Consider the following 115,343-nt stretch of genomic DNA (forward strand, 5'->3'; position numbering starts at 1 on the left):
AAAACAAATGATGCTATGCCTGTCAAAGTAACAATGCCAACTATGTTGAGTACTCGCGGCTCAAATCAGGTACTCGCTACACCATCTGTTCTGAGTCATTCAACACCATCACAAATAACTCAACCTAGCTCTGCCACCGCGACTATCGAGCAAACAACAAGGAGCTCATCCACATCGGGATCTAGCCTTGTAAAAGCATCGGTTGATATCCCGCCTCAAGACCCTAAGGTTAATAATGCGTTGGTAATGCAAAACCCCAAGAGGTTGGCTCCAACACCTCCGCTTACCAATGTAGCCACTAATATTGGTGCTCAAAATGAAGAAGCTGCGGTGGAAATTGCTGCGGTGAGTCCAAAAAATATTTTAGGGCTCAATACGCAAAAAAATGAACGGCATGGGAATGATACCAAAACTGACAGCACTATGAAGGTTGCTGATGTTTTGCAAAAAGCATTCAATAAAGCGGGAGCACTTCCTGTTGAACTATCTCGTTCTAATAACAGCTCAAATTTAGCCTCAGAGTTGTTAAAGCACTTACCGCATATAGGATTACCACCACTGAGCCAGCTAAATGATTTAGATGAGCTTAAAGCCAATATTCTCGGACTAGCAAGTCTTAACCTTGCCGCACCTCAGTCAAATCAAGCCTCAATGTTTATGAATGCGAGTGCGATTACCTCATTATTTCAACTGCTACTAGGCTTTAAAGCTAATAATAGTTCGAATTCAATGAGTAAGAAGCTCGCAGATTATCTTGAGCAACTGCAAGCCAAAGTTGGCTTTTCCACTAAACAACTTGGCCAACTGAGCAAAGCCGGCGGCCTTGATAGCATGGGACAACTAGCCTCTAACTTGCATTTATACCAACAGGCAAGCAATGAGAGCGCGGGCAATTTAGTGTGGTTCTTTGCCCTGCCCTATGGCATTAACCAACGTCATGAGCAACTGGAAGGGAAATTTGAGCAAGAAGCGGATCCTGATGATCCAGAGAAAAAAGCCGGATGGCGTTTACAGCTCAAATTTAATCTATCACAAGGTCCGCTACTGATTGCAGCGCAACAGCACAATCAACAATTGGATATCCAGTTTAAAGGCAATAGCCAAATGCTACTTAATAAGGTCAATAACTTTTTAACGCCCTTAAGCCAAAAACTGTCACAGCTAGGGTTTACGCCTGGTGAGCTCTCAACGCAAATAGCGCAAGTGCCAGCAACCTTATTACCTGGTGATCATTTCCTCGTAAAGACAAAAGCTTAGCTAGAAAAAACACCTAAGCGGACATTGAATACATCATCTAATTTTAGGAAGAACCAAATGAGCGAAGAGAGTGAACCGAAGCAAGCTGTCGCGCTGAGCTACGATGGTCGTAACGCGCCTAAAATTGTGGCGACTGGTGAAGGGCTTATCGCAGAAGAGATTATTGCGCTAGCCAAGGCTAACGGTGTGTATATCCATCAAGATCCCCATCTAAGCCATTTTTTACAGTTGTTAGAGCTAGGAGAGGAAATTCCTAAGGAGCTTTATCTGCTTATCGCCGAACTGATCGCATTTGTGTATATGCTCGACGGTAAGTTTCCCGAGCAATGGAATAATATGCATCAAAAAATTGTTGAGAAGGCATAAAATAAAAAGCTAATTTTGGCAAATTAGCTTTGAGAGTTAAACAAACTATCACTATCACTATCAATTCTATGCGATCATTTGCGATGAAGTCGGATCAATAGCTCAGCTTCCGCTTTGGGTAGTTCGCATTCTTTAATCAACTCATCAACACCAGCGCCAAGCGCCACCATTTTCATGGCTCGAGTATAAAGTTTTGCCTGTGGATCCTGCTGAGTCGTCTCTTCTATCCGTTCTGACTGTTGAAGTAGGCGTTTTTCTAACTCAATCACACGCCGACCGACTCCGATAGTGCCACTGCGCAACTCTTGTAACTCACGCTTAAATGACTCTCGCTGACGATCACCTTCTTTGACTAAAACGGTTAACGCTTCGACCTTGCTTCTTAGTTTGCTCAATTGTTTTTGTAAAAAGAGTACTAATCCTAAGCATGCGATGACATAGACTAACGCTGCGATCAAAAATTCATCGCCCATTAAAAATCCTTATACTCATTCATAGCCATAAATTAGCAGGCATTCCAACTGAGTTATCTATTCCAAAGTGCTGTACTTAAATGACTCAATATAATTAGCCATTGTTCAAGCTGTGATAAAAATACTTTGTCTATCCATAAATCGTAAAGACTTAGAATCATCGATTTATTCGCAAATACACAAAATAGCTGAATGAATTAATATCATTCAGCCTTATCTCGCTAATCGATTAAATCTGAGTCAATTCGGCCCATTCTTCATCGGATAATAACTTGTCGAGATCGACTAAGATGAGTAATTCATTGTCGCGATTACTCACACCTTGAATGAATTTAGCACTCTCTTCCGTTCCGACATTTGGTGCATTGTCGATTTCTGAGCGGCGTAAATAAACCACTTCGGCAACACTATCAACTAAGATGCCAATGACTTGCTTTTCAGCTTCGATGATAACGATTCGAGTTGAGTCATCAACTTCGGCAGACTGCAATCCAAAACGTGAGCGGGTATCAATAACTGTGACAACGTTACCACGTAAATTAATGATGCCTAATACGTAATAAGGCGCACCGGGCACGGGAGCGATTTCAGTGTAACGCAATACTTCCTGCACTTGCATTACGTTGATGCCGTAAGTTTCATGGTCTAACTTAAAGGTAACCCATTGTAATACTGCATCATCTTTACTTGCAGCGACTGCTGCTACATTTCTTGTATCTTTCATGTTTACCTCAACCAATTGAGTCCTGACAACCTAAACCCGCATTAAGCATTTCAACTAAGGCTTGTACGTGCAAAATGCCACACATCTGCTCTTTCACTACACCCGCTAACCAAGGGCGCTTGCCTGCTTGACTACGCCAGTTGACTTGCGATTTATTAATTTTTACCGCATTGACCAAGGACTCACAAGTTAATCCCCAGTTACTACCTTCTAATAATACAAGATATTGATAATTTACCGATTGCGCCAGTTTATCTGAGTATTTTTCTGGCATAACCCACGCACAAGTGTCAACAATGTTCAATTGCTCCTCCCTATGCGTCTGTACACCGAGAAACCATGCGGGTCGGCCAAAGATGTGGTTTATCCGCTCAATTTTAACTATTCCGCCTAAACTGACCAAAGGCACCGCCAATGTCAGCCCTGCTACTTTAAAGAATAGTACCTGAAACTCATCATCGAGCACTTCTTGCAAATCTTTTGTCACGCTAGGAGGCGTAATGCCGACTTGTGTTTCGGGTACAACCACTGGCTCAACGACTTTTTCAGCAATTATTTCATCAACAACCGCTTCATCAATAACAGGCTTGGCTTGCGGTACTTCCACAACAACGGGTTGAACATCAACTGCAGGCGTAACTTCAACAAGAGGTGGCGTCGGTGCTAATGTTTGAGTCTTAAGTACAGGCGCCAACAATTTTTCTAGCGCTTGCTTGTCCATCTGAGAAGCAATCTTACTTACTGGTGCAACAAACTCATGTTGTCTTGGCGTGGCTTTTGGTTGTAGCTGTACCGTTGACGTTATCGCCCTCTCATGAGCTTGTGATGCAGCCGTACGACCATTTTCAGCCAAGATGGCGGCATCAAGTAATGCAGCCTCCGTTTGATTAACGGCAACATTTTGATTTGAGTCTGCTGTTACAATGCTTTGAGAGGAAACAACCTGACTTGGAGTGTCATCTTCCTGCAGCAATAATGCGAAAAAATCAAAAACAGTTTCATCAACCGATTTTGACATGGCCAAACTCCCCAACTAATAAGAAATCTAATAATCTTTCATAGGCTTTCACGCCACGACAACCACTCGCATAATGCGATGCTGGTAAATGTGCCAAACTGGCATCTCTAAACTTAGTGTCGACAGGAATAACGTCCTTCCACAGGGTCTCACTGTATTCTGCGCCAAGCACTTGCAAAGCGGCGGGTGATGCCTTGGTACGTTTATCGTACATAGTGGGCACGACGGTGTAGCTGTAACGCGTCTTCTTCGAGCGCCCCATCAACTCCATAGTTTTAATCATCCGCTCTAGCCCTTTAATGGCAAGAAACTCAGTCTGCACGGGAATAATAATATGCTGACTTGCCGCAAGGGCATTGACCATTAAAACGCCAAGTACGGGGGGGCAATCAACGATAGCCACATCATAATCATCAGCAACTAGCGCTAATAAATTACGCAGTACTAATCCCATCCCCTCTTGATGACCTAAGGCTCTGTCCAAAGTTGCAAGTGCCATAGTGGCCGGCAATAAATCGAGACCATCGACTAAGGTTGGTACTACATGGGATAAAACGAGTTCTTTGGAAAGGCTTTTATGGGCCAGAAACACATCAAATAAAGAGCCTGGAACCTCTTCAGAATCAATGCCTAAGTAATAACCTAGCGAAGCGTGTGGATCGGTGTCTATCATAAGCACACGCTTGCCGCGCTTAGCCAATGTTCCCGCTAAACTCGCTACCGTTGTGGTTTTACCTACGCCACCTTTTTGATTCGCTATGGTCCAAACTTTCAAGAAGTGACCCCCATATAAATTGATTAAATGCTAATGAATGAGAATATTGAGCACACACATTCCAAAAGTTACTGCTCTTTTCTCGTCGTTACTCGAATACCACCATTCGGTAAACTAATCACTTTAACACCATCGGCATTTTCAGAAATCACTACAGGTAGCATCTGTGCTTTATTCGGTTCAATTGGCGAAGTAGCAGCTTTAACTTCTGCTTCTGGCGTCTGCAGCAGTGTCGGTACTAAAGGTTGCTGATTAGCGTTATCCTTCGCCGTATCCATCGCTGCACTTTGCTTACCCAGCAAAGGCGGAATGCCAATCTGCGTAGGTTCAGGACCTATAGCAACCGCCTTTTGCTCACCAGGAGCTGCCAATTGCAGCATAGCTTTAGTCTGATCAGGATGAGACGCTAACCAGGTTGCAATAGCCTCAGCTTGTTCATCAGGGACCATTAACAGCACCTGAGTCGATTCCAAACGTTTTATATCTTCACGCAACAAACTATTTTTGTGCCGATAATCGAGACTCAAGGCGCCAAGACACAAAATGGCAATAGCCATCAGCAAAATGATGAGCACACTATTCGTGCTCATCGGATTTTGACTCTTAGACACGAACAGACTCTTTTAAAATGCATTCAGCCATGTTGTCTAAGGCAATAGACTGAGTTGCAATACCCGCGCTGGCAACAGCCTGTGGCATACCATAAACCACACAACTGGCTTCATCCTGTGCCCAAATGGTCGCACCGACCGCTTTCAACATGCGGGCACCTTCTCTGCCATCTGCGCCCATACCGGTTAACACAACAGCAAGTACGTCACCGCTAAAGGCTTTGGAGGCAGAAGCAAAGGTGATATCAACACAAGGCTTATAGTTCATGTCCGCACTACCAGCGATGACCTTTAATCGACCACTACCTCCAGTACGTTCAACCATCATTTGCATACCGCCAGGCGCTAAATACGCACAACCTGGTTTAAGAAGATCGCCATTAGCGGCCTCTTTTACATCAATCTTACATAAGCCATTCAAACGACTTGCAAATGCTGGCGTAAAAGCTGCGGGCATATGCTGGATTAATAAAATCGGATGCGGATAGTTTGCCGGGAATTGGGTAAGAATTTTTTGCAAGGCAACTGGACCACCAGTAGATGTGCCGATCAGCAGTAATTTATACTGCTTACCACTTGCACGAATCGACGCTGCAGTTGAGGTCCTCACAGGAGCAGTGGCTGGAGTATGCGACGCTGTACTCGTTGTCCCTAAAACGCTACTTGTTGGGCGCACGCTAGGTGTTGAAGTGACGACAGGACGTGCAATAGGACGAAACATTCTGCGGCGTCCCAATGCCTTAACTCTCTGCTGCAACAATAAAATAGCATCATCTTTATTGGTAGCAATGTCTTCAAAACGTTTAGGTAGAAAATCTAACGCACCAGCATCTAAAGCGTCTAACGTTGCTTTAGCGCCATCATGGGTTAAAGAAGAAAACATCAAGATCGGAGTCGGACATTTAGCCATGATTTCACGGACGGCAGTAATACCATCCATCACGGGCATCTCAATATCCATAGTGATAACTTGAGGATTAAGCTCAGCAGCCATCTTCACCGCTTCGGCCCCATTTGAGGCCGTCGCGATAACTTCCAGTTCAGGATCTTGATTGACTATTTCACTAACACGTCGTCTGAAAAAACTTGAGTCATCAACGACTAATACTTTAATGGCCATTCCATTCCTTAGCTTGGAAACTAATTCTTACTTTTCGCATAATGCTTTAACAATCCAGGGACATCTAAGATCAGTGCGATACCACCATCCGATGTAATCGTCGCGCCAGCCATCCCAGGAGTGCCATGTAACATAGCGCCAAGGGGTTTAATCACCACCTCTTCTTGGCCTATTAGGGCATCGACCACAAAACCAATTTGCATCATACCTAATTGTACAATCACCACATGACCATGCTTTTTATCGCCATGTTTAAAAGTGGTTTTGTTTCTATGCAGCCAGTGCTCCAAATAGAACAAAGGCACAGCCTTGTTGCGCACTATGACGGTGAGTTGTCCGTCGACGATATTGGTCTTAGTGAGATCGAGATGGAATATCTCATTCACACTAGACAAAGGTAATGCAAACACTTGTTTAGCGACATCAACCATTAAGGTTGGCATAATCGCCAGCGTTAACGGTACTTTAATCTCAAGTATCGTGCCCTTACCTTTCATAGAATCAATATGCACTGTGCCGTTAAGCTGAGTGATACGCGTTTTTACCACGTCCATCCCAACGCCACGACCAGAAATATCTGAAATCTCGACCTTAGTCGAAAAACCGGGCGCAAAAATCAAATTATACGCTTCGCTGTCAGTCATTCGCGAAGCTGAATCTTCATCAAGCACACCACGTGTTATCGCGATCTTTTTCAGTTTTTCAGGGTCCATACCTGCGCCATCGTCTTCGATTTTCAGCAGTATATGGTCACCTTCCTGACTTGCAGATAAGGTAATCGTACCCGTTCTCGGCTTGCCATTGGCTTCACGCTCGTTTGGCATTTCAATACCGTGATCCACCGAGTTACGCACTAAGTGGACGAGTGGATCGGCAAGCGCTTCAACTAAGTTTTTATCTAGGTCGGTTTCTTCACCGACCATGATCAAATCAATTTCTTTATTGAGCGTACGCGCAAGATCACGTACTACCCGAGGGAAACGACCAAACACTTTCTTGATCGGTTGCATACGGGTTTTCATCACCGCGCCTTGCAAATCGGCAGTCACGAGATCTAAGTTCGCAAGGGCCTTAGACATTTCCTCATCATCACGACTGATACCTAAGCTCACTAATCGATTACGCACTAACACTAACTCGCCCACCATATTCATGATTTGGTCGAGTCGTGCAGTATCAACACGTACTGTAGTTTCACCTTGAGGCACATTTGCTGAACTTGCTTTAGCTGGCGCTTTATCTACAACTGCAATGTCCACTTTCGGTTTTGCGGCAACAACGGGGGCTGGAGCAGGCGCAGCAGCTTTTACTGGTGTGGGAGTCGCAGCGGCTTTAGGTGCAACAGTCGAAGCAGGCGTTACTGGTGCAGTAGGCGCTTTTACTTCTACTTTTGCAGGTGCCGCACCTTTACCATGGAGTTCATCGAGTAATCTTTCAAACTCGTCATCAGTAATTTCATCGGCATCGACTATCGGTTGAGGCGTGGGAGCCGAAGCGACCTTTGGTTTAGCCGGCACTTCTGCCTCAGCTTTAAACTTGCCTGAACCATGTAGTTCATCAAGCAATGCCTCAAACTCATCATCAGTGATGTCATCACCCGATGCTGAAGACGCTTTAACTGGCGCAGCTGGCTTAGCGACCACAGGTTCAGGGACCACGGCGGTAGCCGCAGGACCTTTTCCTGAGCCATGAAGCGCATCTAACAAAGCTTCAAATTCAGCGTCGTTGATATCATCAATACTTGAAGATGAGCTATGACTTATCTCTATAGGGATGTCTTGTGGGACGGGAGTTTCAACAATGGTTTCAACGACAGGCTCAGGTTCGACAATTTCGACCACCTCTGCAGACGCAACTTCAGATGGCAATGGCGCACCTGAACTCAGCATTTTAAGCCTAGCCAACAAACCCGAATCGGCAGGATCTTGCTGCTCGCCCTGCTGCGTTTGAGCAAACATGGTATTAATTGCATCAACAGCCTGCAAAATAATGTCCATCAGCTCTGCATTGACGCTACGTTTGCCAGTCCGTAATAAATCGAAGGTATTTTCAGCCTCATGACACACATCGACCATGGGAGTTAAGCTAAGAAAGCCTGCGCCACCTTTAACGGTGTGGAACCCTCTAAAAATGGCGTTTAGCAAGTTAGTGTCATCAGGATTATTTTCAAGCGCAACGAGTTGCTCTTGCAGAAGCTCTAAAATTTCACCGGCTTCGATTAAAAAGTCCTGGAGTATCTCTTCATCTACATCAAAGGCCATCAAATTGACTCCCAGTTAGAAACCCAGACTCGATAGAAGATCATCCACTTCGTCTTGACCCGTTACTACATCTTGACGAAGCTCGGCATTCATTATCGGCCCTTCCGCTTCAATATTATTTTTCTGAGCAATCTGACTTTCAATCATAGGCTGCTCACCAAATACCGTCAGCATAGAAACCAGATTACTTTCTACTTCCATAACCAGATCAATAACACGACGTATCATTTGTCCTGTTAAGTCTTGAAAATCTTGCGCCATCAATATTTGATTTAACAATTCACGCAGTCGAGTCGAGTCATTTGAACTACGGGACATAAGATCTTGGACATCGTGGCAAAGAACCTTAAACTCGCTGAGTTCTATTTCTCGGCGCATTAATTTGTCCCAAGATGGCATGACTTTTTGAATATTTACCGTTACGGCATTGGCCAAAGGTAAACATTCTTCTACCGCATCCATGGTTTTATTTGCCGCTTGTTCAGTCATGTCAATAACGTAATTTAAACGTTGTTTGGCATCGGGAATTTCTGTATTGGCTAATTCAGCTAGACGATTATCAACTTGAAAATCCATTAAAGCGCTATGAAGTTGCCGAGTTAATTTCCCTACCTCTTCAAATAATTCTCGTTGCAGTGGAGCAGCAAGCTCCCGAAATAAATCATCTGCCTGACGTTGCTCACCGACACTTAATAATTCAACCAAGTGCTGAGCTTGTTCGAGCGTGATGAGCCCTGATGTTTGTGACTTCATAGCTCATCCTTGCTCAAGCGAGTCGTTCGAATATTTTATCTAGCTTCTCTTTCAGCGTTGCAGCGGTAAAAGGCTTAACCACATATCCATTCACTCCCGCTTGAGCGGCAGCGATAATCTGTTCACGTTTTGCTTCAGCTGTCACCATTAATACGGGTAAATGCTTTAGCGAATCATCTGCGCGAATTGCTTTTAACAGATCGATGCCTTGCATACCGGGCATATTCCAATCTGTAACAACAAAATCAAAATCCCCCTTTTGCAACATCGGCAGGGCTGTTGAGCCATCGTCTGCTTCTTGGGTATTGTTAAACCCCAAGTCTCGCAACAAGTTCTTGATGATACGCCTCATTGTCGAAAAATCGTCAACAATGAGAATCTTCATATTCTTGTCCAAGGTTTCCTCCGGTGAGCTGACATTCTGTGCTCGATTAATAATTATACTTATGTCCAGTGCTTGAGTTTAGCTTTCAATCGCAACATTGCCTGACTTAATATCTGGCTAACACGCGATTCACTGACCTCAAGAATGGCGCCAATCTCTTTTAAATTCAATGCTTCATCGTAGTACAGGGATAACACTAATGCATCTCTTTCAGGCAATAATTTAATTGCCTCAACCAGCGCAGAATGAAATTGGTTCTCAGCTAATGCTTCAAATGAGTCATCATCGGACCGATCACTCACTGTAAGTATATCCTGAGATACGCCTAAGTCTTCTATCCCTATGATTTTTCCGACAGAAACATCGTTAAGAATATGATGGTACTCATCGAGCGTCATATCAAGTTTTTCTGCAATTTCTGTGTCGCGTGCATCACGGCCCAGTTCTTGCTCTAACTCATCAATAGCATGTGCAACCTTGCGGTTATTACGATGAACGGAACGAGGCACCCAATCACCACGGCGAATTTCATCTAACATCGCCCCTCGTATACGTATGCCGGCGAAGGTTTCAAATTTCGCACCCTTGCCACCATCAAACTTGGATGATGCTTCTAATAAACCCATCATCCCAGCTTGGAGTAAATCATCTAGCTGCACTGAGGCAGGTAGTCTGGCGAGTAAATGATGCGCAATTCTTTTAACCAACGGAGCATACTGTTCAACGATCGACGATTTATTGTCTAAACAAGTATACGCAGCGGCTTTATTCACTCGTTTTTTCCTCTTGAAAATCTGGTCGTTGAACTAAACGCTCAACGAAAAACTCCAAATGCCCACCAGGTTGCTGCGGTACAGGCCAGCTTAGAATTTTATTTGCCAACCCTTGATACGCAATCGCTGCTGGTGATTTAGGATACGCTTCAACCACCAATTTTTGTTTACGAACTGATTTACGTAAGTTTTCGTCAAATGGGATTGTTGCAACCAATTCAAGGGCGACATCCAAAAATCTGTCGGTCACTTTACTGAGTTTAGCAAATAATTCCATACCTTCGCGTAAACTACGCACCATATTGGCAACTATTTTAAAACGGAACACGCCATGCTCACGGCTGAGGATTTTTATCAGGGCATAGGCATCGGTAATTGATGTGGGTTCATCACAAACAACGACCAGCACATCCTGCGATGCACGTGAGAAACTGAGCACCATATCTGAAATCCCAGCAGCAGTATCTACGACTAGAATATCAAACTGAGTCCGCATCTCACTAAATGCGCGAATTAACCCGGCATGTTGCGCTGGGCTTAATTCCACCATCCCTTGTGTTCCTGAAGTGGCTGGCACTATGCCAATCCCTTTAGGGCCACGAACGATAATATCGTCAAGCTCTGCATCACCAGAGAGAACATGGGAGAGGTTACGCTCGGCACGAATACCCAGCATGACATCGACGTTTGCTAAGCCAAGGTCAGCATCAAGTACCAAGACACGCTTGCCTTTTTCGGCTAATGCCACAGCTGTATTAATGGAAACGCTGGTTTTACCAACGCCACCTTTACCACCTGTGACCGCGATTACTTTCACTTTTTCGTTATAGGGTTGATTCATCATACGTAAACCACTTGCTTGATCCAGGGTCATAAATCTACTCAAATGCACAGGCCATATTATCTGACCACGCTGTGTCTTGTAATGATTGTTGTTCTGTACTATCTAACGCTGCGAGTGCCTGCTGGGCTAAATCTAAGGTATCCGCAACTTTCATATCTTCAGGAACTCTTTGTCCATCAGTAACATAACTTAATGGTAATCCGTTTTGGATCAACACACTTAATGCCCCTGCTAACGACACAGATTCATCGAGTTTTGTGAGAACGACACCAGATAGGGGAATGCGTTTAAAATGATTGACTGCATCTTGCAGCACACGGCGCTGTCCTGTCGCAGACAGTACCAGATAACTGCGGATAGGTATCCTGCTATTTGCAGTTAAATTATCAAGTTGCTGGTAAAGACGCATATCTCGCTGTCCCATGCCAGCCGTATCTATCAATACTAGCTTGCGATTTCTAAACTGATAGAGAATTTGCTCTAATTCATTCAGATCATGAGCTTGCTTTACTGGGCAGCCCATTATTTTCCCATAAGTTGCTAATTGCTCATAGGCTCCGATGCGATAATGATCTGTCGTTATCAAAGCCACATGCTCAGCACCATGATGGGCAGCAAAACGGGCTGCTAGTTTCGCTAACGACGTGGTTTTACCCACACCCGTTGGCCCCACCAATGCAACCACCCCGCCCTGTTTAACAATATCATCACCTTGATTATCAAGCATATTAGCTAAACTTTGAGGTAAGGCTCTGACTAATTCTGCAGGCGTATAATGTTGGCTCAGCGCCGCTAATTTATTGGCAACCGCAGGGGAAAATTCAGCCTCAAGTAACTTGGCTTCGAGCATAGCACCGACGGGGTCGATACGTTTTTTATGTTCTGTCATCAAAGAGGACACTTGATGTGTTAACAAATTACGCAATGAAGCTAGCTCATCACGCATTGCCTCAATATCGGCATTTTGTTTCTGTGATGTTTGTGGCTTCTTATCAAAAGCGGCAGGCGCTTCGCGACGCTCTACTTTGGCAGTAGCCGGCGCTTGTAAGCCCTTAGCCCATGCAGGTAAATCTGCATCAACTTGCTGATGCGACATCTGTTGATTCAAACGACTTTGCTGCTTCTCTAACAAGGCTTGTAATGAGTCAGCAGGTGCCGCAGGCTTTGCACGGGTTTCTACTCGTATAGGCTGCTTAGCGCCTAGGGATACGAGGTCGTCACTCACGTCCATAAAGGTTGGCGCTGGCGCAGTAGCTGCGGTTTTTGCTTTAGGCTCATCATAGTCAACGGCAGCGACAATTTCGATGCCACCATTCACTTTCTTATTTGACATAATGACGGCATCTGAGCCGAGTGTTTCTTTCACTTGGGCCAGTGCGGCGCGCATGTCTTTGGCAAAAAATCGTTTAATCTTCACTTATGCGTCCTCTACTGGCCGACTGCAGATACGATACGTATTTGCTTCTCATCAGGTATTTCTTGATACGAAATGACTCTGAGATTAGGAATAGTATGTTTAACAAAGCGTGACAGCGTCGCGCGTAACATACCTGACGTCAACAATATGGCGGGTTGTCCGACCATTTCTTGCTTCTGAGCCGCATCTGCAAGGGACTGCTGCATGCGTTCTGCAAGACCGGGTTCAATATTTGGACCATCACCACCGGTTGCTTGCATTGATTGATGCAACATCTGTTCCAACTCTGGCGCCAATGTAATGACGGGGATTTCTAACTCTGGACCAGAGATCTCTTGGACTATCATACGTTTCAATGCAATACGCACCGCAGCGGTCAAAACTTCAGTGTCATTACTCTTAGTGCCGTATTCTAACAAAGTTTGCACTATTGTACGCAAGTCTCTGACTGAAACCCCTTCATTTAACAGGTTCTGCATCACTTTTACGACATGTCCGAGTGGCATGACATCAGGAATAAAGCCATCCACCAGTTTAGGCGAGTGTTTCGCAAGCATATCCATCAGTTGTTGCACTTCTTCGTAACCTAACAACTTAGCAGCATTATTGGTCAGCAATTGGCTAATATGGGTTGCCACAACCGTGGCGGCATCAACAACCGTATACCCTAATGTTTGCGCGTGTTCACGTAATTCAGGGGCAATCCATACCGCCTCCAGACCAAAAGCTGGGTCACGCGTTTCAATACCATCGAGCTTGCCATAGACTTGACCAGGGTTGATCGCCAATTCGCAGTCGTGACGAATATCCGCCTCACCAACAACTACGCCCATTAATGAAATGCGATAGGCATTGGGCGACAAATCTAAATTATCGCGAATATGCACTGCTGGCACTAAGAAGCCCAGTTCTTGGGATAACTTTTTACGTACGCCTTTGATACGGCTTAATAACTCGCCACCTTGACCTTTATCGACCAGCGGAATTAAACGATATCCCACCTCAAGCCCAATAGTATCAACATGATGCACATCATCCCAGCCCAACTCTTTAGGCTCCTTATCTTGCCTCTCTACAGGGCCAGACTTAACTTGCTCTAGGGCTTTAATGCGTTTTGATTCATTACGCTTATAGACAAAATAGGCGGCACCTGCCGTCATAAAAGCAAAACTTAAGAACGCCATATGCGGCATGCCAGGAACGATTCCCATGACAAATAGGACTCCAGCAGCGATACCCAATGACTTATGACTGTCAAACATCTGACTCATCATCATTTGGCCCATATCACCGGATTCATTTTGACGGGTCACCATCAATGCTGCTGCGATTGACAATAATAACCCAGGGATCTGCGCCACCAGACCATCACCGATAGTCAGCAAGGTATAAATTTCAACCGCTTCAGAAAAACTTAAGCCATGCTGAACAATACCTATGATGAAACCACCTAAGATGTTGATCACTAGAATCATGATACCCGCAACGGCATCACCTTTTACAAATTTTGAAGCACCGTCCATCGCACCATAGAAATCCGCTTCACGTGTCACTTCTGCTCGACGTAATCTTGCTTGTTCTTGATTCAAAGTCCCGGCATTTAGGTCGGCATCAATTGCCATTTGCTTACCAGGCATAGCATCTAAGGTAAAGCGGGCACTCACTTCAGCAATACGACCAGCACCTTTCGTCACCACCGCAAAATTGATAATAATCAAAATGATAAAGACAACCAAGCCAACGGCATAGTTACCGCCAATCACCACTGAACCGAAGGCTTCAATCACCTTACCTGCCGCATCGCCACCATTATGGCCCTCGAGTAATACCACACGAGTTGATGCAACATTCAGTGCAAGGCGAAGTAATGTCGCCACAAGTAATACCGTTGGAAAGGCGGCAAAATCTAACGGCCTATCGGTATAAATTGCGACTAACAATACGATGAGCGCTAAGGCTATGTTGAATGAGAAAAGTATGTCTAATAAGAATGGAGGAATAGGTAAAACAATCATGGCCAATGCAGCAAGCACAACCATAGGCGTACCAATGCCTTTGAGTGAGCTCAGCCGCATTTGTTTTACTTGACCAAGAGTCGCTTTAACATCCATTCGCTATAACCTAAATTTTGACGTGTAAGAAGCGAAAAGCAAAAAACACGCCAACAAAATCAACCTGACTAATTAAGGAGAATTATACCTATGACTCATTGATATAAAGAAGAAATAATATTGGAACATTCATATAAAGTGACATCATCTTGTGTATCACTCACAAGTGTCAGATGCTGCAAACTTAATATTTCAATTCATCAGGAATGGGCTGATTAAGCGGAACTGGAATAGGTTTACGACCGCGTCCTTTCTGATATTGGCGTAACTGGAATACATAGGCCAAAATCTGTGCCACAGCAGTAAACAATCCTTCGGGGATTTGTTGATCCAACTTAGTCGTATGGTATATTGCTCTCGCAAGCGGTGGTGCAGATACAATGGCTACATCATGGGCGCGGGCAATCTCACGAATTTTAAATGCGACGTCATCAACGCCTTTAGCTATGACAAAGGGTGCAGCGGAGCGCTTTACATCGTATTTAATCGCTACTGCAAAATGCTCAGGGTTAACAACGATGACATCGGCATTGGGTACTTCAGCCATCATTCTGCGCTGAGCCAACTCATGCTGCATCTGCCTTACTCGCGATTTCACTTCAGGCTTCCCTTCAGTGTCTTTATATTCATCCTTTACTTCTTGTTTGGTCATCTTAAGTTGCTTGTTGTGATTCCAAATTTGGAACGGCACGTCGATGACGACAATCAATAAAATAGAGGAACACAACAGGATAAACATCCACACAAGTAAATCTAATGCGTGGTAAATATTACCAGGAAGATGATCACTAGATAGCAACATAATATCATTGAAGTAAAAGCTCAGTAATAAATACGCAGAAAATGCCACCACAGAAAACTTGGCAATCCCCTTCGTCAGCTCAACTAACGCCTGCACACCGAACATGCGCTTCAAACCTGCGACTGGGCTCATTTTACTGGCCTTAGGCATCATGGCTTGGGTAGAGAAATTCATCCCGCCAAGGGATATATTGCCAATGAAAGCGACAACCACAATTAACAGCATAATTTTTGCCATGGGCCAGGCGATTTCGCTCGCGACAACGCCCCATACATTAAACATTTCTTCAGTATCAAAAATTTGCGCCCTGTCCATGGTGAAAACAGTCTCAAATACCCGAGTTAAACTTGTGGCTAGACTTGGACCTAACATATAAAAGCCACATGCAGCGGAAATTAATACCGCTGCTGTACCGAGTTCTTTCGAACGCGCAATTTGTCCTTTTTCCCGCGCCTGTTCGAGACGTCTCCCAGTGGGTTCCTCACTGCGTTCACCGCTTGACTCTTCAGCCATGGGCTGCTCCTAATACCGTCATATCAAACCATCGGCGTTACATTGAAGCGCTAACATATCGCAAAGCAGCACTTGAGCCGCAGTCCACACTTCATCAAAATGGGCCATAACAGGTGTTAAGGTTAACCAGAGAATAAACAATCCGCCAATCATAGTGATCGGAAAACCAATAGAGAAAATGTTTAATTGCGGCGCGGCGCGGGTCATCACACCGAAGGACAAGTTCACTAATAACAAGGCAATAATCGCGGATATCGACATAGTTAATGCCGCACCAAACATATACGAGCCCCAATCAGCTAAAGCACGGTAGCTAGTGAGGGTTAATCCTTGATTAGAAATGGGTAGGGTCTCAAAACTCGCCACCAACATACGGATCATCAATAGATGTCCATCGACGGCTAAGAAGATTAATGTCGCCAATAATAGAAAAAAGTTACCAATAACGGGTGTTTGCTGACCCGAACCAGGATCAACCATAGAAGCAAACCCGAGACTGGTTTGCATACCAATAATCTGGCCAGTTAATACAAAAACTTGCATCACCATTTGAGTCACAAACCCCATGGCAACACCAATAATGATTTGCTGCGCAGTAATAAATACCGCACTAAGTGAAAATAGATCGGCATTTTGAACAGGAGGAAGGACTGGTGCTATCGCAAAGGTAATCGCCATGGCTAATAGTAAGCGCACACGAGTTGGAGTGGTTGCGGCCCCAAATACCACCATCACCATTAACATACTCGCGACCCGAAATAGCGGCCACATATAAGCGGCAATGGTCTGCATTAACGTATCGAGCAGCAGCTCCATTGGATTAGCCTATTACTTGCGGGATGCGATTAACCATCTCGACAAAAAAGTCCATTAGGGTTTCAACTAACCAATGTCCCATGAACATCAAACCGAAAAGTGTCACTAACAATCGCGGTAGAAAACTTAAAGTTTGCTCGTTAATCGAAGTCGCGGCTTGAAACACGGCGACAATCAAACCAATACCCAGCCCAGGTAATACAATTGCAGACACCATCATGACAATAACAGCGAGAGCCTCACGAAAAATATCAATTAGCGCCTCTGGACTCATTTGCTTATTCTCCCTTGGCTACCCGAAACTATTCGCTAATGTCCCTAGGACTAAGCTCCAACCATCGACGAGCACAAACAGCATGATCTTAAATGGTAGCGACACTATCATAGGGGATAACATCATCATACCCATGGCCATTAAGATACTGGCCACCACTAGATCTAACACTAAAAACGGCACGAACAACATAAAGCCTATTTGAAAAGCTGTTTTCAGCTCGCTGGTAATAAAAGCGGGGATAAGCACGCTCATCGGGGCTTCTTCGGGCGACTTAATGTTTTTGTAGCCTGAAATCTCAATGAAGGTTTTTAAGTCTGTGGTCCTAACTTGACCTAACATAAAGCTTCTTATTGGTTCTTTACCTTTTTCGAACGCTTGCTGCAGGGTTAACTGCTCCTCAATGTAAGGCTTAACCCCTTCGTCATAAATCCGGTCAAATACCGGTGCCATAATAAAAAAGGTCATGAATAAACTCATGCCAATTAATACTTGATTGGAAGGTGTTTGTTGTAAGCCAATAGCTTGACGTAATATAGACAGAACAATGATGATCCGCGTGAAAGAGGTCAACATGATGAGCATCGCAGGTAAAAAACTCAGCGATGTCATCAGCAGTAAAATCTGCATTGTGACTGAGTATTCTGTGGAGCCGTCTGGTCCTGTTGTTACAGTCACTGCAGGCAAAACACCATCAGCGGCCCATGCCGACGGCATGCATAACAGAATAACTAAGCCAACTAACGCGAGGATACGTGTTGTCATTGTTTTAATTTCGCCTGACGTAGCCGACTCGCAAAGGAATCAGACTCTATATGAATAGGTTCAACTAACTTATCAATCAAACTCACCTGCTGCGAGCTAACGCCAAGTAAATATTGCTGCTCCCCCACCTGCACTAAGACTAAACGCTCTTTCTGACCGAGCGAAGTCACGGCTATGGTTTTTAAAACACCGTTGGTCGTAGGAACTAAATTGAACCGTCTTAATAAATAAGCTAACGCAAAAATTAAGAGTAAAACCAGAATTAAGCCACCTAACATACTCGCTAGGGTTGCGACTTGAGAAGGTTCAGCCATTTTTGCGGCCGAAGATGTCACAGCTGTTACGCCTTGAGTACTATCGCCTACAAGACTCTCAGTTTTTGCTTGAGATACTGCAGCTAAACTGAGTATTACCGATATGGTCATTCTGGTTCCAACTTTCGTTGATGAGACAATTATTTAAGCTTTTTAATTCGCTCGGTTTGACTGATCACATCGGTTAAACGAATACCGAATTTATCGTTTACAACCACAACCTCACCATGCGCAATCAGCGTACCGTTAACCATCACATCTAAAGGTTCACCCGCAACTCTGTCGAGCTCAACCACAGAACCTTGGTTTAACTGCAACAAGTTACGAATACTGATATAGCTACGGCCCACTTCCATAGAGATAGTGACGGGGATATCTAAAATAGTGTCTAATTTCGCCGCTTCTGCTTTAGAGATAGGTCTCGAATCATCAACTAATTCATCGAGCTCAATCGCGTTAGCTTCTTCTAAAGCTTGTTCTGCCATTGCTGCAGCCCAATCATCCGTATCGTCTGTGCTCATCTTACTTCACCTTATAATTCTGATATATCGCGAGATTTACCCTTGCGCGTCACTAATTGTAGCTCGGATTTAACGGTTTCTGGCCGAGGGATCTTTTCATATATTTTAAGTGCTAGGTTATCTCTAGAACGGCCCATTTTACAACGATATGTCGGTAAATCCTCGATTTTCATCATAATATATTCCGGTAACTCAATCGGAATAATATCGCCCGCTTTAAAATTCATCACATCTTTGAGCGTTAATTCATGTTCCACAATGTTGGCATCGAACCCGACCTTCACATCCATGATTTCATCATGCAATGCCTGCGACCAACGCATGTCAGTATCTTGCTTATCACTTTGAACACCCGCATCGAGCAACTCGCGAATCGGCTCAATCATGGAATACGGCATAGTGATATGGAAATCACCGCCACCACCATCAACTTCAATATGGAATGAGTTAATCACGACAACTTCAGTAGGACTGACAATGTTGGCCATTGCAGGATTGACTTCTGAGTCCAAATAATCGAACTCCACATCCATCACCGGTGCCCACGCATCTTTATAATCTTCAAAAATTATTTTAAGCAATAGCTGTACGATACGTCTCTCAGTAGGCGTAAATTCCCTCCCTTCGATCTTGGCATGGAAACGGCCATCTCCCCCAAAGAAGTTATCCACTAGGATGAACACCAATCTGGCTTCCATTGTGATCAATGCTGTACCTTTGAGCGGACTAAAACGTACCATATTCAAACTAGTAGGAACGAATAGCGTATGTACATACTCTCCAAACTTGAGCATCTGTACACCGTTGATCGACACTTCAGCAGCGCGACGCATCATATTAAACATACTGATCCGCAAATGACGTGCAAAACGCTCATTCACAATTTCCAGCGTCGGCATACGCCCACGAACGATGCGATCTTGGGAAGAGAAATCGTAGGAACGCGCATCATGACCAGCGGAATCAATTTCGTCATCATCATCGACGTCATCAACCCCGTGCAAGAGTGCATCAATCTCGTCTTGGCTTAATAAATCACTCACTATATTGCCTTCGCCTCTTTAGATTACTTACCCACTATCAGTAAAGGGTTATTGCATCACAAAACCAGTAAACAGCACTTTCTCGACAACTTTACGGCCAGTGACCGACTGCAGGGTATTTTGCACACTTAAGAGTGCTAACTGGCGTAATTCATCTTTACCCGCTTGCGTACTGAGTTTTTGCACATCTGCGCCACTGAAAGTCGTTAAAAGCGCATCTTCAATCAGCGGAATGTGTTTTTGTGTCAGCACATCATCATCTGTGCCACGTACCATTAACTGTACTTTAATCTCAACTAAACGAGCGCGATCAGGGCCAGGCAGGTTAAACAAAAAAGGACGTGGCATAGGCACATAAGATGCTGTAGTGAGCGCACCACTTTCAGTAGGGGTTATTGTTTGGACAGCTCCATCAGTCGGCGTAGCGGCGTCCTCAGAACTACCAAGGAAAAACCACAGGGCACCTGCAATAAGCAGAGCTACTAAAACCCCCACTCCAATAAAAATAAAGAGCTTTTTTTTACTTTTGGGAGCTTCGGTGTTCTCAAGTTCTAACGATTCTTCCTTAGCCATTCACTATTCTCTTTAATTTAAGCAGAAACACTTACGTTTAATTAATATGGAAACGTAACTATGTTAGTCATTGCTATAGGTTACCTACTTAAGCGTAATAATCTATACCTGAATTTACACTAGTGGCTTGATTTAAACCTAAATGTAGCTCTTCTGCCGAGATTTCATCCACATCAGCCCCACTTGAACCGCCACCGTCGCCAAAACTTCCCTCTCGACGTTCACCTTGGCCACCTTGAGACACATGGCTATCCGCTAATTGCATCCCTTGCTCTTGCAGTAACTCGCGTAATCTTGGCATAGCTTGTTCAACTAAATCACGCGTCTGTGTCTGAGTGACATGGAACTGTACTTGGGTCTGATCGCCATGCACTTGAATTTTTACCAGCATATGTCCAAGCTCAGGGGGATCAAGCCTAATTTCAGCGTGTTGAATACCTTGACTCACCATAGTGATCAACTGTTGCTTCATCACAGGTGAAAACCGTTGGATCATCTCTTGCATTTGGTTTTGTTGTTCGACACCTTGGCGTAATGACAACTGAACTTGCATCGTTTCCTGACGATTGACTTGTAGTGGCGTCGATGACTGAGCTAAAGCAGAAAATGACTTAATGTCAGTCGTTGATACCTTGTCTTCATCTCCCATAATGAATGGCTTAACGTCTCTTTGAGCATCGAGTGTCACACTGTATTTCGCATCCTTTAGCAAAGTACCCGCATCCATTGCTACTTTTGAAACATCAACATTGATCTCGGTATCAGTCATTGCGCTATCCTTCGGATCAACTGCGTTACCTAAGATATTCTGTGTATCCAGTGTTGTAACTATAGGCTGAACTTCTACTTTGCTAACCGCAATATCGACATTAGCATTTCGGCTTACTTGCTGGGGTATCGTAATCTCAACATTGCGAACTGTTGGTTTATTACTCTCTACAGAAACAGTATCAGCATCGACCTCGTCCGTGCTAGAAGTATCAATCAGCTTGGAACTTGCCAAGTCCAATGTATCAACTATTTCATCAGCGATTAAAGATGTTGCAGCCATTTCATTCTTAGTAGTCGATGATGCTAGGGTTTCAGACTGCAAAGTTTGACTCGCAGGGCTAAACTTCAACATTGATTCATCTACGTCGTCAGAAGTTCGCAGTGCCTCAGAATTAAGATCCAACCTTGCTCCCCGCAGTTCAGCGTTTACACTCGCAACTTGATTCGCATATTTATCAGTTGAAAATGATTTATCGTCTTTAAGTTCAGTCACATCAGCGTCTTTCAATATCACGCTTTCTAAAATTTTTGATGGTGCTGTTTCTGCTGTATTTTCAAGCTCTGATAAGTCTAAACTTTCAGATGTTTTACTGTTCGGCGAAATAACTTGTGCCTTGAGAGAGGCGAAATGTGATTCAAGGCTTTTATCCATAGACGACTGTGATTTTAATGCCTCTACCGCCTCATCAAGTAAAACTTTCTTCCCCTGTATTGCTTCAACAGATAATTCGTCGGCTGCGTCTTTGTCAGCCCGTATATTTTCAATTGGCAATGTCTCAACTGATACTTTATCCGTAGACACATTATTAGTGCTATCAGTCTCATCTGATGACGCAGTATTTAGTTGAAACTGGTCAGTTAACTTTTTGAGTTCTGCGGAAAATGAAATGTCAGTATCTAACATCTTTTGTAGGCCAGATAGTTCGCCGTTTGAAGACTTGCGCTCACCCTTCTCAGTTACCAAGTCTACTTCACTTGACGCTAAAATATCTGATTTGCCTTGTACTGGGCCTGTGATGTCGACAATAGGAAACTCAGTGTTCATCGCTTTCATTGATGCTTGTATACCCGTCAACTCAACGGTACTGAGAGCATCGCTTTCCAACAAAGTATCACCAGACTCATTATTGTCCTCTTGGGAAGAGCCAAACGGCAAACTCTCTCCCTCTGATGCCGTTTTCTTCATGTCATTTGCCATACTGATCTGGGCGAAGATAAGATTAACGTCAGCGTCATCCGTTGATATGTCTTTATCTTTTACTTTATCAGTAGAGGCGATCTGCACTTTATCGTCAGTATTCGCGACAGCCTTTTTAGGCGCGGAAATAGAAAATGAGCTAGCGGAGACAGACGCAAGTGTAGATGAAAAGTCTTCATTATTAGACTCTTGGGAAGATGTCTTAGCGGAATTGGCCGCAGAGTTGCCTGTTTTACTCAACAGGATATTGGTCATTTGTTGCATAAGTGCTCCCAAACATCACCCAGCAGAAAAAGAAAATGGCTAGGTAGAAACGTCAATTAAACACTGCGGTTGCAGGGTCATGGACTAAATCAAAGCAAATAAGATGCCAAAACTTCAGTTTTTACTGCGGCATATTGAAAAGAATAAAACTCAGGGAAAAAAGTCGAACAAATGTTCTGCACCATAAGCGGCAACAGAAAACTGAACTCATAGAGGTTAGTGAATGGAAAAGATACCGATCATTTAACGCACCATTACACTAACGCTGATGACGGCGATAAAACTGCTGAGAAGCAAATTCATCGGTCATTTTCTGCTCCCGTTTTTGTTCAACAACTTGGCGCTTCTTCTCTTTACTCGCTAAGAGTAATTCCACTGCCTTACGTTTTTTCTGTTTTTCCAACCAATGCTGTTGTCGATATTCTTTTTGTTTTTCACCGTCGGCCACAACGCGATTTTGCTGAGTAATAGCGTCATCAATCTGACGAATAAAGCGATGAAACTGGTGATAGTGACTGGCACTAATGGCTTGGCCTTGCTGGGATTGCATTTGCTTCATGTATTCTAAGCGATAGTTATTGAGTGCACTGAGTTGATTCAGCCGCTTTTGACACTCTAACTGCGCCGACTTTAACAATAACGCCGCTTGTTCTTCGGCATCATTGGCGAGCTTTAACACTAACAACAAGGGATCGGCGTTAGCCATACTAGACCTCGATTAATTCGATGACGCCATTATTTGCACTGTGCGGCAAGTTGCCCGAGCATGACTTGGCTATCGGCAAAGCTAAATGCATCACGCATGGTTTGGCGTAAAAAAGCATTCATTGCTGGCTGCAGTCGTATCGCATTGTCAATTCGAGGATCGCTTCCTTGGGCATAAGCACCAATTGAAATCAAATCCCGATTTTGCTGATACAAGGAATAGGTTTGTTTCACGCGGCGCATCGCTTCCAAATGTTCATTGGAGATCACCATAGGCGCGACTCGGCTAATAGAAGCTTCAATATCAATGGCGGGATAATGCCCAGAGTCCGCAAGCGAACGTGACAAGACTATGTGACCATCTAGGATCGCCCGCGATGCATCGGCAATGGGATCCTGTTGATCGTCCCCTTCCGTCAACACAGTATAAAATGCCGTAATTGAACCTTGGCCTGGGCCACCGTTACCGGCGCGCTCAACTAAACGCGGCAGCTTTGCAAACACTGAAGGCGGATAGCCTTTGGTGGCTGGCGGCTCACCCACAGCCAAAGCAATTTCACGCTGCGCTTGGGCGTAGCGCGTCAAACTATCCATTAATAACAAGACGTTATAACCTAAATCGCGAAAGTATTCTGCAATGCGAGTCGAGGTTTCACAGGCGCGCAGGCGCATTAGCGGCGAGGTATCCGCAGGCGCGGCAACAACAACAGAACGCGCTCGACCTTTGTCCCCAAGAATTTCTTCAATAAACTCTTTGACTTCACGGCCACGTTCGCCCACCAGCCCAACCACAATAATATCGGCAGTGGTACCGCGGGTCATCATGCCTAAGAGCACACTCTTACCCACACCAGAACCAGCAAACAAGCCCATACGTTGGCCTTTACCCACAGTCAGCATGGCATTAATGGCGCGAACGCCAACGTCCAGCGGCTCGGTAATAGCACGGCGAGATAAGGGGTTAATGGCAGCGCTATGTCTTGGCGCTTGTTGATCTGTCTGCAACGCACCTAAACCATCTAAAGGCACGCCGTTACCATCGAGCACGCGCCCTAACAACGACAAGCCGACATTGAGTCCAGTTTGTTCCCCTAAAGGCACCACCCGGGCACCGGGTAATACCCCACGTAATTCTTCGATAGGCATTAAATAAAGGAGTTCACCATCAAAGCCGACAACTTCGGCAATTAACTCGCCCGCCATAGTTTCGATGGAACATAAGCTGCCTACAGGCGCGCGGCAACCGCTCGCCTCTAAGGTTAAGCCAACAACACGCACCAGCTGACCACTGGCCACAGCACGAAATGGCGGCACTTTATCCTGATGATGATTCAGCCTATTCAGCAGTTGGTGTTGGCGATTTTGCATCTGTTCCGGCATCCGATTGGGTATCTAAGTGCTCACCTGTGTTTGAGGTAGATTGCATGTCCTCAGTGTCTTGGTTAACCGTATCGACAGCTTGCTCATCAGGCGTTTGATCATCAAGCTCAGACTCAAGCGCCACAGCCACTTGTTTGGCAGTATCTTCAGCTTCAATCGTCTCTTGCAGTTGATGCTGTTTATCACTCAAATGCGCATGTTGCTTGCGTAATGACTCAAACACAGTATCGATGCGCGATGAAAGCGTTAAATCCACTAAAGAGCGATGACTGCTCAGAATACAATCGCCTGCACTTAACGTCGGATCGACTTCAAGTTCCCATTTACTGCGGGTCAGTTGGGCGGTGGAATAAAGTTGTTCGACAAGGATCACATCGTCAGGATGCAGCCGAATAGTCACCGCTTGCTCCTTAATGGGTAGCGACTCTATGCCTAAGCGTAATGCCGAAAGCACTTGTTCTGGATGGGTTTTTAATTCGTGGCCTATGACAGATTTAGCTAATGTCATACTCAAGTTCAGTAGGGAGAGCTCAATATCGCCATCGAGTAATTGCAATGGCTTTTCAAATTGAGTTAATAAGGCTTCAAACCGCGAAAGTAAAACTTTGGCTTGAGCTAAACCGGTTTCTAATCCTTGCTCATGCCCTTGGGCGAGCCCTTCGGTATGGCCTTGCTCTAAGCCTTCTAAGCGACCTTTTTCTAGCCCTTGCTCGTAACCTTGTTGTTTACCTTCGGCAAACCCTTCTTCTTCAGCTTGGGCGCGAATGTCTTCAATCTCGGCCATCGTCGGCGGAGAAACACTCTCAACCGTCGTCGGCTTAGCGGCTTGATGATTCGAATGGCCGAACAAATTCGAGATAGAATCGTCATCGGCTTCAGTCACATCTGGCAGTGCCCAGTGACTAAACTCAATATCACCGTCGCTCAAGACCTTATTTGACGGTTTATTGTCGCTCGGATTAGAGGAACTCATCGCCACCACCGCCGCCTAACATAATTTCGCCGCTGTCACTTAAGCGACGGGCAATAGACAGGATTTCTTTTTGGGCGACTTCCACTTCACTGATACGGATTGGACCCATGGCCTCAAGATCGTCACGCAGCAATTCTGCGGCACGTTTTGACATGTTACCCAAGATTTTTTCTTTCAGCTGATCATCAGTGCCTTTGAGCGCCTTCATCAGTACATCTTGCTGTACTTCACGGAGCAGTGCTTGAATACCACGGTCATCAACATCGATTAAGTTTTCAAATACGAACATCAAGTCTTGGATTTGCTGCGCCATTTCTTCGTCAGACTCGCGCATGGTTTCCATCAACTGACTTTCGATACCCGTATCTAAATAGTTCATGATGTTGGCAGCCGCTTTTAGGCCACCCATTTTCGCGGCCTGTGCGCCACCTTGACCGGCAAACTGTTTCTCCATGATGTCGTTCAGCTCTTGCAGTGCAGCGGGCTGAACTTCTTCAAGATTCGCAATCCGCATCATCAAGTCTAAGCGAGTATTTTCAGGGAATTGACCAAAAATTTCCGCCGCCTGATCGGGTTCTAAATAGGACAACACGATCGTTTGGATCTGAGGATGTTCGTTTTGAATAATGGTCGCTACTTGGCGTGCATCCATCCATTTCAACGAATCCAAACCTTTAGCACCGCTGCCCATGATAATCTGTTCAATCAGATTACCCGCTTTATCTTCACCCAGCGCGGCGGTTAAGGCTTTGCGAACGAACTCTTCGCTGTTGAAACCAATAGAAGAATACTTTTGAATGTCATCGAGAAACAGCTTATGTACCCCGATGACTTTTTCTTGACCGAACTCATCCATTGCCGCCATCGCCATACCCACTTTTTGCACTTGCTTCGGCTCTAAGTGTTTTAAAATGGATGCAGCATCGGCCTCACTCAAACTGAGGAGTAAGATCGCAGTCTTTTCGACACCGCTAATATCCTTAATGTTAAAGGCAGGTGGGGCCGCTGGAGCCACTTCTTTCGTTTTATTCTCAGCCATTGTCTTGTAACCAGTTTTTCACGACTTGAGTAGAGAGCTCAGGCTCATTAGCCACGAGCGCACGGATAGCTTTAATCATATCATCATCTTTGTGCAAATTAGGGATATGAATTGAACCATCATCGGCATAACTGTATTCAGCCTCTTGAGTATTGAGCATCCCTAGCGTATCTGCCGCGTACTGGTCCTCAATTTCGGCCAGTTCGTTACCTAATCTGCCATCCTCAGGCATATTGACACTGTCAGGATAGATTAAGCGTTTCAGCATAGGCCGTACCACAGCTAAAATCAGTACCAGAATCACTAGCGCACCAATACCGAGCTTAATCGCACGCCAGAACCAAGGTTGTTCCCACAGTTCTAGTGCTGGCAAGTCTTCAACCAATTGATCCATAAAGGGAACCGTTACCACTTCTAACACATCACCCCGTTGCGAGCTAAAACCTACCGCACCTTCGAGTAAACGACGGATATTGGTCAGTTCTTGTTCGGTACGGGCAACGCGCGCCACTTGACCATTTTCTCCGGCAGCACCGGGTTTAAAGTCCACAGCAACCGACACACTTATACGGCGAACCGCGCCAACTTGCTGACGGGTATGGCTAATGGTGGTATCTAACTCAAAATTACGGGTCGCTTCACGGTGCGAATTACCTGCTGTGGCAGACTCGGTCGCTTTAGTCGCATCTTGCGGAATGTTCGATTCCATTGGCGGTTGATTCGATAGCGCCCCAGGGATCCCACCTGAAGATCCGCCAGTGGTATTATTTTCAACGGTCATTTCGCTGCGTAAAGACGGTAAATCTGGGTTATAACGCTTAGAAGTTTGCTCGACCGCAGTAAAGTCCATGCTGACATCGACTTGAGAGGTGAAATTATCAGGACCTAAGATAGGTACCAAAATCGATTCAATCTTAGTGCGGTATTCGGCTTCTTTTTGCTGTACTAATTCAAGCTCGCGACGGGCTGTCGCAGACGCGCCATCTTGGCTGCCGGAGTTTAATAAACGACCATTAGAGTCAGTCACTGTCACCCGTGATGGCTCTAAACCTTGCACAGCAGAGGCAACGATATCGACGATAGCGTCGACTTCACCTTGGCCTAAACCGCCACGGCGGGTATTGATAACCACAGTCGCACTTGGTTTTGAGGCATTGCGGGCAAAGACGTTTTCTTTAGGTAACGCGAGGATCACTTTTGCGCGGCTAACACTTTGTAGTTGCTCAATCGCACGGGCTAGGTTTTCTTCTTGACTGTGCTTAAGACGGGCTTGCTCCATACGTTGGCTGACACCAAAGCCGCTGTCTTGATTCAAGAAGTCTTGACTAGCCGCAGGGCTATCGACGCCTGCGCGGCTCAACATCATTTTCACTTCTTGATATTTATCTTCGGGGACTTTAATCACGTCCACGTCGATTTGATACTTAACTTTATTTTTATCAAGCACATCTAATACTTGAACCATTTCCTGAGTTTCCATTTTACCCAATGGACGATACTCAGGCTCCTGTGCCCACAGCATGACAAATACGGCTAAAGCCAAACAAATCGCCAAGGCTAAAATCATAGTTACTTGACGCATCATATCGACACCGCCAAGGTTTCCCATCATTCCTGACTTATGTTCTTGCTGGACACCTTGGTCAGCTAAGTCGGAATTGGATCCGACAATCATTTCTGTGCTCACGATTCGTACCTGCTAATTGGGTTATTCACTGGCCTAGACAGGCATGCTCATTATTTCTTTATAGGCTTCGACAAGCTTATTACGTACTTGTACCGTTGCCTCGAAGGCGACACTGGCTTTCTCACGGGCAATAACAGTATCCGACAAAGTGACGGTAGTATCTCCCATTTCTAAGCGCGTCGCGAGGTTTGATGATGTCGACTGCAAGCCGCTGACATTGCCGACGGCTTGCGAGAGTAACTGACCGAAGTCCGCACCACTGGTGTTATTCACTTGCTGCATGATATTTGGCTGAACGCCAAAAGACGGCGTAATTTCGCCTTGGAGTTTCTGCATTTCTTGCAGGAATGAATTTGCGCCTATTTGCATGCTGAGCTCCCAGTCGTCGAGTTCTTGACGATCAAAATACCTATAACGGGACAATGCAAAATAACGGCCAAGTTTTCAAATGGTCGTGATTGATAACAAATTGACGGGATAAGAAGAAGTTAACACTAAGGATTCTGGATAAAATAGGTCACTTTTGCGGTGGTATATTTTAATAAATGCAGCCTCACACTCATGTGGAGGCTGCAAGATTATCACTTGAATTTAAAGACTAGTTTGGCAGTTGAATGCCCATATCACGCATTCTTGCCATCTTGTATCTTAGGGTTCGGGCACTTATCCCCAGTTTTTCAGCGACCAGCTTGCGGCTTCCTTGGCATTGATTAAGGGTTTCTAAAATAATCACATGCTCCTGCGCTTTAAGCTCTTCCCCTAAACCGTCTGGCTCGGCAGCAAATTGATCTAGGTCTTCAGCGCCTAAAATCACATCCTGCGCATCGATAATAATGTCATTGGCGGTGATCACTTGACCGGCTCTTAATATCAAAGCCCGCTGTATAACATTATCGAGTTCACGTACGTTCCCCGGCCAGCGATGACTCAATAAACGTCGACGTGCATTTTCATCCAACTCAGGCACATCGGCGACATTCAATGCCTTTGCATGCTTAACCAGTAAATGGCGCGCAAGGGGCAGAATATCCGCAGGACGTTGACTTAATGCGGGCCAAGCTAAGGGGAACACGTTGATTCGATAGTAGAGATCTTCCCTAAAGCCACCTGCCGCCACCACGGCTTTTAAGTCACGATTGGATGTGGCAAGCACGCGCACATCGAGCTTAATGGTTTTACGGCCGCCTAAACGCTCAACTTCACGCTCTTGCAATACCCGCAATAACTTAGCTTGTAGGCCTAAATCCATCTCAGAGATTTCATCTAGCAGCAAAGTGCCACCTTGAGCCTGCTCAAATTTCCCCGGACAAGCTTGATAGGCACCAGTAAATGCGCCTTTCTCATAACCAAAAAGAGTGGCTTCGAGCATATTCTCAGGAATCGCTGCACAGTTAATGGCCACAAAAGCTTGATCGGCACGGCTACTGTGTTGATGAATATAACGGGCCAAGACTTCTTTACCCGAGCCGCTAGGACCTAAGATCATGACCGAAGCATCGGATGCAGCAACCCGCTGAGCCAGTGCTAATAAAGCTAAACTCTTCTCATCGGCAACTACTGGCTGATCCACATTTTGTTTTAACGGCAAATAGCGGGAAACTTGATTGAGCAAGACTTCTGGCGCAAAAGGTTTCGCTAAGTAATCGACAGCGCCTAATTTAATGGCATCCACCGCACTACCAATCGTGGCATAAGCTGTCATCAACAACACTGGCAATTTTGGATGATGTTGCTGTAGGAAGTTTAATAATCCTAACCCACCTATGCCTTGCATCTGCACATCGCTAATGACTAAATCAAATTGATGTTGTTTCAAAGCTAAGATAGCGTCTTCACCGGAGGCAACATCAATGCACTCATACTGAGCCAACATTAAGGTATCCAACAAGGCTTCACGCAATGAGGCATCATCTTCAACGAGCAATAACTTTGCTTCAGACATGGGTAATCTCCAAAGGTAATATCACCGCAGATTTAGCCCTTGGGAAGACTAAAGACACAGTGCAACCTTTATTCGGTAAGCAACTTAATTGCAGTTGTCCTCCATGATTACGCACCACAGATTGCACAACCGCTAACCCGAGCCCAGTTCCCTGCGACTTAGTTGTAAAGAAAGGTTCAAGTACCTTCTGCTGCATATTGGCATCTAAACCTTTGCCATTGTCGATGACATTCAGTAGTAACTGATCGCCCTCTTCTGCCGCTTGAATACGAATCTCAGTGGCGCCAGCTTCGATACTGTTCATGACTAAATTGTTGATTGCCGAACTTAAAGCATTTGAATTGGCTAACATCGAACTGCTTGATGCATCATCAAATGACAAGTCACAACCTTGCTTCGCCGCTATCGGCTCACAATTTGCTAATACATTGTCGATAACCTCAGCAAGCGTAATCAAATCTCCCAGTTCATCCTGACGGCCTTTCGCCATCAATAGCATGTCGTTAACCTGACGCTCCAGTTCATTGAGTCTATCAACAAGCTTTTGCTGGAATTTCGCTTTAGCGGCATCGGATAACTTAGGACTTGCAAGATTAGAGGCATATAGCAAAGCGGCAGATAAAGGCGTGCGCACTTGATGTGCCAAGGTCGCAACCATTTTACCCAGTGCAGATAAGCGTTGTAGATGGGATAGATTTTTCTGTAATAATCGAGTTTCAGTCAGATCAGTTAACACAATTAATTGACCAGGCTCTGGCGTCAGTGGCGTAATTGCTAACTTAACGCGGCGGCCATTACGCAGTGACACTTCGTGGCCATCATCATCCTGTGGCGCAAAGGCACTGTGGATCACATCAATCCAGCGAACGCCACACAAGGAGCGCTCAAGTAATTCAACTGCAACCGGATTGGCATCCGTGACTATACCGTCGCCATTGATAATCACCACGCCGGATGGCATAGCCTGTAAAATATGCTCCATTCGATTGGACATATTAGCGGCCTCACGCAGTTGGTTCCATTGTTTGCTAGTGTGCTTGAATGACTCAATTTGCGCTAGTGGGTTGGCTGACATAGTCACTCCGTCAAAAAATTGCTTATGACGGAGTGACTGCAGTATCTATGCCAAATTAGAAATTGAACTTTAGAGGTTAAAACTACTTATATAACAATAAAATAGAAAACTAATCTTTGGTCATTCCGTATTTACGCATTTTTTCTACTAGCGTTGTACGACGTATTCCTAGCATCTCAGCCGCGCGAGCAACAACGTTATCTTGCAGCTCTAGTGCCTGACGTATCATGTCGATTTCCAGTTCTGCTAACAAATCCTTAAGGTTCACACCTTCAGGCGGTAGCTCACTTGGGAAACGTGTCTCAGGGATTTCAACCGGCTCTTCATCACTAAAGATAGAAGCCAATGCATCACGTTCTTGCTGCTCTTCGCTCATCTCTACACAATATTCGGGCACATCGATATGGCGATACTTAACGGGTAAATCGTTAACATCAACCAATCCACCCGGATATAAAATGGTGAGGCGTTCGACTAAATTAGACAGCTCACGCACGTTACCCGACCAAGCATGTTCTTTTAACGACTCTATCGCGCGCTGCGTAAAACGCACCTTGCCACGGCCTTCGTTGTAGACTCGGCTCACCAACTCTTGTAACAGCAAAGGCACATCGTCCTTGCGATCACACAACGCGGGCATTTCAATCGGGAATACGTTTAGGCGGTAATAGAGATCCTCGCGGAACTCATTCACGCTGATCATGGTTTCTAAATCTCTATGTGTCGCTGCTACAACGCGCACATCGGCATTGATGGTCTTAGTGCCGCCAACACGCTCAAATACCCGTTCTTGCAGTACACGAAGCAATTTAACTTGCATCTGCAATGGCATATCACCAATTTCATCGAGAAATAGTGTGCCACCTTCCGCCAATTCGAAACGGCCCTTACGAGAACAAATTGCCCCAGTAAATGATCCCTTCTCATGACCAAAAAGTTCACTCTCTAACAACTCTGGCGGTATAGCACCACAGTTAACAGGAATAAAAGGGCCATCACGACGCTCAGACAAATAATGGATATTACGGGCGACCACTTCTTTACCTGTACCGGATTGGCCCAGTACAAGTACTGTCGCCTCAGATGTCGCCACTTGATTAATCAAGTGCCTTACATTGGCAATACCATCGCTGCGCCCCACCAAGCTTCGAAATAACTTAGTTTGATTTGCACTTGTGGGGACTTGAGGGCGCTTAACTTGGCCAAATACTTGGCAGAAGTGTAATAATTCGGTGAGTTGAGGATAGGTTAAAGGTTCCTCAATATTTCCAAGAATGTTAGACACTTGCAGATCGTCAACGTTGCCAAGCAACAGCATAGGTTGCCATGGATGTTGACCCGCGATGTTTTTAAGTGCATCAGCATCCATAACATCAGTTAGGATAACTAAAGCTCGAAAACGAGTATCTTGGAGGCTAGCACTTAATTTTTCGGCGTCAATTTGTGCAATTTGCTCACCTAAAAAATCAAAAATGCAACACAGGCGATTTAATCGCTCTGATGAGGGGCCGATAAGTAAAATTCGTTGATCTGTTTGCATCATTCAGTAGGCCGTAAAGCTCTAATATGTATTAATTCGCATTAATTATTTATGATTAGTTGCTGTAAAAGCTTAACAAATTCAATGTAACAATCTGTGCCACCATCACTACTTTGATGAATATTGTATTATCAGCAGACGAGAAGCAAGCCTCAGATGAGGTTTATGCCAAACTGAATTGATTTTAGTTCATTTATGCCATGATTCTAGTTAAAAACGTCAAACATTTGACTTTAAGCCAAAAAAAAGACGCAACCAGTGCGTCTTTATTCTAATCAAAAAATTATTATATTAACCAGGTTCTGAATGTGCCGATATATTATGTTTATCAGCAGGAATAGCATCCCAACCTTCTTTGATGGTACGTAAAACCTCACATACATCATCAATCGCTTTCACATCATTATTGATGTTAGCTTCAGAAATTTTACGCAACATGAAATCATAAAGATCACTCAAATTCCTTGCTATCTGTCCACCAGCATCCATATCTAAGCTATTGTTTAACCCAGTAATAATCCCAATAGCCTTGCCAATATACATACCTTTATTAGACAGATCATTTTGTTCAATCGCAAGACGACTCTGCGCTAGACGTTGCAGTGCTCCCGCGAACATAAGCTGAATAATACGATGTGGTGAAGCAACGGTAATTTCACTTTCTAATGAAACCTTACGGTATGATTGCAGTGAACCTCTCATAAACACCTACCTATTTGAATCTATAGTCTTATAAACACTAATCTGGCGTTTATTCTTACTGCCTGCATGTAATAATGCTTGCCTATCAGCCATTACAACACTTGCTTTACTCGTGTACTCTTGAGTAAGGTCAAGTTGACGTTGAAGATACTCAACATCTGTCATATTCGCATCAGCCACTAATACATCGAGTAAAAGTTGACGCTCTCCAACCAGTACTTGCAAATTCGACACCAACTCATCAGTTTGAGGTTCTTCAGCAGGGATCTGAGTCAATTTATTTAAGATTTCACTCAAGATAGCATTAAGCTTATTAAGTTGTTGCACTGACAACTCCCTTACTCATTAAAGTTTATTATCCTTTCTTAACCGCACCAGGAAGTGAATTAATACGATCAATGAGGCCACTACTCTGTTGATTAAGTTTGCCAACTACAAGATCCATCGCATTAAATTGCTTAGTTAAACGCGCTGTTAACTGATCCATTTTAAGCTTAAAGGCTTCTCTTTGATCTGTGATTTGGCTTTGCTGATTGGTATATCCGGTTTGACGAGAGTCAATTAGTCCACGTGACTTAACATAGCTGTCAGCAAGATCATAAAAACGATTGGCAAGCCCTTTATCGGGCGTTGAAAATAACGCCTCAACACTAGACATATCCTCTGAAAGCACTTTATCAAGTTTAGTATCATCAATAGATAACTTACCATATCTATCTGTTTTAATGCCTATGTCATATAAGGCAATCGAATTACCACCATCAGTGTCAATTCGCTCACTCGAAATACTGCGTAATTGTGATTCTATCGAGCGAATCATAGAGTCGCCCTGTAATGCAGCAGCTGTTTTTTTCTCTTTATCATAGGATGACATTTTATCAACTGCAGTTGCTAAACTATTGTAAGCATCGACAAAAGCTTTCACATTTGTCTTTACCGCATCGTCATCTTGTTCAATTTTTAACGTAGTCGTTTTAGAAACATCAGCATCAGTTAAATTTAACGTCACACCTGTAATGGCATTCTTTACCTCATTAGATTGTGAGGTAACTTGCTGATTATCTATATAAACAATTGCATTTTTAGCATCTTGAAGCGTGGAAATATTTCCCGCACCAAACATATCATTTAGTCCAGTTCCAGACGTGTCATTAGCTGTAATACTGATTTGATTGTCTTCACCCGACTTATTAGAGCTAAAAATCAATCGACTGCCAGCATCACTGGTAATAACAGTTGCTGTTACACCTACATTATCTGATGACTCATTAACTTTTTTAGCAATAGCCGCAAGTGAGTCGGTAGCAGAAACATCAACAGAAAAGCTCTTACCATTAATGCCAAAATCTAAACTTCCTTCACCAACTGGCAGTGCAGGATCTGCAACATTGGTTCCTGCAACTTTATGGTTTACCGCAAGTTGCTCAACTTTAATACCATAGCTACCAGCCTGAGCTGTCTTGTCCGCAGTAGCAGTTATATAAGTTTCATTACTAACAGAGATTTTCCGTTGATTAAGAGCATCGCCTGTTTGTAGTTTTTTTAAGGCATCTTGAAACGTAGACAACGCACTCTTTAAAGTTCCCATAGCAGAAACCTTTGCTTTAATGCTGTCCTCTGTTTTATTAAACATCGCTTCTTTCGGTGTTTTTTCAGCATCGACTAGAACTTGCACAATTTCACTAATTTTAAGGCCAGAACCCATGCCTGTCGCAGTTAATGCCATATAAACCTCTCACTCTTCAACGATTACTACAAGTAATGTATATCTAGGCCTCTGTTTTCATCAAAAGCCCAGTGACTTCAGATAATTTCTCAGCTAGAGCTAATGCTTCTTCACTTGGCATTTGCCTAATAACATCACCAGTATCTCGGTCGAGTACAGTAACAACAGCTTGCCCTGAATTTTCATCAACTTTAAATGCTAAGCCCTTACGCATCATAGACATCATATCAGACAACTCTGTGGCAACCTGAGTCAACTTACTCGGATTCTGTTCATTATCAGTCGCATCTTGTTCTACGGTTTGTTCAATAGCCGACACCGCAGTATCCCGCTTTAACTCCACATCTGAAGCAGATGCTTTTAGCGGCACTTGAGCTAATTCAACCTTATTGTGAACCATAGAAGATGAACTTGCTATATTGATATCCATAGCCATACCTCAGCAAATTAAGTAATTGTTTTAATAAGACTTAACAAAACAAATACACTATAAAGCTTGATTAACCTTTTAATGTGGCAAAGGGAGATCCGTCGCCGAACCTCCCTTATCACTTATCAACTTTACTACTTTATATTACAGTAGTGATAAGGCCACTTGAGGTAATTGGTTAGCTTGTGCCAACATTGCAGAACCCGTTTGTTGTAACACTTGATTCTTAGTCATTTGCGATGTTTCTTTCGCAAAGTCAACATCTACAATACGGCTCTTAGCATCGGCAACGTTTGCTTGTGTATTTGCGCTGTTGCTAATGTTATGTGCTAAACGGTTTTGAATAGCACCCAAATCAGCGCGTTGTGCGTCAATAGTCTTAATCGCTGCATCAATTTTTGCTAATGAAGATGCACGGTTAGCTGAAGTAGCATTCGTTAATGAACCAACTGATAATGACGTTTTATTACTCGCTTTTACAGTAACTTTAATGTCTTCACCGTCTTGTGCGCCCACTTGGAAACTCTTACCGGCTGAAAACCCACCAGCTAATAGTTTAGTAGTACCAAAAGCAGTTGTTTTACCAATCTCATCGATTTCAGTAGCCAACTGATCCATTTCTTTTTTAAGAGCATCTAAATCGGCAGAACTGTTTGCACCGTTTTCAGACTGAACCGTTAAATCACGCATGCGTTGTAACATGTTAGTTTGTTCTTGCATCGCACCTTCAGAAATTTGGGCGATTGAAATTGCATCGTTGGCGTTGCGCATACCTACATCCAAACCACGCACTTGGCTGTTTAGACGGTTCGAAATTGCTAAACCTGCAGCGTCGTCTTTTGCGCTGTTAATACGTAGACCACTGGATAAACGTTCCATTGAAGTGGCCAAACCGCCTGCAGATGTGTTTAAATTCTTTTGAGCTTTTAATGATGTGACGTTTGTGTTTACTGTAATGGCCATGATTCGTTTCCTCTTTATACCTGGCTTGTGAACTTGCCTGTCTACTTAAGCCAGGCGGGTCTTAGTGGTTACAGTATATTTAACGGCAGCACCTTTTTTATCTTTAGGATTATTTTTAAAAAATAATAACTTTTTAAAAATAATCATTTTTTTCAAAAAGATAACTATCTTTAATAAAAACTTTGCCTACTTTCCTAGAAGATTCTAGAACAAGTAGGCAAAAGCACTTCAATACCATTGCACATCAATGGCATTAACCAAGGAGAGATAGTGCAACTTGAGGTAACTGGTTAGCTTGGGCAAGCATTGCAGAACCCGTTTGTTGTAATACTTGATTCTTAGTCATTTGCGATGTTTCTTTTGCAAAATCGACATCTACGATACGGCTCTTAGCGTCAGCAACGTTTGCCTGAGTATTTGCGCTATTACTAATGTTATGCGCTAAACGGTTTTGAACAGCACCCAAATCTGCACGTTGCGCATCAATAGTTTTAATTGCGGCATCAATTTTAGCCAAGGATGAGGCTCGATTAGCAGATGTTGCGTTCGTTAAACTTGCTACAGACAATGAAGTTTTATTACTCGCTTTTACAGTAACTTTAATATCTTCACCATCTTGAGAGCCTACTTGGAATGTTTTGCCTGCTGAAAAAGAGCCAGTTAACAGTTTCGTGGTACCAAAAGCAGTCGCTTTACCAATTTCATCAATTTCTGTCGCCAGCTGATCCATCTCAGCTTTCAACGCTGTTAAGTCCGCTGAACTGTTTGCACCATTTTCAGACTGAATCGTCAAATCACGCATACGTTGTAACATGTTCGTTTGTTCTTGCATCGCACCTTCGGCGATTTGAGCAATTGAAATCGCATCATTTGCATTTCGCATCCCCACTTCTAGACCGCGTACTTGGCTGTTCAAGCGGTTAGAAATAGCTAGACCCGCAGCGTCGTCTTTAGCGCTGTTAATGCGCAAACCACTTGATAGACGTTCCATCGAGGTCGCTAAACCGCTACTAGAAGTATTTAAATTCTTTTGTGCCTTCATCGAAGTCACGTTGGTATTAACTGTAATAGCCATGTTGAGTTCCTCTTCCTAGTTATACCGCCAAGGCTTGGAGCTTGGCTAAATTTTTAACAATTTATCTTACAGATGGATAGGTACTTGCTTTCTGTTAAATAAAGTCGAACAGGGAAACAGAACCCACCTTACTAAACACGTTAGAGACTGCGTTCAATGCAAGCTGCTGCTTTTCAAATTCCGTAATCGCTGATGCATAATCGAGATCTTCCAAGAGTGATAGTGCTGAAGTGTTCACCACTTTCTCCTCGGTATGAGTCTCTGTGTAACTTTCGACAACTTTCAGATTATTCCCCGCCACACTTCTGGCAGAACTAATTTGATTGACGCCACTATCAACGTTATTCAATATCTGTGCCAACTGCGCTCGCCCTTGGGGAGTGTTGGCAGAATTAGGATCTTCAATTAATGCAATCGCACTGCTGATCGTATCGAAAATACTGACTTCGGCCTGCGGCTCCATGGTGAAACTATCGCCAGCGCTGGGTTTTCCATCAATTTTAACGTCTATACCATTAAAACTAACGGGATTGGTTGCATCAAAATTAGCAACGTTTGCGACGGGATTATTGGCAGAATCGAGCACTTGTAAGTTAGTACCACCGGCACCATTATCAGTGAAGTTAAACGTATATGAATCAGCCACATAAGTTGCTGCATCAGCAATTTTTGCCGTTTTAACGCTAAACTCACCCTGCTGGCTGGCCAAATAATTGACGCTATAATCACCAAGTCCATTGGGGGCTTTCATAAACGCGCTATCGCCAGGGATGTTTGTCCCCATGGCCACACCGGTTTGCACTAAACTATTTCTGACGCCAGAATCACCGCTATACACAATTTTAGGCGGCGTCGAGTTATCAAAAGCAAAAGGTTCTTTATCGGTACTGAAACCGGAGAACATATAATTGCCAGATTCATCCTTACTATTCGCAATAGAAAGCAACTCTTCCAAGCTGCCTTTCATCTCATCGGCAATCATTTGCCGCTCAGTTTCAGATAGTGTGCCGTTTATCGCGCGCATAACTTGCTCACGCATCGAGCCGGTTAAATCTTCAGCACTACCGAGTTTACTTTCCGTAACGGCAAGACGATTCGTTGCATAATCAATGTTCTTAATGAACTGATCGACGAGTGCATTTTTCTGATTCAGATTATCGATACCCTGCGACGCCACAGGATCATCACCCGCAGTATTGACTTTCTTACCGCTGCTCAGTTGTTCAAGAATTTTGCTGGTCGCAGTTTGCTTTTGCAGCACACTGGTAATGCTTTGATTAAAGATCTGCGCGGATGATAATCGCATAGTTAAATCTCCTAACGCACTGAGGATAATAAGGTGTCAAAAATCTGCTGTGCGGTCGTCATGATCCGCGCAGAGGCTTGATAAGCTTGTTGAAAACGCATTAAATTTGCTGCTTCTTCATCTAAGTTCACGCCCGACTCACTCTCTACTCGCGCATAAGCTTGCTGATACACGGCCTCTGCCGAACCTGTACGCACTTCGGCCGCTTTCGTTTTACTGCCGATGTCTAACTTAGTGTTCTCGAACACATCCGCTAAGGTCGATTTACCATTATTCATCACTTTACTTTCGCTCAATTTAGCCATAGCGACTGCATTGGAGTTATCGCCCTCGGCGAAGGATAAATCGAAGGTAAATCTGTCATTACCCGCTGCAGCTGTGCTGTCAACTTCAAAGGTAAAACCAAAGGCGCTGATACTCGGTGGGGTATAAGCTGTAGCAGCTCCAAGTGATGTTCCTGCGGCATCGAATGCTTCATAGGTTGGAGGTACAGCAGTAGTGTCGAGCTTTATCGTCAACTCGCTGCCCGTCACAGGGAAATTTGCGGCGCTGCGATTGCCAATTTGAGTCAACTTAACTTGAGTATTACCCGAGTTAGCGGCATCAGCGGTAATCTTTGGGGATGCGGCGGCAATACCTTTAGGGTCTTTCATTACCACTTCAATGCCATTTGAGGCGCCCGCTGTTGGGCGAATGGCAAAACGATCCCCCGACGCCATTGCGCCTGCTTTTATGTCAATTGAAAATCCAGCACCACCCGATAACGTCGAGCCAGTTAACGTCAGCGGTGTTATCACCCCCGTTTCCGTATCTCTCAACTCATAAGTTGCAGGCACAGTACTGACACATGACAGCTCGTAGGCACCGCCAGTTAATAGACTGGTGTCATCTATGGTAACGCCTAACGTTGCATTGCCCGCATTATCAGAAAAACCTGCTACACGACCCAAGGACATCATAGGATCGTTGATATCTTTGAAGATATTGGCACCGACTTGCCCATTGAGGTCAATGCCTTGCGCTTGCATTTTGTTAAAGTTATCAGCCACGCCCAAAGCTAATTGATCAAGCTCATGACCTGCGGGAATTAACGTCTGATCACGATAATCAAACATGGCTCCTAGCTGACCACCCAGTTTACTTGGGTCAACAGTAACGCTTTGCGAGCCAATACTTGAGTTAAGCTGTAACTCTTTGGGAAATGGGTTACCCGCTTGAGTCCCCATACTCATGGCAATCTCACCGGAAACCAGCATCACAGAGCCACCGAGCATAATACTCTTGGCACCATTTTCTTGCGGGATGACATTGACTTGGGCGTACTGACTCAACTCTTGAACGAGTGCATCTTGCTTATCGAGCAGCTGCGCATCTTGATTCGGCGACTTCATCAGCTCTAGATTTAAGTTGGCGAGTTCTGTACCTATCTCATTAATACGTTTAGTCATGCCAGTTATCTGGTCATTAGTCTGATCGAGCTGGCCATTCAAATAAGACTGCATCTGATTCAGGCTGCTGGCAACTTGCTGCGCATTCGTTAGGGTTGAGCTGCGGATGCCCAAATCAGCGGGTAAGTCCGCCACGCTATTCAGCCCTGAAAACAGGTCATTCAAGCTTTGTGGCACCACTTTGCCTATCTGAGAAAACAGTTGATCGAGTTCGCTCAATTTACCATAGCTGGCTTCGGCGGCACTGAGCGTTGTTTGGCCAATGCGCAACTCTCTTGCGGCATAGTCATTGTAGATTCGCTTAACGTCATTTACGTAAGTTCCTGTGCCATAAAAACTACTACCTAAACGCTGCGATTCAAGAGTCGACTGAGTTGCCACTTGTCTGTGGTAACCCGCGGTATTGGCGTTAGCAATGTTATTACTGGTGACACCCAGTTGCGACTGGGAGGCAAGCACCCCAGTTCGCGCAATATTCAGCAGATCAACGGCCATTAGTTGACACTCCTATGAACAAACAGGGTTGTAAGGTTCATCATTTGTCTTCTCCTGGCAGAATTGATTTCAGCTCTTCACTGATGGACTGCATCACTTTAATGACTTTTTCAGCATATCGAGGATCTGTGGCATAACCCGCATCCTGCAAAGCTCGAATGAACTGAGTTGGGGACGCTGCCACTTTCTTCGCATCTTGATAACGTTCGCCTTCGGCAATGAAGGACACAAAATCGTTGAAGCTATGCTCAAAGTCACTGTAAACACGGAAGTCAGCTTTTTGCTGCACTGCCACACCGTGTTCGAATTCTAAGGTGCTGACGTTCGCTTTATCGCCCTGCCAACGGCGATCAGCTTTAATATTGAATAGGTTATGGCTCGGTGCGCCGTTATTGCCGCGAACAATTTTTTGTCCCCAGCCAGTTTCAAGCGCCGATTGCGCCAACAATACTTCTGGTTGAGTACCTAATGCTTTTGCCGCTTTTTCAGCGTGTGGGTATAAGGTCGCCAAAAACTCTTCGCGACTACCGAAGCGGACTATTTTCTGGGTTTCCCTAAAGGCCGCCGTCGGCAAAACTTGGCCGCTAATCACAGGTTCAACGACAGAAAGTGACTGTTCGCTCCAGCTTGGCTTAGGTGTATCAATTGCCAGTAAACGATTAGGCGTATCAATGTCCATTGATGAGTTTGCATCCATGGCTCTATCAGGCTCAAATACTGGTCGAGCAATGGCAGCGGGGACACCATGATTAACAACTGTGGATTCAGCCGCTGGCGCGACTGCACTCTGCATAGGCACATTAAGCGCTTTAGCATCATGGAGCATTTTCATACCGCCATCGTCGCGTAATACCGATGCTGGCGTGAAATGACTGGTTTCAGGGGAGAGTTGCTGCACCATCATATCGGCAAGACCCAATACCCCTTTGTCAGATAAATCGACCGATAACTGCTGATCGCGCATCTGCTCGTAAAACTGAGTGTATTGGCTATTGAGAGGACTATCAGACTTAAAAACCGCATTGGCATCGCGCATACTTTTCATCAGCATTTGCACGAAAATACCTTCAAATTGTTGGGCGACCTTTTTCAAGGCGCCCTTCTCATCCTTCTGTGCCTGGGCGCGGAGTGAATCTAAGCCGCCTAGGTCAAGAAAATGTGATGAACTTGAAAGCTTTTCCATGATTTTCCCGACAGAAATTAGATGATGATAAGTTCACCATGCAAAGCTCCTGCCACTTTTAACGCTTCCAGTATTGCTAACACATCTGAGGGTGCTGCACCGACCAAGTTAACCGCTCTAACCAGCTCATCCAGCGTAGTGCCTGGATTAAACATAAACATACGGCGATCACTTTCTGTCGCTGTAATCGTACTATTGCTGGTGACGGTTGTTTGACCATTAGCCAAGGCATTTGGCTGTGAAACCTGCGTAGCCTCAGCAATCGTGACTGTCATGCCGCCATGGGTAATCGCCGCTGGGAGTAAACGCACGTTTTGCCCAACCACTATGGTTCCGGTACGTGAGTTAACAATCACTTTGGCAGATTCTTCTGCTGGGATAACATCGAGGTTTTCAAGCGTTGCTAAAAAAGACACCCGTTGTGATACATCACGCGGAGCATTAACCTGCACAGATGTTGCGTCTAAAGGACGCGCCATATCAGGGCCTAATAGCTCATTAATCGCATCGGCCATCCGTTGTGCGGTAGAGAAATCAGAACGACGTAGGTTAAACGTCAAATAATCGCCAGTTGAAAATGGGGTCGCCACACTGCGCTCAACAATCGCGCCATTGGGTATACGGCCAACTGTTGGGGTATTTTGAATGACCTTTGAACCATCTAAACCATCTGCACTAAAACCACTCACCACTAAGCTGCCTTGGGCTATGGCATACACATTACCGTCAACACCTTTCAAAAAGGTTTGTAGCAAGGTGCCACCGCGTAAACTTTTGGCTTCGCCTAAGCTAGATACGGTCACGTCAAGATCTTGACCCGGTTTGATAAAGGCTGGCATATCGGCGTGTACGGCAACCACAGCAACGTTTTTAATCTTTGGTTTGACGTTGTCAGGAAGATTAATGCCGAAATTTTTGAGCATAGTCATAAAGGTTTGCTCGGTATAACTGGTTTTTTCACCCGTTCCCGGCAAACCAACCACTAAGCCATAACCGATCAACTGGTTACTGCGTACGCCCTGCACATTGGCAATATCTTTAATTCGTTCAGCCTGACTAGGTAGGGAAAACACTAGCACGGCAACGGCTAACACCAGTTTATATTTCATGATACGACTCCTTAGAAGGGCCACCAGTCGCTCATAAAGAACTGGCTTAACCAGCCCACTTTTTGAGCATCTGCGAAAGTACCTGTGCCACTGTATTGAATACGAGCATTTGCCATCCGCGTTGAATCGATAGTGTTATCGGGTTTAATGTCCTGCGAGCGAACCAAACCTGTGACGCGAATAAACTCATCACCGTTATTGATTGAGATCCATTTTTCGCCGCGGATCACTAAGCTGCCGTTATTCAGCACTTGCATCACGTTTGCTGAGATGCTGCCATCTAAACTATTGCTCTGATCTGCATCCGATTCACGCTTAGTGTTCATGCTATCTTTATAACGTAAATCAATTGGCACTCCGCCAATGGACACATTACTACCACCAGCAAAAATGGGATCTAAGCTCATGTCAGAGCCTTTTTTGATCTGATTACCTGCACTCTTCTTAGCTTGAGTCGACTCTTTCAAAACGATAGTGATAATGTCGCCAACTTTGTGAGCACGTATATCCGAATACAAACTAGATGCTTGACTGTCTTGATAAATAGAGCCAGTCGCGGCAATTTTTGTCGGCGGTGCCTCTGGGTAGACCGGCGCATAAAAGGGATCATCCGCAAGGGGTTTCTTTTGCGTCGAGCTACAGGCTGCAAGCAATAACGCGACGGCCACCACAAGATATCTAGCCATGATGTTTGCCTCTATAAATTCTGAGTCACATAAGACAGCATCTGATCTACCGCAGAAATCACTTTGGAGTTCATCTCGTAAATGCGCTGACTTTCGATAAGGTTCACCAGTTCTTCGGTCACGTTAACGTTAGAGGTTTCTAATGCGCCTTGACGAATCGCTCCCATACCATCTAACGAAGCGGTACCTTGAATTGGCGTGCCGCTCGCACCAGTTTCCGTGTATAAGTTTTGCCCCATGGGATCTAGACCCGATGGATTAATAAAATCCGTCATAGTCAACTGACCCACAACTTGGTTCTCTGCTGTACCTGGGGTTTTCACTGAAACTTCACCCTCCGCGGAAACGGTAATACTGGTCGCATTGTCAGGAATAGTGATCGCGGGTTGCAGCAAGTAGCCAGAACCGGGTGTCACAATCTGGCCCGTATCGTCTAAGGTAAACTGACCGTTTCGGGTATAGGCCGCAGTACCATCGGGTAGCTGGATTTCAAAAAAGCCGGGGCCTTCAATCATCAGATCCAATGAGTTATCCGTAGTCAGCATGTTGCCTTGGGTAAACATTTTCTGCGTGGCGACGACTTTGGTACCCGCACCTATGTTTAACCCATTAGGTAACTTAGTGTTAGAAGCGCTGACACCGCCCGCTTGGTTAACTGTTTGGTAAAGCAAATCTTCAAATACTGCGCGACTTTTCTTGTAGCCCACAGTGCTGGCGTTCGCCACGTTGTTCGAGATCACCGCAATGTCAGTTTGCTGTGCGTCTAAGCCAGTTTTACTAATCCATAACGCCGGATGCATAATCTATCTCCTAACTAATACGCATTAATGAAGATGAAGCGCGATCATTCTCTTCCGCGGTTTTCATCATCTTGACTTGCAATTCAAACTGACGCTGAAGGTCAATCAAAGACACCATTTCATCGACAGGGTTAACGTTACTGCCTTCCACTGCGCCACTTTCAACTGCGACGAAAGGATCAGCTGGTGCTGGTTCTCCTGACATTTGTCGAAATAATCCATCTTCACCACGCATCATCTGCGCATTACCGGGATTAACGAGTTTCAAGCGACCAACTTCTTCCACCACTTCAGCGGTAGCGCCCTGAGGTCGAACAGAAATAATGCCATCCTGAGAAATTGAAACCTTCTCAATAGGGAGCGGCAACACTATGGGGCCCGCATCTCCCATAACAGGATTTCCCCTGTCATTGTGTAGTAAACCCGTAGAGTCGAAACTTAAACTGCCTGAGCGGGTATAGGCTTCACTGCCATCTTTTGCCTGCACGGCAAACCAGCCGTCGCCTTTAATGGCAACATCGAGATCTCGTCCAGTGGTTTTTATGGGACCAGAGCGAAAATTAGCTGACGGAGATTCTGTCATCGCAAATACCCTGGAAGGCAACCCTTCACCGAAGGCTTGCATTGAGCGAGCTTGTGCCATATCGGATTTAAAACCGTCGGTATTAGCATTGGCTAAGTTGTTCGCACGGAGCGCCAGCTCATTCATATTTTGCTTGGCGCCACTCATGGCGACATAAAGGAATTTGTCCACAGACTGCTCCGTCAAATTTTCTACATGACAATAGCAAAGCAAGCATCGTGCCAATAAAGTTGACGTTTAATTTACTGATAGAATTGAAGAATAAGGAAATGAAGTGAATTGATAGCAGGATAAAGGCTAAGTGTTGCCACTGGCGGCAACACTTAGTCAAACAATGTAATGATTAGCGGATTTGTAATACGGTTTGTTGCAGTGTGTTGTTCACTTCAAGGGTACGAGAGTTCGCTTGGAAGTTACGCTGCGCCGAAATCAAATCGACCAGTTCAGTGGTCAAATCGATATTCGATTGCTCTAACGCCGATGAACTTATGCTACCAAAAGTACCACTGTTTGCCTCACCAGCAAGAGCTGGACCAGAATTCAAACTGGCTTTCCACGACGTATTACCTACTTGTGTTAAACCTTGTTCGTTAGCAAATCGAACCAAGGCAACTCGTGCTAAAGGCACAGTTGAACCGTTCGAGTAACTTGCAGTAATTAAACCATCAGCACCAATTTCAACGTTAGTTAAACGACCAACAGTAGTACCGTCTTGTGTTAACTCTGTTGCCGCAAAAGGAGCAGCATATTGCGTTGGCGCATTAAACTTAATTGTTAAGTCTTGAGTTCCATCCGCTCCAGCACCTAAAACGCCTGCACCACCCACCCCTAAAGTCTCAGTCTTAACGACCGCTGGATCACTACCGGTATAGACACCAACAGAATTGAACTTAAGTACAGAGCCCTTCCAACCGCTAGTTGTTTGCGCTGTACCGGTTGAGTCAGGGTTACCATCGCCCGTAGTATCCGTTTGATAAGTACCAGCAGCACCAGCTAGATCGACTTGTTTACCATCAATAGCGTAATAAGCCACCCAATTGCTCTCTCCATTATAAGAGGCATCATTAGGCTTAACAAAATAGGTTGTCATGATATGTGGCTCACCGAGTGAGTCATACATAGTCATTGAGGTAACGTTATTGTATGTCTTAGGGTCTAGAGGATCGAATGCAGCAGGGTCAAGGGTACTTTCCTTAGCATTTAGATTCATTTGTAAACTGACATTTTCAGTTTTTACTGGGCTACCTGCAGTATCAGGGATCTGCACTGGTTTCGCTGTAGTCAAACTTACCGATGTCGAATTACCATCTTTATCCACAGGGAATGTCTGCAAAAAATTACCAGCAGAATCCACCATGTAGTTATTTGAATCGACTTTAAATGCCCCAGCTCGAGTAAATGAATGGTCAAGACTGCCTATTTCAGAAGCAGTGACAAAAAAACCACCACCTTTAATTGCCATATCGAGTGAATTACTTGTCAACTGTAAGCTGCCTTGATGGAATTGCTGGGCGACTTGACTCGTTGCAACACCACCACCGACAGCAGTTTTAGAATTTGAAAAGATAGAATTAGCGTAAACATCCGCAAATTCAGCACGAGACTCTTTAAAGCCAATGGTATTCGCATTCGCAATGTTGTTCGCCGTGGTGTTTAAATCTTTCTGTGCGGCAGAAATGCCACTCAATGCAATGTTAAACGACATAATTCACCTCTACTTTTGACTCTATTCAATTGCGGACAACTAACGCCCAATTCGGATTCTAAAAAATTATCTTGTATAAATTTAAGTTTCAGACACAGCTAACACATCGGTTAGCTTGATCCCCATACCGCCTCTCAAGTTGAGAATGGCGCCAGTACTGGCCGTACCAAGAGAGACACTGGTCACATGGGCATAAGTTGAAACAGGCAGTTCTTGGGATTTTCCATCCACTAACCCACTCGCCTTAATCGTATAGTTGCCTGCGGTCACAGGTTTTCCATCTTTATCTAAACCATCCCAGTTCACATCGACGTTACCACCGTCACTGCCATCGACTTTAAAGGTGGTCACAACTTGGCCCTTCTCATCTTCAACACGCACAGTAATCTCTGGAATTTTATTAGGGGTACTGACCACACCTTTCATCGTTGGGCTTTCAGCTGAAATATTGCCAGTATCAGTTGGGATCAACACCTTGCGACCAACGAGTCCCGATGCCTGCAGTGCTTGGCTCGACGTCATAACACTGTTTAAGTTAACTATTTCATCATTTAACTTACTGATACCATCAACTGTCGAAAATGATGCCATCTGCGCAATCATTTGGTCGTTGTCGACGGGCTTAAAAGGGTCCTGCATCGATAACTGTTGGCTTAATAACGAGAAAAAGTCATCTTGAGTTAACTGTTGGCTTTTCGCTTCCGGTACTATCGAATCTTTTGGCAGTCGTATGCCATCAAGAAACGGATTACCCGTTGAACTGGTTGATGAATTGGTCGTCACAGCATTTGATTGACTCTTATTTTGAGCCGTCTGCGTCGATGCTTGGTTAATTTGATTAATGAGGCTCACAGCTTACCTCCTAAGTAACACATGTTATTTACCCATCCCAAGTGTTTGTTGCAGCATAGACTTAGCTGCTTCAGCGACCTGTACATTCATTTGATATGAGCGCGAAGCAGAAATCATATCTGCCATTTCTTCCATGACATTAACATTCGGTTTATAAATAAAGCCGTCCGCATCCGCCATTGGATGATCGGGCGAGTATTCTTTTAGTAGTGGTTTATCACTTTCAACAATGCCTTTTACCGCAACACCTTGAGAGGCTTGTTGCTGACTTTGGGCTTTGGCCATTTCAGCTTCAAAAATAGGATGACGGGAACGATAGGTCTTATCTACGCTACTCGAGACGGAATCAGCGTTAGCTATGTTACTCGCCGTGGTGTTCAACCTGACCGATTGAGCCGACATTCCAGAGCCAGCAACATCAAATATGCTAAATAAACTCATGATTAATCCCCTCTCAGCGCTTTCTTCATGCCACTAAACTTACTGTCTAAAAAGCCTAATGACATTTGATATTCAAGGGCATTTTGCATGAATGCCGATTGTTCCTGTTGGATATCAACGGTATTGCCATCACCGGTATCGGGTTGATTTGGCACACGGAACTTAACAAATTGACCCGTCAACTCAGCAAGACCAAAATGCTTGTCTGACTCTTGCATTTCAAGACTATTACGCTGCTGTTGTTGGCCACGGGCGGCCTGCATTGCCGCAGAAAAATCAACATCACGGGCTTTATAATGTGGCGTATCGGCGTTAGCGATATTGCTCGAAATGACTTCAGCTCGCTGCGCTCTAATACCGAGAGTGTACTGATGCACACCCAGTGCATTATCAAAATTGATCGCCATAAAATTGCCTCCTCGTGTTACTCACGGAAATAAAGCAATTCATGTGCCAACATAGTGGAATAATGAGAATAACAATGGGGATGAGCAAGTGATGGGTAAAAAATTACCGACAAATGTCGGTAATTTTCTTTAAAGAAGCAAACTTAAGTCTTTTTCTGGTAATAAATCCCAGGATTACAACGGACCATGTCAAACTCATCCGTTAAACCAGCTATAGATTCAGAAGCACCAAGAAATAAGATCCCTTTGGGATTAAGAGCGGCAGCGAATTGCCGCAAAATTTTTGCCTTTGCCTCAGGCGCAAAATAAATCAGCACATTGCGGCAAAAAATAATGTCGAACTTACCAAGTAAGCTATAACTCTCAAGCAGGTTATGTGCCCTAAAGTTCACCAAACGCTTAACATTATCCTTTAACTTCATATTGCCTGAAGGTAAAGCATCAAAAAACTGACGCTTACGCTCTTCGGATAAACCGCGCGCTAATGCCAAGCTATCGTACTCAGCATTTTTGCAACGTTCCAACATGGAAGGCGATAAATCAGTGGCTTGAATTGACGCACTGCCCGCAAGCGCACCAGGCTTCTTCTGTTGATACTCAAGAATCGTCATCGCCAGTGAATAGGGTTCTTGCCCGGACGAACACGCGGCCGACCAAATCTTAAGTGGACGACCTAAACGACTATACTCAGGTAACAAAACGTTATGCAATAACTCAAATGGATAACGATCACGGAACCACAGGGTTTCATTGGTCGTCATAGCATCAATCACTTCTGCCCGAAGCGCGCGTTCCGTTGGCTTCATCGAATGCTTAACCACATCGGATAAGGATGGCAGGTTATATTTCCCCATTAAAGGAGCAAGACGACTGCGCACCAGATATTGCTTATTTTCACCCAGTACGATGCCGCTGTGTTGCTCTAAGAACAACCTAAATTGATTATATTCAGCCTCAGCGAGTGATTTATTTGGCACATTCACATCCTAAATCCTATTGCAAGCACCAAAATCAGTGCGAAACCATCATGTTACAAAGTCGAGATTATAGCGTAAAGCATATATAGGTACTAACTACTGAACTTACAAACTTAAGTGCTTATTCACTGCAGCAGCCAGTTCGTCGGGATTAAACTTAGCGATAAAGTCATTGGCCCCCACTTTTTGAACCATTGCCTGATTGAATACTCCACTTAACGACGTATGCAGTACCACTTTAATATGCTTGAGCTTAGGATCATCTCGGATCTCCGCGGTCAGGGTATAACCATCCATCTCAGGCATCTCAATGTCTGAGATAATAAGAGGGATTTCATCGGCAACATTGTCCATTTCTTTGGCGATTTCTTTGAGCTTATCTAATGCTTCTCGGCCATCTTTTGCGGTATCAATTTGTAAGTTCAATGACTCGAGTGAACGAATAATCTGCTTACGCGCCACGGCAGAATCATCGATAACCATAATATGATAATGCTGGGTTCTGTCGAGGGTCAGCTTTTCATTGGCTTCTTCACTGATGGCAGTTTTAACCGGTGAAATCTCATCTAAGATTTTTTCTACATCGAGAATTTCAACCAATTCACCTTCAATCTCAGTTACAGCCGTCAGATAAGAATAACGACCGGCACCTTGCGGCGGAGGCATAATCGCTTCCCAATTCATGTTGATAATCCGCTCAACAGAACTGACCAAGAAACCTTGAACGCTACGGTTATATTCAGAAATAATGATGAAACAGTTTTCAGTACTCGCTAAAGGTCTACCACCTGTTGCCGCACTCAGATCAATAACTGAAATAGTCGTACCGCGAATATGCGCGACACCTTTAACATAAGGATTAAGTTTAGGCAAAGTTGTCAGTGGCGGGCACTGCAGTACTTCTTTCACCTTAAACACGTTAATCCCAAACCGTTGACGACCGTTTAATTTAAAAAGCAACAATTCTAAACGGTTTTGACCAACGAGCTGGGTTCGTTTGTTGACTGAATCAAGAATACTCGACATAACTCTGCCTTGTTGTTCTGTTTATGTACGGCCCTATGACTCTTTTGAGTATAGGCATATTAATTGCTTACGTCTTATCTATCGATAAACATAGTCGAAACTGAGTCAATCTTCTGACAGTGATGCAAATTATTATTACAGTGGTCAGCTTCGAACTTGATAAAAGTATAGGTGCATTCTGGCGTTACAAGCTAGTCTCTTCATTATGAAAGTAAATTTAGTCTTTTTTTTTAGTGTTTTCGCCCTCTTCATGCCCGCTTTTGCGAGTGCAGAGCCTATTGTTCCCACCGTATCGGCCATCTCAGAATTAGCTAAAGCGCTTATTTCAGAAAAGATATCCGTGCCAGCGAATGCCAAAGTCGATATTTCGCCGCAAATAGTTGACGCAAGAATGCTGCCGTCACAATGTTCGTCGCCGATTAAGGTTGAATTGGCTAGTGACAGGGAAATTAGCCGTAATAACACCCTAAAAGTCAGCTGCAATACGCAAGAGCTCGCTTACCCTTGGCAGATTTATATCTCGGTTAGAGTGGATATTTTATTCCCCGTTGTTGTCACAACTGAAACCTTAGCGCCTGGCGAACTCATCTCCCCTAGCCAAGTTGAAATCCGTTACATTGAGCAAAATAGTTTACGGGGCGCTGAATTTGATGACCCAAGTAAATTAGCTGGTGTGCGAGTCAAACGACGCGTCTCGAAGGATTATCCTATATTGAGCAATAACTTATGCTTTGTGTGTAAAAATGACTCGGTATCTATTTATGTTCGTTCTAACTCATTCGAACTCAAAACAGCGGGAGAAGCCTTACAAGATGGCAATAAAGGCGATCGGATCAGAGTCAAAAATAGCAGTTCAAACAAAGAACTAGATGCTATAGTCACGGGCATTGGCGAAGTTGAAGTAAGAATGTAAAATATTCTAAAGCTTTTTTATAAGCTGCCGATACCCCAGTTAAGAAATCCCGTACACACGACGCTGGAGCCGAAAATGGCAATTGATATTAGCAAACTCAACACTGCAACGACCACACAAGTTCGTTCAGGTGCAACTAAAACTAGCAGCGATCAATCTGATCAAGTTGCCACAAAATCGACAACACCACAAAGAAGCGACTCAGTGGTGATTACAGCGCAAGCACAACAACTTCAAGGAGCTCAGACTAAAATGGCGAGTCTTCCTGAAGTTGATCAAAAGAAAGTGGCCGAAATTAAACAGGCTATCGCCGAAGGCCGCTATAAAATTGACCCAGAAAAGTTGGCTGCCAATATTGCAAGTTTTGAAGCCGAACTTAATGACTTGAATAAAGAGTAACTATGACTGAAATAGCTAAACTGGTAGATCTACAACACGCCCATTTGGCTGTTCTTAAGCAAATCATACTCAAGGAAAAAGGCGCTTTGGTTGACCAAAACGCCGATTTACTGCTTTCTCTTGCTAACGAAAAATCACAATGTCTGAAAGAACTCAAGACTAATGACGATATTCTGGCAAACCACACTGATAAGTCTCAACTCACTCAGCAAAGTGAACTCGTGCATAAAATGGCCGTTGTCAAAGACGCATTAACTGAATGCAAAGAACTGAACGATCAAAATGCCAGTTTAATTGAGATGAATTTAGCCAGTCTCAATCGCTTCGCTCAAGCTTTACAAGCCAGCAGAAACGCCTCCAGCCTTACGTATAACGATAAAGGCAAGACCTCAACTATCTCAAGTTTAGGCAACGATTTAAAGGCCTAACAGGCGCATCAATTCCCACTCTGTATTTCCCGCTTCTAAGCTCTGCTCTGATTAAAGATTAGTCTTTGATACTTGTGCAGAAAAAGAAAAGCCGCATAACTACTCGCATAGTACGCGGCTCAATAGAGTCATGTAGAAATGACTAGAAATACGTGACTTCTTTCACTCGCTGTGGACGACTCTGTTGTTGATACAGCGCCCATACCTGTGAAAAATCCAGTTCTAACTCAGTGACATAATGATCGCCAGCCGGATAACTCTTAACGACCCGCGCCCCACGGATCACGCCAGAAACCGACGCTTTAACATTATCGTCCGTCAACATCCAATCACTGACACTGCTGTTTGCCGTTATTTTCTGCCCATAAACTTGTTCTGCTAATTCACGATAGGCCACAATTTTTGATGCTTGCATGGCCATCAACACTCTTTGTGATTGCTCTTTAGCCGGTTGAGTCGCTAAGGGCGCATATCCTATGGCCGTTAACTTAGGAAAACTCGGCGGAGGCACATCTTCCCATTGCACATATCTATCTTTAGCAGCGCAGCCAGTTAGCATTAGCGCCGCAATAACTAAAAGGTAGCGTTTCATTTTCCATCTCCTAAAACACGCACTTCATTCATGCCTGGACTCGCCTGACGATATAAGATGCCATTTTGTGACACAATTTGCTCCGAAGGCTGCATGTAGTTTGCCAACTCTTTTTGAGTCACAAAAGTTTGAGAGGCCGATACCACACGATTGTTACTTATGTTCACAATCCGAGTGTTGATCGCCATACCATTGGTAACTGGGCTCATAGTCGAAACGACAAGATGCTCAACGGGAAGATTTTTCGACAATTGTTGCCAATCTCGCGTCAAAATAAAATCCCCATTAGCCGTCACTCTCAAGCCATCTGCTAAATTTAAATCAACCACATTAAACTGAAAGCTATGGAGCGACGTCATTAATCCTTGCTGTAACTGCTGCGCCAACGCATTTGTGCCATTCATGTCACCCACTAATACTGGGGTGGCGACGACAATTGGTTGATCAGAACGCAGAGCATCATTTTGCTTAACGAGCTCTGTCACAATCCGCTGTGCTAAATGGTTGATCACTGCCGTTGGCGGCAACCCATTGCCATCCACTAAACTCGGCTTGGGCGGTGTAACCGATTTAGCCACGCATCCACCTAACATAATCAATGTTAAGGGAATAATCACACGCTTTAGCATTGGATTTACCTCATCTGTGGGTGTACTGGCAATTAAATCACTCACACTCTATGCGTTTCATTTTTGTGAGTAACAAAAGCCAGCAATCTTCGGACCAAAATTGCTCCAGCCCGACAATATTATGCTCATACGCTGTATATCGACTGCGCCAATGGAAACTTTATCGAAAACTCTCGTTACTCAGGCATGAAATTTGCTTTGTCGGTATATTAGATTAAGTGTCAGGAAACTGGCTCGATTAGCAAGCTCGCCAATAGCTTAGCGATAAGGATTGTATTGATGCATATACCACGTTCAGCTTCGCTCATCATTTTGAGCCTTGCACTGCTGTCTTTGCCTACTCTGGCCGAATGGATGGAAGCCAGTGGTGAAGCGACTATTATCAATGGTAATACGGCTCAAGCAAGGGAAGAAGCGATTAATCAAGCCGTTAGCTACGCTACATTAAGCACAGGCATTCAAATCTCCAGTGAACAACAAACCTCTAACGGAAACCTTACACAGAATAACTTCGCGATAAATCGCAACGCCCAAGCCATCAGCATCCAACTCGTTAGCGAACGAATCCAGGGAAACAAAATTTATGTGTCCCTACGACTCGATCTAAATGATGATCCTACGCAGCAGTGTCCAAATGGACAATTAAAGGCTGCGATTCTAATCCCTCAAGCACAAATCAAAGATCGTACTCAGCTCAGATACGGACAGCTTTCAGGCTTTGAAGAAGTGATCTCAGAAAAATTAGGCAGTGTTATAGAAGATTATTCTTCCACGGGTTTTAGCCACACTCACGCTAAAGAGCTGCTCGACATTAAACAAGATCTAGTGGATATTCGCGGTTATCGACTCCCAAGCTGGCTCAGTGAAATTACCGACAGCCAATATATCCTCCAACCACAAATTATGGATATCTCAATGGAGCCAGTGCAGGCAACCTTCCTAGGATTTTGGGATGAAGCTCCACTCAGGCAATTCCAGTTCAAACTTAGCCTCTATCATGGGATCAGTGGCGAAGAAGTTTGGAGTAAAAGCTACAGCACATCGGCGCCATGGGAATTTGAAGAACAAGCCATTATTGCCCCGAATACGGACAGATTCTGGCGATCATCCTATGGCAAAAATATTACTAAGTTAATGCAACAGGCTACCCATGATTTAGACAGCACACTCAATTGCAGACCCTTACTCGGCCAAGTCGTGAGCCGCCAAGCGGACAGGATCATTTTAAATCTCGGCCGTAAACATGGCATTCGTGTCGGGGATAAATTCCAAGTCGTATTACAGCAAAACCTACCCGATCGACTCAATGAAATGCGCGCCGTCGCAACCAAAAGCCGAGCCACGGTAAAAATCGAACAAGTGAGTGAAGAAAGCTCTACAGCAGTACTTTTAGACCAAAATGCAGCCTACAATGTGCAGATAAACGACATAGCGCTTAAGATTTAAGCAACTAAATCATAAGCCTTTTAATCAGAGATAAAACCAGTATAATCACTGTCGTCTCTCTATAGCTCAACAGGATAGAGCAGCCGCCTCCTAAGCGGCCGATCGGGGTTCGAGTCCCTGTGGAGAGACCAGATAGTGACCTTGGTGATATCAAACTCCCAGAAATCTTCCGGAGAAACGGAATGACTGAGCTATTTGCGTCTAATCTCAATATTATCGTCAAGCGTTGGCCTATCGTAGCAGCTGCAATAAAATCAAGTCCATTTGATCACCTTAAAGCTCACTTAGTTATTGGAAGTAATCAAACAATCAGTGTTAATGGTATTCAATTAAGCAGCCGACACGATCGTATTGCAGAAGCCAAACTGTATATCAATACCCTTCCAAAAGATGTAAATAGTGTGACAGTTTATGGTGTGGGTATGGGAGATGTTCCAACACTATTAATTGAAAAAAACTCGATTAATACGATTAAAGTCTGCTTGCTTAATACATCACTATTCTCATTATTGATCACCTATACAGATCAATCAGAATGGCTTAGTCATCCCAAAGTTCAACTACTCGAGCCCCAAAAACAAAATCGCCTTGATCCGGTCTATATTGCCATCACCCCAGACTTAAGTTTAGTCTCAAATGAAAATGCCAGTTTACGTGATTTGCTGGTTTACGAAAATAATATAGAATTTGTGAATAGCAAACATAAATTAGATGACCCTGTAATTAAAGCAAGATTCTCAGAGAATCTCTCTTTTCTCAAATTAGATCCTGATGCCGCAATGTTAAAATTAATACACAAGCAGCACACAGCTTTTGTCATAGGATCTGGCCCTACACTCGAGGAACATTACGGTTATCTAAAATCACAGCGTGAGCGGCCTAGCAATGATAGGCCATTGCTGATAGCAGTAGATACATCGTTCAAAGCATTAATGGGACAAGGTATTATTCCTGATATTCTCGTTAGTATCGAGCATAATATTACACAAGAGCATCTACCAGAAAGTATTCCTGAAACAGTAACGCTAGTCTATTTCCCTAGAATACCCGCGAAAGTAATTAGTTCTTGGCCTGGTCCTCGTTTTAATGCGTATTCAAAAGGGAAAATTTACGATCAGCTTCATAAAACATATCCAAAATTACGTTTATTTACTAATGGCAGCGTGATTCATCCAGCCATAGATCTTGCAGTACACTTAAATATCTGGGAAATTACATTATTCGGATGTGATTTTAGCTATCCAAATAATAAAACCCATGCATTTTGGAAGGATGGTGAAATTGGGCCTAAGGCGGGGAATGCAAAACACTGGATAATCAATGGTAGAGGCGAGCGAGTTGCAACTGATCTTAACTTTAGAGCCTACCTTAGAAACTTGGAAAATTATATAGCAACTAAACCTCGTATAAAGTTTTATCAATCAAACCTATCTGGTGCGAAAATCAAAGGAACTCAATTCAAGGATTGCAAATAATGCTGCATAATAATCAAGCCTTAGACGTTCAACTAATTAATACAGCGCAACAATTCCGTTTGGGAAAAGAGGCCGAAGCCTCTAAAAGATTAAGAAATTGCATAGATTTACTTGAGTCAGAACTGAAAAAATTAAAGGATACATCAGCCATTTCTAACATAATACCATTAATGTTAGCCGCTCAAGAACGACAAGACTGGCTTGGACTTGCAGATTATTTAGAGTATGAATTAGCTTATATTCTAAACAACTAAAATCACTTTATTTTTATATATCTAACTTTGGATTAATCAACCTAATTAATTGATACCTCTTTCGCCTAATCCACTCAATCGCTCCTGCAAAAACTTTGCAGATAACTGAAGGAATTAAGCACAAAAAAAACATATAACAAAAAATAACTTTACCGCAAAGTTTTAAAACACTATTTTTATTTTCCCCCAACAATTTAAAGTTTAACCCATTTGCCCCTCGAATGTGTAACAAACTTCTCCAGCTTAATAAACCAGAGTGAGTTACTAATAATTTTTTTGCAATATCTTTACTTCTATCCGAATATACATCCGGTAAATTAGCAACGAAAGATGGCCAATTATAAAACATTATTTCAAAAAATCTTGAGGGCCATCCAACTTTTCTGACTGGCGTTTTAAGAGTTACTACACTTAAATCTCTACAAAAAAGTAAACTAAAATGATTACTTGCAATATAATCAAGCACAAAGCCGACAATACCAAAATCAGTCCCCCTATACTTTTCAAATCTAGGATGAGAAATCAACTTCCTATTAATAATGTTGCAACTAATACACGCAATGATTGGTGTCAATTCATCAATTACTAAATTTTTATTATTATAAACAATTTCAGTATTATGTCTATAACGTCCAACCAAGTTAGTTAAGATAAAGTCGTACTCGTTAGACCCAACTAATGTTCCTAAAATTCCATCTAAAACTGATGGTAATATTTCATAAGAATCACCTAGTATCCAAATATATTTTGAATTCGGCATAAAAACTGCATTTTCAATATTCTCATCTGAGGTCACAGTTTTAGTCAGAGATTTAACAAAAATAAATTCGTATTTATTTTTCCAATAAGCAATTACCTCAAGCGTATTATCTGTAGATGCATTATTAGAAATATAAAGCCCTATGTTAAATAACTTAAGTCGTTCAATATGTTTTTTTAAAAAAAAATCTACAAACTCAGCCCTATTATAAGTTGGCATAACAATAGCCAACGTTGTATTTAAACCTGGATGCATTTTCATTATTTCTCAGAACTTTTCCAAATATTTTCAGCCATTTCGTTTTGAGATAAAAAAGGAGACATATCTTCTAGTGATGGCGATACTATACTTCCATCTGAAAGCTGTTTTGACGCTAACTTAGGAGAGAAAGCCTGAGTATCATCAAGAATAAGCTCACAGATAACTGGACCAGAATGAACCATCACTTGTTTAATAGTACTCTCCATAGAAGCATGATTATCACATTTAAAATAAGGTAAACCGAAACCCTTACTCAATGACTCAAATTTTGGAAATGTAACACCAGAGTTTCTACTCGCACCAACTTCAACACCATCAAAAAAGTTCTTTTGTGTTTGATAAATTGATGAGTAACCTGCATTATTTAAAATGAATATCTTAATTGGCAATTTATTACCAACGATAGTTTCAAGTTCTTGGAGATTCATCATAATACTACCATCGCCAGCAAAACAGACAATAGGCATAGCTGGAGCCCCATAAGAGGCTCCTATTGCAGCTGGTAACTCGTACCCCATAGATGCGGAGCCAGAATTTGTCCATAAACGAGTTTTAGATTTAATTACTGCAGCTTGGAAGCCAATCACGCAAGCAGACCCATTTGCGGCAACGACTATTTGGTCATCAGATAGCATCTTGAAAAACGTATCCATAAAGCAATATGGATTCACTTTAGATGAATTCCAATACTCTTTTAATACAACAGGATATCGCTTCAATCTATCTTTACACCAATCTAACCAAACTCGATGTTTAGGTTGGGCAGCAATATTCTGCTGTAAAAGAAATGGTATCAGATCAGCTAGGTCTGCTTGTATAGGTTTATCGATAATTAAACTTGGCTTTTGCATTTCCAACTCATCAATATCAACCATAATCTTATAAGCTTTAGGTGCAAATGCAGTCCAATTATAACTAATTTGCCGAATATTTAATCGGCACCCTAATATAAGAATTAAATCTGCATTTTGAATGACAAAATTACCTGAGCGATTTCCAACTGTTCCTGGTCTACCTACATATAAAGAATGTTCGTCGGGTAATAAATCATGAGCGTTCCAACCTGTAACTACTGGGACTTGAAATCTATCGATTAACTGAAGAAATGGCTCGTATGAGCGGCTAATCCTAACTCCAGAACCGGCTAAAATAACAGGCCTTTCAGACAATTCGATTGCACTAATAATTTCTGCTGACTCACTTAACAAATCCAAACTAAGCCATGGGTGCTCTAATTCTTCCGGATTAAATCCTACAAGTTCATCTGGATTAATGAATGAGCTTTGAACATCAATCGGAACATCTAACCAACAAGGGCCAGGACGTCCATGCGTTGCAAGATAAAATGCCTTTTCAAGGTGATAGCGAATTGAAGATGGATCGCTAATCATCTGTGAGTATTTAGTAATAGAGTGCACTATCTTACAAATATCAATCTCTTGATCACCATATTGTCGCAATGACATCCCAGTACTTTGAATCGTTGTTTGATACTTAACTTGCCCTGATATGACTAACATACTCAGAGAGTCTGTCCAAGCACCATGAACACCAGTAATTGCATTTGTTCCACCAGGACCAGTAGTCACATTAACAAGGGCTGGGCGATGAGTTAAGCGACTATATGACTCTGCAGCCATAGCGCAGGCTTGTTCATGATGATTAAAGATACAGTTCAAACCATTATGCCTACCAAGTGATTGATTAAGGTGCATAGCACCTCCACCAGTCACCATAAAAACCTGCTCGATTCCTAATTCAACTAATCGCTGTGCAATATAGTCCGATAATTTGATATTCATTTATATAAACTCTTTAGTAAGCGACTATTTTATTTCCTTCGAGAAGATAAGTGTTAAATTTTCGCTTGAAATTCTTTACGATGTTTAAAACTTCTTGAGGGTAAATTCCCGGCACCATTACAATCACTGCATCTACATCTGAATATTCTAATGTCTCTGGTGAAACTATTTTAGTCAACATAACAGGACTGAATAGCCCTTGCTTAAATGGAGCTGAATCAATAATAAACTCAATATTATTCAACTTACTAATAGCAAGTAAAGCTAATGTTCTGTGCCCAGCTCCCCAGACAGCAACTTTTTTCCCAACAGAGACATATTTATCGACTAGTGTATTTAATTCGGCACTTAAAGAATTTACTTCTTCCATATACGAGTCTAATCTTAATGAACTTCGTTTTCTTACAATTGCTAAAATATCATTACTATTATTAATTTCCTGACACTCGAGCACATCGAACCCATTAAATTCAAATGCTCTACGTAAAGTACTAACTGTAAAGTATACTAAATGATCAGCAACGAACTCATATAGACACTTTGATTCGAGAAGGTATGACAAATTAGGTACTGTAATATATCCTACAGCATTATCTGTTGAGTTAGTGTAAATCGAATCTATAAATTGTTTTATGTCTGGTTGATGTTCCAAATAGTTAAATGAGAAAAATACTTCTGCTTTCTTAGTTATTTTCTGATCTGGTAGATAACCACAAATCATACTTCTCTCAAAAAGAACACCCTCTTCTACGGAACTCTCTGAATATTCTATACCTTCAGCACGAAGACCAGCATCAACTATAACATCTAACATGCCACCTTTACCGCAACCTATTTCAAGCGCAGTTTTTCCTAGTAAATTGTATTTCTTAACAAAAGTTGTAATTTCATTTAACCGCGTAGTTCTAGAATGCGGTGACAAAACAGCAGCAGTAATAACTTCTCTGAAATAACTCACTGGAGCAGCTTTAAGCTGTACTAAATCACATTTATTACATTGAAAAACTGCAAGTTCGATTGGCGATTCGTTATCTAACTGCTTGCTAGTTAAAAAATGCTGCGCGGCTTTTGGAAATGGGAAAAGGGTAATTAACGCATTACCTGGAAGCTCTGCGCGACACAAACGACAGTGTTCTATTTGTTCAAAATACGTCATAACTTAGTCCTATCAAATATCTAGCTATTGATGGTCAAGACTAATCTTAGTCGATGCAATTTCTTTCCATTTTTGCTGATTCAAACCCATATTATAGGCAGGCAAACCATATTTAATGCATTTACCACAAATCTTAGCACTATTTTTATTTGAGTTAATTTGCTCCAATGTAGATTCAAGATAGTTATCAGAAACAGTAATGCCATCTCGATTAAAAACAGTACAGCAAACTGGTACCTTTAAATCCCAGTTAATATTTATCTGATTTTCTTTAAATGGACAAATTTTAGAACGATACTTAGAACTTGCCTCTAATCCCTCTTCAATATTTACTAATAGCATTGAATTCAATTTTTCTGTCTGTGGGTCATGAATTCCATCTAGATAGTCTAAGCAACGCTCAAGAGGCATAACAAGTGAGTAAGTAGTTGAAAGAGAGAATTTTAACTCTTCACAAAGCATCCGCATTTTTTCTAAATTTAATCCATTATTATCATTGTACAAATGATAATTTACATCAACAAAGGTTTTAGATTTAAACTTATCTAAATAATATCTCAAACGATACATATTTGATTTTACTAAATCAATATTTCCACCCGTATGAGTTTTTTCATATGTGTCTGGATAATAACCAGACAACGATACTTTGAGATATTCAGGTGACTGTCGAATAACGTTACCCAATAATTCATCTGAGTCGATAGATAAATTACTGGATAGTGCTACAGCTATGCCGTTTACATGTAAATATGAAATAATTTCAGGTAAATTTTTATGTAAAAATGGCTCACCCCAGCTATACAAGCTAACGTGAGTTACGATTTCGTTCTCACCAATAATCTTATCAACCACTTTTTCAAGGTTATTCAATGACATGCGACCAATTGGCGTTTTGTCGCCATCTATACTATGTGCGCAAGATGGACACTTAAGATTACACGACCCCATAATATCAATGGTATAGAAAGACTCGCAATAATCAGAATACAAAATGTAATCATGGGCAGAAAATCCCATATCCATTAGCATTGAAATAATTTCAGACTCTTTTAATGATACAGCAATAACAATAGCTAAATTTTCATACTCTTTTTTCATCGTAGCCAAAACATCTGGTGAGCTAACTAATACGTCATTGACTAATTTATTCTGCAATGCAAGATCTGAGTCAATAAACCGGACAATATTAAGTGAGTTTGCAAGAGAAAAACGTAAGAACCCCATACCCGTCATTCTAGCGCCCCATATCACGATTGGACGTTTTTCTAACTGAACCAGTAAACTCACTTTTGATTTTATCATTTGAGCTGTTCCATCTCGATGATTTTTTGACAAATTTGATTTTTTTGAGGATGCTTTTCATACCATTTATAAAGGTTTGAAATTGAATCTTTAAATGGAGTAATTTTTAAGGGGCCAAATTCACTCACATAACGTGAGTTGTTTCCTGAATATTCACCTCTGCTCCCCTCCTGCTTTACAAATACTGCAGAATCTGTATTACCGACTTCATTAATGATTTCGGCGAGCTTAAACAAAGATATCGAATAACCACTACATATATTATAATTCCTATAAACAAATTCTGATTTAAAAAATATTTCAGCAGCCAACAAAAAATCATCTACATAAAGATAATCAAAAAACATATCTTGATTAATAGAAACTTCTAATCCAGAAAGTATTCTACAGATATTGTTAGAAATAAACCTACGAGAATAATCCTCATACTTACCAAATATTCCAAACACTCGCAAATTAACAATGTTATTAGAAAACTTTTCAACATCATTTGAAATAACAAATTTTGACAACCCATATGTATCTGATGGGATATGCTTACCAAAATATTCCTCACTCATCATAGGTTCGTAATTTTTCATATCATATTCTGCACCTGAACCTATTGTAATCATCCGACCAAAAAGATGTGAACATCGGGCTAAGTTAAAATATAAAATCAAATTTTCATTTAATGAGTTGATATTTACAGCACTCATTAAGACAACATCTGGGCATAAATTCGCTAGATATTTTTCTACAGCACACGTATCAAGTAAATTCAACTCATGTCTTTTTGGTGAGTATACTTCATAACCTTTCGCAGAATAATATTCCACTGCGTTTTTACCAATAAAACCATTGGATCCCAACACCAGTAATTTTATACCAACAGACATTTCACTCACCTATAGTTAATTATAATATTTCTTTTATTTTCCACTCATTAGACTGTATCCACTCATTATCATCAAGTGATTCATCTAATGCATTTAACGCTGCTAAAACTTTTTCCTTATGTGGATCAAGATCCTCATCAACACAAACCATAGGAGCAGAACAGTTATTACAAAAATTAATCTGCTCTCTTCGTCCTTTTAGCATAGCAACTCGTAATTGATGTAGAGACTTTCCTTCCCATATTTCTTTTACACTTTGTTCATTTACATTGCCAATGACAACCTTTCTTGGCCAATCCAAAGTACAAGGACTAGTTTGACCATCACAATTAAAATGCAAATACATGAATGTGAACGGACAAATATCTTTATATTTTTTTATTTTTTGATTATACATCCCCGTTTTAGCAACTTCATTTTGCTTATCGAGTTGTGTTTCTGCCCATTGAGGTACTATTTTCTCTATGAAAATTTCATCGCAAATACCACCAAAAGTATCAAAAAAATATTGACGTTCTGTTTCATCTAGAATGAATGTTGTGTTATTACCTTTATCAAGAGCACTTGTTTGGTCCGCGATTTTCACATAAATAGTAAGTTCAGGCCCTTTAATGCTATGAAGATGTCTTACACCTTCAACTATCTCATTAAAATTCTGCTTTACACCGGCAACCTGCATGTATCTTTCATCACTTAAACCTTCAATTGATACATTAATACGTTGTAATCCAGCATCCACTAGTGCACGGTTTAACTCAGGTGTTAACTTCGAACCATTAGTAAAAACTTCGATAATTTCTGCAACATTTTTTTCTTTAGCATACTTAATCATTTCAGGAAGATCTTGGTGTAATGTAGGTTCCCCATGATTACCAATTTTAATTTTTTTAATCTTTTCAGGGAATTCAGCAAGATCATTAACAATCTTCTTGAACATTTCCACGCTCATTTTCCCACGCTTCAAGTCAACCTTTTTCATTGCTCTATTGTCGGCTTGAAAACAAAAACTACAGCGGTAATTGCAAATACTTGACACATCTATATGAACTGAAAATGGTGTTTTTAAAGGTACTCTATCTTCAATGGGTACTTTTACCGCTGAATATATTCGCGGTTGTACTTTGGCGACAATCTCATCGTTAGTCATAGTTGGGTCCTATATACACGAAATAGTTTTAAAGCTAAACGGACGCATAGCTAAGAGCTGCGACATATCATTGATATCAAAATATATATCTCCTCTTGCTACACCATCATCATAGCCCGAGCTGAAAAAAATAAAGGGCACATTGGCCGCCTTAGCCGCTTTTTGATCAATGGTGGTATCCCCAACTAATAATGCACTAGCAGGTTCTAGGCCAAGTTGTTGTAACACTCTTAAGACAGGTTCAGCATTCGGTTTCGCTATATGATCAGGCCTACCTGATATAACAACGTCAAAATACTCTGCAATTTCAGTTTCAAGTAAAACTTTATCACAGAGCGCTGAAGGTTTATTTGTGCATACAGCTAACTTAAAACCAATTTTTTTCAAAAACTTGAGTGTTGCTTCTACATTTGGATAGAGAGAAGATTTCGGTGTTGATATCAATTTATAACGGTCCCGAAACTCTGCAACAAGGCATGTAACGGGTTCAATTGACTGAGGAAGTGCCAAGGATAAAATCCTATCGGCTCCATGACCCATCTCCTGCAATAGACTATCTTGGTTTAAAGGCTTAAGATCACGAACTCGACGCATTTCATTAATAACTTGCGTCACTTCTCTGGCACTATCAACCAAAGTTCCATCAAGATCGAAAATAACTAACTGAATAGACATCTAATTAGCCAACTTCTTGCCGAAGTTGTAATACTCGAGTAGATAGCAATTCCAGCCGAGTTTCATCTTCTTTAGCAATACATGCATAGTAATTATGCTTATTCTGAAGCCATAGCAGTTCAAACTCAACAGCTAATAGCAACCCCTTTCTGAGCTTAGCCATGGACAAAGCATCTGCATTGAAAATGATTTTCCTTGTTTCAAAACGAGTTAGGTACGTTGCCTTTAGAGCTTGCAAAAAATCGATTGCATCTAATGACACACCACCACCAACTACAAACTCAATACCTGCTAACTTACATTGTCGAGCAACCTCGAGACAATATTCAAGAATTTTGTCAGAATTAACATCACCACGCTTCATTCCATTTGATTGAGTAAAATCAACACGGCCAAAGACAATTCCAGGTTTAGTCGCAGATGAAACTATCACATCAATAATTTGCGCTAGGTTGTTAAATGTTGTCTTTGTCTCAACATTGAATAAGAATGAAGTATCCTCGAGTTCGTCCTTTGTAAACGCAGTTTCATATGCTCCTATATATTTGCTTAATGCATAAGGCGTTTCAACCATAGGCGCAACAACGTAATCAGCTCCGAATTGTTTTGCTTCAAATAAATCGCGAATTGCCTCAGCGCCACCAATTTTTAGTGCTACATCTAAGCCTGCTCTGCGAGTGATCTCTAACAAACGTAAAAACTCATCACTTCGAGTACCTTCTGCCTCAAATTCTGCTTTAACGGCAACGACACCATGGTTATCTTTGAGTTGCTTAAGAATATTAAGCATTTCTCTTTCTAAAGTATTAATAGTCCTTCTCCTTTCTCAAGCTACCCTATAAATCAGCACGCAAGCATTAACACACTTGTATCGACCTGGTTACAAAAAAACTAAAGTCTTTTTTCTTTTAAGAAAAAATCTTCAAAAGATTCAATTACATAATCTAGCATTTCCGTTGTTAACGCTGGTTGGACACCAATCCAAAATGAGCTTTCCATCACTAAATCAGTCGTATTAAGACGACCTGAGACTCGATATTTTTTATCTTTCATGTAGGGCTGACGAGTTACATTGCCAGCAAATAAAAGTCTGGTACCTATTCGGCGAGATTCCAAAAACTGAAGTAATGTTAAGCGTTCGATGCCCTTATCACGTTTTAATGTTAATGGAAAACCAAACCAAGAGGGTGATGACTTCGGCGTTGCTTCAGGTAAGATAAGGTATTCTTCACAAGATTTTAAGCCCGTCTTTAGATACTCAAAATTGCGTTTTCTAGCCATAATAAACTCAGCTAAATGACCTAATTGTGCTAAACCACAGGCCGCTTGCATATCAGTAATCTTTAGGTTGTAACCTACGTGGCTATAAATATACTTGTGGTCATAACCTTGAGGTAAACTCCCTAGCTTCCAACAGTAACGTTTATTGCAGGTATTATCTTTTCCTGGAGCACAATAACAATCCCGTCCCCAATCGCGAAATGACTCTACAGTACTCTTTAGAAGCGCACTATCCGTAAATACAGCCCCACCTTCACCCATTGTAATATGATGTGCAGGATAAAAACTCAATGTCCCCAAATCACCAAAAGTGCCAACCAAACGCTCCACGCCAGATTCAATACGTGTATTACGTCCTTTAGAATAAGCCAATGATGGTTGATAAGTCGATCCTAATGCATCGCAGCAATCTTCAATTACCCATAGATTATATTTTTTAGCCAAATGCATAATCACATCAATATCAAATGGATTACCTAAAGTATGAGCTAACATAATGGCTTTGGTTTTTTTACTGATAGCTTCTTCGATTAAATCAGGATTAATATTATATGTTGGCAGCATAACATCAACGAACACTGGTATTAATCCATATTGAATTAATGGATTAACCGTTGTAGGAAAGCCTGCAGCAACTGTAATAACTTCATCACCAGGTAATAATGCTCTGTCACCTAAGCGTGATGAAGTTAATGCTGCTAACGCTAATAAATTTGCTGAAGAACCTGAATTAGTCGTTAAGACATTTTTTATATCTAGTATTGATGACAAATCAGTTTCAAAAGTGTCATTAAATCTGCCTGTTGTTAACCATCCATCAAGTGATGCTTCAACCATGTTGGAGTATTCATCAACCCCAATAAGCTTTCCAGAAGGTGGAATAGGCGTATCACCACCATAAAATTTTTGGGGTATGGCTTTAATTGCAGCATACTCTTTGACCAAATCAGCGATATCTTTTCTAATTTTTGTCAATTTTTTAGAAGTATCAGTCAAGCTAATCACCTTTATCATTCAAATATTCATGAATCTGTGTTTGGGTTATTGATGCCATATTCTTACCTTGATAAAACCCACTGTACCACTCTATCGTTTTCTCAATGGCCAGTTCAATTTCCCACTTAGATTGCCAATTTAAAATACTGCGTGACTTAGATGTATCTAACTTAAGAAAATGAGCTTCGTGTGGAGCATTAATTTGAGGTTCACTTTTGACATATGCACCATCTCCCCAGTTTTTTGCTAGCTGTTGCGCTACCCATTCAACAGTTTTTGCATCGGTTTCTGCTGGACCAAAATTCCAAGCGTAAGAAGTTTCATCAGGATTCCCATCACGACTCAAAAGGTAATTGATCAGTTCTAAGTAACCAGATAAAGGTTCCAAAACATGTTGCCACGGACGGATAGCACTCGGATTTCGAATACTTGCTATCTGTTGTAAACTGAAAGCTTGAACTAGATCTGGCACTAATCGATCTTCAGACCAATCACCACCACCAATAACGTTTCCCGCTCTTGCTGAAGCCACGATCACTCCAGATTGACTTAAATAAGAATTACGGTAACAACTGGTAACTAACTCTGAACATGCTTTGCTACTACTGTAAGGATCTAATCCACCAAGGGAATCACTTTCTCGATATCCCCAATGCCATTCCCTGTTTTGATAGCACTTATCGGAAGTTACATTGAGGACACATTTAACACTCTCTGTTAATCGTATTGCTTCAAAAACATTAATAAGACCCATTACATTAGTGCTATAAGTTTCAACAGGATGGTCATAACTATGACGAACTAATGCTTGCGCTGCCATGTGAATGACAATCTCAGGTTGATGATCGATTAACACTCTTTTTATAGTATCAAAGTCTCGGATGTCACCAATAATAGACTCAATATTCGCATTGATATTTAACAAGGTAAACATATTAGGCTGGGTTAAAGGGGCAAGAGAGAAACCAATGACTTCTGCACCATAATGTTTAAGCAGACAACAAAGCCAACTCCCCTTAAACCCAGTATGTCCTGTGATTAAGATTTTTTTTCCCTTAAAAAATTGCTGATTTGTTACCATATCTTCCACGGTGCCTGATTATTCTGCCACATTTCCTGAAGGTATTTCTGATCTCTAAGTGTGTCCATGGGTTGCCAGAAACCATTATGTTTAAACACTGCGAGATTATTTTCCTCTGCAAGCATTTGTACAGGTCCCTCTTCCCAACTAGTGTTATCACCCTCAATATAATTTAATACTTCAGGAGATAAAACAAAAAAACCACCATTAATCAGAGAACTATCATCCTTTGGTTTTTCTTTAAAGGTCGTTACAAGGTCACCAGAAATATTGAGCGCTCCAAAACGGCCTGGGGCTTGAGTTGCAGTTAAAGTCGCTTTCACTTTTTTAGCCATATGAAAATCAATTACATTCTGGATATTAACATCGCAGAGCCCATCACCATATGTAAAACAAAAAGCTGATTCTCCTTCAATATATTCGGCTACTCGTTTTAATCGTCCTCCAGTCATAGTCTCTTGACCTGTATCGACTAAGGTTACCCTCCAAGGCTCAACCATCTGATGATGTACTTCCATCTTATTATTTCGCATATCAAAGGTCACATCGGACATATGAAGAAAATAATTTGCAAAATACTCTTTAATTACATATCCCTTGTACCCACAACAAATTATAAAGTCATTAATACCATAAGCGGAATATAGCTTCATTATATGCCATAAAATCGGTTTACCACCAATTTCAATCATCGGTTTTGGTTTGAACAAAGTTTCTTCAGAAATACGTGTTCCATATCCACCAGCCAAAATAACCGCTTTCATAACTTAATTCCTTATTTCACTAACCTAATTTTGACAAGGCTTATGTATATTAACTTCTTTTGTAAAGTCGTAATTCTGAATGAAATTTATCAATTGTTTGAAAACCAAAAGGTAATACGTTTGTGGCAATAAGCTCGTACTCAGGTAGGAATTTATCATAATCATCTCCCAAGATAGGCACTTTAACACCAACATGAGAGTGGTCTTTTGCGACCTGTTTTCCTTCGCGAAGATTACGCAATAGCACGTATTTACTTTTTAACCGTGTTACATGTTGCAGATAATTTTGTACTATTTCAGGCTCCATTTCTTGGAAGGAGATAAAATTCACAAAAAGATCAATTTCGCCAGTGAGTTCAGGTAACTGCCAAGGACACATGACTACGGCACTAAACTCAGTACGTAGTGTATCAATATTCAAATCTGGGTAAATTTGTAACTGGGCATAATCTGCCACAAGATGTGCACCCAATACCTGTTTTAAATAATAACTGGAAAAGAGACAGGTCGGAGGAATATCTACGTTTATATAAAAAGTCTCATTTCTGCTATCACTTAGTAGAATCTCACCGAGTGAACCGAAACCACCACCGATTTCTAAGACAGTTTTGACCGAAATATCTTGTATATGTTGCTTAAGAAAATTTAATCCTAGTAGATAATTTAAACTAGAGCGACTATAAAAATGTCCATCAAACTCAAACTGTTCTAATGGGTTACCTACATGGCTTTCACTGAAATTTTGTGTAAACGGGGCACGTAACTGCTCACTCGCTTTATACACTCGATAGTCACTTTTAGCATGAGTTTCACCCGATAAAAACTCCGTCATTGACATCATGGCGCGCCGGTCATTTTGAAGGGCGCTATCACAAACAGTTAACATATTTTGATAACGTTCTGGCTGTAAAACCCAGCCATGAAATAAATATGTTGGAACGAAATAGCCTAGGGCGCTATTTAGCGTTCGAAAATTTTCAATCCCGTAATCGGCTAGATCCTGCTGCAAGCTCTTTGCACCATGTTGCCAGAAGTGACTTGGCTGATAACTGGGATCCGCATTACGCATGTCTGATATCATGGCGTTAACTTGCTCTTTCCACATATATTTATTATTCCTTATCGGGTCCAACATTTTCACTGCGTTTTTTTGGGATACAATACAGCACAGTTTCCAATAACATATCACCATAGACTCTAATGTACATGTCATAGTCTGGAACCATATCGTTGATCATCAAAGGAATATCCCATAAATCGCTAGGATTGTGATAGAGACAAATTGCCAAAACAGGGCGATATGTTTGAATAATATTCTTTGCCCCTAAAAGAGCCGCCTTTTCAGCCCCTTCTATGTCCATTTTGATAAAGTTGGGTGATCCTCCAAAAACCACATCATCGAGTGCCACACAACTCACCAAATTATCTTGTGATCCCGTGGTTCCGGTTAATCGGCTTGAAGTACTGTGTTCAGCATCAAAAGCTAACAAACAGCACTTACTCCATACGCCAGCAGGGTAAATAAATACTCGCCCCTGATGTTCAAACCCCAAGGCTTTAACTCTACAGTTTAATTTATATAGATTACTGGGGTCAGGCTCAAAACTAGCGCAGTATTCCACCGGTAGTGCATGTAATTGCGCAGCGGTAAATAATGAGGTTAACGTATCGCCATTGTATGCACCCGCATCAATAAAACGCAGTGCTGACAAATGGTTAAAAACAGGTATATCTTCAGCAAAATATTGAATATGAGGATCGGGGATTGGATAATCTTCAACTCGATGATGTTGACGAAAACGAACTATTTGATCTAATAATTGCCGACTCTTATCATCAAATAACAGACCCCTTACTTTTGCCAATTGCTCGAGTTCCACCATTTCATCAATCACGGCTGAATACCAAAGACTGTGGGGAATTAATTGTTGGATAATAGCAGGACAAGCAAAAATGGACTCTGTAAAGTCATATACTCTAGTAAAGCCCTGTGCCACAAGTTCAGACTTGATACGTCGACTTAATAACCCTACTGATATATATATTTCGGCGTCTTTGTTCTCGATATCTTCTTGGCGTATTATCGGCAAGTCATATAGATGAGTCTGTTGACTATAGGCATCAATAAAACCATCAAGTGTGATCGATGACAATTGAAAACTTTGGAAAAAAATTCCACCTTGAATGCCTGCACCAAAAATATACCTTTCACTCATTAGCCTTTCCTCCCGTACAACATCGTTTCAAGTACGGCTGTCCAACCATTATTTAAGGAATTATACTGTTCCCTCAACAATTTCTTAGACACTTTTCCCGTTGCCGTTAATGGCAATTTTTCTGGGAAAAAATATTTTAGAGGACGCTGAAAAGGCGCTAATGAACGGTTCGTTAAGGCTCGAAGCTGAGGCTCTAAACGATCTGCATTTTTTACAATACAGATGGCGACGATAACTTCACCTAGCAACTGATCATCTACACCGATAACAGCCACTTCTAACACTCTTTCATGCGTGGAGAGTACAGCCTCAATATCCTTCGGATATATATTGATCCCCCCCGAAATAATAACGTCTTTTTTGCGACCAACGTAAGTTAAAAAACCTTCGCTATCGAGTTTACCGAGATCGCCAGTTAGAAAATAATCTCCATGCCACGCAGCCAATGTTAATTCAGGTTTATGGTAATAACCGCTAAACGCTAGTGGAGACCTTACTGCTATTTCCCCAACCTCATTGATCCCACAGACGCATAGATTTGAATTGAGTATTTGAACATCGATCGCTTCACATGGGTAGCCGACAGTATTAAATTTAAATTTTGCATCACAGGGGGCTAAATTGGTTGCGACGGCAATTTCTGTCGCGCCATAAATTTCGTGAAAATCACAGCCAATTGCGTCAAAAATTTTCTCTTTAAAAGCCGCATCTATAGGAGCTGATGACGTCACTATAGTTTTCAGTGACTTTAATGCTATCGCGTTATCGAGTAGTTCATCTTTTAAGGCATACAGGTGCGACGAGACACTGATCACAAAACTCACCGCATGTTGCTCAACTAACACTAACCACTGTTTTGGCGTAAAGGGGGCCAATCTCACTAAAGTGGCTCCCAATAATAAGGGTACAAAACTAAGTCGCTGACCTAAAGAATGAAAAAATGGTGAAGCACATAGCACTACATCGTCAGACGTTAAATGATACAGATCCCAAGTCTGTTGCGCTCTTGCAAGTTTGACACTTTGTGACACCACAATAGGTTTAGGATCACCGGTTGAGCCAGATGAAAGGGTGATCAAAAAGTCGTTATCTATGGCTTCTTGGACCAACGAGCTAAGCGCTTCTGACGCATGGCAATCATCTTGAGTAAATTCAATATTATTAGCGTAAGTATTGTGATTGGCAGGAATATTCCCCGTAGGTATCGCCAATGCATCAGTGGCTATAATACCAAACGGCAAGGCTAAAGAATGCACTTTTGCGCTAACACTACGATCGTAAACCACAAGATTAACATCTGTCGCGTTCCATCCGGCCAACAACTGTGGTGCCAGCATTTGAGCATTCGAAGGTATACATGCACCATCTAATTTTGCTATCGCAACAGAGACAGTAAAAGAATGTAATAGAGAGTCAGTTAACAGCGCTACTCGCGGTCTTTGAGTTTGGCAAATCAGTACAATCTGCTTGCACCATAATTCAATGAGTGACAACAGCTGGCCATAGGTATAACACTCATCGCCATCGATCAACGCAGTTTTATCATGAAACTGCTGGGCAACCAGCCTAAATCTCTCATATAAGCAAGACATCAGTCTCTACCCGCAATTTTATTCACCACCACTTGCGCTAAATTACCTATGACTTGGAGCTCAGACTCTGCGAGTTCACTTGGCGCGAACTTAATCTCGTATTGACTTTCTAATGTCATGATAAGACTCAAAATAGCAAATGAGTCTAAGTAGCCAGTTGAAACAAAATTGCAATTTTCATCAATAATCTGACTGTCATCTTCTAAATGTTGCCGCACATAATCGATGATAAAATTTGTCACGTCATTTATTGTCATTACTACTCACCCATTTTTAAATGAAACATTTCAGACTATTGAATAACATCCCAGCTTAATCTGTCGCCAGCGATGAGATCTTTACCCGCTTTGCGCCCCAAAATTAGTGACTTATATTGTGGGTCAAGACCGAAACCTGGCCGCACAGATTTAACATTCAGCTCAGTAAAAATATCGCCCTGCTGCATCGGTGCCGAAATATACAGTGAGCGTCGTCCATTTCGATTCTTATTCGCACCGGGCGTTAAGCTGTAATCTACTTTGCCAACCGCCAATTCCGCTCGACGGATCTCTGCCAGCATCGTTTGAAATTCAGCGACTGTGAGTGAAAAGAAGCTATCGACAGTTTCTTCTCCATCATCTAATTTTATATGTTTTTCAATTACATTTGCGCCTAACGCAACAGCTGCAATCGATACGCCTATACCAACTGTATGGTCCGAAAGTCCTGCAGGACATTGGAATGTGTCTTTTAAATGCTGTATCGTTTTTAGGTTAACTTCTGCTGGAGGTGTGGGATAAGCTGTTGTGCATTTGAGTAAAATTATTTGCTCACAACCGTGTTGCTTAAGACAAGTTACCGCGCGGCAAATATCTTCTAAGCTTGCCAGCCCAGTAGAGACTATGACTGGCTTACCTGTCTTGGCGACTTTTTCTAGCAATGCTAGATCGACAATTTCGGGAGACGCTATTTTATAAGCCTTTACAGCAAATTTTTCTAGCTCGTCGACTGACGTCTCGTCGAAGACAGAACCAAATAACTCAACCCCAAGTTTCGCGGCCTCGGCAAATAATTCAGGAAGCCATTCCCAAGGAGTATGAGCATATTCATATAATTCATAAAGGTTTTTATAAGCTGCCCATGCGTTATCCATTGGGATAGCAAAATCACCATGATCCACATTTAGCGTAATAGTATCAGGACGATATACTTGCAGTTTAATGGCATCGGCCCCCGCATCGGCAGCGGCTTTAAGTAAGGCGACTGCTTTACGGATATCTCCGCCATGATTTCCCGATAACTCAGCAATCACATAACAGGGCTCTTCACCACCAATCGCGCGCTCACCAATATTAATCTTCATTTGCACATAACCTTTAATTTATCTCAACCCATGTCTCAGTTTTATTTGACTGTACAGCAGCGTCTAACATAACGAGACCATCATGGGCATGCTGCCAACCAAATACATAAGGCGACTGAAATTGCCCCTTTTTACGGAACATAACTAGTGCATCGGCAATATCGTTATAAAGATTAGCAAAAGCTTCAACAAAGCCAGCGGGATGTCCAGGTTTAAAGCGTTCGCGGACTTCCTCTTTAAAATGACAATTGCCTCTATCATAGGTCATCCGCACAGAGTCTTTACCGTAGATATGCAGACGCTCCGGCTCCTCCTGATACCACTCTGCACTCGCCTGTTCACCAAATAATCTGACTCTAAGCCCATTACGATGGCCTAAAGCTGTCTTACTAACCCAATAGGAAGCCCGCATCCCCTTTTCAAATTTTGCCCACAAATAGGCGTCATCGACTATGCCATCAAAAATCGAGAAATGATGAAAATCGGCATTTACGCTCAAGGGAATTTGTCCAGTAATAAACTCACTCAGATGCTGCACATGCACGGCAAGATCTAATAAAATCGTAGGGATTGCACCATCCACCAAACGCCAAGCTTGAGGATGCATTTTTTCTGGTGCTTGAATAAAACCATCTGAGTGAAACTCAATTTGGATCTGTTTAAGCTCCCCAAAAGTGCCTTTTTGTACATGCCTGCGTAACACTCGCACCATAGGATAACCGCTGTAGTTAAAGGTCACAGCGAGGAATCCTTTAGTCTCATCGAGGGCTTTTTGGATCGCTATCGATTGCTGTAAATCCGCCGCCATCGCTTTTTCACATATAACAGCGACTCCTGCTTGCAGCAAGGCACATACGACATCAACGTGACTTGGTGTTGGAGTTAGCACGACAACGGCATCGAGCAACGCCGCCTCTTTGGCAATATATTGCTGCCAATCGGAATACACACGATCTTCAGGAAGATGCCATGTCGCGCCCGTTTTTAAACTGGTATCTATATCGCGGGAAAAGCATCCAGAAACTAATTGCCAACGCCCGTCCAACTGACTAGCTGCACCATGGGCGTAACCCACGGCCGAAGTATAAGAACCGCCAATAAATCCCAACTTCAACGGTTGTGGGGTTACTTCCATCGCGATCATTTTGCCACCACCTGTATATTGTGTAGCTGCGGATCTGGCTTAGTCGTCCGAGTTACAAAGAAAAACTGACTATAATGTGCATCAGCAAATACCGTGCCAATGGCTGAAGCATAGGGATGCGTTTCGTCTATTGTCTCAAAGCCAAGATAATCATTCATCAGCTTCACATACTTGTTCTCACGATGAATAACCGCAATCCAAGGAATACCAGAATACTTTTTATCACAATGAGTTAACTGCCAATTAAGTGCAAGTAGCGCATCTTGGAATCCCGTGTCATCGTCACAAACAAACCAACCGCCGATTAAAAAATGTAGTTGTGCAACTTGTCTCACTTGATGCCAAATATACAAGCAAGCTTGTCCGTTTTTTGACAGTAAATAAGACTCACGTTGTGTGTTGAACCACCATGCATAGTGCGCTAAACGCGGAATGGGCTGCACATTAATCATATTTTGCGCATTAGCTACTAAGTTACGGCTATCAAGGTAATGATTAATATCTCGATCGCTAACAGGACGTAAACTATGATGTTTCGAGAGGATCAACTCAACACACGGTGCAGAATGTTTCACTTTCTCCTCAGGTGTTAATTCGCCCATCATGGCTTTGACGACTCTTTGGGCCCCTAGCCCATCTAAATGAAATCGAGATGAATTAAGTAAACCTTGGACTCGGCCATTATGCCTTATAACCGCATCCACAAATTCAGGAAGACAAGCAACATCTTGCTCACACCATTGGTCAACATGGAAGAAGTGGCCGATATCTTCTAACTGCTCTATTGGCGTGACTTGGTTTTCTGCCGTTGAAAAGGTCAATGCTGGTTTATTGAGCGCAAGCAATTGATATAAAATTCCGCCTGCTGCACCTATATATAAATCGCACGCCTTTAGATGAGGGTACAATTCTTTAATACCAATGAGCGGCTCAACCCAAGGAGTGTCCGCACATTCAGCGATAAAAGTTAGAGAGTCATCAAACAGGGGCCCAAGGATAACCTGAATCTTTATCTGATTTCGTTTCGCTAAAGGTTCTAAATTCTCTATTAACTTGCGAATAGTAACAATATCTCCGCCACCACCAAGACCTACTAAGAGAGTATAAGGCAGTTCTGCAGGCTGCGAATGTATAACGGCTTGTTGATAATGTTCAGATAACAGCACAAACTCTGGGCCAAGTAAGGCCATACAGTGTGAAGGTAATTTACCTTGGTAAAAAAGAGACGTATTGTCCCCACGCCAACGTACATCTAACAAGATGTCACACTCATGGGGGCGACAAAGATCATCAATAGACAATACTTGATAGCCATGTGCTTTAATCAATAACTCCCAATCTCGACCCAAATAATAGTCATCCACGACAACCCAGTCTGCGTAAAAGTTATTCGCTACGCTCAGAAATAACGCAGCATCATGTGACTCATCTTGGTAAGTTGGCGATACTAAATTGAGTGAAATATAATCGAGTCCTTCAACAAATGCGGATAACTCCTGCTCGACAGCTCCCAATACCAAAAGGCATTTATGACCTTGTTGAATCAATTCTCTTGCAAGCACAGCACAACGGACTAAGTGACCAATCCCGATCCCCTGCCCAGCATTTACTCTAAAAACGATCCTCTTCATCTTAGGCACTTTGCTTGAGCATCACTTGATATAGTGCCTCGGCTCTTGCCCAATCTTCTGGAGTGTCAATATCTTGAACTTGGTGGCGAGGTAATGGATAAGGTATAGAATCACTCGAAAACATCCCCTTACTCTCCAAGAAGCCTTCTGTCGTGCCCCAATAGAACTGACCTGCATCGTGGTAAGCTTTTTCAAGATCTTGAGAGCGAGTATTAAAATACTCTGGTTGAAACATCTCAACATCTCCGTTAGTCGTTATTTTAAAGGCACGTTGAATTGAAGAGGGAAATTCTGTTACGCCAAAGCAAAACTTTTTATGCTTGTTTTGCTTTAATGTCGCAAATGCGTCTTTTAATATTTCCGCTCGAATAAAGGGGGCCGTGGCATACATAACGCAAGCAAACGAAGGCTTAGAGTTAGACTCTATTAACCAGTTAAGCGCATGCGTCACCACCACACCTGTCGTCGCAAAATCATCGGCTAATGCTAAGGGACGGACAAAGGGAACTTCAGCACCATATTGCAGCGCAACCGCGGCAATTTCATCATCGTCAGTTGATACTATAACACGATCGAAACAACCGCTAATTAATGCAGCTTCAATTGTATAAGCAATAATGGGTTTACCATTAAATGCCTTAATATTTTTTCTCGGTATACGTTTACTGCCACCACGGGCGGGAATTATTGCCACGTTCACTACAATAATCCTTTTAATGTTTCAGTAATAAAAACTAACTGTTCGTCCCTAAGATCGGGATAAAGCGGCAAGGTTAAACAATGGCGATAAAACTGCTCAGCTTGAGGGAAATCATGCTCAGCAAAACCTAGATTTAAATAATACGGCTGTAAATGCACAGGAAAATAGTGAACATGTACACAAATACCTGCCGCTCTCATCGCATCAAAAACCACTTTACGGGCAATATTCTCAGGCAATAAAATCATCATAAGATGATAAGCACTAAGTGTATTATCTAACGGAGAGACAAATTCAACCCCAGTGTCTTTCAATAGGAAATGATATCGACGAGCTAATTGATTACGTTTAGCTACAAACTCATCTAGACGCGTAATTTGGCTATTTCCTAACGCAGCTTGTAAGTCCGTCATACGATAATTGAAGCCCAAAAAATGCTGCTCATAATACCAATCCCCTTCATCAGGTCTTAGCATCATCTCTTTATCCCGTGTCACACCGTGGCTGCGATAAAAAACCATTGCCTTAGCAAGTTCTGCACAATTAGTTGTAGCGACACCTCCTTCAGCAGTAGTGATAATTTTAACAGGATGAAAACTAAATACCGTAATGTCACTATACTGACACTGACCAATATATTGATCCTGATATTGCCCACCTATAGCATGTGAGGCATCTTCTATAACCCTTACACCATACTGCTTTGCAAGCGCTCCTATCACATCCATGTTGCAACTATGGCCACATAAATGAACGGGTATTATAACCTTAGGAAGACAACCTTGCTTTTTGGCTTCTTGTAGTTTGTTAGCGAGAGCAATTGCACACATGTTACCAGTGAGGGGATCAACATCAACAAAATCAACCTTCGCACCACAATAGAGAGCACAATTAGCTGATGCTACAAAAGTGATCGGAGAAGTCCAAACGATATCTTGTTGTAAAACACCCAGTGCTAAACAGGCCACATGTAACATAGAGGTCGCACTGTTACCCGCTACGGCATACTCTGCCCGAGTTACAGTTGCAACTGCCGATTCGAACATAGGCACCTGGGAACCTTGGGTCAGATAGTCAGAAGTCAAAACAGCCGTAACTGCATCAATGTCTGATTGACTTATTGATTGATGTCCATAAGGAATCATTATGCTTCCTCATCGAGTAACTTTATTTGCTCAATTGATAAGAAATGAGGATTATTACCCGAATGATACTCAAATCCTTGTTCGACTAAGGTGCCTGTTTCACCTAACATATTAGTAGAATAGTTATTATTCTTACCAAAAAATGAAATGCTCGGTGTAATAACAAAATGGTCATCGAACTCAAGTGTATGATGCGAATCATCCCCAGGACACATAATTTCATGCATTTTCTCACCTGGGCGTATACCTACAATTTCACGCTTTAATCCTGCACCATAGGCATCAGCTAAGTCAGTGATGCGAACAGACGGAATTTTAGGGACAAAAATCTCACCACCTTGCATCCGGGAAAAATTCTTAAGCACAAAGTCCACCCCATCTTGCAAGGTAATCCAAAAGCGAGTCATATCGGGATGAGTGATAGGTAAAGAAACGGCACCGTTATTCACTAATGATTTGAAAAAAGGTACTACTGAACCACGAGAACCAACAACATTACCGTATCGCACCACTGAAAACCGGGTATTACCTTCACCCACAATATTATTTCCAGCAACAAACAATTTGTCAGAAGCCAACTTAGTCGCTCCATATAAATTGATCGGATTCGCAGCTTTATCTGTTGATAATGCAATTACCCGCCTGACCTTATTCGCGATTGCTGCTTTGATCACATTCTCAGCACCATGAATGTTGGTTTTAATACACTCCATAGGATTGTACTCGGCGGCAGGTACTTGTTTTAACGCAGCGGCATGAATCACGTAATCAACATCTTTCAACGCCTGGACAAGTCTATCAGCATCACGTACATCACCTATGAAATAACGCATACAAGACGCGTTATAAACTTGCTGCATTTCGTATTGTTTTAGCTCATCACGTGAAAAAATAATCAACCGTTTTGGTTTATATTTCGCCAATATCATTTTGGTATATTTTTGACCAAAAGAACCTGTTCCACCTGTTATGAGAATCGATTTATTGTCAAACATATACGCTCCGAATGATCACTGTAGTGCCAACACTATCTGACTAGGTATATCACAACCTACTAAGGTTGGAACATTAGTTATAAAGCAAAAAACATACAAAATTCACTGACGGTAAGGCCAAAACGATGATTACCATAGGTAAAAACATGAAAGCTACTAAACCACAACCATGCATAAATTTATATAATTTTAGTAACTTAATTTGAATTGTCGACCGTTTTTAGAATTTTTACGACAATCTATTCCAAACTGTGGTTTTAATCATCAATATGACTACAGTAAAAGTCTAATCCAGAGCAATTTGACTTATTTCCCTAAATTAGCAAAATCATCAAAAGCAAAAAACGAGCGTTTTTTATACAAATTTTGATATTAAGTCCCAGAGATACAATAACTATTTGTGAGGCAATCGTGCTAAAGTTTACAAAATCAATTTGATTTCATTATGTTATCAGCATGAAAATATGCGAAAATTGTCCATACATACTCAATGTTTGCCAAAAATTTGACTCTAACGAGATAACAAGGTGCACAACAGATGATGACAGTAAACGAACCCATTCTCTCCGCTGTTTTCTCGGTTAGTCAATTCAATGAGTACTATCTACCGAGCATTAATCGCAACACCTTTGAGCAATGCGACTCGAAAACGCTATTTAATAATAGGTATAAGGCCGAGTTTTCCCATAAAGATACCCTACACATAGTCATAGGTCTGGATTCTGGTTTACTTGCTAACTATGTCATGGAGCTAGCTATTCCCGATGGCAGTAAATTTATTTTTGTAGACTTTAATGCAGTACTGAACTTACTAACAATTGAAGTCCCAGACGAACTATCTGAATCAATTGAAATATGTTCGCCTGAGATGTTTGATGCATTATTAAAAGAAACTCGTAATAATATTTTTATTGCTAAAAATCAATTTAAAGTTCATCGTTCAATTGCAGTTTCAGGGAACTACATTGATGAATATGCACAATTAAATTATTTCGTTGAAAAAAAAATAGAACACGAGCACTTCGAAAGCAATATCGGATTTTCCCAGAAAATATTTATTAAAAAGCAACTAATTAATTTAAGTGAAACTCTTCAGCCCGCATCCATACTAAAACAAAAATTCATGGGTAAAACCTGCATAGTTTTAGGCGGAGGCCCTTCTTTAGATGAGCATATCGACTGGATAAAAAGCCATCGAGAACAGTTAGTTATTTTCGCTGTATCGAGAGTAGCGTATAAACTGACTATTGCAGGGATTCCTGTAGACATCATAGTTTCGGTCGACCCCCAAGATCATGCGTTGACAGTAAATAAAGAAATGATGGCCTTGTACGAAAACAGTCTATTTATTTGCTCATATCATGTTAGTCCACTATTACTCGGACAGTGGGCTGGCAGCGTGCTATACACAGGTCCACGAATACCTTGGGATTCTCGAGATAGCGATAATATTTTGCCAAAAGGCCCTACCGTAACTAATGCCGCTGTGCAAATTGCCGAAGAAATGGGATTTGAACAAATATTACTTTGTGGCTCTGATTTTTGTCATTCTCAGTCTGGTGCAACCCATGCAAAGAATACATTCGGTGCAGATATTGGCCCTAATTTAGGAGTCATGTTCGAGTGGGTAGAAACCTATTCAGGTGAAATGGCAGAAACTCCAATACAACTCCTTCAAGCCATGCAATCTTTACAAGAAGAAGTGATTTGTTACCATGCAAAGTGTATCAATTTATCAGCAAACGCTGCAAGAATTGAGGGTATACAACAGCTTTCACCAGAACAACTGGTGCTAGCAACAATTACACCTGAAGATAGAGCTATACTTCAACCAAGTAAGCACAAACTATCTATCGAACAAAGACGTAAGCTATTAGCAAATACCCTAACTGATCTCTCTTTAACCTCAAACACTTTTAATGCCTTAATAAAATTGCTCAAAAAGGCCCTGCATTATTCAAATACCATGCTAAAAATAGAGGGTACCACACACACCGTTGTTGAACTACACAGAAAAATAGACAAGATTGAAAAAACACTCAATCAAAAATACCACCATTTTGGAAGCTTAATTAAATTTTACGGCTACTACGAATTCTCACATTTCCTATCGACAAAACAGAGCGAACATTGGTCACAATTAGATCTCAGTACAAATAATAACATTTACTATAAGGCATATTTAAACATAGCCACTGAACTTAGCGTCTTAATCAATGATGCCGCATCCAGAGTGGAAATAAGATTAGCTGAACTCACTGTGCCAACAGATATACCGGCGATTGCTAGACAGTGGCGGCAGGATAATCAGCTAGGCCGAGCATTAATTTGGAAACAAAACTATATGCCCGACCATCAGAAGTTGAATGATGCAGATATAGCTCTACTCGACGAGATTGAACAAGAATACTTACAATATCTTAGCCAACAGAGTCACAGTACTAGTGCAAAAGAGGCTACTGTCAATAATGTGGAAGATGCATTTAAAAAGCTGGCGATCTTAATGCAAAATCAGCACTTACTCGGGATCTGCAAAATGATTCAATACATCAGTCCATTTATCACAGATAACCCAGAGTTAACCCGTTTATATTATTTAGCCTCGAGTTACCAATTTTTACTTCTGCACGAAGAGTCCGCAGCACTAGAGTCTATACTTAATATCTCAGAAGAGTATCGTACGGAAACTGAACTAAAACAAATTATATTACTCTCTCTGAAGCTCAAGGATATTACGCTGGCTGAAAACACTTATAGTAAAATTATTGTATTTAGTGACGATTACTTACCTCACTATGCTCAGATACTTAAGCTTCAAGGTAAGTACCAACAAGCGTTAGACTATTATCTAAACTATTTAGAAAAATACCCAACTGATATTCCGGTGCTTCTCAAATTTGGGCTTTTTTGGAAGGATATAGGCCAACCCGAACAAGCCGTGAGCGTATTAACAGAAATATTAACATTAGATCCGAACAACTTTGCAGCACAAACACATTTACAACAGCTCTACGGTAATTTAGAACTGAAGTCAAATTGACAAATTATGTAAGCTTAAGATCCACAAATCCGCTAACCTTAGGTATAATTGGGCATAATTAACTATGTAATAAAGAGCTAATGTGGCCAACACTTATATCCCGCTAGATCAATACCGCCGTAAGTGGATTTTCAACCACAAGGACTTGCCTGTCACTGACGAGGACAAGGCGCATATCCTGCCGTTAACAGATAAAAGTGCGATGGAAATCTGGAACCAATGGATTAGCAACAAGAGTAGTCGTGCGGAACAATTCACTAAGGGAGATTGGGCGGCGAAGGCTGATGCTTGGGTGGAAACAGATCATTGGCAGAGTGCTTGGGATAGTGAAGAGAGCAGTTTACCCGCCGTGTTAGCCGAGTTTATACAATGGCCAGATGAGACAACCGTCTATTTTTGCTATGAAAAATATCAGATTATTGAAACTCGTTGGGATGTGTTCGTCCGTAATTGGAAGTGTTTTCTCTTCTTCGACGACGGTCCAATTTTGATCTCACCAAAACAGAAACAAGCCGTGATGTTCGAACAGAGTGGACAGTACAAGCTGGGCACTCGCGGATAATTTATACCAGTTGCTTAACGCTGATAATTTACCCGCCAATAGTTTTACAGCAATACTTTTACGTCAGTATTTTAACGCGATGAGTCATCTTGTTGGCATGCTCATACTTAATGATGAGTATGCCATATTCGAAAGATACTTAAGCACAATTAGCCTATCTCTCCCCTCTTCTTTAGATTAACATCCATTTCCGATGCCGAGTATTTGAGAAGTTGGGGTCAACTTTCTGCTGTAAATACTCATAAAGCTTTACTTAAAACCCAATAATTAAAATAGAAAAATGAGGTGTATTATGAAGTTACTCTCCACTCTTACCCTAGCCAGCGCGCTGTTATTACCCCACACATTAATGGCCAAAGAAGTCTCAGGTGTGCAAGTCGCCGATACAGTGACATTAGATAGTCAAGCATTACAACTCAATGGCGCGGGGGTTCGCAGTAAGTTCTTTATGGATTTATATGTGGGCAGTCTGTATTTGCCAGCAGCCTTGAGTAACACGACTGCGGTTATCGATGCTCCAATTGCGGCAATCCGCCTTAATATTACCTCAGGCATGATCACCTCTGAAAAAATGCGCGATGCGATCACCGAAGGTTTTGAGCACGCAACGGCAGATAATACCGCCGATATTCAACCGCAAATCGATGCTTTTATGGCGCTGTTTAACGAAGAAATTAAAGAAGGCGACCAATTTACCTTAGTCGCCAATAAAGCCCGCGGCATGACGGCCTATAAAAATGGTCAGGAACAAGCCACCATCGAAGGTGAAATGTTCCGTCAAGCACTGTTAAAAATTTGGCTAGGTGACAAGCCAGCCCAGAAAAGCCTCAAAGAGGCCATGCTAGGCAAATAACTGACATTAACGTTAGAATTTGAATTCGATATCCAAGGCCGCAGCGCCTTGGCTATCCATATCAAGCGCAGCTTGGTCGGTCACTTCTAACTCACCATCAAAGTAATAACCGGCGTAAAGATTCACTGTTAATGCAGACGTTGCTCGCCAACCACCGCGCAGATAACTCACCCATTCGTTCGTTTCCACTACAGTGTCATCGTCTTCGATCAGGAATCGCTCAGTACGACGCGAACTACCAAAGCCGACATTCCAATCGGAATTAAATCGATAACTCAGCTCTAATCCTGCAGGACCACTAAAACCAGCTTGGAAAGGATTGGCGAGTGCCCAATGTTCATCTATCTGCCAGCGCATAGCGAGATAAGGCACAGTGCGAACTTCATCGATATCATTGAGATACGCGACGCCAAAGCCAATCATATTCCCCGAATCAAATGCATACATGGCAGACGCCACAATACCGTAACTCTGGGCTTCGCTGGCCGATGCAGTATCGGCGTAAGCATATTGGATCTGCGGCGCTAAAAAGAAGGCCCAATGTTTATCCATGCGATAATTTAACGACACTCCGGCACGGTAACGATTGATATGATCCCAATTCTGCCCGTCGGTACCAAACAGCGGGGCGACATTGTTAGCACCAGTGAGCGTGATATTGCGCCAATCATAATCCAGCCTGTCGTAACCCACACGAAAGCCCAAAGACCATTGCTGATTTAACGGAACATTCATCCCTGCACTCAGTAATAAACTGTCCCTTTGTAGCTCAGTATTACCATTGGCAACCTCGGCACTCTGGGTGCTGATCTGCGCGACACTTAATCTAAAAGGCTTGTATTCCTGCGAAGGTTTATCCGCTGCAATAGCGGCACAACTCATTAACGGCAACAGTAATACAGCGCTTTTCAGCAGGCGCAGTTTTGCGCTCGATGGTGAGAGTTCTCGATTAGCCACGTCAGCTCCTTGCATTTAAAATGATTAACAGATTTTTTGCGCATAATACGCGCTATCAAGCTAAAAGGTTCATGCTTTCAATGTTGAGATACAAAATGATACTTTTATATTGTGCAAGTTTTATTAAACCCGATGCGCCTTCAGGAACATGTCTGCACAACCCAAAATATACTCATTTCTATCGCTAACGAGTTCATCGGCCGCCAAGCCCAATTCTAATTTGAGTTTTAGCTCACCAAACAACATTAAACATAAACGCACCGCACTGTGGTGCGCATTACCGAAGCGGTATTGCCCTAGGGCCTCTACTGTCACTAAATAATCCGCCAATAATCCCACTATATGTTTCGGGCCCGCGTCGAAGAACAACTGCGACACTTCAGGATGGCTTTCGGATTGCGCCACACAGGCTTTGAATACCGTAATAGCTTCAGGGCTGACGATCATCTCCCCAAATTGCAGGGCAAATTGGGTTAATGCGGATTCCGGCTTAGTGGGATCACTTAACAAATCATCATTAAGATTATGGCCAACACATTTAGATTCAATTGCCGCAACAAATAATTCATCTTTACTGCCGTAATGGGAATAAACGGTTTGTTTCGACACGCCTGCAAGCTTGGCAACCTCATCCATACTGGTATGGGGAAACCCTTGACGACAAAATAAATCAATAGCAGCCACAAGCACTTGCTGACGTTTTTGTTCGCTACGGCTCAGAGGTAACTGCGTCTCAGAGGAATGCGTCATATCGACTCTCGAATAGGTAGACCTAATAAATTGGCATTAGTTAAGCACAAAATAGACTAGACAGTCTAGTTCCACACAACTAGACTAGCAAGTCTAGTTACATGGCATTAACGTTTAACTTACAGCGGAAGCACTTAAAATGGATCGAACTGCCCGACGTTCTTGGCGCACTATCAGCGTCTGCGTGTTTGCTTTAGTCACATTATCCGCCTGTCAAAAGGAAGTCACTGAACACGCCACGACAACCGTACTGCCCACAGTCACGAGCCAAGCGTTGATCCTGACCCCAAGCTATCAGCACGAGCAGACCTTCACGGGGACTATCCGTGCGGGCAACACGACTGGCGTCGGCTTTGAACTAGCAGGAAAGTTAAACGAACTACAGGCCGATTCCGGCATCAAAGTGAAGCAAGGTCAAATACTGGCAATTCTCGATACCCGACTACTCGAAGCCGAACGTCAAGAGATCCAAGCGAGTCTGGCGCAAACCCAAGCCGATGTTGATCTGGCCACCAGCACTCTAAAACGTAATCAAGAATTGAAAAAATCGGGTTATGTCTCTGAGCAGCTTTTAGATGAAAACCGCTCACAATTAAATAGCTTAGCCGCGGCGAAAAACCGCCTACTTGCCTCACAGTATGCCAATCAACTTAAGCTCGATAAATCCATCTTAGTGGCGCCTTTCGACGGCACCATCAGCCAAAGACTGCATAACTTAGGCGAAGTGGTTGCTGCGGGTAGCCCCATTTTCACCTTAGTGGGCAATATCAATCCTGAAGCCTACATTGGCGTACCTGTCGCGTTAGCGGAGCAGTTTCACGCCGGACAGCAAGTACAAGTCAGCGTGCAAGACCAAACCTTTACCGCCGAAATTGCCGGTATCAGCGCCGAAGTGAATCCCGTCAGTCGCACCCTACAACTTAGGATCAGCCTGCCCCAAGATGCCCGTGTGATTAACGGTGAAATTGCGTATCTGCATCAACAGCAGCAAATTGAGCAGGCTGGGTATTGGGTGCCAATTTCAGCGCTGACGGATGGCATTCGCGGATTATGGAATCTGTATGTCATCGCAAATGATGAACAGCAATCCATCATAGAGCGCCGAGATGTGGAAATTCTCTACACAACCCAAGACATGGCCTACATTCAAGGCGCGATTCAGCCCAATGAAATCTATGTCAGCCAAGGACTCCATAAGCTGGTCGTAGGCCAAGCCGTGTCTCCTATTGCCGCAGCCACGAGGTAGTTATGATTAAAGCCTTTGTTGAAAATGGCCGCTTAGTCAGCCTCGTTATTGCACTATTACTGGTCGCGGGCTTTGGCGCTATCTCGAGTCTGCCGCGCACTGAAGATCCACACATAACTAACCGTTTCGCCTCTGTGATCACCCCTTATCCCGGAGCTTCGGCTGAACGGGTCGAAGCATTAGTCACGGAAGTGCTCGAAAATCAGCTCAGACGCTTAGAAGAAATCAAGCTGATCCAATCGACCTCTCGGCCGGGGATTTCAGTCATACAGTTAGAATTAAAAGACACAGTCATGGAGACAGATCCCGTGTGGTCTCGGGCGCGGGATTTATTAGCCGATGCGAAAATCAATCTGCCCGAGGGCATACCATCCCCGACACTCGATGATCAAATTGGTTATGCCTATACCGCCATTTTAAGCTTAGTGTGGAATAGCAATACGCCCGTTCGAGTCGATATGCTCAACCGCTACGCGAAGGAATTACAGAGCAGGCTCAGGCTGTTATCGGGCACGGATTTTGTCAAACTCTACGGCGCGCCGACCGAAGAAATGCTAGTGCAGCTCGATGGCAACAAGATGAGCCAGTTACAACTCACTCCCGCTTCCATCGCCCATATTCTCAGCGGCGCCGACAGTAAAATTGCCGCGGGTGAAATTAATAACAGTGAATTTCGCGCCTTAGTCGAAGTCTCGGGCGAACTCGACTCATTAACACGCATTTGCCAAGTGCCACTTAAAATTGATAACCAAGGCCAAATTATTCGCCTTGGAGATATTGCCACTGTCACGCGCCAAGCCAAAACGCCCGCGGACAGCATAGCCTTAGTCGATGGTGAACAAGGCGTTTTTGTCGCCGCGCGCATGCTTAACAATAACCGTGTCGATCTCTGGCAAGCACAAGTGAATAGCGTCGTCGATGAACTTAATCGCGAAGTGCCCGCCAATATCCAGATCCAATGGCTATTCGAGCAAAACAGTTACACCAGCGATCGCCTTGGCGGACTCGTGGTAAACCTGCTGCAAGGATTTGTGATCATCTTGCTGGTATTGCTACTTACCCTAGGACTAAGAAACGCCATCATAGTGGCGATTTCATTGCCCCTTACAGCACTATTTACCTTGGCCTGCATGAAATATATCGGCCTGCCCATACATCAAATGTCGGTGACTGGACTCGTCGTCGCCCTTGGGATCATGGTGGATAATGCGATTGTGATTGTTGATGCCATCTCACAACGGCGCCAACAAGGGATGAGCCGCCTAGCCGCAGTGAGTGAAACCATACACCACCTTTGGTTACCCTTAGCGGGGTCCACGATTACCACGATTTTAGCCTTTGCGCCCATAGTGCTGATGCCCGGTGCCGCTGGGGAGTTTGTCGGCGGCATTGCCATGTCAGTGATGTTTGCGCTGCTGGGCTCTTACCTGATTTCCCACACGATAATTGCGGGACTCGCGGGACGATTTAGCCATGAAGGCAAACATGATGTCTGGTATCAACACGGGATCAACCTCCCGCGGGTGAGTCAATATTTTCAAACCAGCCTCAGAATCGCCCTTAAGCGCCCTATTCTCAGTGCGCTGCTTATTGGTATTACGCCAGTATTAGGTTTTTACGCCTCGGGCAAGATGACAGAGCAATTCTTTCCGCCATCGGACAGGGACATGTTCCAAATTGAAGTCTATCTTGCGCCCCATGTGAGTTTAGAAAACACCTTAAACCAAGTGCAACTGATGGATAAAAAGCTCCATGCCGTGAATGGGATAACCCAAGTCGATTGGGTGGTGGGCGGCAATACGCCCTCATTTTATTACAACCTGACGCAGCGCCAACAGGGCGCGACTAACTATGCGCAGGCCATGGTGAAAGTGACCGACTTTGAACGTGCCAATGAGCTGATCCCCGAATTACAACAGCAGTTCGACAGTGCTTTCCCCGAAGCACAAGTGCTAGTACGCAAACTCGAGCAAGGTCCGCCCTTTAATGCGCCGGTAGAGTTGATGATCTTCGGTCCGAATCTCGATACGTTGCGATCGCTGGGCGACGAAGTTCGCAATATCCTCGCGCAAACACCGGACGTGCTCCATACCCGAGCCACCTTAAGTGCCGGTGCGCCTAAGCTTTGGCTGCAAGTGAATGAAGATGCCAGCTTAATGAGTGGTTTAAGTCTGACGGATATCGCCAAGCAAATCCAAATGTCGACCACGGGCGTTATCGGTGGCAGCGTACTTGAGCAAACGGAGTCATTACCCGTTCGAGTGCGACTCGGTGATGGCAGTCGCGAACAAGTCACCCGCCTTTCAGAAATCCAATTAGTGACACCTTCGGGTGAGTCGGTCGCGCTCTCTGCCCTCGCCCACAACGAAGTACAAGTGAGTCGCGGCGCCATTCCAAGACGTAACGGCCAAAGGGTGAATACCATAGAAGCCTATATTGTCAGTGGCGTGTTACCCGCCCAGGTGCTGAACGATGTCAAAGATAAAGTGGCACAACTCGCGCTGCCATCGGGTTATCGCATTGAAATCGGGGGTGAAAGCGCAAAACGTAACGAAGCGGTCGGCAATTTGCTCTCCAATGTGATGTTAGTCGTCACCTTGTTATTGGCCACTGTGGTGTTGTCGTTCAACTCCTTCAGGCTCACGGCGATTATTTTATTGAGCGCGATACAATCGGCAGGGCTTGGCCTATTAGCCGTGTATGTGTTCGGCTATCCCTTTGGATTCCCGGTCATCATAGGTTTACTAGGCTTGATGGGACTGGCCATTAACGCTGCCATAGTGATCTTGGCTGAACTTGAGGATATGCCGAGTGCCAGACTCGGCGATATGGAAACCATAGTCTCAACCGTCAGCAGTTGTGGCCGCCATATCAGCTCGACAACCATCACCACAGTGGGCGGTTTTATCCCGCTTATCATTGCTGGCGGCGGATTTTGGCCTCCCTTTGCCATTGCTATCGCGGGCGGCACGCTGCTGACGACGTTGCTCTCTCTGGTTTGGGTACCGACTATGTATTTACTGTTGATGAAAACCCGTAAGGCGAACAATCAGTCCGCCATTCCTGCTTAAATCGCATCGTGGACTAGGTATTGATACAGTTTATCTTTAAGGTTTAACCGCTCTAATTTTAACGCTAAAAAGTGCTCATCGGCAGTGGGCACTTTTGTTAACTCCAATGCCCTGATTTTATTGTCGAGCTCATGGTAACGACTGGCCATGGTAGCAAAAGCGCTATTATTGGCTTTTAGATGCTTAATTTGATCAACAAAATCTGGAAACTCATAAACCAACGCATGATTCTCACCTAGCATATACACTTCCCCTATAATGGTTCTGACACTATGAACTCCATTCACCTTAAGCAGCTTAGTCCATGCCATCACAATACAGCCAGTTAGCGAGACTTTTTATCTGCCGACATGTCTGTGGAATGAATCCATTAACTCAAGTCTAAAACTGGTAAAATATCAAAGAATTGACTATACAATTGCTTAAATACTAGACCCATATCAAGACCATGGAGTGAGACTTAGGCTACATTGATGTAACCGTTACCTATAGGATCGTACGATGAATTATAAAAATTGGCCTATTGCAAAACAAATAGGTGCCCTCGCGTTTATCCTCACACTCATCATCTTTGGTATACTCAGTACCGTCTCCTACAAAGCCGCTTCAAATGTATTAGAAGATAAAGGCATAAGTGCCATGAAGTCCGAAATGCGTGCCGTTTCAGACATGTTAGAACTGCAATACGATAGTCTTTTGCAACTTGCTAGGCGCAACGCCGATGTGTTTAAGGAAATGTATCCGGGGCAATTTAGTCAGCCAGATAAAACTATTAATCTGATGGGAGTCAGCTCTCCCGCCCTCATGCACGAACAAGAACAAATTAACTCTTCAAAAAGCAAAGTCGATCGTTTTGCAAACCTGACGGGCGGCACAGCAACGGTATTCGTGCGCGATGGCGATGACTTTATGCGGGTGTCGACCTCACTCAAAAAAGCCGATGGTAGCCGTGCATTAGGGACCTTCCTAGGCAAAACCCATCCAGGCTATCAAGCGCTGATCAGCGGCCAAGAATACGAAGGCTACGCCAAACTCTTCGGCAAAGACTATATGACAGTCTATCGCCCAGTAAAGGACGTCCAAGGCCAAGTCATTGGTATCTTGTATATTGGCTTTGATATCACTAGCTCATTAAAACAATTACAAGATGCAGTAAACAGACTCACCTTAGAAGAAAGCGGTCATTTTCTGTTAGTACGTAAAGCGGACAATGTACTTGTCGCGCATCCTAAATTTAATGCGGGCGACGTTATCACCGAAAGTATGCTCGATGGGTTAAGTGTGGCTGAGGCCACGAAAGATGATTCTGAGTACAGTTATATCAATAGTAAAAATGAGCCTATGTTTGCCTATAGCCAAACCGTAACCGGCTGGAATTGGATGTTGGTAGGCCAAGTTAAGGCAAGTGAACTCAATGAAGAAAGTATGCAGTTACTCACTATCAACGCTATCGTTGCCCTCACTGGGATTGCACTGATCACGGCACTGCTTTCAGTAGTATTAATCCGTGCTCTTAAACCGTTACATGCCCTACAAGTGCATATGGAAAGGCTAGGGAGTGGCGATTTTAGTCATCACTTAGCGCCATCGGAACCACAGAGTCAAAACGAAGTTGATCGCATGACCACCAGCGTATCGACCATGTCCTCTGAACTAAGACAGTTGATCATTGCCCTGCAGGATTCGGTGATGAGTTTAGAGCAGCAGGCTTCTAAGGCACAAAGTATTGCCAAACAGAATGGCGAAGAAGCTCAGGCCTTGATGCTACAAACGGATCAAATTGCCACTGCCATTGAAGAAATGTCGACCTCTATTCGCGATGTGGCGAATCATGCCCAAGATGGCGCAGTGCAGAGCCAGCAAGTGGATGCCGCAGCCAAAGAAGGCCAAGGTCAGCAAACTAAAGTGGTGCAGGATTTACTCAAACTCAGTGAACAGCTTAGTAATAGTCATCAGTCGGTTGAAAAAGTGAGTCACGAAAGTGAAGCCATCAGTAAAGTTACCGAAGTGATTAACAGTATTGCCGAGCAAACAAATTTACTGGCACTTAACGCGGCGATTGAAGCGGCGCGTGCAGGCGATCAAGGTAGAGGCTTTGCGGTCGTAGCCGATGAGGTGAGAACTTTAGCCCAGCGCACCCAATCATCCATTTTAGAAATTGGCCAAACCATTGGAAAGCTACAAATGCAAGTGAAAAGTACCACAGAACAAATGGGCCAGAGTCATCAATTAGGCATGGAATCCGCAGCACAGGGTGAAGCAACCGGCGAGCAGCTTAAGGAAATCACCCGCCGGATTGGCGAACTTGCCATTAGTTCACGCAATATCGCCTCAGCTACCGAGCAGCAAAGCAGTGTTGCAGAGGAAATTACTCATAATCTGCATCAGATCAGTGAACTGGCAAATGAAGGCGAGCACCGTGCCACTGAAACCGTACATTCAGCCAATGAACTGTCTTCCTTAGCTGCGGCCTTAAAACGCCAAATAAGCCAATTTAAGGCCTAGATAGACTCGCTCGACAGGTTCAATTAACACCACTAGCTCAAATGTCTAATGAGTTATGTATCAAATGCCACCCACACTGGGTGGCATTTTTATGGGAGCGAGGCACGGGAGTTTTGAGGCATTATTTAAGAAAGTGATAGGAGAACATTGTTGAGGATAGCTTTTAGATGAACCCAACACAGGTTAAACCTTGCCTAATCCAGCAAATAAATCCCAATAAAAAACCCCGCTAGTGCGAGGTTTTTTAAATCGAGTTTAGACGTTACTCGGCATCATCAGCCGATCTGTCCATGTTCTCAGTATTCTCAAGCCACAGGGCATTGATAATCCCGAAAGAACAGGCCAACAAAACCCCTAATATCCACGTAAAATACCACATAGCAGATGCTCCTTAATGCCTAATAGAGTGAGGCTTTGTTATCTTCAATATGTTTACGGCCGATACGGCCAAACATTTTGAAATAAGTCCAAACAGTGTAGCTCAATACTATAGGGACGAAAATCGCAGCGGCAGCAGTCATCACCCCTAAGGTAGTTTTACTAGCTGTTGCATCCCACATAGTCAAACTGACGTTAGGGTCTAGTGATGATGGCATGACGAATGGGAACATAGCTGCACCGCACGTCAAAATAACCATAGCGACAGTCAGCGAACTGAATAGGAACGCAAAACCTGAACGGTTAAAGCGGCTCACCAGAATCACTAACAGCGGCAATAGCACACCTAAGAAAGGGAACAACATAGTGATGGGGTATTTGTCATAGTTGGCAAGCCAAGCACCCGCTTCAATCGCGACTGTTTTCATTGCTGGGTTAGACACCGCATTATGGTCCAGTACTGAAGTCACTACATAACCATCAATACCATTGGCTAACCACACGCCTGCTGCTGCAAACAACACAGCCACTAATAGTGCGAAGAATTGCGTGGCTTTCGCAGCACGAACTCGCAGCTCGCTATCTGTCTTCATTTGTAGCCAAGAAGCGCCTTGCATCATAAACATGCTCACGCTCACAAGACCAGCCAGTAGACCGAAAGGATTCAACAGACCGAATAGACCGCCGTGGTAAGTCGCACGTAGGAACTCGTCGAATTCAAACGGTACGCCTTGTAACAAGTTACCAAAGGCTACACCTATGATCAGCGGAGGCACAAAACCACCGGCAAACAAAGCCCAGTCCCATGACTTACGCCACTTTGGATTTTCGATTTTAGAACGGTAATCGAATCCAACTGGACGCATATAGAGGGCAAACAGCACTAACATCATGGCGACATAGAAGCCAGAGAAAGACACTGCATACACCATAGGCCAAGCGGCAAATAACGCACCACCTGCTGTGATTAACCACACTTGGTTGCCGTCCCAATGGGGAGCAATAGTGTTGACCATGATACGGCGTTCAGTATCGTCTTTGCCTATGATTGGCAGTAACGCACCGACACCCATGTCAAAACCGTCAGTAACCGCAAATCCGATGAACAGTACGCCGATCAGAGCCCACCAGATAACTCTTAATATTTCATAATCAAACATAATGAAATCCTCTGCTTAGGCTTCTAGGTTCTCGAAATGATAACGACCAGTTTTTAAACTACTCGGACCAATGCGGGCAAACTTAAACATCAAGAACATCTCAATCACCAGCAACACAGTGTAGAACAGGGTGATAGAAAGGATACTGAACCATAAGTCGCCAGTCGTTAAGCTTGATGCAGACATAAAGGTCGGTAGTACCTCAGAAATCGTCCAAGGTTGACGACCATACTCAGCCACAAACCAACCACACTCAATCGCGATCCAAGGTAATGGCAAGCTATAAAGTGCAGCTTTAAGTACCCATTTCTTCTCAGCGATTTGATGACGTGTGCTTTGCCAGAATGCCGCAGCAAATACGAACAACATGATAAAGCCTAGACCCACCATCACACGGAAGCTCCAGAAAATCGGTGCTACGTTCGGGATAGAATCTTTAGCTGCTGCTTTAATTTGCTCTTCAGTGGCATCAACCACTTTGTCTGTGTAGCGTTTCAGTAAGAAACCATAGCCTAAGTCGACTTTTGCTTCTTCAAAGGCCGCACGCAGTTCAGGGGTTTCTTCACCCGCACGCAGCTTCACTAACATAGCATAAGCTTTCATACCGTTACGGATACGCACTTCATGCTCAGCAATCAAATCACGGATCCCCGTGACTTCTTCATCCAATGAACGGGTTGCCACAATGCCCATTGCATAAGGAATTTTGATCGCATAATCCGTGTGCATGGTTTCTTGATTTGGGAAACCAACCGCAGTAAAGGCCGCAGGAGCAGGTTCTGTGTGCCATTCAGCTTCAATTGCCGCTAACTTAACACGCTGTGCTTCACCGACTTTATAACCAGATTCATCACCTAACACGATAACCGATAAAATCGCCGCCATACCAAAGCTTGCCGCAATCGCAAATGAGCGACGGGCAAAAGGTAAGTCACGTTTCTTGAGGATGTAATAAGCACTGATTGCCAGTACAAACATGGCACCCGCCACATAACCCGAAGCCACAGTGTGAACAAACTTCACCTGCGCAACAGGGTTAAACACCACTTCGGCGAAGCTGGTCATTTCCATGCGCATGGTTTCGTAGTTGAACACAGAACCCACAGGGTTTTGCATCCAACCGTTTGCCACTAAAATCCACAATGCCGACATGTTAGAGCCAAAGGCCACTAACCAAGTCACCACTAAATGCTGACGTTTAGTGAAACGATCCCAACCGAAGAAGAACATACCGACGAAGGTAGATTCGAGGAAGAAGGCCATTAAACCTTCAATAGCCAGAGGCGCACCAAAGATGTCCCCTACGTAATGCGAATAGTAAGACCAGTTAGTACCAAACTGGAATTCCATTGCCAAACCTGTGGTAACCCCCAAGGCAAAGTTAATACCAAATAACTTACCCCAGAACTTAGTCATATCTTTATAAATTTGTTTATCTGTCATCACATACAGTGATTCCATGATAGCCAGCAAAAATGCCAACCCCAAGGTCAAGGGAACAAACAGGAAGTGATACATGGCTGTCAGCGCAAACTGCAACCGCGATAGCTCAACAACCTCTTCAACAATCATCGGTGACTCCTTACTTGGTGCGTCCAATTGCTATGACAAAACCCGCGTCAATCACAGCAAGTGCCTTTGTAGGATAGTGAGTTTTCATTTTGTGTTTATATCTGAACATCAGTATAAACCGTTAAATTTAATCTTTTTCATTAGTTCGAAGCAGCAAGGGTTAAAAAGTACCAATATCCGTCGCATATTGAGACGCGAGTCACACTATCGCAAGTAACTGAGACCAACACCCTACCACTTAATCAATCAAATGATCTCATCGATATAAATATCAGATAGTTAAGATATTTATTCGCTTTCATTTGTGGCTATTTTATACCACCTCGCTTTGATGCAAATCAATCAAACTCAGTGGTTTAGGTGGGTTTTGCGGTGAGGCACACACTTCCCCATTGAGAGGGATTGACAACCACATAAAACAGGAGTAGTGAGCACGCATTAATTAGTGTAAACCCCTACTTTTATTGATTAGCCGCCACAAATCAGCTCCAGCTGCCAAAAAACTAACAAACAAATAATGTTGCAACAAATTAACTAAGAAAACATAAAAATATTTTCAGCGGAAATTAATTTAAAACCTTTAAAATCAATATATAAATCCATACATAGAAATTAGCATATAAAAACAGCATTAAAATTCATTAGTTTTAATAATGAATAATTGTATTTTTTCTCGTTTGAGAAGCTAACCTGAGTTGTTTAATATATGTCCTGTGTTAAGGAGACAATTTGGTAGAACTGGTGTCGTAGCCCAGTCAATGCCAACTTCGCGCACATAGGTATTAACTTTTGGTGTGGAGATATCGATATGACTAAATTATTTGAACGTCTGGTTAACAGCTACAAGCGTGTTTTTGTTGAACTTTATACAGCTAATGAGCTGAAATAATCCCCAGAATTACTCGTGAAATTTATTGCATTAATTTGAAGTTTTGTTAGCGCAAAACGAGCCCCCATCTCTTTGAGAGTGGGGGCTTTTTCTATTCTAAAGCCGCAACATCTGCCTTCAACTCTAGAACCCCATAAAACGTCGCTTCCAGTATCAAGTATGCAACATACCTATTAATAGGTATTTACCGATGAAAGAAGCTATTTTTTCACTTTGGTCTATTAGATTATTTGCAATAAGTGTTAATGATTTGAAATCCAAGATATTTCATAAAGGTGCATTTTAAATATAAAAAAAGGAGCGAAATTATCGCTCCTTTTTTACGATTAACTAAACCCACTTTTACCCATCAATACAGGTAAAAGCCGCTGAGTTTACTCGCTTAACCTAAGGTCACTCGCGCATTACGGAACATACGCATCCAAGGGCTATCTTCACCCCAAGCATCTGGATGCCAAGAGTTAGCGACCGTTCTGAACACACGTTCAGGATGCGGCATCATCAAGGTTACGCGTCCGTCTGTGGTACAAATGCCCGTTAGGCCATTTGGAGAACCGTTCGGGTTTTGTGGGTACTGAGTCGCGATATCACCCTTACCATTGACAAAACGCAGGGCAATTGTGCCTGACGCTTCGGCAATCGCCAGCGCTTCAGGGCTGGCAAACTCAGCCAAACCTTCACCGTGCGATACAGCGATAGGCATACGCGAACCTGACATACCTTGGAAGAATAACGACGGGCTCTGTTGCACTTCAACTAAGCTGAAACGCGCTTCGAAACGCTCTGAGCGGTTGCGCACAAAACGTGGCCAATGCTCGCTTCCTGGAATGATTTCTTTCAGGTTTGACAGCATTTGACAGCCGTTACACACGCCGAGAGCAAAGCTTGAGTCACGTTCAAAGAAACGTGAAAACTCATCGCGAGCACGGTCATTAAACAGAATCGACTTAGCCCAACCTTCACCAGCGCCTAATACGTCACCATAAGAGAAACCACCACAGGCCACTAGACCTTGGAAATCCTCTAGGCTGATACGGCCAGATAAAATGTCAGACATGTGCACGTCGCGGCTTTCAAATCCAGCACGGTCAAAGGCAGCGGCCATTTCCACGTGGGAGTTAACGCCCTGCTCACGTAAAATCGCCATCTTAGGCGCAGCGCCTTTAAGAATATAAGGCGCGGCAACGTCAGTACTTGGATCGAAGCTTAAGTTAACCGTTAAGCCTAAATCGGTTTCGTCTTGTTTAAGTTTGAACTCTTCCAGTGCGCACGCTGGGTTATCACGCATGGCTTGCATACGATACGTGGTTTCTGACCACAAGGTACGCAGCGCAACACGGCTATCACTGAAAATTTCACGCGCGCCATCGTTAATGGTGATGCGTTGATCGTCAGCGAGAGTCCCAATCACATGGCAAGGTACGCCTGCGATAGCAAACTGAGCGGCAATTTTAGCAGCATTGTCGCGGCTCACTTGCAACACAGCGCCGAGCTCTTCATTAAAGAGTCGCTCTAAATCCGTGCCCTGCAAATCTTCTACATCTATGTCTAAGCCAGTATTACCCGCAAAGGCCATTTCCACTAAGGTGGTAAATAAGCCACCGTCGCTTCGGTCGTGGTAAGCGATAACGGATTTCTTCGCCACTAGATTTTGCATGGTTTCAAAGAAACCGCGCAGCAGTGCAGCATCGTCAAGATCCGGCGCAATATCACCCAACTCACCAAACACTTGGGCTAAGCAAGAACCGCCTAAACGATTTTTACCCGCACCTAAATCCACTAACAGCAAAGACGTTTCGCCCTTATCTGTGCGCAGCTCAGGCGTCACTGTATTGCGAATGTCTTGCACCACGCCAAAAGCAGTGATGACCAATGACATTGGCGACGTCACGGTTTTATCCGCGCCATCTTGCTGCCATGCGGTCTTCATCGACATAGAGTCTTTACCGACAGGAATGGTTAGGCTCAGCTCTGGACACAGTTCTTCACCTACGGCTTTAACCGCTTCATAAAGACCCGCATCTTCACCGGGGTGACCCGCAGCAGACATCCAGTTGGCAGAAAGCTTGATACGCTTAAATGAACCGATATCGGTACCAGCGATGTTCATAATTGATTCAGCCACTGCCATACGGGCAGATGCGCCAAAATCAAGCAGTGCCAGCGGTGTACGCTCGCCCAGTGACATTGCTTCACCGGCGTAGGTATCAAAGCTTGCAGCAGTGACCGCGCAATCGGCCACAGGCACTTGCCATGGACCCACCATTTGGTCACGGTTAACTAAACCCGTAACTGTGCGGTCGCCAATGGTGATAAGGAAGGTTTTATCCGCAACTGTAGGCAAGCTCAGCACGCGTTTAACCGCTTCTTTAACATCAATCTTGTTTTGTTCGAGCGCTGGCGATACCGCTTTGGCTGATACCACATCGCGGCTCATCTTAGGCGCTTTACCTAATAAGACTTCGAGCGGCAAATCGATAGGATTATTATCGAAATGGCTGTCGCTAAGCGTCAGGTGTTTCTCCGCCGTCGCTTCACCCACAACCGCAAACGGGGCGCGCTCACGCTCACAAATTGCAGTAAATAGTGCGAGGTTTTCAGGGGCAACGGACATCACATAACGTTCTTGTGATTCGTTACACCAGATTTCCAGCGGGCTCATGCCTGGCTCATCTGAAGGCACGTTACGCAGATTGAATAAACCGCCGCGCTCGCCGTCATTCACAAGTTCAGGGAAAGCGTTCGACAAACCGCCCGCGCCCACATCGTGGATAAATTGGATAGGGTTTTTATCGCCAAGCTGCCAACAGCGGTCAATCACTTCCTGACAACGACGTTCCATTTCGGGGTTTTCACGTTGCACAGAAGCAAAGTCGAGATCTTCACTCGATTGACCCGATGCCATAGATGAAGCGGCGCCGCCACCCAAACCAATGTTCATCGCAGGGCCACCCAGCACAATCAGCTTAGCGCCAACAGTGATTTCGCCCTTCTGTACATGCTCTTCGCGAATGTTACCCAAACCACCGGCTAACATAATCGGCTTATGGTAACCGCGGACTTCAACACCGTTATGGCTGCTGACTTCCTGCTCGTAGGTACGGAAATAACCGACCAGCGCAGGACGACCAAACTCGTTGTTAAATGCCGCGCCGCCCAGTGGGCCTTCGGTCATAATGTCCAGCGCACTGACGATGCGCTCTGGCTTGCCATAGTTACCTTCCCATGGCTGAACAAAACCCGGGATTTTTAAATTGGATACGCTAAAGCCCGTTAAACCGGCTTTAGGTTTAGAACCGCGGCCCGTTGCGCCTTCATCACGGATTTCACCACCTGAACCGGTTGCAGCGCCAGGATAGGGGCTGATGGCGGTTGGATGGTTGTGGGTTTCCACTTTCATCAGGATGTGCATAGGTTCAGTATGGTAGTTGTACACCCCATCTGGATCGGGGAAGAAACGACCGGCAACCGAGCCTTCCATCACAGCGGCGTTATCTTTGTAGGCAGATAACACGTGATCAGGCGTGGTTTCAAAGGTGTTCTTAATCATTTTGAACAATGACTTAGGCTGAACTTCACCGTCAATGGTCCAATCTGCGTTAAAAATCTTGTGACGACAATGCTCAGAGTTCGCCTGGGCAAACATCATCAATTCGATGTCGTGGGGATTACGGCCTAAACGGACGAAGTTTTCGACTAAATAGTCGATTTCATCTTCGGCTAAGGCAAGCCCCAATGCAGTGTTAGCCACTTCTAGTGCGCGGCGACCTTCCCCAAGAATATTGACGCTCTTAAACGGCGCAGGCTCAGTGCGTTTGAACAGCACATCGGCTTTGGTAAAATCATCGAGGATAATTTCCACCATGCGATCGTGCAGCAACGCATTCAGGGCTTGTTGCTGAGGCACAGTGAGCGCGTCTGACTCGACATAATACGCAACGCCTCGCTCCAAACGCTTCACTTTACCAAGGCCACAATTGTGTGCGATGTCAGTGGCTTTTGAAGACCAAGGAGAAATAGTACCGGGGCGAGGAGTGACAAACAGGAGTGAACCTTGGGGGATATGAGCTTCTATCGCAGGTCCATAGGTGAGAATTTTTTCAAGTTGCTGGCGTTCATTTGTGTCGAGCAACTCGCTCAAATCCGCTAAATGAACATACTCAGCATAGATTTGGCGTACCGGAAGCGCAGCGTTTTCGCAGGCCTCCATCAGCTTTTGCACCCTAAACGTCGAGAGTGCAGGGGCTCCGCGGATGATCTCCATCACGTCTATTCACCTTATTATTTATTATTGCAGGGGTCAGAGGTGGCGCTATTATAAGGAAATGTCTGCCACAAATCACCTGTGACCTTACGCAAAACAGTGTTTCCTGTGATATAAAAAACGCGACCATTTTTAGTCGCCATTTTCCCCCACGAATGATTTTTTTACGTTATCGCAGACAAACGGATATAATCCCACCAATGTCGGCCAGTTCACCACGCATGTCCCACTGTTAACTCGCTATCTATAATATTGATTTTATTTACTATAAGCATATTTAATGACACGATTCCTGTTCGCTCTTATCTTAGGTTTCTTACTGACTGCCTGTCAGCAGGTGACCGTGGACGAAACAGAATTCGTGCCGAAAAAATTAACTGAGTTAAGAGTCGGCACACTTTACGGCCCACAGATTTATATGACATCGGGCCAAGGTGATAGCGGTTTCGATTACGATATGGCGGTATTGTTCGCCGAATACTTAGATGTGCCCTTGAAAATGGTGCCCTACACTAACCGCACCGAGCTGTACGAAGCCCTTAAAAAGAATGAAATCGACCTCATTGCCGCGGGCATGACAGAAACACCCGCAAGGCGTGAACAATTCCGCCTAGGGCCGCCGTTGTACCGCGTTAATCAAGTATTGGTGTATCGCGAAGGCATGCCAGCGCCCAAAGACGTCAGCGACTTAAAAGGTAAGATCACTGTCATCGCCGACTCTTCCTTTGTCGAGACATTAACTCAATTGCAAAAGCATTATCCAACGCTGGTGTGGGATCAAATTACCGACAAAGACAGCGAAGAATTGCTGGCCATGATCGCCAACAAAGAAATTGACTACACCATCGCCGACTCCAGCAGCGTACAAATCAACCGCCGCTACTTGCCCGATCTGCGCTCAGGCCCCGTACTTGAAGAAAAGCTCGATGTGGTCTGGCTGTTGCCGCCGAACCGCAGTGATGAACTCATGAGTCAATTACTGGCCTTTTGGCACCAAGAGAAGCTTGCCGGTACGCTTGATCATCTCAACGAGAAATACTTTGGCCATGTGAAGCGCTTCGATTATGTCGATACTAGGGCATTTATCCGCGCTATCGAAACCGTTTTGCCTCGCTATCGTCAGTTATTTGAAACCCATGCGGGCAATTTAGATTGGCGTAAGCTTGCGGCGACTAGCTATCAAGAGTCCCATTGGAATCCCCATGCCCGATCGGCAACGGGGGTGCGCGGCATGATGATGTTGACTCAGCCTACGGCAAAAGAAATTGGCATCACCAACCGTTTGGACGCGGAAGAAAGTATCCGCGGCGGCGCGGCTTATTTGAACGATATGATCAATCGTCTGCCGGAATCCATTCCCGAGAGTCAACGTATGTGGTTTGCACTGGCGTCCTACAACATAGGGTATGCCCATGTTGAAGATGCGCGAAAGCTGGCTGAATCGATGGAGTTAAATCCCAATGCGTGGCGAGATTTAAAGAAAGTGCTGCCACTGCTGCAAAAGCGTAAATACTATCAAAAAACCCGCTACGGCTATGCCCGTGGCAGTGAAGCCGTCCATTACGTCGACAGTATTCGCCGCTACTACGACACGTTAGTCTGGGTAGATAATCAATCGAAACAGCAAAACCCCGAGGAAGAACCTAGCGATCTTGCGTCGGAAGAACCCGCCACTCCCGCAGGTACATTAAGCCCAGAACCACCTAAGTAATCTGCATCGCCTGAGCCAAGCGTTAGAGCTAGGTTTCTAGACAATGATGTATAGAACCAGCTTCTAGATCTAAGCTCAGTGATCTCAGTGAGCTTAGGTTTAGAAGCTAGAGCTAGAGTCAAAACTAGATCCAAGCTGGCTTAACTGGGCTGGATCCAACTCAGGTTTACGATTAAAACATCACTTAGTTCAGCTTATCTGACCAGTGCTATTGCTGCACTCAAGTGCAACTGCTACTGTCTTGGGGTTATGACCTGTGATACATCTCTGCAGGGCATCGATAATAACAATGAATGGGGTCAATATGAGAAGAAAAACCATCAGCAATACTGTCGCGCGTCGTCGTACTTTACTTAAAGTTCGCCATCGTCGTATTTTGAATCGTCAGAAACTGTTCTTTACTTTTATTCAGTCTCAGGATTAATCCTGTCACTTCTAGCACTGTTTACTCTATCGCTTGCTGCGCCTTTTGAGCCTGTTTCAGGGCTTTTTTTTCCTCTCTACGCCGTTTAAAAAAACGACTCAATTGCGCGCTACAAGCATCGGCCAATACACCCGATGTCACTTCAACTTGATGATTAAATGCCGGGTGTTGCAGTAAATTCACTACAGTCCCCGCTGCACCGGTTTTTTCATCCCGAGCACCAAAAACCACCCGCGCGATCCGGCTGTGCACCATAGCACCGGCACACATAGCACAAGGTTCAAGGGTGACATATAAAGTCGCGTCTAACAGGCGATAGTTTTCGACCAAGCGCCCCGCTTCCCGTAAACATAAAATTTCCGCATGGGCGCTAGGATCATGTTGGCTAATGGATAAATTGTAACCCGTCGCAATTTGCTGGCCGTCTTTGACCAGAACCGCACCGACAGGTACTTCACCCTCGGCCTCGGCTTTCTCGGCCATCAACATAGCCACTTGCATCCAATGTTCGTCCTGCTGCGATTGTTCAACTTGCTGCATTTGCTCCACTCACACGCTCATTTAATTAGCCTGAAAATAAAACCGGATTATAACAGCCAATCGCCTACATATCACAAAGTCAGCATTTCCAATGCAAGCCCCCTGCATAACACTACCATCACACTATACTTTACCTATGGTTTTATCATCGATACTCCAATGACTCGATACTTTTGGCAGTGGTTAATTCTGATCATAAGTGCAGGCTTTTCTTGCATTATGCTGCACGGCAAGTCCATTAATAACGAAATCAATTATTACGAACTCAGCCTTGAATTGATCCGTTCTATCATTTGGTTATTTATGATGTTCTATATCAGCTACACGCGACATAACCGTCAAATCTATCTTTGGCTGTTAATTGGCTGTGGGAGCCTATTCATAGGTAACAATATGAATATACTGGATGAATTATCTACCTTCGAAGCCAGTTACTATCAAGAAGTCGAAGACTTACTCTTTACCTTTGGCATTCTCTGCGCTTGGTTCGGCCTCTATCAATTAATCCAACAACAAATCACCAAAAACCAAATACTCAATATTGCCGCAAATACCGACCCGCTAACAGGGCTGCTAAATCGACGCAGTTTCAATCAAAATGTCGAAAACAGTACCGACAATAATCCCAGTGCTTACTTAATCCTAGACATAGATCACTTCAAACAAATCAATGACACCTATGGCCATGCAGCGGGTGATTATGTATTAACAAAGCTTGCAAAACACATCAGCAAGAGTCTACGAAAACAAGATAGAGTTGCCCGCTGGGGAGGTGAAGAGTTTCTCATTGAGCTTAAACACTGCGATAGTCATACGGCCCAACTCAAAGCCGAACAACTCAGGACGCTGATTGAAAGAAGTGATTTTCACTATTCAGGTCAATACCTTAGCATCACAGTCAGTATTGGTATCGCAACCGTTGCGAATCAACACCTAAATAGAGATGAGATCATTAACCTTGCTGATAAAGCGCTATATCAGGCCAAAAACGGCGGGAGAAATCGAGTGGTTCTTGCTAGTGATCTCAGACAGAATGAATAACAAAAAAGGCGCACTCGGCGCCTTTTAATCGTTAATTCAAATAATTAACTTATTCCCATTCGATAGTCGCTGGCGGCTTGCCAGAAATATCGTAAACCACACGGGAAATGCCATCGACTTCGTTAATGATGCGGTTTGATACGCGACCTAAGAAATCATACGGCAGATGTGCCCAATGGGCCGTCATAAAATCAACGGTTTCAACGGCGCGCAGTGACACAACCCAATCATATTTACGGCCATCACCCATCACGCCAACTGAGCGTACAGGTAAGAACACGGTAAAGGCTTGGCTGACTTTATTGTACAGGTCGGCTTTATGCAGTTCTTCGATGAAAATTGCATCGGCGCGGCGCAATAAGTCACAGTATTCTTTCTTCACTTCACCTAATACACGCACTCCAAGACCTGGTCCTGGGAACGGGTGACGATAAAGCATATTGTATGGCAGACCTAACTCAAGACCAATTTTGCGCACTTCATCTTTAAACAGTTCGCGCAGTGGCTCAACTAATCCCAGTTCCATATCGGCTGGCAAACCGCCAACGTTATGGTGAGATTTAATCACATGTGCTTTGCCTGTGGCACTGCCAGCAGATTCAATCACGTCTGGATAAATCGTGCCTTGCGCTAACCATTTGGCATTGGCGCATTTTTTCGATTCTTCATCGAAAATTTCCACAAATACACGGCCGATGATCTTGCGCTTAGCTTCTGGATCGGCTTCGCCTTTCATCGCATCGAGGAAACGGTTTTCCGCATCAACGTGAATGATATTCAGGCCGAAATGATCGCCAAACATTTCCATCACTTGCTCGGCTTCGTTCAAACGCAATAAACCGTTATCAACGAATACGCAGGTCAGTTTTTTGCCGATAGCGCGGTGCAGCAACATAGCCACGACCGAAGAATCAACACCGCCCGAAAGCCCTAAAATCACTTCATCATCGCCGATTTGCTTCTTCAAGCGCTCAATCGCATCTTCGATGATAGAGGAAGGTTTCCAGTTAGCCGCACAGCCACAAATGTCTAAAGCAAAGTGCGATAACATGCGCATGCCTTGGCGAGTGTGAGTCACTTCAGGGTGGAACTGTACGCCGAAGAATTGCTTCTCTTCGTTCGCCATAGCAGCAAATGGGCAAGTATCCGTTTTAGCGACCGCCACAAACCCTTCAGGAATGGCCGACACTTTATCGCCGTGGCTCATCCATACGTCGAGTAAGGGTTTGCCTTCGCTGTTAACTGCGTCTTCTATGCCTTTGAATAGCAAGGAATCTGTCAGCATTTCAATTTGAGCGTAGCCAAATTCACCTTCGCCCACACCTTGGATCACTTTACCGCCCAGCTGCTCAGACATGGTTTGCATGCCGTAGCAAATACCCAGTACAGGCACACCCGCAGTAAATACGTATTCAGGCGCACGCGGCGAGTTTTCAGCCGTTACACTTTCAGGTCCGCCAGCAAGAATAATACCGTTCGGGGCAAATTCGCGGATTTGGGCTTCTGTTACATCCCAAGCCCATAATTCACAGTACACACCGATTTCACGGATACGACGGGCAATCAGTTGAGTGTACTGAGATCCAAAATCGAGGATCAGTATCTTGTGCTCATGAATATCGCTCATGGGTAACCTTTATCTCATCTATTGTTTTAACATTGCTCAACGCGGCGAGAGCCAGCCTTGAGTATTGGATCACACGCTTTACAAAGGGGCGGCTTATTGCCGCCCCCTCTTATCAAACGATTAAGAACCCGAACGATAGTTCGGCGCTTCTTTAGTGATAGTCACATCGTGCACGTGGGACTCGCCCATGCCTGCTGAAGTCACTTTCACAAATTGGGCTTTTTCATTCAGTTCTAGAATGGTGGCACAACCCGTTAAGCCCATGCATGAACGCAGACCGCCCATATGTTGATGGATGATTTCCTTCAACTTGCCTTTGTAAGGCACGCGCGCTTCAACACCTTCTGGGACTAACTTGTCGGCAGCATTGTCTGATTGGAAATAACGGTCAGAAGAGCCTTGAGACATAGCGCCTAATGACCCCATACCACGGTAGGATTTATACGCACGGCCTTGATAAAGTTCAGTTTCGCCTGGCGCTTCCTCAGTTCCCGCAAACATTGAGCCCGCCATGATGCAAGATGCACCCGCGGCTAATGCTTTGGCTAAGTCACCAGAGAAACGAATACCACCATCGGCAATCACAGGAATACCTAGGCTCTTCATGGCTGCGGCAGCATCTGAAACGGCTGTGATTTGTGGCACGCCAACACCAGTTACGATACGAGTCGTACAGATAGAACCAGGGCCAATACCCACTTTAACTGCGTTAACGCCTGCTTCGACGAGCGCTAATGCACCTTCAGCCGTGGCAACGTTACCACCGATAATTTGCAAATCAGGATGTTTAGCGCGGGTTTCACGAATGCGTTGTAAAACGCCTTCGGAATGGCCGTGGGAAGAATCGATAAGTAATACGTCAACGCCAGCTTTAACGAGTGCGTCAACACGCTCCTCGTTACCTGCGCCCGCACCAACTGCAGCGCCAACACGTAGACGGCCTAACTCATCTTTACAGGCGTTAGGTTTACGTTCGGCTTTCTCGAAGTCTTTAACAGTGATGAGGCCTTTCAGCTTATAGTTATCATCAACCACAAGCACTTTTTCGATACGGTGTGAGTGCATCAATTTTTGCACTTCATCTAATTTAGTGCCTTCAGCAACTGTGACTAAACGCGCTTTAGGCGTCATCACTTCTTCTACCGTTTTGCTCCAATCTGTGACGAAACGTACGTCACGGCCAGTAATGATACCAACCAACTCGTTTGCTTCGTTAACCACGGGATAACCGGCAAAACCATTCTTCAGTGTCAATACTTTCAGATCGGCTAAGGTCGTAGATGGCGTCACAGTCACAGGTTGTTGAACCACGCCCGCTTCGTAAATTTTTACTTTACGCACTTCTTCGGCTTGTTTTTCAATGCTCATGTTTTTATGAATAAAACCTAAACCGCCTTCCTGCGCCATAGCGATCGCAAGACGAGCTTCGGTAACTGTGTCCATAGCGGCAGACACAAGTGGGATATTCAATTCAATGGTATTGGTCAGGCGAGTTTTAAGAATGGCGGTATTTGGGAGTACAGTCGAATGCGCAGGAACAAGCAACACATCGTCAAAAGTAAGCGCTTCTTTAATTAAACGTAGCATATGCAACATCTCCCCAGTTGAGTAGGATTTAGAGGTGAAATATTGCGGCGGGATTATACCTTGCATATCGGCACTGGTAAATGGAAAATAGCAAATATCCCCATTTAATTGAGTAATTCGATGCAAGGCACCAAAAACAATATTTATACTGTCTCGCGGCTCAATGGTGAAGTCAGACAAATTCTCGAGGGACAACTGGGTAAAATTTGGCTCAATGGCGAAATATCCAACTTTTCCTCCCCCAGCTCAGGTCATTGGTATCTCACCTTAAAAGACCACTCTTCCCAGATCCGTTGCGCCATGTTTAAAGGCCGTAATCAAACGGTCAGCTTTAAGCCCATCAATGGTCAGCAAGTGTTAGTCAAAGGCGCGATCAGCGTGTATGAACCCAGAGGCGACTATCAATTATTAATTGAGTCCATGCTGCCCGCAGGGGATGGATTACTCGCCCAGCAGTTCGATGCACTCAAAATGAAGCTCGCCGCCGAAGGATTATTCGCCGCCGACACCAAAAGACCATTGCCGAAAAATATCCAACGCATTGGCGTTATTACTTCGCCAACCGGCGCGGCGATTCGCGATGTCTTACACGTACTCGCAAGGCGCGACCCTTCAATCGAAGTCATTATCTATCCGACTCAAGTTCAAGGTGAAACCGCAGCGCAGAGTATTTGTCAGGCAATCAATATCGCCAACCAGCGTTTAGAAGTCGATGTCTTACTGCTCACCCGTGGTGGCGGTTCGCTTGAAGATTTGTGGTGTTTTAACAGCGAAGCCCTCGCCCACACAATTTATAACAGCACCCTGCCCGTGGTTAGCGCCGTAGGCCACGAAGTCGACACCACCATCAGTGATTATGTGGCTGATATTCGCGCCCCAACACCATCTGCAGGTGCAGAGTTGTTATCCCAAGATAGCGACAATAAGGCGCAAAAACTCGCAACAGCTTTATCTCGCCTGCAACAAAGTGCGAAACATTATCAACTTAAGCAAGAAAGACGGCTCAGCTTGCTTGAGCACAGACTGCAACGCCAAGATCCCAAACGGACCTTGCAGCAGTTCGAACAAAGATTCGATGAGATGCAATTAAGACTGGAGTCGGCGCTGTCGAATCGCTTACACCTGCTCAGCCATCGTCAGCAGTTGCTCGCAAGTCGCCTTGAACAGCAATCTCCCAAGCATAAGCTCGCCATTGAGGGGAACCGCCTAAGTTATCTTGCGAGTCGCTTACAGGATGCATTGCAGGACAAACTCAGCCAAAGTGAGCAACGGATAAAATACGCGGCCCATCAGCTTGAAACCGTCAGTCCGCTTGCGACCTTGAGCCGTGGTTACAGCATCACCACTGACATCCACAATCAAGTGCTCGATACCACGGATAAACTGACAATCGGTGATAGCCTGCAAACCCGCTTACGCCATGGGCAAGTGATATCAACCGTCACTCAGATAAAGCTGCTTGAGTAAGTTGATAGTTAGCATACTGATATTTATAGCTTAGATAAGCAATTTTATACTTAAGGTAAAAACAACAAGGCGCAGAATTTATCTGCGCCTTTCTATGTTGTCTAGTTTTGTTCTAGCATCCCATGAAAATGATTTTATTGAATGCTGAATTGGCTAGCTTAAATGCAGTCTCACATCGACACCACGGGTATCGGCATACTCTTGGCGACGCTTATCCATTCGCGATTGGTACAAATGAGTATCAGCAGAACGCAGCCATTCATGGGGATCGGCCACCTCAGAATTTAACGATATTCCGAAACTACACTGACAATCCTTAAAGCCTTGGCTGGCTAATTGTTCGCCTAACCCATTCAATGTACTCAGTAATAGTGGGATACCCACTGAAGGTGTCACAACTACAAACTCATCGCCACTAATACGATAAAGCTTTATATGCGCGAGATCCGTTGCTTGCAATAATTTCACTATCATTTGCAATAGCCTATCGCCCTCTTGATGGCCGAGCGTTTCGTTAACACTTTTCAGACTATCAATATTCAATAGCGCTAACGCCATTGGCTGCACTACTTTATCGGCGAAGCCTAGTTGCGAATTCATATACTCATCAAAGGCATAGCGATTACCTACTCGGGTCAAACCATCTAAACGTGCCTTTTCCCACGCAATTGCGAGCTCTTCAATATGCGCCTTACGTTCTTCTGCGAGTAACTTAAGCTTATTCGCTAACGCTAAGGACAGCAGCAGTGCATCGGCCGTGCCGCCCATCAGTGTCGCCAGCTCCGCATGTTCAATAAAGTCAGGGGTTAGCCCCATATTCCCGGGCAAAATAATCACCGCAGGCAAGAGTAAACAAGTAAAGGCGAGAATAAAATAACGCGCAGGAGCAAAGCCTTTCATCAAGCATACATTACCGCAGGTAATCGCTAGGGCAATCCACAGCATAATTAGCACAGAGGCAATAATCGCCGTATAGGACAACAACCAAATACTGGTCGGCAAAGCCACAATACAAGCAAACATCAAATACTGACTGAGGCGCCACAGTCGCGGTGAGTAGCTAGGTAACTGCAAGAAGTGCTTGTAAAACATGATATTAAAAATGGGCAAACTGATGAAAAACAGATGATGCAACTCAAGATAATGGAAATTAAACAAGTGCGCTGGCAAATGGAAGGTCAGTGCCCAGCCACCAAAATACGCGAAGACGTAAAGGCCATAATAAAGAAAAGCTTTATCGAGAATAGAGATATAAATCAGAATATTATATAAGGCGATAAATAATAAGCCGCCTAGGCACAGCAGCACGGCCATGGCGAGGCGATCAGACATCAACTGATGATCCGTCACGCTTTGTAGGGCAATCTCGGGAGGCGATGAATAATAACGGCTACTCAGCTTAACTAACAGCCAATAATCCGTACCCATATTTAAGGTAACCTTACGGCCATAATCGAATAAAAATTCGTAGGGGGCGGTGTAACCGCTGTGGGCATGTTGTGTACTGCCATCACTACCGAGTATCCAGTAATCAACAGATTCGATAATTGAATTACTCGCATCCACTACCCAATTCGACTGACGCTGATTGACCATCACAGGCGTGATCATCCAATAGTCACCGCCAGTTAAACTCACAGAATTAGCTTCATCGAGTTGGCCCATCCAATTGGGCACAGCATCAAACTGTTTCGGGGGCTGTTGATCCGCTTGAGCATAGAACAAATACGGCGAATCGAACGCAATTTCAGCGCTTAATACAGAGGGACTTAATGTCCATATAAAAAGTAAAAAACACCAAAATAGGGTTTGTTTAAGTTTGTTCATCGGCTTATTAAGTTAAAGGGCCATAGATCATTTAAACAGCTATGAAGTAAATGCTAATGCTGTCAATCTTAGTCGATAGTTGGAATTGTAGGTTAACTTTATGGCTACATTTAGTTTTTTACAATCAATTAGGCTAAATTAGTCGAATATCCCATGTCGTATGGAGGTATTTTAGTCTCAAAATCCAAACCGTGGCCTGAAATCAAAAATACAACTTAATACTGACTTATTTTTTGCTGGGTTCCTATGCTGCCTCTATTGATGATTTTAGCCGCACAATTACTGATTGCCAGTGGCAACCTGTTAGTGAAGTTGCTTGAAAATGATGTACCCGTGTTCCAACTGGTGCTCTACAGACAACTCTTTGCCACCTTGCTAGTGCTGCCTTTTGTGTGGCGCTTGCAGGGTCATCTCAAACTGAGCCCTTATTACAAAGTGCATCTTGCTCGCGCCCTATTGATTGGGCTCGGCAACGCCATTTTTATGCTCGCCATTTTGCATCTTCCCCTCGCAACGGTAACCGCCGTGATTTATACCTCACCTTTGTTACTCCTCGTGCTTTCTGCGTTATTTTTACATGAACGCATCGGCTATCGACGCTCAGTTGCGGGGATCATTGGCTTTACTGGCATTCTACTTATCAGCCAACCAACCGAATTTAACCTGTATATTGGTTTAGCCTTTTTCGGTGCGATGACGTCCGCATTGAATAGTTTGATTTTAAAGGCCTATTCGACCCATGAACATCCTTTCTCTATGCTCTTTTGGTCTAATGCCTTTGCGATGATATTTCTGATACCGGCGACCTTATACGAAGGCGCGGATTTTAGTCTGCCAGTGGCGCAGGTGGGATTAACGTTGGGACTATTTTATATTGGCATGACCTATCTCATCATTCACGCCTATCGACGTGCCGATGCGAGCCAAATGGCGCCTGTAGAATATACCGGATTGATTTTTGCGGCCTTGTTCGGCTGGTGGATACTGGATGAAGAACTTAGCCTAGTGATGTTAATCGGTATCGGATTAGTCATTTTCTCATCCATATTGCCCAGCTACAGCGAGCTAAAAGCAAAATTGAAAAGCCGGCGAAGTTGACCTCGGCCGGCTCTTTACATCGACTGCTAAGTTAACGCAGCGAGATCAAAACGATTTGTTTTAGAAGCGGAATTTGCCGCCAATATACACGCCATCTTCGAAGGTAAAATCGCGGGCATCATCGTACTCATAGGCAATCTTGCGATAACCAACATAAAACGCCATGTTTGGCGTTACGCGGTATTGCACTTTTGAATCGAGCTCATATTGACCATCAACATTACCAAACGATAAGACTGACGGTGCGTAGTAAGCGGCGGCGTGTAATGAAATATTAGGTCCCATAGATAGCGCATAACGGCCACCAACAGAAATGGCGCTACCATTTGGAGAATAGTCAGACCAAAGCTGACTTAACTTAGCGCCAACTTCAAAGTGATGCACACCCACATCATGGGTCATGTGCATTGCACCTTGGGCAATATGGCCGCCCTCGTCAGCATAGATATAACCTAAAACTGCGTTAGTATCTTTGCTCAATTGCAGTTCTAACTCAGTAGAAACCACATCGTTGTTCAACCCAAGATTAAATTCTGACGCATTCACTTGCAGCGCTGCTGCACTTAATAATAAAACACTTGCTACTCTGAACTTAGCCATAAAAACACCTCAATAAATGACTGTGGGTAATAGCCGCAGATCATACCGAATAAATAAAGAAAATCAGCCTATTTGCGTATAAATGGGGATAATTTGCGAGGGATATACAAATGTAAAACAAACTCGAAACAGCTGAAGATCTAAGTCTTTTCACTTACAGCACAATTACACCGCTTGAATGCGATCACCCACTAAAGACAACATGATCGCTTCAGCGTCGACATTGGTACTTAAGGCTAAGTAATACCAACCCACAGTGTTGCCCGTGCCGCGGATACTCAAATAATCACGCCAAAACTGAAAGCCCGCCTTCAACAAATTGGCTTGGCTCGACGTATTCTCGGCGCGAATAGTGGCGTATAAAATCGAGATCCCTAAAGCCTTCGCCACTTCGATACGTTTTTGCGTTAAACCTTGAGCTATGCCTTGACGTCGATAATGGGACGACACCACCAGATAACCCAATTCACCGACAGTGCCTTTATCGACAGTGCCTTTACCGGCTTTTATCGCAGCGCAACCGACTATCTCACCCTTAAGGGTTTTCGCTAAGATCACCGCACGAGAATCGAAAAATACCTGATGGTCCAGCGGATGGGCGTTATCATCACGCCCATCAATCAATTGTGCCGCCAGCGCTAATTCCTCTGGCTGTTCACTTATTACAAACTGAATGTCACTCATATCCAGATTAAACCGTTAATGTTGCCAACATACGGGAAATGCACGCCAGTTAGCTGTGCACTCATATCCCACTTCGCTTTCACTCTCATACTACAAATCTAACAGAGCACTATTGATATAACTGTTTATATACCAATGCACTACAGATACAAGAGGGTCGCCATGCCTAAGAAAGTAAAGAAGCCCACCACATCTGTCACTGTGGTCAAGATCACTGAACCCGACAGCGCCGCATCTTGATTAAACTTCTGCAGCACCATAGGCACGACCACACCAGCAATTGCTGCCACGGCCATGTTGATCAAAATTGCACAGCCAATCACTATGCCTATGGTCGCTTCACCGAACCACCAGCCAGCGACTAAACCTATGACTATCGCCCACAAAAATCCGTTAACTATGCCAATACCGAGTTCGTTCTTCATTAACGAAAACAAGTTACCCGCTGAAATCTGTCCCATGGCCATACCGCGGATCATCAGCGTCAACGACTGACTACCCGCAATGCCGCCCATAGAAGCCACAATCGGCATCAATACCGCTAACGCGACCACTTGGGATAACACATTTTCAAATAAGCCAATCGTCGCCGAAGCGAGGAAAGCTGTCAGCAAATTGATCCCGAGCCACACAGCGCGGCGCTGGGCGCCTTTCATAATCGGCGCGAACAAGTCGTCGGACTCATCCATACCCGCAGTCGCCATCAACTGCGCTTCATAATGTTCACGCACTAAAGCGGTCGCAGTTCGCAGCGTCACGCGACCAATTAACTCGCCAGACTCATCGATCACGGGCAATTCAATTTCGCGGCTGTGCTCTATCGCTTCGGCCGCTTCCAATAAACTCGTGTCAGCGGATAACGCACGGCTATCCTCGGACAAGAGTGAAATCAATAATTCATCGGGATTATGTTTAAAAATGTCATACCGACGCACTGTGCCTTGATACTTATCCTGATCATCAACGATAAACAAATTGTCGTTACAATCGAGTTCAATACGGCGGAAAAAGCGCTGTGCCTGCGCAACGTTCGCCTTATCACTGAGCACCAACATTTGATGATCGGTATAACGGCCGATTTCATTCTCAGAGTACTGATCGTAGAGTTCGAATCGTTGTCGCTGACGCTCGCCCATCTGGGCCAAGGCGCGATCGGTAAAACTTTCAGGGAGATAATCACTCCACTCAATTAAATCTTCTGGGCTTAACTGGGCAAATAGCAAGTCCACTTCATTGTCGGGCATCCGTTTAAGGATCCCCATGCGCGGATCGGCACGCATTAAGCTCAACACTGTCACTCGGTCAGCAAATTCAACTTGCTGCCAACGCTCGTAACGCTCATCCAAGGGCAAGGATTCAAGCGCTAAGGCTATGGTTCCAGGTTCTGAGTCATTCAAAATTTCGCTAAACACTTCAGCTTGTTCTTCGCCTTCAACTTCAGTGAGTTGTTGAACAACCTGCCCCACGTCCGCTTGCATGTTTGTTT

The 115,343-nt window shown here is 43.6% G+C and carries 104 protein-coding genes, 1 tRNA gene and 1 pseudogene (1 of these 106 running past the window's edge); 19 read left to right on the plus strand and 87 right to left on the minus strand.

Features of this window, described 5'->3' with window-relative positions; translation table 11 throughout:
* Positions 1–1,257: pseudogene (locus Q4Q54_RS11300) on the plus strand (flagellar hook-length control protein FliK); the annotation flags it as partial.
* A 57-nt stretch (positions 1,258–1,314) separates the two neighbouring features.
* Positions 1,315–1,623, plus strand: a complete 309-nt coding sequence (locus Q4Q54_RS11305) for an EscU/YscU/HrcU family type III secretion system export apparatus switch protein (RefSeq protein WP_006082378.1) — start codon at positions 1,315–1,317, stop codon at positions 1,621–1,623.
* Between the two features lie 74 nt (positions 1,624–1,697).
* Here Q4Q54_RS11305 and Q4Q54_RS11310 read toward each other — a convergent pair whose 3' ends face one another.
* From Q4Q54_RS11310 to Q4Q54_RS11555, 50 genes are all read right to left on the minus strand, one after another.
* Positions 1,698–2,096: a DUF2802 domain-containing protein gene (locus Q4Q54_RS11310; RefSeq protein ID WP_006082379.1), complete on the minus strand. Its 399-nt coding sequence runs from the start codon at positions 2,094–2,096 to the stop codon at positions 1,698–1,700.
* Positions 2,097–2,325: 229 nt separating this feature from the next.
* A complete protein-coding gene (locus Q4Q54_RS11315) occupies positions 2,326–2,820 on the minus strand; it encodes a chemotaxis protein CheW (RefSeq protein WP_006082380.1) in 495 nt (164 codons plus the stop codon).
* A 7-nt stretch (positions 2,821–2,827) separates the two neighbouring features.
* On the minus strand, positions 2,828–3,838 hold the full coding sequence (locus tag Q4Q54_RS11320; RefSeq protein WP_311988489.1) for a chemotaxis protein CheW: 1,011 nt from the start codon (positions 3,836–3,838) through the stop codon (positions 2,828–2,830).
* A complete protein-coding gene (locus Q4Q54_RS11325; RefSeq protein ID WP_006082382.1) occupies positions 3,822–4,613 on the minus strand; it encodes a ParA family protein in 792 nt (263 codons plus the stop codon). Before Q4Q54_RS11325 ends, Q4Q54_RS11320 begins: the two co-directional genes overlap by 17 nt.
* A 68-nt stretch (positions 4,614–4,681) precedes the next feature.
* Positions 4,682–5,203 carry a hypothetical protein gene (locus Q4Q54_RS11330; RefSeq protein ID WP_006082383.1) on the minus strand — a complete coding sequence of 174 codons (522 nt, stop codon included), beginning with the start codon at positions 5,201–5,203 and terminating at the stop codon, positions 4,682–4,684.
* A 13-nt stretch (positions 5,204–5,216) separates the two neighbouring features.
* Positions 5,217–6,344 (minus strand): chemotaxis response regulator protein-glutamate methylesterase, encoded by a 1,128-nt coding sequence (locus Q4Q54_RS11335; RefSeq protein WP_311988490.1) that lies wholly within the window; start codon positions 6,342–6,344, stop codon positions 5,217–5,219.
* A gap of 20 nt (positions 6,345–6,364) precedes the next feature.
* Positions 6,365–8,605, minus strand: coding sequence for a chemotaxis protein CheA (locus Q4Q54_RS11340; protein WP_311988491.1), 2,241 nt, complete (start codon positions 8,603–8,605; stop codon positions 6,365–6,367).
* Between the two features lie 15 nt (positions 8,606–8,620).
* The gene (locus Q4Q54_RS11345; protein WP_106651064.1) at positions 8,621–9,358 is read right to left on the minus strand and encodes a protein phosphatase CheZ; all 738 of its coding nucleotides are present in this window, start codon (positions 9,356–9,358) and stop codon (positions 8,621–8,623) included.
* Between the two features lie 13 nt (positions 9,359–9,371).
* Positions 9,372–9,755, minus strand: a complete 384-nt coding sequence (cheY, locus tag Q4Q54_RS11350) for a chemotaxis response regulator CheY (RefSeq protein ID WP_007649667.1) — start codon at positions 9,753–9,755, stop codon at positions 9,372–9,374.
* Positions 9,756–9,802: 47 nt separating this feature from the next.
* Complete coding sequence (locus Q4Q54_RS11355; protein WP_028761175.1) at positions 9,803–10,516, minus strand: RNA polymerase sigma factor FliA; 714 nt, start codon at positions 10,514–10,516, stop codon at positions 9,803–9,805.
* On the minus strand, positions 10,509–11,390 hold the full coding sequence (locus Q4Q54_RS11360; protein ID WP_006082389.1) for a MinD/ParA family protein: 882 nt from the start codon (positions 11,388–11,390) through the stop codon (positions 10,509–10,511). The genes Q4Q54_RS11355 and Q4Q54_RS11360 overlap by 8 nt, the downstream gene beginning before the upstream one ends.
* Before the next feature lie 4 nt (positions 11,391–11,394).
* Positions 11,395–12,777: a flagellar biosynthesis protein FlhF gene (gene flhF, locus Q4Q54_RS11365; protein WP_300482864.1), complete on the minus strand. Its 1,383-nt coding sequence runs from the start codon at positions 12,775–12,777 to the stop codon at positions 11,395–11,397.
* Between the two features lie 11 nt (positions 12,778–12,788).
* Positions 12,789–14,888 (minus strand): flagellar biosynthesis protein FlhA, encoded by a 2,100-nt coding sequence (gene flhA / locus Q4Q54_RS11370; RefSeq protein ID WP_220590724.1) that lies wholly within the window; start codon positions 14,886–14,888, stop codon positions 12,789–12,791.
* Positions 14,889–15,072: 184 nt separating this feature from the next.
* A complete protein-coding gene (gene flhB / locus Q4Q54_RS11375; RefSeq protein ID WP_220590725.1) occupies positions 15,073–16,203 on the minus strand; it encodes a flagellar biosynthesis protein FlhB in 1,131 nt (376 codons plus the stop codon).
* 18 nt (positions 16,204–16,221) lie between these two features.
* The gene (gene fliR / locus Q4Q54_RS11380; protein ID WP_220590726.1) at positions 16,222–17,019 is read right to left on the minus strand and encodes a flagellar biosynthetic protein FliR; all 798 of its coding nucleotides are present in this window, start codon (positions 17,017–17,019) and stop codon (positions 16,222–16,224) included.
* A gap of 4 nt (positions 17,020–17,023) precedes the next feature.
* A complete protein-coding gene (fliQ, locus tag Q4Q54_RS11385) occupies positions 17,024–17,293 on the minus strand; it encodes a flagellar biosynthesis protein FliQ (RefSeq protein WP_006082394.1) in 270 nt (89 codons plus the stop codon).
* A gap of 18 nt (positions 17,294–17,311) precedes the next feature.
* On the minus strand, positions 17,312–18,058 hold the full coding sequence (fliP, locus tag Q4Q54_RS11390) for a flagellar type III secretion system pore protein FliP (RefSeq protein ID WP_063884844.1): 747 nt from the start codon (positions 18,056–18,058) through the stop codon (positions 17,312–17,314).
* Positions 18,055–18,483 carry a flagellar biosynthetic protein FliO gene (gene fliO, locus Q4Q54_RS11395; protein WP_063884843.1) on the minus strand — a complete coding sequence of 143 codons (429 nt, stop codon included), beginning with the start codon at positions 18,481–18,483 and terminating at the stop codon, positions 18,055–18,057. The genes fliP and fliO overlap by 4 nt, the downstream gene beginning before the upstream one ends.
* A 29-nt stretch (positions 18,484–18,512) precedes the next feature.
* A complete protein-coding gene (fliN, locus tag Q4Q54_RS11400) occupies positions 18,513–18,893 on the minus strand; it encodes a flagellar motor switch protein FliN (protein ID WP_028761182.1) in 381 nt (126 codons plus the stop codon).
* A gap of 11 nt (positions 18,894–18,904) precedes the next feature.
* Positions 18,905–19,936, minus strand: coding sequence for a flagellar motor switch protein FliM (gene fliM / locus Q4Q54_RS11405; RefSeq protein ID WP_063884842.1), 1,032 nt, complete (start codon positions 19,934–19,936; stop codon positions 18,905–18,907).
* A gap of 48 nt (positions 19,937–19,984) precedes the next feature.
* Complete coding sequence (fliL, locus tag Q4Q54_RS11410) at positions 19,985–20,509, minus strand: flagellar basal body-associated protein FliL (protein WP_311988492.1); 525 nt, start codon at positions 20,507–20,509, stop codon at positions 19,985–19,987.
* Positions 20,510–20,597: 88 nt separating this feature from the next.
* Positions 20,598–22,742, minus strand: a complete 2,145-nt coding sequence (locus Q4Q54_RS11415; protein ID WP_311988493.1) for a flagellar hook-length control protein FliK — start codon at positions 22,740–22,742, stop codon at positions 20,598–20,600.
* Positions 22,743–23,001: 259 nt separating this feature from the next.
* Positions 23,002–23,448 carry a flagellar export protein FliJ gene (gene fliJ, locus Q4Q54_RS11420; RefSeq protein WP_006082402.1) on the minus strand — a complete coding sequence of 149 codons (447 nt, stop codon included), beginning with the start codon at positions 23,446–23,448 and terminating at the stop codon, positions 23,002–23,004.
* Positions 23,449–23,477: 29 nt separating this feature from the next.
* On the minus strand, positions 23,478–24,815 hold the full coding sequence (gene fliI, locus Q4Q54_RS11425) for a flagellar protein export ATPase FliI (protein ID WP_012089703.1): 1,338 nt from the start codon (positions 24,813–24,815) through the stop codon (positions 23,478–23,480).
* Positions 24,784–25,800, minus strand: a complete 1,017-nt coding sequence (gene fliH, locus Q4Q54_RS11430) for a flagellar assembly protein FliH (RefSeq protein ID WP_311988494.1) — start codon at positions 25,798–25,800, stop codon at positions 24,784–24,786. The genes fliI and fliH overlap by 32 nt, the downstream gene beginning before the upstream one ends.
* Positions 25,787–26,839, minus strand: a complete 1,053-nt coding sequence (gene fliG / locus Q4Q54_RS11435) for a flagellar motor switch protein FliG (protein WP_006082405.1) — start codon at positions 26,837–26,839, stop codon at positions 25,787–25,789. The genes fliH and fliG overlap by 14 nt, the downstream gene beginning before the upstream one ends.
* Positions 26,832–28,514 carry a flagellar basal-body MS-ring/collar protein FliF gene (fliF, locus tag Q4Q54_RS11440; RefSeq protein ID WP_006082406.1) on the minus strand — a complete coding sequence of 561 codons (1,683 nt, stop codon included), beginning with the start codon at positions 28,512–28,514 and terminating at the stop codon, positions 26,832–26,834. The genes fliG and fliF overlap by 8 nt, the downstream gene beginning before the upstream one ends.
* A 45-nt stretch (positions 28,515–28,559) precedes the next feature.
* A complete protein-coding gene (gene fliE / locus Q4Q54_RS11445) occupies positions 28,560–28,895 on the minus strand; it encodes a flagellar hook-basal body complex protein FliE (protein ID WP_006082407.1) in 336 nt (111 codons plus the stop codon).
* Positions 28,896–29,124: 229 nt separating this feature from the next.
* Positions 29,125–30,468, minus strand: a complete 1,344-nt coding sequence (locus Q4Q54_RS11450; RefSeq protein ID WP_259510825.1) for a sigma-54-dependent transcriptional regulator — start codon at positions 30,466–30,468, stop codon at positions 29,125–29,127.
* Positions 30,461–31,543, minus strand: coding sequence for a sensor histidine kinase (locus Q4Q54_RS11455; protein ID WP_063884836.1), 1,083 nt, complete (start codon positions 31,541–31,543; stop codon positions 30,461–30,463). Before Q4Q54_RS11455 ends, Q4Q54_RS11450 begins: the two co-directional genes overlap by 8 nt.
* Positions 31,544–31,652: 109 nt before the next feature.
* Positions 31,653–33,086, minus strand: a complete 1,434-nt coding sequence (locus tag Q4Q54_RS11460) for a sigma-54 dependent transcriptional regulator (RefSeq protein ID WP_006082410.1) — start codon at positions 33,084–33,086, stop codon at positions 31,653–31,655.
* 288 nt (positions 33,087–33,374) lie between these two features.
* On the minus strand, positions 33,375–33,785 hold the full coding sequence (fliS, locus tag Q4Q54_RS11465; protein ID WP_311988495.1) for a flagellar export chaperone FliS: 411 nt from the start codon (positions 33,783–33,785) through the stop codon (positions 33,375–33,377).
* Between the two features lie 6 nt (positions 33,786–33,791).
* On the minus strand, positions 33,792–34,112 hold the full coding sequence (locus tag Q4Q54_RS11470; RefSeq protein ID WP_311988496.1) for a flagella biosynthesis chaperone for FliD, FliT: 321 nt from the start codon (positions 34,110–34,112) through the stop codon (positions 33,792–33,794).
* Between the two features lie 28 nt (positions 34,113–34,140).
* Complete coding sequence (gene fliD, locus Q4Q54_RS11475; protein WP_311988497.1) at positions 34,141–35,511, minus strand: flagellar filament capping protein FliD; 1,371 nt, start codon at positions 35,509–35,511, stop codon at positions 34,141–34,143.
* Positions 35,512–35,554: 43 nt separating this feature from the next.
* A complete protein-coding gene (locus Q4Q54_RS11480; protein ID WP_311890007.1) occupies positions 35,555–35,941 on the minus strand; it encodes a flagellar protein FlaG in 387 nt (128 codons plus the stop codon).
* Positions 35,942–36,085: 144 nt separating this feature from the next.
* Positions 36,086–36,904, minus strand: a complete 819-nt coding sequence (locus Q4Q54_RS11485; RefSeq protein ID WP_311890008.1) for a flagellin — start codon at positions 36,902–36,904, stop codon at positions 36,086–36,088.
* A 253-nt stretch (positions 36,905–37,157) separates the two neighbouring features.
* Positions 37,158–37,979 carry a flagellin gene (locus Q4Q54_RS11490; protein WP_311890010.1) on the minus strand — a complete coding sequence of 274 codons (822 nt, stop codon included), beginning with the start codon at positions 37,977–37,979 and terminating at the stop codon, positions 37,158–37,160.
* A gap of 94 nt (positions 37,980–38,073) precedes the next feature.
* Entirely contained in the window at positions 38,074–39,285 is a 1,212-nt protein-coding gene (gene flgL, locus Q4Q54_RS11495; RefSeq protein ID WP_311988498.1) for a flagellar hook-associated protein FlgL, read from the minus strand.
* Positions 39,286–39,296: 11 nt separating this feature from the next.
* On the minus strand, positions 39,297–41,228 hold the full coding sequence (flgK, locus tag Q4Q54_RS11500) for a flagellar hook-associated protein FlgK (protein WP_311988499.1): 1,932 nt from the start codon (positions 41,226–41,228) through the stop codon (positions 39,297–39,299).
* A 40-nt stretch (positions 41,229–41,268) separates the two neighbouring features.
* Positions 41,269–42,411, minus strand: a complete 1,143-nt coding sequence (flgJ, locus tag Q4Q54_RS11505; protein WP_311988500.1) for a flagellar assembly peptidoglycan hydrolase FlgJ — start codon at positions 42,409–42,411, stop codon at positions 41,269–41,271.
* A 17-nt stretch (positions 42,412–42,428) separates the two neighbouring features.
* A complete protein-coding gene (locus Q4Q54_RS11510; protein WP_115334213.1) occupies positions 42,429–43,520 on the minus strand; it encodes a flagellar basal body P-ring protein FlgI in 1,092 nt (363 codons plus the stop codon).
* Between the two features lie 11 nt (positions 43,521–43,531).
* On the minus strand, positions 43,532–44,206 hold the full coding sequence (gene flgH, locus Q4Q54_RS11515) for a flagellar basal body L-ring protein FlgH (RefSeq protein WP_311905308.1): 675 nt from the start codon (positions 44,204–44,206) through the stop codon (positions 43,532–43,534).
* Positions 44,207–44,217: 11 nt separating this feature from the next.
* Positions 44,218–45,006, minus strand: a complete 789-nt coding sequence (gene flgG, locus Q4Q54_RS11520) for a flagellar basal-body rod protein FlgG (RefSeq protein WP_006085642.1) — start codon at positions 45,004–45,006, stop codon at positions 44,218–44,220.
* Positions 45,007–45,016: 10 nt separating this feature from the next.
* Positions 45,017–45,760 carry a flagellar basal-body rod protein FlgF gene (gene flgF / locus Q4Q54_RS11525; protein ID WP_126491503.1) on the minus strand — a complete coding sequence of 248 codons (744 nt, stop codon included), beginning with the start codon at positions 45,758–45,760 and terminating at the stop codon, positions 45,017–45,019.
* Between the two features lie 172 nt (positions 45,761–45,932).
* Positions 45,933–47,294 carry a flagellar hook protein FlgE gene (flgE, locus tag Q4Q54_RS11530; protein ID WP_106651090.1) on the minus strand — a complete coding sequence of 454 codons (1,362 nt, stop codon included), beginning with the start codon at positions 47,292–47,294 and terminating at the stop codon, positions 45,933–45,935.
* 81 nt (positions 47,295–47,375) lie between these two features.
* Positions 47,376–48,146 carry a flagellar hook assembly protein FlgD gene (gene flgD, locus Q4Q54_RS11535; RefSeq protein ID WP_220590745.1) on the minus strand — a complete coding sequence of 257 codons (771 nt, stop codon included), beginning with the start codon at positions 48,144–48,146 and terminating at the stop codon, positions 47,376–47,378.
* Positions 48,147–48,170: 24 nt separating this feature from the next.
* Positions 48,171–48,587 (minus strand): flagellar basal body rod protein FlgC, encoded by a 417-nt coding sequence (gene flgC, locus Q4Q54_RS11540; RefSeq protein WP_006085646.1) that lies wholly within the window; start codon positions 48,585–48,587, stop codon positions 48,171–48,173.
* Positions 48,588–48,589: 2 nt separating this feature from the next.
* Positions 48,590–48,994: a flagellar basal body rod protein FlgB gene (flgB, locus tag Q4Q54_RS11545; protein WP_006082429.1), complete on the minus strand. Its 405-nt coding sequence runs from the start codon at positions 48,992–48,994 to the stop codon at positions 48,590–48,592.
* A gap of 143 nt (positions 48,995–49,137) precedes the next feature.
* Positions 49,138–49,977 carry a CheR family methyltransferase gene (locus Q4Q54_RS11550; RefSeq protein WP_006082430.1) on the minus strand — a complete coding sequence of 280 codons (840 nt, stop codon included), beginning with the start codon at positions 49,975–49,977 and terminating at the stop codon, positions 49,138–49,140.
* Between the two features lie 99 nt (positions 49,978–50,076).
* The gene (locus Q4Q54_RS11555) at positions 50,077–50,997 is read right to left on the minus strand and encodes a chemotaxis protein CheV (protein WP_006082431.1); all 921 of its coding nucleotides are present in this window, start codon (positions 50,995–50,997) and stop codon (positions 50,077–50,079) included.
* 205 nt (positions 50,998–51,202) lie between these two features.
* Between Q4Q54_RS11555 and flgA the strand changes: the two genes are divergently transcribed.
* From flgA to Q4Q54_RS11570, 3 genes are all read left to right on the plus strand, one after another.
* Entirely contained in the window at positions 51,203–51,910 is a 708-nt protein-coding gene (flgA, locus tag Q4Q54_RS11560) for a flagellar basal body P-ring formation chaperone FlgA (RefSeq protein ID WP_311988501.1), read from the plus strand.
* Positions 51,911–51,985: 75 nt separating this feature from the next.
* The gene (flgM, locus tag Q4Q54_RS11565) at positions 51,986–52,309 is read left to right on the plus strand and encodes a flagellar biosynthesis anti-sigma factor FlgM (protein ID WP_311988502.1); all 324 of its coding nucleotides are present in this window, start codon (positions 51,986–51,988) and stop codon (positions 52,307–52,309) included.
* A 2-nt stretch (positions 52,310–52,311) separates the two neighbouring features.
* Complete coding sequence (locus Q4Q54_RS11570) at positions 52,312–52,737, plus strand: flagella synthesis protein FlgN (RefSeq protein WP_006082434.1); 426 nt, start codon at positions 52,312–52,314, stop codon at positions 52,735–52,737.
* A 142-nt stretch (positions 52,738–52,879) separates the two neighbouring features.
* Here Q4Q54_RS11570 and Q4Q54_RS11575 read toward each other — a convergent pair whose 3' ends face one another.
* Both Q4Q54_RS11575 and Q4Q54_RS11580 read right to left on the minus strand, forming a co-directional pair.
* Positions 52,880–53,329, minus strand: coding sequence for an LPP20 family lipoprotein (locus Q4Q54_RS11575; protein ID WP_006085649.1), 450 nt, complete (start codon positions 53,327–53,329; stop codon positions 52,880–52,882).
* On the minus strand, positions 53,326–53,958 hold the full coding sequence (locus Q4Q54_RS11580) for a FlgO family outer membrane protein (RefSeq protein ID WP_012587208.1): 633 nt from the start codon (positions 53,956–53,958) through the stop codon (positions 53,326–53,328). Before Q4Q54_RS11580 ends, Q4Q54_RS11575 begins: the two co-directional genes overlap by 4 nt.
* A 279-nt stretch (positions 53,959–54,237) precedes the next feature.
* On the opposite strand from Q4Q54_RS11580, the gene Q4Q54_RS11585 reads away from it, so the two are divergent.
* From Q4Q54_RS11585 to Q4Q54_RS11600, 4 genes are all read left to right on the plus strand, one after another.
* The gene (locus tag Q4Q54_RS11585; RefSeq protein WP_012587207.1) at positions 54,238–55,404 is read left to right on the plus strand and encodes a flagellar assembly protein FlgT; all 1,167 of its coding nucleotides are present in this window, start codon (positions 54,238–54,240) and stop codon (positions 55,402–55,404) included.
* Between the two features lie 55 nt (positions 55,405–55,459).
* Positions 55,460–55,535: transfer RNA gene (locus tag Q4Q54_RS11590), tRNA-Arg, on the plus strand.
* A gap of 51 nt (positions 55,536–55,586) precedes the next feature.
* Positions 55,587–56,879 (plus strand): 6-hydroxymethylpterin diphosphokinase MptE-like protein, encoded by a 1,293-nt coding sequence (locus tag Q4Q54_RS11595; RefSeq protein ID WP_311988503.1) that lies wholly within the window; start codon positions 55,587–55,589, stop codon positions 56,877–56,879.
* Positions 56,879–57,133, plus strand: a complete 255-nt coding sequence (locus Q4Q54_RS11600) for a hypothetical protein (protein ID WP_263196067.1) — start codon at positions 56,879–56,881, stop codon at positions 57,131–57,133. The genes Q4Q54_RS11595 and Q4Q54_RS11600 overlap by 1 nt, the downstream gene beginning before the upstream one ends.
* A 13-nt stretch (positions 57,134–57,146) precedes the next feature.
* Here Q4Q54_RS11600 and Q4Q54_RS11605 read toward each other — a convergent pair whose 3' ends face one another.
* The 21 genes from Q4Q54_RS11605 to pseB form a co-directional block, all read right to left on the minus strand.
* Positions 57,147–58,154 carry a glycosyltransferase family 2 protein gene (locus Q4Q54_RS11605; RefSeq protein WP_311890023.1) on the minus strand — a complete coding sequence of 336 codons (1,008 nt, stop codon included), beginning with the start codon at positions 58,152–58,154 and terminating at the stop codon, positions 57,147–57,149.
* The gene (locus Q4Q54_RS11610; RefSeq protein ID WP_311988504.1) at positions 58,154–59,956 is read right to left on the minus strand and encodes a thiamine pyrophosphate-binding protein; all 1,803 of its coding nucleotides are present in this window, start codon (positions 59,954–59,956) and stop codon (positions 58,154–58,156) included. The genes Q4Q54_RS11605 and Q4Q54_RS11610 overlap by 1 nt, the downstream gene beginning before the upstream one ends.
* 13 nt (positions 59,957–59,969) lie before the next feature.
* Positions 59,970–61,112: a class I SAM-dependent methyltransferase gene (locus Q4Q54_RS11615; protein WP_311897841.1), complete on the minus strand. Its 1,143-nt coding sequence runs from the start codon at positions 61,110–61,112 to the stop codon at positions 59,970–59,972.
* A 24-nt stretch (positions 61,113–61,136) separates the two neighbouring features.
* Positions 61,137–62,417 (minus strand): radical SAM protein, encoded by a 1,281-nt coding sequence (locus Q4Q54_RS11620; protein WP_311890026.1) that lies wholly within the window; start codon positions 62,415–62,417, stop codon positions 61,137–61,139.
* Positions 62,414–63,295, minus strand: coding sequence for an NAD(P)-dependent oxidoreductase (locus Q4Q54_RS11625; RefSeq protein ID WP_311890027.1), 882 nt, complete (start codon positions 63,293–63,295; stop codon positions 62,414–62,416). The genes Q4Q54_RS11620 and Q4Q54_RS11625 overlap by 4 nt, the downstream gene beginning before the upstream one ends.
* A 19-nt stretch (positions 63,296–63,314) precedes the next feature.
* On the minus strand, positions 63,315–64,442 hold the full coding sequence (locus tag Q4Q54_RS11630) for a radical SAM/SPASM domain-containing protein (protein ID WP_311890028.1): 1,128 nt from the start codon (positions 64,440–64,442) through the stop codon (positions 63,315–63,317).
* A gap of 9 nt (positions 64,443–64,451) precedes the next feature.
* Positions 64,452–65,117, minus strand: coding sequence for an HAD-IA family hydrolase (locus tag Q4Q54_RS11635; RefSeq protein ID WP_311988505.1), 666 nt, complete (start codon positions 65,115–65,117; stop codon positions 64,452–64,454).
* 4 nt (positions 65,118–65,121) lie between these two features.
* Complete coding sequence (locus Q4Q54_RS11640) at positions 65,122–65,907, minus strand: aldolase/citrate lyase family protein (RefSeq protein WP_263196075.1); 786 nt, start codon at positions 65,905–65,907, stop codon at positions 65,122–65,124.
* Positions 65,908–66,008: 101 nt separating this feature from the next.
* Complete coding sequence (gene rfbH, locus Q4Q54_RS11645) at positions 66,009–67,394, minus strand: lipopolysaccharide biosynthesis protein RfbH (protein WP_263196076.1); 1,386 nt, start codon at positions 67,392–67,394, stop codon at positions 66,009–66,011.
* 1 nt (position 67,395) lies between these two features.
* Positions 67,396–68,475, minus strand: coding sequence for a CDP-glucose 4,6-dehydratase (rfbG, locus tag Q4Q54_RS11650; RefSeq protein WP_263196119.1), 1,080 nt, complete (start codon positions 68,473–68,475; stop codon positions 67,396–67,398).
* Positions 68,469–69,239, minus strand: a complete 771-nt coding sequence (gene rfbF, locus Q4Q54_RS11655) for a glucose-1-phosphate cytidylyltransferase (protein ID WP_263196077.1) — start codon at positions 69,237–69,239, stop codon at positions 68,469–68,471. Before rfbF ends, rfbG begins: the two co-directional genes overlap by 7 nt.
* 49 nt (positions 69,240–69,288) lie before the next feature.
* On the minus strand, positions 69,289–70,344 hold the full coding sequence (locus Q4Q54_RS11660; RefSeq protein ID WP_311897847.1) for a putative sugar O-methyltransferase: 1,056 nt from the start codon (positions 70,342–70,344) through the stop codon (positions 69,289–69,291).
* Between the two features lie 7 nt (positions 70,345–70,351).
* A complete protein-coding gene (locus tag Q4Q54_RS11665) occupies positions 70,352–71,455 on the minus strand; it encodes an FkbM family methyltransferase (RefSeq protein ID WP_311988506.1) in 1,104 nt (367 codons plus the stop codon).
* Positions 71,455–73,047 (minus strand): class I adenylate-forming enzyme family protein, encoded by a 1,593-nt coding sequence (locus Q4Q54_RS11670; protein WP_311988507.1) that lies wholly within the window; start codon positions 73,045–73,047, stop codon positions 71,455–71,457. Before Q4Q54_RS11670 ends, Q4Q54_RS11665 begins: the two co-directional genes overlap by 1 nt.
* The gene (locus tag Q4Q54_RS11675; protein WP_311890034.1) at positions 73,047–73,304 is read right to left on the minus strand and encodes an acyl carrier protein; all 258 of its coding nucleotides are present in this window, start codon (positions 73,302–73,304) and stop codon (positions 73,047–73,049) included. The genes Q4Q54_RS11670 and Q4Q54_RS11675 overlap by 1 nt, the downstream gene beginning before the upstream one ends.
* Positions 73,305–73,339: 35 nt before the next feature.
* Positions 73,340–74,389 (minus strand): pseudaminic acid synthase, encoded by a 1,050-nt coding sequence (gene pseI, locus Q4Q54_RS11680; RefSeq protein WP_311897852.1) that lies wholly within the window; start codon positions 74,387–74,389, stop codon positions 73,340–73,342.
* Between the two features lie 13 nt (positions 74,390–74,402).
* Complete coding sequence (locus Q4Q54_RS11685; protein WP_311988508.1) at positions 74,403–75,533, minus strand: Gfo/Idh/MocA family oxidoreductase; 1,131 nt, start codon at positions 75,531–75,533, stop codon at positions 74,403–74,405.
* Positions 75,530–77,164: a UDP-2,4-diacetamido-2,4,6-trideoxy-beta-L-altropyranose hydrolase gene (gene pseG / locus Q4Q54_RS11690; RefSeq protein ID WP_311988509.1), complete on the minus strand. Its 1,635-nt coding sequence runs from the start codon at positions 77,162–77,164 to the stop codon at positions 75,530–75,532. The genes Q4Q54_RS11685 and pseG overlap by 4 nt, the downstream gene beginning before the upstream one ends.
* A gap of 1 nt (position 77,165) precedes the next feature.
* Positions 77,166–77,864, minus strand: coding sequence for a pseudaminic acid cytidylyltransferase (gene pseF / locus Q4Q54_RS11695; RefSeq protein WP_311988510.1), 699 nt, complete (start codon positions 77,862–77,864; stop codon positions 77,166–77,168).
* Positions 77,864–79,009 (minus strand): UDP-4-amino-4,6-dideoxy-N-acetyl-beta-L-altrosamine transaminase, encoded by a 1,146-nt coding sequence (gene pseC / locus Q4Q54_RS11700; RefSeq protein ID WP_311988511.1) that lies wholly within the window; start codon positions 79,007–79,009, stop codon positions 77,864–77,866. Before pseC ends, pseF begins: the two co-directional genes overlap by 1 nt.
* Entirely contained in the window at positions 79,009–80,004 is a 996-nt protein-coding gene (pseB, locus tag Q4Q54_RS11705) for a UDP-N-acetylglucosamine 4,6-dehydratase (inverting) (protein ID WP_311890040.1), read from the minus strand. The genes pseC and pseB overlap by 1 nt, the downstream gene beginning before the upstream one ends.
* 538 nt (positions 80,005–80,542) lie before the next feature.
* On the opposite strand from pseB, the gene Q4Q54_RS11710 reads away from it, so the two are divergent.
* The 3 genes from Q4Q54_RS11710 to Q4Q54_RS11720 all read left to right on the plus strand — a co-directional run bounded on the left by Q4Q54_RS11710 (position 80,543) and on the right by Q4Q54_RS11720 (position 84,459).
* Complete coding sequence (locus Q4Q54_RS11710) at positions 80,543–83,044, plus strand: 6-hydroxymethylpterin diphosphokinase MptE-like protein (protein ID WP_311988512.1); 2,502 nt, start codon at positions 80,543–80,545, stop codon at positions 83,042–83,044.
* 82 nt (positions 83,045–83,126) lie between these two features.
* Positions 83,127–83,606 (plus strand): DUF2947 domain-containing protein, encoded by a 480-nt coding sequence (locus Q4Q54_RS11715; RefSeq protein ID WP_311988513.1) that lies wholly within the window; start codon positions 83,127–83,129, stop codon positions 83,604–83,606.
* 292 nt (positions 83,607–83,898) lie between these two features.
* On the plus strand, positions 83,899–84,459 hold the full coding sequence (locus Q4Q54_RS11720; protein ID WP_311988514.1) for a chalcone isomerase family protein: 561 nt from the start codon (positions 83,899–83,901) through the stop codon (positions 84,457–84,459).
* 12 nt (positions 84,460–84,471) lie between these two features.
* Here Q4Q54_RS11720 and Q4Q54_RS11725 read toward each other — a convergent pair whose 3' ends face one another.
* Positions 84,472–85,416: a DUF6268 family outer membrane beta-barrel protein gene (locus Q4Q54_RS11725; protein WP_311988515.1), complete on the minus strand. Its 945-nt coding sequence runs from the start codon at positions 85,414–85,416 to the stop codon at positions 84,472–84,474.
* 123 nt (positions 85,417–85,539) lie between these two features.
* Positions 85,540–86,166: a TetR/AcrR family transcriptional regulator gene (locus Q4Q54_RS11730; RefSeq protein ID WP_311988516.1), complete on the minus strand. Its 627-nt coding sequence runs from the start codon at positions 86,164–86,166 to the stop codon at positions 85,540–85,542.
* A 139-nt stretch (positions 86,167–86,305) separates the two neighbouring features.
* Between Q4Q54_RS11730 and Q4Q54_RS11735 the strand changes: the two genes are divergently transcribed.
* The gene (locus Q4Q54_RS11735; RefSeq protein ID WP_311988517.1) at positions 86,306–87,412 is read left to right on the plus strand and encodes an efflux RND transporter periplasmic adaptor subunit; all 1,107 of its coding nucleotides are present in this window, start codon (positions 86,306–86,308) and stop codon (positions 87,410–87,412) included.
* Between the two features lie 2 nt (positions 87,413–87,414).
* Positions 87,415–90,483 carry an efflux RND transporter permease subunit gene (locus tag Q4Q54_RS11740; RefSeq protein ID WP_311988518.1) on the plus strand — a complete coding sequence of 1,023 codons (3,069 nt, stop codon included), beginning with the start codon at positions 87,415–87,417 and terminating at the stop codon, positions 90,481–90,483.
* Here the strand turns inward: Q4Q54_RS11740 and Q4Q54_RS11745 are convergent.
* Positions 90,480–90,725, minus strand: coding sequence for a YdcH family protein (locus Q4Q54_RS11745; protein WP_107948475.1), 246 nt, complete (start codon positions 90,723–90,725; stop codon positions 90,480–90,482). The two genes, Q4Q54_RS11740 and Q4Q54_RS11745, sit on opposite strands and share 4 nt — an antisense overlap.
* Before the next feature lie 259 nt (positions 90,726–90,984).
* On the opposite strand from Q4Q54_RS11745, the gene Q4Q54_RS11750 reads away from it, so the two are divergent.
* Positions 90,985–92,988, plus strand: a complete 2,004-nt coding sequence (locus Q4Q54_RS11750) for a methyl-accepting chemotaxis protein (protein ID WP_311988519.1) — start codon at positions 90,985–90,987, stop codon at positions 92,986–92,988.
* Positions 92,989–93,250: 262 nt separating this feature from the next.
* Here Q4Q54_RS11750 and cydX read toward each other — a convergent pair whose 3' ends face one another.
* The 4 genes from cydX to purL all read right to left on the minus strand — a co-directional run bounded on the left by cydX (position 93,251) and on the right by purL (position 101,251).
* Entirely contained in the window at positions 93,251–93,367 is a 117-nt protein-coding gene (cydX, locus tag Q4Q54_RS11755) for a cytochrome bd-I oxidase subunit CydX (protein ID WP_006082469.1), read from the minus strand.
* A gap of 19 nt (positions 93,368–93,386) precedes the next feature.
* On the minus strand, positions 93,387–94,526 hold the full coding sequence (cydB, locus tag Q4Q54_RS11760; protein ID WP_106651105.1) for a cytochrome d ubiquinol oxidase subunit II: 1,140 nt from the start codon (positions 94,524–94,526) through the stop codon (positions 93,387–93,389).
* Positions 94,527–94,541: 15 nt separating this feature from the next.
* On the minus strand, positions 94,542–96,098 hold the full coding sequence (locus tag Q4Q54_RS11765; protein ID WP_106651106.1) for a cytochrome ubiquinol oxidase subunit I: 1,557 nt from the start codon (positions 96,096–96,098) through the stop codon (positions 94,542–94,544).
* A 1,271-nt stretch (positions 96,099–97,369) separates the two neighbouring features.
* A complete protein-coding gene (gene purL, locus Q4Q54_RS11770; RefSeq protein ID WP_311988540.1) occupies positions 97,370–101,251 on the minus strand; it encodes a phosphoribosylformylglycinamidine synthase in 3,882 nt (1,293 codons plus the stop codon).
* 280 nt (positions 101,252–101,531) lie between these two features.
* Here purL and mltF point away from each other — a divergent pair, with 280 nt between their 5' ends.
* Positions 101,532–102,962 carry a membrane-bound lytic murein transglycosylase MltF gene (gene mltF, locus Q4Q54_RS11775; protein WP_311988520.1) on the plus strand — a complete coding sequence of 477 codons (1,431 nt, stop codon included), beginning with the start codon at positions 101,532–101,534 and terminating at the stop codon, positions 102,960–102,962.
* A gap of 445 nt (positions 102,963–103,407) precedes the next feature.
* On the opposite strand, the gene tadA is transcribed toward mltF, so the two are convergent.
* Positions 103,408–103,926 (minus strand): tRNA adenosine(34) deaminase TadA, encoded by a 519-nt coding sequence (tadA, locus tag Q4Q54_RS11780; protein WP_311988521.1) that lies wholly within the window; start codon positions 103,924–103,926, stop codon positions 103,408–103,410.
* Between the two features lie 159 nt (positions 103,927–104,085).
* On the opposite strand from tadA, the gene Q4Q54_RS11785 reads away from it, so the two are divergent.
* Positions 104,086–104,967, plus strand: a complete 882-nt coding sequence (locus Q4Q54_RS11785; protein WP_311988522.1) for a GGDEF domain-containing protein — start codon at positions 104,086–104,088, stop codon at positions 104,965–104,967.
* A 49-nt stretch (positions 104,968–105,016) separates the two neighbouring features.
* Here the strand turns inward: Q4Q54_RS11785 and guaA are convergent, their stop codons facing one another.
* Both guaA and guaB read right to left on the minus strand, forming a co-directional pair.
* Positions 105,017–106,594: a glutamine-hydrolyzing GMP synthase gene (gene guaA, locus Q4Q54_RS11790; protein WP_311897874.1), complete on the minus strand. Its 1,578-nt coding sequence runs from the start codon at positions 106,592–106,594 to the stop codon at positions 105,017–105,019.
* 120 nt (positions 106,595–106,714) lie between these two features.
* Positions 106,715–108,181, minus strand: a complete 1,467-nt coding sequence (gene guaB, locus Q4Q54_RS11795) for an IMP dehydrogenase (protein WP_006085677.1) — start codon at positions 108,179–108,181, stop codon at positions 106,715–106,717.
* A gap of 120 nt (positions 108,182–108,301) precedes the next feature.
* On the opposite strand from guaB, the gene xseA reads away from it, so the two are divergent.
* Positions 108,302–109,648: an exodeoxyribonuclease VII large subunit gene (gene xseA / locus Q4Q54_RS11800; protein WP_311988523.1), complete on the plus strand. Its 1,347-nt coding sequence runs from the start codon at positions 108,302–108,304 to the stop codon at positions 109,646–109,648.
* Positions 109,649–109,801: 153 nt separating this feature from the next.
* Here xseA and Q4Q54_RS11805 read toward each other — a convergent pair whose 3' ends face one another.
* Positions 109,802–111,475 carry a diguanylate cyclase gene (locus Q4Q54_RS11805; RefSeq protein WP_311988524.1) on the minus strand — a complete coding sequence of 558 codons (1,674 nt, stop codon included), beginning with the start codon at positions 111,473–111,475 and terminating at the stop codon, positions 109,802–109,804.
* A gap of 246 nt (positions 111,476–111,721) precedes the next feature.
* Between Q4Q54_RS11805 and Q4Q54_RS11810 the strand changes: the two genes are divergently transcribed.
* Positions 111,722–112,573 carry a DMT family transporter gene (locus tag Q4Q54_RS11810; protein ID WP_311988525.1) on the plus strand — a complete coding sequence of 284 codons (852 nt, stop codon included), beginning with the start codon at positions 111,722–111,724 and terminating at the stop codon, positions 112,571–112,573.
* A 60-nt stretch (positions 112,574–112,633) separates the two neighbouring features.
* Here the strand turns inward: Q4Q54_RS11810 and Q4Q54_RS11815 are convergent, their stop codons facing one another.
* The 3 genes from Q4Q54_RS11815 to Q4Q54_RS11825 all read right to left on the minus strand — a co-directional run.
* The gene (locus Q4Q54_RS11815) at positions 112,634–113,173 is read right to left on the minus strand and encodes a YfaZ family outer membrane protein (protein WP_012196813.1); all 540 of its coding nucleotides are present in this window, start codon (positions 113,171–113,173) and stop codon (positions 112,634–112,636) included.
* 165 nt (positions 113,174–113,338) lie between these two features.
* Positions 113,339–113,857: a GNAT family N-acetyltransferase gene (locus Q4Q54_RS11820; protein WP_311988526.1), complete on the minus strand. Its 519-nt coding sequence runs from the start codon at positions 113,855–113,857 to the stop codon at positions 113,339–113,341.
* A gap of 140 nt (positions 113,858–113,997) precedes the next feature.
* Positions 113,998–115,343, minus strand: the 3' portion of a protein-coding gene (locus Q4Q54_RS11825; protein ID WP_259544058.1) for a magnesium transporter. It continues 25 nt past the right edge of the window; only the last 1,346 of its 1,371 coding nucleotides appear in the window; its start codon lies off the right edge, out of view; its stop codon occupies positions 113,998–114,000.

It is taken from the genome of Shewanella sp. SP2S2-4, assembly GCF_031932025.1.
GTDB lineage: Bacteria > Pseudomonadota > Gammaproteobacteria > Enterobacterales > Shewanellaceae > Shewanella > Shewanella baltica.

Excerpts from the sequence above, each read along its gene's own strand:
- Q4Q54_RS11305 (WP_006082378.1), top strand. The coding sequence starts at position 1,315 with ATGAGCGAAGAGAGTGAACCGAAGCAAGCTGTCGCGCTGAGCTACGAT.
- Q4Q54_RS11310 (WP_006082379.1), bottom strand. The coding sequence starts at position 2,096 with ATGGGCGATGAATTTTTGATCGCAGCGTTAGTCTATGTCATCGCATGC.
- Q4Q54_RS11315 (WP_006082380.1), bottom strand. The coding sequence starts at position 2,820 with ATGAAAGATACAAGAAATGTAGCAGCAGTCGCTGCAAGTAAAGATGAT.
- Q4Q54_RS11320 (WP_311988489.1), bottom strand. The coding sequence starts at position 3,838 with ATGTCAAAATCGGTTGATGAAACTGTTTTTGATTTTTTCGCATTATTG.
- Q4Q54_RS11330 (WP_006082383.1), bottom strand. The coding sequence starts at position 5,203 with ATGAGCACGAATAGTGTGCTCATCATTTTGCTGATGGCTATTGCCATT.
- Q4Q54_RS11335 (WP_311988490.1), bottom strand. The coding sequence starts at position 6,344 with ATGGCCATTAAAGTATTAGTCGTTGATGACTCAAGTTTTTTCAGACGA.
- Q4Q54_RS11340 (WP_311988491.1), bottom strand. The coding sequence starts at position 8,605 with ATGGCCTTTGATGTAGATGAAGAGATACTCCAGGACTTTTTAATCGAA.
- Q4Q54_RS11345 (WP_106651064.1), bottom strand. The coding sequence starts at position 9,358 with ATGAAGTCACAAACATCAGGGCTCATCACGCTCGAACAAGCTCAGCAC.
- Q4Q54_RS11360 (WP_006082389.1), bottom strand. The coding sequence starts at position 11,390 with ATGACCCTGGATCAAGCAAGTGGTTTACGTATGATGAATCAACCCTAT.
- flhA (WP_220590724.1), bottom strand. The coding sequence starts at position 14,888 with ATGGATGTTAAAGCGACTCTTGGTCAAGTAAAACAAATGCGGCTGAGC.
- flhB (WP_220590725.1), bottom strand. The coding sequence starts at position 16,203 with ATGGCTGAAGAGTCAAGCGGTGAACGCAGTGAGGAACCCACTGGGAGA.
- fliR (WP_220590726.1), bottom strand. The coding sequence starts at position 17,019 with ATGGAGCTGCTGCTCGATACGTTAATGCAGACCATTGCCGCTTATATG.
- fliQ (WP_006082394.1), bottom strand. The coding sequence starts at position 17,293 with ATGAGTCCAGAGGCGCTAATTGATATTTTTCGTGAGGCTCTCGCTGTT.
- fliP (WP_063884844.1), bottom strand. The coding sequence starts at position 18,058 with ATGACAACACGTATCCTCGCGTTAGTTGGCTTAGTTATTCTGTTATGC.
- fliO (WP_063884843.1), bottom strand. The coding sequence starts at position 18,483 with ATGACCATATCGGTAATACTCAGTTTAGCTGCAGTATCTCAAGCAAAA.
- fliN (WP_028761182.1), bottom strand. The coding sequence starts at position 18,893 with ATGAGCACAGACGATACGGATGATTGGGCTGCAGCAATGGCAGAACAA.
- fliL (WP_311988492.1), bottom strand. The coding sequence starts at position 20,509 with ATGGCTAAGGAAGAATCGTTAGAACTTGAGAACACCGAAGCTCCCAAA.
- Q4Q54_RS11415 (WP_311988493.1), bottom strand. The coding sequence starts at position 22,742 with ATGCAACAAATGACCAATATCCTGTTGAGTAAAACAGGCAACTCTGCG.
- fliJ (WP_006082402.1), bottom strand. The coding sequence starts at position 23,448 with ATGGCTAACGCCGATCCCTTGTTGTTAGTGTTAAAGCTCGCCAATGAT.
- fliI (WP_012089703.1), bottom strand. The coding sequence starts at position 24,815 with ATGCAAAATCGCCAACACCAACTGCTGAATAGGCTGAATCATCATCAG.
- fliH (WP_311988494.1), bottom strand. The coding sequence starts at position 25,800 with ATGAGTTCCTCTAATCCGAGCGACAATAAACCGTCAAATAAGGTCTTG.
- fliG (WP_006082405.1), bottom strand. The coding sequence starts at position 26,839 with ATGGCTGAGAATAAAACGAAAGAAGTGGCTCCAGCGGCCCCACCTGCC.
- fliF (WP_006082406.1), bottom strand. The coding sequence starts at position 28,514 with ATGATTGTCGGATCCAATTCCGACTTAGCTGACCAAGGTGTCCAGCAA.
- fliE (WP_006082407.1), bottom strand. The coding sequence starts at position 28,895 with ATGCAAATAGGCGCAAATTCATTCCTGCAAGAAATGCAGAAACTCCAA.
- Q4Q54_RS11450 (WP_259510825.1), bottom strand. The coding sequence starts at position 30,468 with ATGTCTGAAGCAAAGTTATTGCTCGTTGAAGATGATGCCTCATTGCGT.
- Q4Q54_RS11455 (WP_063884836.1), bottom strand. The coding sequence starts at position 31,543 with ATGTCAGCCAACCCACTAGCGCAAATTGAGTCATTCAAGCACACTAGC.
- Q4Q54_RS11460 (WP_006082410.1), bottom strand. The coding sequence starts at position 33,086 with ATGATGCAAACAGATCAACGAATTTTACTTATCGGCCCCTCATCAGAG.
- fliS (WP_311988495.1), bottom strand. The coding sequence starts at position 33,785 with ATGAGAGGTTCACTGCAATCATACCGTAAGGTTTCATTAGAAAGTGAA.
- fliD (WP_311988497.1), bottom strand. The coding sequence starts at position 35,511 with ATGGCATTAACTGCGACAGGCATGGGTTCTGGCCTTAAAATTAGTGAA.
- Q4Q54_RS11480 (WP_311890007.1), bottom strand. The coding sequence starts at position 35,941 with ATGGATATCAATATAGCAAGTTCATCTTCTATGGTTCACAATAAGGTT.
- Q4Q54_RS11485 (WP_311890008.1), bottom strand. The coding sequence starts at position 36,904 with ATGGCCATTACAGTAAACACAAACGTCACATCATTAAAAGCTCAAAAG.
- Q4Q54_RS11490 (WP_311890010.1), bottom strand. The coding sequence starts at position 37,979 with ATGGCTATTACAGTTAATACCAACGTGACTTCGATGAAGGCACAAAAG.
- flgL (WP_311988498.1), bottom strand. The coding sequence starts at position 39,285 with ATGCGATTATCATCCGCGCAGATCTTTAATCAAAGCATTACCAGTGTG.
- flgK (WP_311988499.1), bottom strand. The coding sequence starts at position 41,228 with ATGGCCGTTGATCTGCTGAATATTGCGCGAACTGGGGTGCTTGCCTCC.
- flgJ (WP_311988500.1), bottom strand. The coding sequence starts at position 42,411 with ATGGAAAAGCTTTCAAGTTCATCACATTTTCTTGACCTAGGCGGCTTA.
- Q4Q54_RS11510 (WP_115334213.1), bottom strand. The coding sequence starts at position 43,520 with ATGAAATATAAACTGGTGTTAGCCGTTGCCGTGCTAGTGTTTTCCCTA.
- flgH (WP_311905308.1), bottom strand. The coding sequence starts at position 44,206 with ATGGCTAGATATCTTGTGGTGGCCGTCGCGTTATTGCTTGCAGCCTGT.
- flgG (WP_006085642.1), bottom strand. The coding sequence starts at position 45,006 with ATGCATCCGGCGTTATGGATTAGTAAAACTGGCTTAGACGCACAGCAA.
- flgE (WP_106651090.1), bottom strand. The coding sequence starts at position 47,294 with ATGTCGTTTAACATTGCATTGAGTGGCATTTCTGCCGCACAGAAAGAT.
- flgC (WP_006085646.1), bottom strand. The coding sequence starts at position 48,587 with ATGAGTTTATTTAGCATATTTGATGTTGCTGGCTCTGGAATGTCGGCT.
- flgB (WP_006082429.1), bottom strand. The coding sequence starts at position 48,994 with ATGGCGATCAATTTTGATAATGCACTGGGTGTGCATCAGTACACTCTC.
- Q4Q54_RS11555 (WP_006082431.1), bottom strand. The coding sequence starts at position 50,997 with ATGTCGAGTATTCTTGATTCAGTCAACAAACGAACCCAGCTCGTTGGT.
- flgA (WP_311988501.1), top strand. The coding sequence starts at position 51,203 with ATGAAAGTAAATTTAGTCTTTTTTTTTAGTGTTTTCGCCCTCTTCATG.
- flgM (WP_311988502.1), top strand. The coding sequence starts at position 51,986 with ATGGCAATTGATATTAGCAAACTCAACACTGCAACGACCACACAAGTT.
- Q4Q54_RS11570 (WP_006082434.1), top strand. The coding sequence starts at position 52,312 with ATGACTGAAATAGCTAAACTGGTAGATCTACAACACGCCCATTTGGCT.
- Q4Q54_RS11575 (WP_006085649.1), bottom strand. The coding sequence starts at position 53,329 with ATGAAACGCTACCTTTTAGTTATTGCGGCGCTAATGCTAACTGGCTGC.
- Q4Q54_RS11580 (WP_012587208.1), bottom strand. The coding sequence starts at position 53,958 with ATGCTAAAGCGTGTGATTATTCCCTTAACATTGATTATGTTAGGTGGA.
- Q4Q54_RS11585 (WP_012587207.1), top strand. The coding sequence starts at position 54,238 with ATGCATATACCACGTTCAGCTTCGCTCATCATTTTGAGCCTTGCACTG.
- Q4Q54_RS11595 (WP_311988503.1), top strand. The coding sequence starts at position 55,587 with ATGACTGAGCTATTTGCGTCTAATCTCAATATTATCGTCAAGCGTTGG.
- Q4Q54_RS11600 (WP_263196067.1), top strand. The coding sequence starts at position 56,879 with ATGCTGCATAATAATCAAGCCTTAGACGTTCAACTAATTAATACAGCG.
- Q4Q54_RS11605 (WP_311890023.1), bottom strand. The coding sequence starts at position 58,154 with ATGAAAATGCATCCAGGTTTAAATACAACGTTGGCTATTGTTATGCCA.
- Q4Q54_RS11610 (WP_311988504.1), bottom strand. The coding sequence starts at position 59,956 with ATGAATATCAAATTATCGGACTATATTGCACAGCGATTAGTTGAATTA.
- Q4Q54_RS11615 (WP_311897841.1), bottom strand. The coding sequence starts at position 61,112 with ATGACGTATTTTGAACAAATAGAACACTGTCGTTTGTGTCGCGCAGAG.
- Q4Q54_RS11620 (WP_311890026.1), bottom strand. The coding sequence starts at position 62,417 with ATGATAAAATCAAAAGTGAGTTTACTGGTTCAGTTAGAAAAACGTCCA.
- Q4Q54_RS11625 (WP_311890027.1), bottom strand. The coding sequence starts at position 63,295 with ATGTCTGTTGGTATAAAATTACTGGTGTTGGGATCCAATGGTTTTATT.
- Q4Q54_RS11630 (WP_311890028.1), bottom strand. The coding sequence starts at position 64,442 with ATGACTAACGATGAGATTGTCGCCAAAGTACAACCGCGAATATATTCA.
- Q4Q54_RS11635 (WP_311988505.1), bottom strand. The coding sequence starts at position 65,117 with ATGTCTATTCAGTTAGTTATTTTCGATCTTGATGGAACTTTGGTTGAT.
- Q4Q54_RS11640 (WP_263196075.1), bottom strand. The coding sequence starts at position 65,907 with ATGCTTAATATTCTTAAGCAACTCAAAGATAACCATGGTGTCGTTGCC.
- rfbG (WP_263196119.1), bottom strand. The coding sequence starts at position 68,475 with ATGGTAACAAATCAGCAATTTTTTAAGGGAAAAAAAATCTTAATCACA.
- rfbF (WP_263196077.1), bottom strand. The coding sequence starts at position 69,239 with ATGAAAGCGGTTATTTTGGCTGGTGGATATGGAACACGTATTTCTGAA.
- Q4Q54_RS11660 (WP_311897847.1), bottom strand. The coding sequence starts at position 70,344 with ATGTGGAAAGAGCAAGTTAACGCCATGATATCAGACATGCGTAATGCG.
- Q4Q54_RS11665 (WP_311988506.1), bottom strand. The coding sequence starts at position 71,455 with ATGAGTGAAAGGTATATTTTTGGTGCAGGCATTCAAGGTGGAATTTTT.
- Q4Q54_RS11670 (WP_311988507.1), bottom strand. The coding sequence starts at position 73,047 with ATGTCTTGCTTATATGAGAGATTTAGGCTGGTTGCCCAGCAGTTTCAT.
- Q4Q54_RS11675 (WP_311890034.1), bottom strand. The coding sequence starts at position 73,304 with ATGACAATAAATGACGTGACAAATTTTATCATCGATTATGTGCGGCAA.
- pseI (WP_311897852.1), bottom strand. The coding sequence starts at position 74,389 with ATGAAGATTAATATTGGTGAGCGCGCGATTGGTGGTGAAGAGCCCTGT.
- Q4Q54_RS11685 (WP_311988508.1), bottom strand. The coding sequence starts at position 75,533 with ATGATCGCGATGGAAGTAACCCCACAACCGTTGAAGTTGGGATTTATT.
- pseG (WP_311988509.1), bottom strand. The coding sequence starts at position 77,164 with ATGAAGAGGATCGTTTTTAGAGTAAATGCTGGGCAGGGGATCGGGATT.
- pseC (WP_311988511.1), bottom strand. The coding sequence starts at position 79,009 with ATGATTCCTTATGGACATCAATCAATAAGTCAATCAGACATTGATGCA.
- pseB (WP_311890040.1), bottom strand. The coding sequence starts at position 80,004 with ATGTTTGACAATAAATCGATTCTCATAACAGGTGGAACAGGTTCTTTT.
- Q4Q54_RS11710 (WP_311988512.1), top strand. The coding sequence starts at position 80,543 with ATGATGACAGTAAACGAACCCATTCTCTCCGCTGTTTTCTCGGTTAGT.
- Q4Q54_RS11720 (WP_311988514.1), top strand. The coding sequence starts at position 83,899 with ATGAAGTTACTCTCCACTCTTACCCTAGCCAGCGCGCTGTTATTACCC.
- Q4Q54_RS11730 (WP_311988516.1), bottom strand. The coding sequence starts at position 86,166 with ATGACGCATTCCTCTGAGACGCAGTTACCTCTGAGCCGTAGCGAACAA.
- Q4Q54_RS11735 (WP_311988517.1), top strand. The coding sequence starts at position 86,306 with ATGGATCGAACTGCCCGACGTTCTTGGCGCACTATCAGCGTCTGCGTG.
- Q4Q54_RS11740 (WP_311988518.1), top strand. The coding sequence starts at position 87,415 with ATGATTAAAGCCTTTGTTGAAAATGGCCGCTTAGTCAGCCTCGTTATT.
- Q4Q54_RS11745 (WP_107948475.1), bottom strand. The coding sequence starts at position 90,725 with ATGCTAGGTGAGAATCATGCGTTGGTTTATGAGTTTCCAGATTTTGTT.
- Q4Q54_RS11750 (WP_311988519.1), top strand. The coding sequence starts at position 90,985 with ATGAATTATAAAAATTGGCCTATTGCAAAACAAATAGGTGCCCTCGCG.
- cydX (WP_006082469.1), bottom strand. The coding sequence starts at position 93,367 with ATGTGGTATTTTACGTGGATATTAGGGGTTTTGTTGGCCTGTTCTTTC.
- cydB (WP_106651105.1), bottom strand. The coding sequence starts at position 94,526 with ATGTTTGATTATGAAATATTAAGAGTTATCTGGTGGGCTCTGATCGGC.
- Q4Q54_RS11765 (WP_106651106.1), bottom strand. The coding sequence starts at position 96,098 with ATGATTGTTGAAGAGGTTGTTGAGCTATCGCGGTTGCAGTTTGCGCTG.
- purL (WP_311988540.1), bottom strand. The coding sequence starts at position 101,251 with ATGGAGATCATCCGCGGAGCCCCTGCACTCTCGACGTTTAGGGTGCAA.
- mltF (WP_311988520.1), top strand. The coding sequence starts at position 101,532 with ATGACACGATTCCTGTTCGCTCTTATCTTAGGTTTCTTACTGACTGCC.
- tadA (WP_311988521.1), bottom strand. The coding sequence starts at position 103,926 with ATGCAGCAAGTTGAACAATCGCAGCAGGACGAACATTGGATGCAAGTG.
- Q4Q54_RS11785 (WP_311988522.1), top strand. The coding sequence starts at position 104,086 with ATGACTCGATACTTTTGGCAGTGGTTAATTCTGATCATAAGTGCAGGC.
- guaA (WP_311897874.1), bottom strand. The coding sequence starts at position 106,594 with ATGAGCGATATTCATGAGCACAAGATACTGATCCTCGATTTTGGATCT.
- guaB (WP_006085677.1), bottom strand. The coding sequence starts at position 108,181 with ATGCTACGTTTAATTAAAGAAGCGCTTACTTTTGACGATGTGTTGCTT.
- xseA (WP_311988523.1), top strand. The coding sequence starts at position 108,302 with ATGCAAGGCACCAAAAACAATATTTATACTGTCTCGCGGCTCAATGGT.
- Q4Q54_RS11805 (WP_311988524.1), bottom strand. The coding sequence starts at position 111,475 with ATGAACAAACTTAAACAAACCCTATTTTGGTGTTTTTTACTTTTTATA.
- Q4Q54_RS11810 (WP_311988525.1), top strand. The coding sequence starts at position 111,722 with ATGCTGCCTCTATTGATGATTTTAGCCGCACAATTACTGATTGCCAGT.
- Q4Q54_RS11815 (WP_012196813.1), bottom strand. The coding sequence starts at position 113,173 with ATGGCTAAGTTCAGAGTAGCAAGTGTTTTATTATTAAGTGCAGCAGCG.
- Q4Q54_RS11820 (WP_311988526.1), bottom strand. The coding sequence starts at position 113,857 with ATGAGTGACATTCAGTTTGTAATAAGTGAACAGCCAGAGGAATTAGCG.